88 protein-coding genes (2 of these 88 only partly in view) are annotated in these 115,343 nt (G+C 71.0%); 38 read left to right on the top strand and 50 right to left on the bottom strand.

Features of this window, described 5'->3' with window-relative positions:
• The 3 genes in view from WME90_RS45460 to WME90_RS45450 are tightly spaced (at most 39 nt apart) and all read right to left on the bottom strand, a layout consistent with a single transcriptional unit that may run on beyond the window.
• Positions 1–224: the 5' end (the start) of a lantibiotic dehydratase gene (locus tag WME90_RS45460; RefSeq protein WP_437278355.1), read on the bottom strand. The gene continues 3,046 nt to the left of window position 1, outside the view; only the first 224 of its 3,270 coding nucleotides appear in the window; it begins with the start codon at positions 222–224; its stop codon lies off the left edge, out of view.
• On the bottom strand, positions 221–802 hold the full coding sequence (locus tag WME90_RS45455; protein WP_437278354.1) for a hypothetical protein: 582 nt from the start codon (positions 800–802) through the stop codon (positions 221–223). The genes WME90_RS45460 and WME90_RS45455 overlap by 4 nt, the downstream gene beginning before the upstream one ends.
• Positions 803–841: 39 nt before the next feature.
• Entirely contained in the window at positions 842–1,720 is an 879-nt protein-coding gene (locus tag WME90_RS45450; RefSeq protein WP_437278353.1) for a hypothetical protein, read from the bottom strand.
• 93 nt (positions 1,721–1,813) lie between these two features.
• Between WME90_RS45450 and WME90_RS45445 the strand changes: the two genes are divergently transcribed.
• The 3 genes from WME90_RS45445 to WME90_RS45435 all read left to right on the top strand — a co-directional run bounded on the left by WME90_RS45445 (position 1,814) and on the right by WME90_RS45435 (position 7,252).
• Positions 1,814–3,676 (top strand): bifunctional homocysteine S-methyltransferase/methylenetetrahydrofolate reductase, encoded by a 1,863-nt coding sequence (locus WME90_RS45445; protein ID WP_437278352.1) that lies wholly within the window; start codon positions 1,814–1,816, stop codon positions 3,674–3,676.
• A 75-nt stretch (positions 3,677–3,751) separates the two neighbouring features.
• Complete coding sequence (locus WME90_RS45440; protein ID WP_437278351.1) at positions 3,752–6,418, top strand: M1 family aminopeptidase; 2,667 nt, start codon at positions 3,752–3,754, stop codon at positions 6,416–6,418.
• 45 nt (positions 6,419–6,463) lie between these two features.
• Entirely contained in the window at positions 6,464–7,252 is a 789-nt protein-coding gene (locus tag WME90_RS45435) for an enoyl-CoA hydratase-related protein (RefSeq protein WP_437278350.1), read from the top strand.
• Between the two features lie 24 nt (positions 7,253–7,276).
• Here WME90_RS45435 and WME90_RS45430 read toward each other — a convergent pair whose 3' ends face one another.
• The gene (locus WME90_RS45430; protein ID WP_437278349.1) at positions 7,277–8,425 is read right to left on the bottom strand and encodes an FAD:protein FMN transferase; all 1,149 of its coding nucleotides are present in this window, start codon (positions 8,423–8,425) and stop codon (positions 7,277–7,279) included.
• A gap of 150 nt (positions 8,426–8,575) precedes the next feature.
• Here WME90_RS45430 and WME90_RS45425 point away from each other — a divergent pair, with 150 nt between their 5' ends.
• Positions 8,576–9,763, top strand: coding sequence for a M20 family metallopeptidase (locus WME90_RS45425; RefSeq protein ID WP_437278348.1), 1,188 nt, complete (start codon positions 8,576–8,578; stop codon positions 9,761–9,763).
• 1 nt (position 9,764) lies between these two features.
• Here WME90_RS45425 and WME90_RS45420 read toward each other — a convergent pair whose 3' ends face one another.
• Positions 9,765–10,349 (bottom strand): hypothetical protein, encoded by a 585-nt coding sequence (locus WME90_RS45420; RefSeq protein WP_437278347.1) that lies wholly within the window; start codon positions 10,347–10,349, stop codon positions 9,765–9,767.
• Positions 10,350–10,570: 221 nt separating this feature from the next.
• Here WME90_RS45420 and hemE point away from each other — a divergent pair, with 221 nt between their 5' ends.
• The 7 genes from hemE to WME90_RS45385 all read left to right on the top strand — a co-directional run bounded on the left by hemE (position 10,571) and on the right by WME90_RS45385 (position 20,228).
• On the top strand, positions 10,571–11,623 hold the full coding sequence (gene hemE / locus WME90_RS45415) for a uroporphyrinogen decarboxylase (protein WP_437278346.1): 1,053 nt from the start codon (positions 10,571–10,573) through the stop codon (positions 11,621–11,623).
• A 122-nt stretch (positions 11,624–11,745) separates the two neighbouring features.
• Positions 11,746–12,531, top strand: a complete 786-nt coding sequence (locus WME90_RS45410) for a class II glutamine amidotransferase (protein ID WP_437278345.1) — start codon at positions 11,746–11,748, stop codon at positions 12,529–12,531.
• Between the two features lie 1,252 nt (positions 12,532–13,783).
• The gene (locus WME90_RS45405; RefSeq protein WP_012241235.1) at positions 13,784–14,683 is read left to right on the top strand and encodes a GGDEF domain-containing protein; all 900 of its coding nucleotides are present in this window, start codon (positions 13,784–13,786) and stop codon (positions 14,681–14,683) included.
• A gap of 43 nt (positions 14,684–14,726) precedes the next feature.
• On the top strand, positions 14,727–16,085 hold the full coding sequence (locus tag WME90_RS45400; RefSeq protein ID WP_437278344.1) for an aspartate aminotransferase family protein: 1,359 nt from the start codon (positions 14,727–14,729) through the stop codon (positions 16,083–16,085).
• Between the two features lie 95 nt (positions 16,086–16,180).
• Positions 16,181–17,383 carry an acyl-protein synthetase gene (locus WME90_RS45395; RefSeq protein WP_437278343.1) on the top strand — a complete coding sequence of 401 codons (1,203 nt, stop codon included), beginning with the start codon at positions 16,181–16,183 and terminating at the stop codon, positions 17,381–17,383.
• Positions 17,383–18,504 (top strand): acyl-CoA reductase, encoded by a 1,122-nt coding sequence (locus WME90_RS45390; protein WP_437283746.1) that lies wholly within the window; start codon positions 17,383–17,385, stop codon positions 18,502–18,504. Before WME90_RS45395 ends, WME90_RS45390 begins: the two co-directional genes overlap by 1 nt.
• Before the next feature lie 155 nt (positions 18,505–18,659).
• On the top strand, positions 18,660–20,228 hold the full coding sequence (locus WME90_RS45385; RefSeq protein ID WP_437278342.1) for a GAF domain-containing protein: 1,569 nt from the start codon (positions 18,660–18,662) through the stop codon (positions 20,226–20,228).
• A gap of 27 nt (positions 20,229–20,255) precedes the next feature.
• On the opposite strand, the gene WME90_RS45380 is transcribed toward WME90_RS45385, so the two are convergent.
• Complete coding sequence (locus WME90_RS45380) at positions 20,256–20,378, bottom strand: hypothetical protein (RefSeq protein WP_437278341.1); 123 nt, start codon at positions 20,376–20,378, stop codon at positions 20,256–20,258.
• Between the two features lie 132 nt (positions 20,379–20,510).
• Between WME90_RS45380 and queD the strand changes: the two genes are divergently transcribed.
• On the top strand, positions 20,511–20,873 hold the full coding sequence (gene queD / locus WME90_RS45375; protein ID WP_437278340.1) for a 6-carboxytetrahydropterin synthase QueD: 363 nt from the start codon (positions 20,511–20,513) through the stop codon (positions 20,871–20,873).
• A gap of 4 nt (positions 20,874–20,877) precedes the next feature.
• Positions 20,878–21,162 (top strand): (2Fe-2S)-binding protein, encoded by a 285-nt coding sequence (locus WME90_RS45370; RefSeq protein WP_437278339.1) that lies wholly within the window; start codon positions 20,878–20,880, stop codon positions 21,160–21,162.
• A gap of 51 nt (positions 21,163–21,213) precedes the next feature.
• Here the strand turns inward: WME90_RS45370 and WME90_RS45365 are convergent, their stop codons facing one another.
• On the bottom strand, positions 21,214–22,041 hold the full coding sequence (locus WME90_RS45365; RefSeq protein WP_437278338.1) for a class I SAM-dependent methyltransferase: 828 nt from the start codon (positions 22,039–22,041) through the stop codon (positions 21,214–21,216).
• Complete coding sequence (locus tag WME90_RS45360) at positions 22,041–22,718, bottom strand: HEAT repeat domain-containing protein (protein WP_437278337.1); 678 nt, start codon at positions 22,716–22,718, stop codon at positions 22,041–22,043. Before WME90_RS45360 ends, WME90_RS45365 begins: the two co-directional genes overlap by 1 nt.
• Before the next feature lie 212 nt (positions 22,719–22,930).
• Here WME90_RS45360 and WME90_RS45355 point away from each other — a divergent pair, with 212 nt between their 5' ends.
• On the top strand, positions 22,931–23,881 hold the full coding sequence (locus tag WME90_RS45355; RefSeq protein WP_437278336.1) for a hypothetical protein: 951 nt from the start codon (positions 22,931–22,933) through the stop codon (positions 23,879–23,881).
• Here WME90_RS45355 and WME90_RS45350 read toward each other — a convergent pair.
• A complete protein-coding gene (locus WME90_RS45350) occupies positions 23,863–24,555 on the bottom strand; it encodes a response regulator transcription factor (protein WP_437278335.1) in 693 nt (230 codons plus the stop codon). The genes WME90_RS45355 and WME90_RS45350 overlap by 19 nt on opposite strands.
• Positions 24,556–24,743: 188 nt before the next feature.
• Positions 24,744–27,152, bottom strand: a complete 2,409-nt coding sequence (locus WME90_RS45345; protein ID WP_437278334.1) for a hypothetical protein — start codon at positions 27,150–27,152, stop codon at positions 24,744–24,746.
• A 577-nt stretch (positions 27,153–27,729) separates the two neighbouring features.
• Between WME90_RS45345 and mgtE the strand changes: the two genes are divergently transcribed.
• Positions 27,730–29,115, top strand: a complete 1,386-nt coding sequence (mgtE, locus tag WME90_RS45340; protein WP_437278333.1) for a magnesium transporter — start codon at positions 27,730–27,732, stop codon at positions 29,113–29,115.
• Positions 29,116–29,304: 189 nt separating this feature from the next.
• Positions 29,305–29,931, top strand: coding sequence for a single-stranded DNA-binding protein (locus WME90_RS45335; RefSeq protein ID WP_437278332.1), 627 nt, complete (start codon positions 29,305–29,307; stop codon positions 29,929–29,931).
• Between the two features lie 198 nt (positions 29,932–30,129).
• On the opposite strand, the gene WME90_RS45330 is transcribed toward WME90_RS45335, so the two are convergent.
• The 4 genes from WME90_RS45330 to WME90_RS45315 form a co-directional block, all read right to left on the bottom strand.
• A complete protein-coding gene (locus tag WME90_RS45330) occupies positions 30,130–30,792 on the bottom strand; it encodes a hypothetical protein (protein WP_437278331.1) in 663 nt (220 codons plus the stop codon).
• Positions 30,773–31,138: a MerR family transcriptional regulator gene (locus WME90_RS45325; RefSeq protein WP_437283745.1), complete on the bottom strand. Its 366-nt coding sequence runs from the start codon at positions 31,136–31,138 to the stop codon at positions 30,773–30,775. The genes WME90_RS45330 and WME90_RS45325 overlap by 20 nt, the downstream gene beginning before the upstream one ends.
• Before the next feature lie 11 nt (positions 31,139–31,149).
• A complete protein-coding gene (locus WME90_RS45320; protein WP_012241218.1) occupies positions 31,150–31,455 on the bottom strand; it encodes an integration host factor subunit alpha in 306 nt (101 codons plus the stop codon).
• Between the two features lie 317 nt (positions 31,456–31,772).
• Positions 31,773–33,338 (bottom strand): glycosyltransferase family 2 protein, encoded by a 1,566-nt coding sequence (locus WME90_RS45315; RefSeq protein ID WP_437278330.1) that lies wholly within the window; start codon positions 33,336–33,338, stop codon positions 31,773–31,775.
• 498 nt (positions 33,339–33,836) lie between these two features.
• Between WME90_RS45315 and WME90_RS45310 the strand changes: the two genes are divergently transcribed.
• Positions 33,837–34,877 carry a hypothetical protein gene (locus tag WME90_RS45310; RefSeq protein WP_437278329.1) on the top strand — a complete coding sequence of 347 codons (1,041 nt, stop codon included), beginning with the start codon at positions 33,837–33,839 and terminating at the stop codon, positions 34,875–34,877.
• A 50-nt stretch (positions 34,878–34,927) separates the two neighbouring features.
• Here WME90_RS45310 and WME90_RS45305 read toward each other — a convergent pair whose 3' ends face one another.
• From WME90_RS45305 to WME90_RS45225, 17 genes are all read right to left on the bottom strand, one after another.
• Positions 34,928–35,302 (bottom strand): response regulator, encoded by a 375-nt coding sequence (locus WME90_RS45305; protein ID WP_437278328.1) that lies wholly within the window; start codon positions 35,300–35,302, stop codon positions 34,928–34,930.
• A gap of 270 nt (positions 35,303–35,572) precedes the next feature.
• Complete coding sequence (locus tag WME90_RS45300; protein WP_437278327.1) at positions 35,573–36,331, bottom strand: ABC transporter ATP-binding protein; 759 nt, start codon at positions 36,329–36,331, stop codon at positions 35,573–35,575.
• Positions 36,328–37,128 (bottom strand): ABC transporter ATP-binding protein, encoded by an 801-nt coding sequence (locus WME90_RS45295; protein ID WP_437278326.1) that lies wholly within the window; start codon positions 37,126–37,128, stop codon positions 36,328–36,330. The genes WME90_RS45300 and WME90_RS45295 overlap by 4 nt, the downstream gene beginning before the upstream one ends.
• Positions 37,125–38,381 carry a branched-chain amino acid ABC transporter permease gene (locus WME90_RS45290; RefSeq protein ID WP_437278325.1) on the bottom strand — a complete coding sequence of 419 codons (1,257 nt, stop codon included), beginning with the start codon at positions 38,379–38,381 and terminating at the stop codon, positions 37,125–37,127. Before WME90_RS45290 ends, WME90_RS45295 begins: the two co-directional genes overlap by 4 nt.
• A 47-nt stretch (positions 38,382–38,428) precedes the next feature.
• Entirely contained in the window at positions 38,429–39,142 is a 714-nt protein-coding gene (locus WME90_RS45285) for a ClpXP protease specificity-enhancing factor SspB (protein ID WP_437278324.1), read from the bottom strand.
• A 250-nt stretch (positions 39,143–39,392) separates the two neighbouring features.
• Positions 39,393–40,622, bottom strand: a complete 1,230-nt coding sequence (locus tag WME90_RS45280) for a phenylacetate--CoA ligase family protein (protein ID WP_437278323.1) — start codon at positions 40,620–40,622, stop codon at positions 39,393–39,395.
• A gap of 378 nt (positions 40,623–41,000) precedes the next feature.
• Entirely contained in the window at positions 41,001–41,915 is a 915-nt protein-coding gene (locus tag WME90_RS45275) for a DMT family transporter (protein WP_437278322.1), read from the bottom strand.
• Between the two features lie 172 nt (positions 41,916–42,087).
• The gene (locus WME90_RS45270; protein WP_437278321.1) at positions 42,088–43,806 is read right to left on the bottom strand and encodes an IgGFc-binding protein; all 1,719 of its coding nucleotides are present in this window, start codon (positions 43,804–43,806) and stop codon (positions 42,088–42,090) included.
• A gap of 347 nt (positions 43,807–44,153) precedes the next feature.
• Positions 44,154–47,195, bottom strand: a complete 3,042-nt coding sequence (gene uvrA / locus WME90_RS45265; RefSeq protein WP_437278320.1) for an excinuclease ABC subunit UvrA — start codon at positions 47,193–47,195, stop codon at positions 44,154–44,156.
• Between the two features lie 125 nt (positions 47,196–47,320).
• The gene (locus WME90_RS45260) at positions 47,321–48,139 is read right to left on the bottom strand and encodes a Stp1/IreP family PP2C-type Ser/Thr phosphatase (RefSeq protein ID WP_437278319.1); all 819 of its coding nucleotides are present in this window, start codon (positions 48,137–48,139) and stop codon (positions 47,321–47,323) included.
• A 388-nt stretch (positions 48,140–48,527) separates the two neighbouring features.
• Positions 48,528–48,971 carry a hypothetical protein gene (locus tag WME90_RS45255; RefSeq protein ID WP_437278318.1) on the bottom strand — a complete coding sequence of 148 codons (444 nt, stop codon included), beginning with the start codon at positions 48,969–48,971 and terminating at the stop codon, positions 48,528–48,530.
• 13 nt (positions 48,972–48,984) lie between these two features.
• Positions 48,985–49,875: a DUF2894 domain-containing protein gene (locus WME90_RS45250; protein WP_437278317.1), complete on the bottom strand. Its 891-nt coding sequence runs from the start codon at positions 49,873–49,875 to the stop codon at positions 48,985–48,987.
• Positions 49,872–50,507, bottom strand: coding sequence for an OmpA family protein (locus tag WME90_RS45245; RefSeq protein ID WP_437278316.1), 636 nt, complete (start codon positions 50,505–50,507; stop codon positions 49,872–49,874). Before WME90_RS45245 ends, WME90_RS45250 begins: the two co-directional genes overlap by 4 nt.
• Before the next feature lie 115 nt (positions 50,508–50,622).
• The gene (locus WME90_RS45240; protein ID WP_437278315.1) at positions 50,623–54,045 is read right to left on the bottom strand and encodes a hypothetical protein; all 3,423 of its coding nucleotides are present in this window, start codon (positions 54,043–54,045) and stop codon (positions 50,623–50,625) included.
• Between the two features lie 18 nt (positions 54,046–54,063).
• Positions 54,064–54,864, bottom strand: coding sequence for a hypothetical protein (locus WME90_RS45235; RefSeq protein ID WP_437278314.1), 801 nt, complete (start codon positions 54,862–54,864; stop codon positions 54,064–54,066).
• Between the two features lie 219 nt (positions 54,865–55,083).
• A complete protein-coding gene (locus tag WME90_RS45230) occupies positions 55,084–57,213 on the bottom strand; it encodes a prolyl oligopeptidase family serine peptidase (RefSeq protein WP_437278313.1) in 2,130 nt (709 codons plus the stop codon).
• A gap of 523 nt (positions 57,214–57,736) precedes the next feature.
• The gene (locus WME90_RS45225; protein ID WP_437278312.1) at positions 57,737–59,725 is read right to left on the bottom strand and encodes a right-handed parallel beta-helix repeat-containing protein; all 1,989 of its coding nucleotides are present in this window, start codon (positions 59,723–59,725) and stop codon (positions 57,737–57,739) included.
• Between the two features lie 486 nt (positions 59,726–60,211).
• Here WME90_RS45225 and WME90_RS45220 point away from each other — a divergent pair, with 486 nt between their 5' ends.
• Together WME90_RS45220 and WME90_RS45215 are read left to right on the top strand one after the other, a co-directional pair.
• Positions 60,212–61,366, top strand: a complete 1,155-nt coding sequence (locus tag WME90_RS45220; RefSeq protein WP_437278311.1) for an AraC family transcriptional regulator ligand-binding domain-containing protein — start codon at positions 60,212–60,214, stop codon at positions 61,364–61,366.
• Between the two features lie 261 nt (positions 61,367–61,627).
• Positions 61,628–62,428: an alpha/beta fold hydrolase gene (locus tag WME90_RS45215; RefSeq protein WP_437278310.1), complete on the top strand. Its 801-nt coding sequence runs from the start codon at positions 61,628–61,630 to the stop codon at positions 62,426–62,428.
• A 131-nt stretch (positions 62,429–62,559) separates the two neighbouring features.
• Here WME90_RS45215 and WME90_RS45210 read toward each other — a convergent pair whose 3' ends face one another.
• Entirely contained in the window at positions 62,560–63,675 is a 1,116-nt protein-coding gene (locus WME90_RS45210; protein WP_437278309.1) for a lactonase family protein, read from the bottom strand.
• A 55-nt stretch (positions 63,676–63,730) separates the two neighbouring features.
• Complete coding sequence (locus WME90_RS45205) at positions 63,731–65,044, bottom strand: lactonase family protein (protein ID WP_437278308.1); 1,314 nt, start codon at positions 65,042–65,044, stop codon at positions 63,731–63,733.
• A 442-nt stretch (positions 65,045–65,486) separates the two neighbouring features.
• Between WME90_RS45205 and WME90_RS45200 the strand changes: the two genes are divergently transcribed.
• Positions 65,487–65,810 (top strand): hypothetical protein, encoded by a 324-nt coding sequence (locus tag WME90_RS45200; RefSeq protein ID WP_437278307.1) that lies wholly within the window; start codon positions 65,487–65,489, stop codon positions 65,808–65,810.
• 40 nt (positions 65,811–65,850) lie between these two features.
• Here WME90_RS45200 and WME90_RS45195 read toward each other — a convergent pair whose 3' ends face one another.
• Positions 65,851–66,198 carry a hypothetical protein gene (locus tag WME90_RS45195; protein WP_437278306.1) on the bottom strand — a complete coding sequence of 116 codons (348 nt, stop codon included), beginning with the start codon at positions 66,196–66,198 and terminating at the stop codon, positions 65,851–65,853.
• A 222-nt stretch (positions 66,199–66,420) separates the two neighbouring features.
• On the opposite strand from WME90_RS45195, the gene WME90_RS45190 reads away from it, so the two are divergent.
• Entirely contained in the window at positions 66,421–68,751 is a 2,331-nt protein-coding gene (locus WME90_RS45190) for a nitric-oxide reductase large subunit (protein WP_437278305.1), read from the top strand.
• Positions 68,748–69,059, top strand: coding sequence for a hypothetical protein (locus tag WME90_RS45185; RefSeq protein WP_437278304.1), 312 nt, complete (start codon positions 68,748–68,750; stop codon positions 69,057–69,059). Before WME90_RS45190 ends, WME90_RS45185 begins: the two co-directional genes overlap by 4 nt.
• Before the next feature lie 9 nt (positions 69,060–69,068).
• Here the strand turns inward: WME90_RS45185 and WME90_RS45180 are convergent, their stop codons facing one another.
• On the bottom strand, positions 69,069–69,773 hold the full coding sequence (locus WME90_RS45180; RefSeq protein ID WP_437283744.1) for a DUF998 domain-containing protein: 705 nt from the start codon (positions 69,771–69,773) through the stop codon (positions 69,069–69,071).
• Between the two features lie 178 nt (positions 69,774–69,951).
• On the opposite strand from WME90_RS45180, the gene WME90_RS45175 reads away from it, so the two are divergent.
• On the top strand, positions 69,952–70,851 hold the full coding sequence (locus WME90_RS45175; RefSeq protein ID WP_437278303.1) for a LysR family transcriptional regulator: 900 nt from the start codon (positions 69,952–69,954) through the stop codon (positions 70,849–70,851).
• Between the two features lie 33 nt (positions 70,852–70,884).
• Here WME90_RS45175 and WME90_RS45170 read toward each other — a convergent pair whose 3' ends face one another.
• Entirely contained in the window at positions 70,885–71,169 is a 285-nt protein-coding gene (locus tag WME90_RS45170; protein WP_437278302.1) for a hypothetical protein, read from the bottom strand.
• A 258-nt stretch (positions 71,170–71,427) separates the two neighbouring features.
• Positions 71,428–71,814 (bottom strand): hypothetical protein, encoded by a 387-nt coding sequence (locus tag WME90_RS45165; RefSeq protein ID WP_437278301.1) that lies wholly within the window; start codon positions 71,812–71,814, stop codon positions 71,428–71,430.
• 288 nt (positions 71,815–72,102) lie between these two features.
• On the opposite strand from WME90_RS45165, the gene WME90_RS45160 reads away from it, so the two are divergent.
• From WME90_RS45160 to WME90_RS45135, 6 genes are all read left to right on the top strand, one after another.
• Positions 72,103–72,792, top strand: a complete 690-nt coding sequence (locus WME90_RS45160) for a DNRLRE domain-containing protein (protein ID WP_437278300.1) — start codon at positions 72,103–72,105, stop codon at positions 72,790–72,792.
• Positions 72,789–74,261: an oligopeptide/dipeptide ABC transporter ATP-binding protein gene (locus WME90_RS45155; protein WP_437278299.1), complete on the top strand. Its 1,473-nt coding sequence runs from the start codon at positions 72,789–72,791 to the stop codon at positions 74,259–74,261. Before WME90_RS45160 ends, WME90_RS45155 begins: the two co-directional genes overlap by 4 nt.
• The gene (locus WME90_RS45150; RefSeq protein ID WP_437278298.1) at positions 74,258–75,391 is read left to right on the top strand and encodes an ABC transporter ATP-binding protein; all 1,134 of its coding nucleotides are present in this window, start codon (positions 74,258–74,260) and stop codon (positions 75,389–75,391) included. Before WME90_RS45155 ends, WME90_RS45150 begins: the two co-directional genes overlap by 4 nt.
• 300 nt (positions 75,392–75,691) lie before the next feature.
• Positions 75,692–76,447, top strand: a complete 756-nt coding sequence (locus tag WME90_RS45145) for a hypothetical protein (protein ID WP_437278297.1) — start codon at positions 75,692–75,694, stop codon at positions 76,445–76,447.
• Between the two features lie 328 nt (positions 76,448–76,775).
• Positions 76,776–77,399, top strand: a complete 624-nt coding sequence (locus WME90_RS45140) for a hypothetical protein (protein WP_437278296.1) — start codon at positions 76,776–76,778, stop codon at positions 77,397–77,399.
• Positions 77,400–77,500: 101 nt separating this feature from the next.
• Positions 77,501–78,475 carry an NADPH:quinone oxidoreductase family protein gene (locus WME90_RS45135; RefSeq protein WP_437278295.1) on the top strand — a complete coding sequence of 325 codons (975 nt, stop codon included), beginning with the start codon at positions 77,501–77,503 and terminating at the stop codon, positions 78,473–78,475.
• Between the two features lie 124 nt (positions 78,476–78,599).
• On the opposite strand, the gene WME90_RS45130 is transcribed toward WME90_RS45135, so the two are convergent.
• Entirely contained in the window at positions 78,600–80,804 is a 2,205-nt protein-coding gene (locus WME90_RS45130; protein ID WP_437278294.1) for a glycoside hydrolase family 3 protein, read from the bottom strand.
• Between the two features lie 327 nt (positions 80,805–81,131).
• Between WME90_RS45130 and WME90_RS45125 the strand changes: the two genes are divergently transcribed.
• Both WME90_RS45125 and WME90_RS45120 read left to right on the top strand, forming a co-directional pair.
• Entirely contained in the window at positions 81,132–81,329 is a 198-nt protein-coding gene (locus WME90_RS45125) for a hypothetical protein (protein ID WP_437278293.1), read from the top strand.
• A gap of 660 nt (positions 81,330–81,989) precedes the next feature.
• Complete coding sequence (locus WME90_RS45120; RefSeq protein WP_437278292.1) at positions 81,990–83,102, top strand: hypothetical protein; 1,113 nt, start codon at positions 81,990–81,992, stop codon at positions 83,100–83,102.
• A gap of 33 nt (positions 83,103–83,135) precedes the next feature.
• Here the strand turns inward: WME90_RS45120 and WME90_RS45115 are convergent, their stop codons facing one another.
• Positions 83,136–85,061 (bottom strand): fructose-1,6-bisphosphatase, encoded by a 1,926-nt coding sequence (locus WME90_RS45115; RefSeq protein WP_437278291.1) that lies wholly within the window; start codon positions 85,059–85,061, stop codon positions 83,136–83,138.
• Positions 85,062–85,319: 258 nt separating this feature from the next.
• Here WME90_RS45115 and WME90_RS45110 point away from each other — a divergent pair, with 258 nt between their 5' ends.
• Positions 85,320–85,673: a response regulator gene (locus WME90_RS45110; RefSeq protein WP_437278290.1), complete on the top strand. Its 354-nt coding sequence runs from the start codon at positions 85,320–85,322 to the stop codon at positions 85,671–85,673.
• A gap of 135 nt (positions 85,674–85,808) precedes the next feature.
• Here WME90_RS45110 and WME90_RS45105 read toward each other — a convergent pair whose 3' ends face one another.
• Positions 85,809–88,367, bottom strand: a complete 2,559-nt coding sequence (locus WME90_RS45105; protein WP_437278289.1) for a protein kinase domain-containing protein — start codon at positions 88,365–88,367, stop codon at positions 85,809–85,811.
• Between the two features lie 367 nt (positions 88,368–88,734).
• On the opposite strand from WME90_RS45105, the gene ggt reads away from it, so the two are divergent.
• Together ggt and WME90_RS45095 are read left to right on the top strand one after the other, a co-directional pair.
• Positions 88,735–90,564: a gamma-glutamyltransferase gene (ggt, locus tag WME90_RS45100; protein WP_437278288.1), complete on the top strand. Its 1,830-nt coding sequence runs from the start codon at positions 88,735–88,737 to the stop codon at positions 90,562–90,564.
• Between the two features lie 642 nt (positions 90,565–91,206).
• Complete coding sequence (locus WME90_RS45095; protein WP_437278287.1) at positions 91,207–96,171, top strand: protein kinase domain-containing protein; 4,965 nt, start codon at positions 91,207–91,209, stop codon at positions 96,169–96,171.
• A gap of 93 nt (positions 96,172–96,264) precedes the next feature.
• Here the strand turns inward: WME90_RS45095 and WME90_RS45090 are convergent, their stop codons facing one another.
• Both WME90_RS45090 and WME90_RS45085 read right to left on the bottom strand, forming a co-directional pair.
• Entirely contained in the window at positions 96,265–97,254 is a 990-nt protein-coding gene (locus WME90_RS45090) for a terpene synthase family protein (RefSeq protein ID WP_437278286.1), read from the bottom strand.
• Between the two features lie 252 nt (positions 97,255–97,506).
• Positions 97,507–98,700, bottom strand: a complete 1,194-nt coding sequence (locus WME90_RS45085; protein WP_437278285.1) for a cytochrome P450 — start codon at positions 98,698–98,700, stop codon at positions 97,507–97,509.
• A 424-nt stretch (positions 98,701–99,124) separates the two neighbouring features.
• Between WME90_RS45085 and WME90_RS45080 the strand changes: the two genes are divergently transcribed.
• The 4 genes from WME90_RS45080 (at position 99,125) to WME90_RS45065 (ending at position 103,170) form a co-directional block, all read left to right on the top strand.
• A complete protein-coding gene (locus tag WME90_RS45080) occupies positions 99,125–99,439 on the top strand; it encodes a hypothetical protein (RefSeq protein ID WP_437278284.1) in 315 nt (104 codons plus the stop codon).
• 408 nt (positions 99,440–99,847) lie between these two features.
• Positions 99,848–100,516, top strand: a complete 669-nt coding sequence (locus WME90_RS45075) for a TetR/AcrR family transcriptional regulator (RefSeq protein ID WP_437278283.1) — start codon at positions 99,848–99,850, stop codon at positions 100,514–100,516.
• A 22-nt stretch (positions 100,517–100,538) separates the two neighbouring features.
• Positions 100,539–101,303 carry an SDR family NAD(P)-dependent oxidoreductase gene (locus WME90_RS45070; protein ID WP_437278282.1) on the top strand — a complete coding sequence of 255 codons (765 nt, stop codon included), beginning with the start codon at positions 100,539–100,541 and terminating at the stop codon, positions 101,301–101,303.
• A 340-nt stretch (positions 101,304–101,643) separates the two neighbouring features.
• The gene (locus WME90_RS45065; protein ID WP_437278281.1) at positions 101,644–103,170 is read left to right on the top strand and encodes an ATP-binding cassette domain-containing protein; all 1,527 of its coding nucleotides are present in this window, start codon (positions 101,644–101,646) and stop codon (positions 103,168–103,170) included.
• Between the two features lie 53 nt (positions 103,171–103,223).
• Here the strand turns inward: WME90_RS45065 and WME90_RS45060 are convergent, their stop codons facing one another.
• From WME90_RS45060 to WME90_RS45025, 8 genes are all read right to left on the bottom strand, one after another.
• Positions 103,224–105,485: a S46 family peptidase gene (locus WME90_RS45060; RefSeq protein ID WP_437278280.1), complete on the bottom strand. Its 2,262-nt coding sequence runs from the start codon at positions 105,483–105,485 to the stop codon at positions 103,224–103,226.
• A 492-nt stretch (positions 105,486–105,977) separates the two neighbouring features.
• Positions 105,978–106,238 carry a hypothetical protein gene (locus WME90_RS45055; RefSeq protein WP_437278279.1) on the bottom strand — a complete coding sequence of 87 codons (261 nt, stop codon included), beginning with the start codon at positions 106,236–106,238 and terminating at the stop codon, positions 105,978–105,980.
• 92 nt (positions 106,239–106,330) lie between these two features.
• Positions 106,331–108,307: an ABC-F family ATP-binding cassette domain-containing protein gene (locus tag WME90_RS45050; protein WP_437278278.1), complete on the bottom strand. Its 1,977-nt coding sequence runs from the start codon at positions 108,305–108,307 to the stop codon at positions 106,331–106,333.
• A gap of 183 nt (positions 108,308–108,490) precedes the next feature.
• Positions 108,491–111,280, bottom strand: a complete 2,790-nt coding sequence (locus tag WME90_RS45045) for a beta-propeller fold lactonase family protein (protein WP_437278277.1) — start codon at positions 111,278–111,280, stop codon at positions 108,491–108,493.
• Between the two features lie 298 nt (positions 111,281–111,578).
• Positions 111,579–112,343: a hypothetical protein gene (locus WME90_RS45040; RefSeq protein WP_437278276.1), complete on the bottom strand. Its 765-nt coding sequence runs from the start codon at positions 112,341–112,343 to the stop codon at positions 111,579–111,581.
• A gap of 868 nt (positions 112,344–113,211) precedes the next feature.
• On the bottom strand, positions 113,212–113,739 hold the full coding sequence (locus WME90_RS45035) for a hypothetical protein (protein WP_437278275.1): 528 nt from the start codon (positions 113,737–113,739) through the stop codon (positions 113,212–113,214).
• Complete coding sequence (locus WME90_RS45030) at positions 113,732–115,048, bottom strand: DUF3696 domain-containing protein (protein WP_437278274.1); 1,317 nt, start codon at positions 115,046–115,048, stop codon at positions 113,732–113,734. The genes WME90_RS45035 and WME90_RS45030 overlap by 8 nt, the downstream gene beginning before the upstream one ends.
• 79 nt (positions 115,049–115,127) lie before the next feature.
• A protein-coding gene (locus WME90_RS45025) for a carbohydrate-binding family 9-like protein (protein ID WP_437278273.1) crosses the window boundary here: on the bottom strand, positions 115,128–115,343 show its 3' end. Its footprint extends 747 nt past the window's final position; the window shows 216 of its 963 coding nt (coding positions 748–963); its start codon lies beyond the right edge, outside the window; the stop codon is at positions 115,128–115,130.

Here is a 115,343-nt window from a genome sequence, read left to right as displayed (position 1 = left end):
AGATCGCGCAGGCGTCGCCGGAGCGTCGCGCGATCTCGCTCAATGGCTTCGGCGAGCCCCAGAGGGCTGCCCATCGCGCCCGCGGCCTGGAGGCCGGCGCCGAATTGCAGCCATGCGGTGAACGGCAGGAGCGGCGTGCGGAGCGCGAAGAACCCCGACGGCGCGAGATCCGGCTTCGACGACACCGCGTCGTGACGTCTTTGTGGAGGGTTCACATCCCTCACCGCCCCCGCTCGTAGTCGAGCGCGGCCTTCTCGACGACGTCCCAGTCCCGCGCGGCGCGCTCGGCCTCGGCCACGAGGTCCGCGGTGAACAGCGTGAGCCCCCAGATGCCGTTGTCTCGCTTGCGGAACGGGTACCGCGTGCCGCGCGCCGTCTCGACCGTGGCCCGCTCGCCCGTCACCTCGACCTTCCCGATGCCGGACAGGTCGCGCCGGAGGCGCGCGACGAAGCCCTGCTTCATGGCCATGTCGACCCACACGTCCGCCCCGTCCTCGGCCATCGCGTGGGCGCGGTACTGCTCGAGCAGGCGCGCGCGCTCCGGCTCCGGGTAGCTCGCCTCGATCCGCTCGCTCGCCTTCCGCCGGTAGTCGCGGATTGTGTACGCCGCGTGCTGCGCCCGGTCCTCGAGGTACGGGAAGCACGCGCGCGGGTCGCTGACGCCGATGCTGTACGCGATGCGGAGATAGGCGCCCTCGGGCGTCGTGTCCGGCGGAAAGCGGCTGAGCTTGAGCCAGACGAGCACGAGCGCGAGCACGGCGACGGCGGCGGCGCCCCAGGTGATGGCGCGGCGACGGGTCATGTCCGGCTCATCTCTCGCTCTCTCGAACCGCGCAGCACGCTAGTCGATGTGCCCGCCGAACTGCAGATAAAGGGACGCCACCTGCCCCCTGTCGAACGCGGGCCCGAGCGGCTCGTCCAGCGCGAGGAGCAGGCCGGCCCGCATGAAGAAGGTCTTCTGGCTGTCGTACACGAAATACGGCAGCAGCGAGACCTGCCCCTGGTCGTCGTAGACCGACGACGGCACCCAGACCGTCTGGAGCGCCACGCCGCCGCCAAAGCCGGCGCGGCTCTGGAACTCGGGCTCGACCTTCGCCTGGAACACCGTGTCGAGATCGTCGGAGTCGTCGATGAACCCGCGCCGGAGGCCGTCCCCCACCGGGATGAAGAACGTGAGGTCCCCGCCCGCCCGGAGCACGAAGGACCTCCCGAAGCGGTACTCGATGCCGCCGAGGCCGCCGACCGGGAGCGCGTTCGCCGCCCAGAGGTGCAGATCGTAATAGGCCATCGCCGACGCGCTGAAGCCCCTGGCCACGTGCCAGTCGTAGCCGTCGACCGCGCCGAGCGGCAGGCCGGCGCGGCCGCCCGCGTACCAGGTGAGCTTGCGGCCCGCGTCCGAGTAGTAGAGCGTGAACGTCGGGTTGCCGAGCGCGGCGCGCGACTGGCGGTCCGGGTCCTCGAGATCTCCCGGGCCGTCGAACGAGAGCGCCAGCGGGAACTTCAGGTTGATGAACAGATCCGGCGTCGGCTCGAACTGCACGAACGGGACGGCGGCGAGCGATGTGCCGAAATCACGGGCGCTCCACAGGTAGAGATCCACGCCTGCGTCCGAGCGGTGCACCACCGGATCCCAGGCGTGCGCCGCCGAGGGGGCGGCGAGGAGCGGAGCAGCGGCGGAGACCGCCAGGGCGAATGCTTGAAGCCATCGGGGCGTGCTCATCTCGAGAACTGCCCTACCGAGATCCGCGCCGCGCCGTCAACCGCGTCGCGCCCCCCCTTCCTGAGAAGCCGGAGCGCCCCTACGATGCGCTCCATGTCCCGCAGGCCAGAGGCCCCGTTCCTCGACGCGCTCCGACGTTCGATCCTCGTGTTCGACGGCGCGATGGGCTCGCTGCTCTACGAGCGCGGGGTGTTCGTCACCCAGAACTTCGAGCAGCTCAACGTCGCGCGCCCCGATCTCGTGAAGAAGATCCACGCCGAGTACGTCGCGGCGGGCGCGAACGTCATCGAGACGAACACCTTCGGCGCGAACAGGTTCCGGCTCGATCGGTACGGGCTCGTCAACGAGGTGCGCAACCTCAACCTCGCGGGCGCGCGCCTCGCGCGCGAGGTCGCGGGCGGCGACGCGTACGTCGCCGGCTCGATCGGCCCGACCGGGCTCGTGCCCGGCGTCGCCACGCGCGACGACCTCGCCGCCGCGGCCGCCACGTTCGCCGAGCAGGCGGGCGCGCTCGCCGAGGGCGGCGCAGACCTCCTGATCCTCGAAACATTCCGCCACCTTGACGAGATCAAGCTCGCCATCGACGCGGCGCGGGCGGCCGCGCCGGCCCTCCCGGTCCTCGCGTCGATGACGTTCGACACGAGCGGCGTCGCGGCGGACGGCAGCGAGCCGGAGCGCGTCGCGCGGACGCTGCGGGACTGGGGCGTCGACCTGCTCGGGGTCAACTGCGGCGACGGCCCGCAGCTGTCGCTCGCGATGGCGGAGCGGATGGTGACCGCGGGGCTCCCGCTCTGCGTGCAGCCGAACGCGGGCCTGCCCCGCACGGTCGACGGCCGCCAGCTTTACATGGCGACGCCCGAGTACTTCGACGTCTTCGCCCGCCGCATGATCCAGGCCGGCGCGGCGATGATCGGCGGCTGCTGCGGGACCACGCCGGAGCACGTCAAGTGGATGGCCAAGTCGGCCCGCATGCTCCGCGGCGGCGCCGCGCCCGAGGTGGCCGCGCGGCCGCACGTCACGATGGACGCGCCCACGGGGCTCGAGCCCACGCCGCTCGGCGAGCGGAGCCCCCTCGCGGCGAAGATCGCGGCGGGCAAGTTCGTCGTCTCCGTGGAGGTGAACCCGGCGCCGGGCCTGAACCCCGAGAGCGCGCTGAACGCCGCGAAGATGCTCATCGACAGCGGCGTCGACGTCGTGAACGTCGCCGACGGCCCGCGGGCCACCGCGCGGATGACGAACCTCGCCTTCTGCTCGCTCCTGGTCCAGCGCTACGGCATCGAGCCGATCCTGCACGTCTGCGGCCGCGATCGGAACCTCATCGGCCAGATGGCGCACCTGCTCGGCGCCCACGCGATCGGCATCAAGAACCTCGTCGTCATCACGGGCGATCCGCCGAAGGTCGGCGACTACCCGGAGGCGACCGCCGTCTACGACCTCGACTCGATCGGGCTGCTCAACATGGCGAGCACCATGAACCGCGGCCTCGACCCGGCCGGCAAGCCGATCCCGGGCGGCAAGACGTCGTTCCTGCTCGCGACGGGGCTCGAGCCCGGCGCGCAGGACCTCGACAGGGAGATCGCCCGCCTCGAACGGAAGCGCGCCGCGGGGGCCGACATCATCATGACCCAGCCGATCTTCCACCAGGATCTGCTCGAGAAGGTGCTGCGGCGCATCGAGCACCTGGGGATGCCGGTGCTCGTCGGCGTGCTGCCGCTCGTCAGCCACAAGAACGCCGAGTTCCTCCACAACGAGGTGCCGGGCATGCAGATCCCGGAGGAGATCCGCGAGCGCATGCGCAAGGTGCCGGCCGGCCCCGAGGCGCGCAAGGAAGGGGTGAAGATCGCCCGCGAGATGCTCTTCTCGGTGCGCGATCGGGTGCAGGGCGCCTACCTGATGCCGCCCCTCGGCAAGTACGAGCTCGCGCTCGAGGTGCTCGACGGCCTCAAGACGGGCTGATCTGCCCGGCGGCTCGCCCCAGCACACGAGTTCTTGCTTGCAGCACCGGGCGCCGCGCGGGGAAACTCCGCGGAGATGTCCCTAGAGTACCGGCTCCACTCGCGCTGCGCCTGCGGCTCCGTGCTGTCGTCGTCCGAGTTCGCGGCCGCGTCCCGCCCCTTCACGTTGGCCGGGACGAGGCGCGTCTACGAGCGCTCGCGCCCCTTCACGATCCGGCACATCGCCCTCGATCTCGCCCTCGACGTCGAGGCGCGCTCGATCCGCGGCACGGCGCGGCTCGACGCGGTCCGCGTCGACCCGGGCGCGCGCGAGATCGCGCTCGACGCCATCGGCTTCGACATCGAGGCGGTCGAGATCAGCGCCGGGGCCGCGCGCGCCGCGAAGCCCCGGCGCGGCGCGGGCAAGGCGGCGAGCGGCGCGTTCCACCCGGCCGAGCACACGTACGACGGCGAGACGCTCCGCGTCGCCGTGCCGCTCGACGAGGCCGAGGCGTCGATCCTGGTCCGGTACCGGGCGACGCCGCGGCGGGGGATGTATTTCCTCCAGCCGGACGAGCACGTCCCCGACCGCCCGCGGCAGGTCTGGACGCAGTGTCAGGACGAGGACGCGCGCCACATCTTCCCGTGCATCGACAAGCCCCACATCAAGCAGACGACCGAGCTCCGCGCGCAGGTGCCGCCGGGCTGGTACTGCCTGTCGAACGGCGAGCTCGAGAGCGACGCGAGATCGCAGAAGGAGGGCGCCTACCACTACCGGCTGGACGAGCCTCACCCGAGCTACCTGTTCACGCTGGTCGCGGGCGAGTTCGCCCGCATCGACGACGCGGCGCTCGACGTCCCGCTCGCGTACTTCGTGCCGAAGGGGCGCGAGGAGGACGGCCGCCGCACGTTCGCGCGCACGCCGGACATGATCCGCCACTTCAGCGAGAAGCTCGGCGTCAAATATCCTTTCCGCCGCTACGCGCAGGTGGTGGTGAGCGACTTCATCTTCGGAGGGATGGAGAACACGACCGCCACCACGATGTACGAGCACATCCTGCTCGACGAGCGGGCGGCGCTCGACATCTCGTCGGACGATCTCATCGCCCACGAGCTCGCGCACCAGTGGTTCGGCGATCTGGTGACCTGCCGCGACTGGTCGCACGGCTGGCTCAACGAGGGGTTCGCGACGTTCATGGAGCACGTCTATCGCGAGCACCACCTCGGCGCCGACGAGTACGATCACGGCGTGAAGGCCGATCTCGACTCGTACCTCGGCGAGGCGCGCGGGCGTTACCGGCGGCCCATCGTCTGTCAGGACTACGACGCGCCGCTCGACGTCTTCGATCGGCACCTCTACGAGAAGGGCGGGCTCGTGCTGCACCTCCTCCGCCGGGAGCTCGGGGAAGAGCTCTTCTGGCGCGGGGTAGGCACCTACCTGACGCGCCACGCGCGCGGGGTCGCGGAGACGCGGGATCTGGCCCGCGCGCTCGAGGACGTGAGCGGCAAGTCGCTGGAGCGTTTCTTCGAGCAGTGGGTCTTCCGCGCCGGGCACCCCGAGCTCGACGTGAAGATCGAGATCGAGGGCGATCAGTGCACCGTGACGGTGAAGCAGTCCCAGGCGACGGGGCAGCACCCCAGCCGGGAGCACGCGCTCCAGCCGGACGCCTCGACGCCGCCCGTCTTCGCGTTCGACCTGGTGCTCGATTTCGGCTTCACCGAGGGCAAGGGATCGAGCACGCGCCGCGAGGTGCGGCGCGTCGACCAGCAGGCGCACACCTTCGTCATCCCGCTCCCGCGGCGGCCCCGCTTCGTGGTGGTCGATCCGGACTTCAGGATCCTCGGCGAGGTCAGGGTCGACGCGCCCAGCGATCTGCTGCGGGCGCAGCTCGCCCACGCGCCGACGGCGCGCGGCCGGATGCTCGCCGCGAAGCCGCTCTCGCGGCGCGACGACCCGCCGACCACGCGGGCGCTCGGGCAGTCGCTCTCGGACGCGCGGGAGTTCTGGGGGGTGCGCGCCGCCGCCGCGAGCGCGCTCGGCGCCCTCCAGTCGAGCGCGGCGTTCGCGCTGCTCGAGGGCAACGCCGGCGTGGAGCACCCGAAGGTGCGCCGGGCGGTCGCGAGCGCGCTCGGCAACTTCAGGTCGTCCAAGGCGGCGGAGGCCCTCGGCAAGCTGGCCCTGCGCGACGCGAGCTACCTGGTGCAGGCCGAGGCGGCGCGCGCGCTCGGGGCCACGCGGCAGAGCTCGGGGTTCGACACGCTCGTCGATCTCCTCGATCGCCCCTCGTGGGGCGAGGTCATCCGCTGCGGCGTGATCGACGGGCTGGCCAACCTGAGGGACGAGCGCGCCGTGCCGCACCTGACGGCCCGCACGCGCTACGGCGTCCCGACGCGGGGGCGGCGGGCGGCGATCCTGGCGCTGCCGAAGCTCTCCAGCGATCGGCGGACGCGCGAGCTCCTCGAGGAGCTGCTCGATCAGCCGGATCCGTACCTGCGGGTCGACGTCGCGCGCGCGCTGGGCGATCTCGGCGACGGCCGGTCGCGCGGCGCGCTCCAGCGGCAGCTCGACCGCGATCTCGACGGCCGGGTGCGCCGGCGGATCCGCGAGGTCTTGCGCGATCTCGGCGGGGCCGGCAAGCGAGAGCTGGATCGGCTGCGGGACGAGCTCGAGGCGCTGCGGCGCGACAACGCGGAGATCAGGGCGCGGCTGGGCAAGCTCGAGGCGGCGAGCACAAAGCCCAAGAAGGCGGCCGACGCCAAGTGAGCTAGCCCGTTTGCCGCGCCGCCGGGCGGCGGCTAGGGAAACTCCATGTCGGAAGCCCCTCCCGTGAAGCTCGACCGGCGCGGCGCGGTCGCGGTGCTCACCCTCGATCGGGCGGATCGCCGCAACGCGCTCTCCCGCGACGCGCTGCTCGCCTTCGGGCGCCTCGGGCGCGAGCTCGTGGACGACCCGGAGGTGCGCGCGATCGTGATCACGGGCGCCGGGGACAAGGCGTTCTGCGCCGGCGCCGACCTGAAGGAGCGGCAGGGCATGAGCCCCGACGACGTCCGTCGTCAGGTGGGCCTGTACCGGACGGAGCTCGGGGGGCTGGCGCGGAGCCCGAAGCCTGTGATCGCGGCGATCAACGGCGTCGCCTTCGGCGGGGGGCTGGAGCTCGCGCTCATCTGCGATCTCCGGGTGGCGGCCCCGCACGCCGAGCTCGCGCTGCCGGAGACGTCGCTCGGCATCATCCCGGGCGCGGGCGGCACGCAGCGGCTGCCGCGGATCGTCGGCGAGGCGAGGGCGAAGGAGATGATCCTGCTCGGCAGGAGGCTCACCGCGCCCGAGGCGCTCGCCTGGGGCCTCGTGAACCGGGTGTCACCCGAAGGGACGCCGGTGCTCGACGACGCGATCGCGTGGATCGAGCCGATCGCGAGCGGCGCGCCCATCGCGCAGGCCGCGGCGCTCGGGGCGATCGAGGACGGCTATGACGTGCCGCTCTCGCTCGGGCTCGAGATCGAGCGGGTCCACTACGACGAGACGCTGCGCAGCGAGGATCGGCTGGAGGCGCTGCGCGCGTTCGCCGAGAAGCGGAAGCCTGTCTACAAGGGGCGGTGAGGGCGGCGAGCCGGGCGCCTCCTGCTACAGCCCGTCGGTCGGCTGGCGGAGCAGCTCGACCTTCCCTTCCAGCCGCTTCGACACCCACACCTTGTTGTTCCGGTCGACGATCACCGCGCCGCAGTCCTCGATCGACTCGACGAGCGCGAGCCCCTTCTCGGCCCCCAGGATGAACACCGCGTCATCGACGGCGTCCGCGGTCAGCGCGTCCTTCGCCCAGATGGTCACGCTCCGGCTCTCCGTCGCCGGGAAGCCGGTCCGCGGATCGATGATGTGGTGATAGCGCCTGCCGTCCTTGATGAAGCTCCGCTCGTAGTCGCCCGCCGTCGAGAACGCGTGGTCCTCGACCTCGATCATCGCGAACGAGTCGTTCGCGTCCTTGCCGCGAGGATCCCGCGCCCCTGCCCTCCACCGCGACCCGTCCGGCTTCTTTCCGGCGATGTACAGGTCGCCGCCGGCCTGCACGAAGAACGACGTCAGCCCCTCCCCCCGCAGCACCCGCGCCGCGGCGTCGACGGCGTAGCCCTTCGCGATCCCGCCGAGGCTCATCCGCATCCCCGGCTTCCCGAGCATCACCGTGCGCCGCGCGCGATCGATCTTGATCTGCCTGTGATCGATGAGCGCGCGCGCCCGCTCGACGTCTTCCTTGCGCGGCACGTTGTCGTCGATGTCCTCGTCGAACTTCCAGAGCCCGTGCATCGCCTCGAAGGTGATGTCGAAGACCCCCTCCGAGCGCTCGCTGATCCAGAGGCTCTTCTCGATCACGGCGAGCGACTCCGGGCTCACCTCCACCGGGCTCTTCCCGGCCGCCGCGTTGACCCTCGACAGCTCGCTCTCCGGCCGCCAGGTCGTCATGAGCCCCTCGAGCCTGCGGATCTCCGCGATCGCCTTGTCCAGCCTGGCCCTGATCGCCGCCTCATCCATCGACTCGCTCGTGTAGGCGGCGAGGAGCAGCCTCGTGCCCATCGCCATCGCCTCGACCACGACGCGGGCGGGCCCGGCCTGCGCCGAGGCCGTCGGGGCCGGCGCAGGCGCCGCGCTCGATGCGGCCGGCGCGGTCGCCTCCCGCGCGCGTGAGGGCGCGTCGCACCCGGCGAGCGCGAGCGACGCGAGCGCCGCCGCGAGGCAAGCGCCGAAGCAGAAGAGGGGCGGAGAGCTGCGCGGTCCGTGCATTCGAGGGTCCTGGCTCCGTGAGAAGTCCCGACAGCGTGGCCGTGGGCGGCGTGCGAGCGTGACCACCGTGCGGCGTCGGCGGAGCTCCTCCGCCGGCGCCACCATGGCCCGGGCGAGCCGCGTGGATCCAGAGTAGTATCGCGCGCCCCCATGAGCCTCGACCCGACCCGCCTCCAGCGTGACATCGACGACCTTTCCCCGGATCTTCGCGAGATCGCCGCGCGCATCCACGCGAACCCCGAGCTCCGGTTCGAGGAGCACAGGGCCGCGGCCTGGCTCGCCGAGGCCGTCGAGAAGCGCGGCATCCAGGTCGAGCGCGGGCTCGCCGGCATGCCCACCTCGCTGCGCGCGCGCATCGGGCGGGGCGGGGGTCCCCACCTCGCCATCCTCGCCGAGTACGACGCGCTCCCGGAGATCGGCCACGCCTGCGGGCACAACCTCATCGCGGCGGGAGCGCTCGGCGCCTTCCTCGCGCTGGCGCGGCAGAAGGACGCCGTGGCCGGCACCATCGATCTGGTCGGGACGCCCGCGGAGGAGGGGGGCGGCGGCAAGATCCGGCTGCTCGAGGCGGGCGCCTTCGAGGGCGTCGACGCCGCGATGATGTTCCACCCGTTCGACCGCGACCTGCTCGCGCACGACACGCTGGCCAGCGCCTGGCTCGAGCTCCAGTTCCGCGGCAAGCCGTCGCACGCCGCGCTCGCGCCGTGGGACGGGAACAGCGCGCTCACGGCGTGCCTCGACACATTCCGGCTGATCGACGGCCAGCGCGTCCACTTCCGCGACGGCGTCCGGGTGCACGGGTTCATCAAGAACGGCGGTCAGGTGGTCAACGTCATCCCGGAGCTCGCCGTGGCCGAGTTCTCGGTCCGCGCCCTCGACACCGAGGAGCTCGCCCGCGTGCGGGCGATCGTGGAGCGCTGCGCCCGCGGCGCGGCCATGGCGAGCGGGGTCGAGCTCACGCTCGTCGACCAGGGCGGCTACAAGAACATGGTCAACAACCGGAGGATGGCGCGCCGGTTCGGCGAGCACCTGCGCGCCCTCGGCCGCTCGCCGATGGAGATGGACCCCGCCGTCGGCACCGGCTCGACCGACATGGGCGACGTGTCCCATGCGCTCCCCGCCATCCATCCGTGGATCGCGATCTGCGGCAAGGGAGAGACGACCTGCCACCAGCACGCGTTCGCCGAGCGCGCCGCGAGCCCCGCCGGCCAGGACTCGATGCTGATCGCCGCCAAGGCCATGGCGATGACGTGCGCGGATCTCCTGCTCGATCCCGACCTGCGGCAGGGCGTGCGCGAGGAGTTCGCGCAGCGGAAGGGCGGGTCGAGCGCGCGTTAGCTCAGCCGTCGTCCTGAAGGGGGTTCCCGAGATCGTCCATCAGCCCGGTCCCCCCCTCGATCGGGATCGCTCGCGCCAGGGCGACCCGCTCCAGCATCACGGACAACGCGATCCTGTCTCCGACGTCCGGCAGCCAGGTGCGGGACCCATCCCAGAGATCGAGCCGGATGTTGCTCGACGGCACGCTCCCGCTGACCGCCGCCGCGCCGCCGGCGCGCGCCTGCGCGGAGGGCACCGCCATCCGGTCGATCTGCGACCACGCGAAGCGCCGCACGCGCGGCACCCCGAAGGTGAGCAGCTCGCGCAGCTCGATCCCGTCCGGGTGCACGACGACCCCCCGCATCTGCTCGCGCAGCACCATCGCGATCGCGCTCACGCACAGGATGATCGCGCAGACGCTCGAGGAGACGAGCCGGTGGCGATCGCCCTCGACGACGTACTGGAAGAGCCGGGAGCTCGAGGGAGCGTTCTGGCCGTAGAAGATCACCCCCGAGACGGCGAGGGCGAAGCTCAGGTAGAGCAGCGCCGGGAGGCGCTCCTTGAGCGGCGGCCCGAACGCCATGCGCTTCTCGGGCCTGTACGTCATGTCAAAGCCGGGAGGTCTGGAGGGACGCGCCATAGATTCCTAGTCTACACGGCGGCGGAGCCGACGCTTGGGTCCGCCCCCTCGACCGGGCCGCCCCCGGTCACGCCGCGCTCCGGCGACCCACGGGCGGGCGATGGGTTGAAACCCATTGCCGGGCGATGGCTGAACGGACATGAAGGGGCGTCCCGACGGCGTCCCGTCGACCCCTCCTGGAGCCTTCCATGCACGATCGCTTCCTGCGCGCCTGCCGGCGTGAGCCGACCGATGTCACGCCCGTGTGGTTCATGCGCCAGGCCGGCCGGTACATGGCCGAGTACCGGGAGCTCAGGAAGAAGTACACGCTCCTCGAGATCTGCAAGACGCCCGAGCTCGCGCTCGAGGTGACGCTCCAGCCGCTGCGGCTCGGGATGGACGCGGCGATCCTCTTCGCCGACATCCTGCTGCCGCTCGAGCCGATGGGCGCCCCCTTCGAGTTCGCGAAGGGCGAGGGCCCGGTGATCCACGAGCCGGTGCGCGACCGGGCCGGCATCGAGCGGCTGCGCGTGTTCGAGCCCGAGGAGGGCCTCGGCTATGTGCTCGACGCCGTGCGCCTCATCCGCAAGGAGCTGGACGGCAAGACGCCGCTCATCGGCTTCGCCGGCGCGCCGTTCACCATGGCGAGCTACCTCGTCGAGGGGGGCAAGTCGAGCGACTACCGGCTCACGAAGCAGCTGATGTGGAGCGATCCCGAGGCGTGGTCGGCGCTGATGGGCAAGATCTCGGAGGTCGTCCGCCGCTTGCTGCGCGCGCAGGTCGCCGCGGGCGCGCAGGCCGTGCAGCTGTTCGACTCGTGGGTCGGCTCGCTCTCGATCGACGACTACCGCGAGCACGTGCAGCCGCACGTGCGGCACATCCTCCGCGACCTCGAGGCGACCGGGGTCCCGGTGATCCACTTCGGCACGAACACGGGGGCGCTCCTGGAGGCGCAGCGCGACGCCGGCGGCACGGTGATCGGCGTCGACTGGCGCACGCCGCTCGACAAGGCGTGGCAGCGCATCGGGTACGACCGTGCGGTGCAGGGCAACCTCGATCCGCTGCTGCTCTGCGCGCCGCGCGCCGTCGCCGAGCGCCGCGCGCGCGCGGTGCTCGCGGAGGCCGGCGGGCGCGCGGGGCACATCTTCAACCTCGGCCACGGCATCATCCCGGAGACCCCGGTCGATACGGTCAAGGCGGTCATCGATCTCGTCCACTCCGTCCCGCGCGCGTCGCTGCAGCAGGGCGAGTCGAGCCGCTGACGCCGCGCATCGCGCCGCGCCGCGCCATCGACGGGATCGTGCGGCGGGGTGCCTAGGCCGCGCCGGCGCCTCGCCCTCGAGATCGCAGGGGCCTCCCGTGGTGATATGGTCCAGCCGCGAGCATGTGCGAGCTCCTCGGGATGGAATGCAACGTCCCCACCGACATCGTCTTTTCGTTCAACGGCCTCCGGCACCGAGGTGGCCGCACCGGTCCCCACGCTGACGGGTGGGGCCTCGCGTTCTTCGAGGGGCGCGCCGCGCGTGTGTTCCTCGATCCGAGCCCCGCCGCGGAGAGCCCGCTGGCGCGATTCCTCAGCGAGACGCCCATCAAGACGCTGCTCGCGATCGGCCATATCCGGCGCCGCACCCGCGGCGACGTCCTGCTCGCCAACACGCACCCGTTCGTGCGCGAGCTCTGGGGCCGCCACTGGGTCTTCGCGCACAACGGCACGCTCCCTCGGGTCCGGCGCCGCGCGCTGGGCCGCTTCAATCCCATCGGCACGACCGACAGCGAGCACGCTTTCTGTTACCTGCTGGAGGGGCTCCGCAGCTCGTTCCCCGGCTATCCGCGCCGGCCCAGCGAGCTTTGGGAGGCCGTCGCGGCGCTCGGCGGCGAGCTCGGCCAGGACGGGACGTTCAACTTCCTGCTCGGCGACGGGCGCCACCTCTTCGCCCGCTGCGCAACCCGGCTCTGTCACATCATCCGCAAAGCGCCCTTCGGCGTCGCGACGCTCGTGGACGACGATGTCCGCGTCGACTTCTCGGCCGTCACGACCCCGAAGGATCGCGTCGCGGTGGTCGCGACGTGCCCGCTCACCGCGAACGAGACCTGGACCACGGGGCGACCGGGCGAGCTCTGGGTCTTCGATGGCGGCGAGCTGCGCGCGACGCTGTCATCGATCGCCTGACCGGCGCCAGCGCGCTCTCCACCCCTCGCGCCTGCCCGCCTGGGCTCTTGCCGTCAATCCCCTCTTTGCGATCGGGGTCGGTTTCTCGATGCCTTCTCCGCCGCGGGGCGCATTGACGCCTTCTCGCGGTGGCTGGTTCCAGCATCGACGGAGCGTTGCGGCTGGCGGAGGAACGAGCTGCTCCTGAAACCATCCCGACACAGGAAGCGCGCTGCCGTGCCGGAGGGCTGGAGAAGGGGGACCGGCAGCTGAAATAAAAAACGCCGCGACGGACCTGGGGGGGGAAGGTCTCCGCCGCGACGCAGGTCTATCCTACGCACCTGGTGTGCCAAGTCAACCAACCGGCAACACTGCCAGGAAGCCCGCAGCTGCGCGGCCGCAGCGTGCGCAGCGCACGTGGGTTCACTCGGTCCCGCTCCGTTCCGTGTCCGTGCCGCTTCGCGCCGTTCTGCTCGGCTTCGCTCGGCTCCGCTCCGTTCCGCTGGCTTCGCTCGGCTCCGCTCCGTGCCGCTTCGCTCGGCTCCGCTTCGTTCGGCTCCGCTTCGTTCGGCTCCGCTTCGTTCGGCTCCGCTTCGTTCGGCTCCGCTCCGTTCCGCTTCGCGCGGTTCCGCTTCGCTCAGTTCAGCGTTGTGATGTGCCCTGGTTTTGAGGCAGAACTCACAGAGCATCGCCCCCGCAGAACGCGGACATGCCAGCCGAACAGACACATCGTGTTCCAGCGAACCATTCTCTCCCTTGCCGGCTCAATCGCTCGCCGGACGGGTGGCGGCGCGCTCGGGAAACGCATAGAGAGACCCGCATCCTCGGCAGCTCGGGCTGTACAAGAGGAAAGAGGTGGGGCGTCAACTGCGATAGAAGCGCACAGTGCCCCACAAGGCGCGTCGGCGAGAACCGGCGGTGCGGCGCGGCGTGCGCGACGGCCAACGGCAGCAAACGGCGAGGGGCGGACGGCGTGCGGGGAACAAGCCGAGAACGTGGAAGGGCGCAACGGACGCAACGTACACAACCGAGCGCAGAGGGCGACGTAGGCCGTTGTCGGGTCGGGAAGGCGGAGGAAGCACTGAAGACGGCTCCGCCCGGATGGCCGTCTTGACGGGAGTCGGGGCATGTCAGTACGCTTTGACGTTGGGCGAGCTAGGGCATATCGAACCGTTGCACCGCGACCGAAGAGCCACGCCCGGGTAGGTTCCGTCTCGGGAAGAGCTCGAACGATGTCGAGGCTAGGTCGCACGACGGGTTGGGCTGAGCGCGCGTGAGTGACTTCGACGAAAAGACTCGTGTAACGCAGGTGGTCCAGCCCCCACCGGGCGGCGGCAGCAAGAACACGACCGACTGCCTGGTCGTGATCTACACGAAGGAACCCACGCTGCTCGGCAAACGGTTCGTGCTGGAGAACAACCCGACGCGGGTCGGTCGCGGCGCGGACAACCACATCGTGCTCGACGGCGACTCCGTGTCACGTAGGCACGCCCATTTCGAGCAGCGGCCGAGCGCCTGGATGGTCGTCGACGACGGGAGCACCAACGGGACGTACTGCAACGATGAGCAGATCTCCCGCGAGGTGGTGCTGAAGAACGGAGACAGGGTGAAGATCGGACCCACGATCTTCAAGTTCCTGTCCGGCGCCGACGTGGAGGCGCAATACCACGAAGAGATCTACCGGATGACCATCATCGATGGTCTCACGCAGATCCACAACAAGCGCTACCTCTACGAGGCGCTCGAGCGCGAGATCATCCGCGGCCGCCGCCACGAACGGGACCTCGCGATCCTCCTGTTCGACATCGACCACTTCAAGCGCATCAACGACGTCCATGGCCATCTGGCGGGCGACTTCGTGCTGAAGGAGGTCGCGCGCATCGTGCAGAGCCGCATCCGCCGCGACGAGGTCTTCGCGCGCTACGGCGGCGAGGAGTTCGCCATCATCCTGCCGGAGACGTCCATCGAGGGCGCGGCGGCGCTCGGCGAGACCCTGCGTCAAAAGGTCGCGGAGCACCTGTTCGTGTTCCAGGCCGACAGCATCCGCGTGACGATCAGCGTCGGCGTGGCGCTGCTCCAGGAGGGCGATCGCACCGCGAACGACCTCATCAAGCGCGCCGACGAGCGCCTCTACCACGCGAAGAACAGCGGAAGAAACCGGGTGTGCGCCTGAGCAGCCGCCCGCGGGCGCGCTAGGTTCCGGCGGAGGAAGGACGATGCCGAACAGCGATCTGCCGCTGCCGGCGGCGCCGGACGCGGGCGACGGCGCGGAGCTGCCCGCCATCCTGTCGCCGCCGCCTGGTCCCCTGTCGCGGAGCGCCCTCGAGCGGCTCGAGCGCGTCGAGTGCCCGGCGTTCGGCCGGCGGCGAGAGGCGCGGGCGCAGAAGAGCGGCGCCGACATGCTGCCGATCGTGCTGTCGCACGGGCGCGGCGCGAACGTCTGCGACGTCGACGGGAACCGGTACGTCGACCTGTGCGCCGGCTTCGGCGCGCTGCTGCTCGGCCACGCGGCGGCGCCGGTGCGGCGCGCGGCGGAAGAGCAGATGTCGCGGCTGACCCTCGCGCTCGGCGACGTGTACTCGGCCGACGTGAAGATCACCCTGCTGGAGCGCCTCGCGGCGCTGCACCCCGGGCCCTCGCCCATGGCGCTGCTCGGCCAGAGCGGCAGCGACGCGATCACCGCGGCCGTCAAGACGGCGGCGCTCGCGACCGGACGGCCGGGGCTCGTCGCTTTCGAGGGCGCATACCACGGGCTCGGGTACGCGCCGCTCGCGGCGTGCGGGCTGCGCGAGAGCTACCGGGCGCCCTTCGCGGAGCAGCTCAACCGGCGCGTGACGTTCGCGCCCTACCCGCGCGACGAGGCGGGCGCCGCGCGCTCGGTCGACGCCGTCGAGCTCGCGCTGCGCGGGGGCGAGGTCGGCGCGGTCCTCCTCGAGCCGATCCTCGGGCGGGGCGGCTGCGTCGTCCCGCCCGACGCGTTCCTGCGCGCGGTCTGCGACGCGGCTCACCGGCACGGGGCGCTCGTGATCGCGGACGAGATCTGGACCGGCCTCGGTCGATCGGGGGCGATGACGCGCACGGGAGAGCTGGGAGTGCCCGTCGACATCGTCTGCTTCGGCAAGGGGCTCGGCGGCGGGCTCCCCATCTCCGCGTGCGTGGCGCCCGAGCCGATCATGCGGGCGTGGGCGCGCGAGGCCGAGGTGGTCCACACATCGACGCACTCCGGGTCGCCCCTCGCGTCGAGCGCCGCGCTCGCGACGCTCGACGCCCTCGACGAAGGCAGGCTGGCCGCGCGCTCGCGCGACGTCGGCGCTCGCTTCCAGGGGGCGCTGCGCGCGGCGCTGGCGCGCACGGCGGGCGTCGTCGACGTGCGGGGCGCCGGGCTCATGGTCGGCGTCGAGCTCGAGAGCGCCGAGCTCGGGCTCCGGGCCATGCGCGGGATGCTGGCAGAGGGGTACCTGATCCTCACGGGCGGCGTGCGCGGCGAGACGCTGACGCTGACGCCGGCGCTCACCATCCCGGAAGCGCTGCTGTCGGCCGCGGCCGGCGCGCTCGCGCGCGTGCTCTCGGCCTAGCTCCGCCCGCCGGAAGGCCGGCCATCTCTGGCCGCGCTCCTGCGCCGCTCCGCGGCGGCTTCGCGCGAGCGGAGCAGGACGAGCGTGCTATCTCGGTGCCCGTGGGACCGATAGAGCAGAGCGAGGCGCTGCACCGGCGCGCGCGGGCGTTCATCGAGGCGTCGCTCCTTCCGGACGGGGGCTCGACCGGCGCCGATCGAGCAGCGGCCGCCTCTGCTCCGCAGCGCCAGAGCGAGCGCGGGACGCTCCCGGAGACCTTCGATGCGCTCGCGCTCGCGATCGCCCGGCACCAGGCCGCGCATTGCGCGCCCGTCGCCCGCCTCTTCGCGGCGCGCGGCGCGGACGTCGCGGTGATGGATCACGCGGCGCAGATCCCCGCTGTGCCGTGCGACGTGTTCCGGTTCGCGCGCGTCGCGACCCACCCGCCGGAAGCGGACGAGCGCATCTTCCGCACGAGCGGGACCTCCCTCGGCGCGGCGTCCCGTGGCGAGCACCCGTTCCGTACGACCGCCACCTACGAGCTCGCCGCGCTCGCCTGGGGGGAGCGCCTGCTGTGGCCCGACGGCGCGCGGCTCCGGGCGATCGTCCTCGCGCCGCCGCTCCACGAGGCGCCGGACTCGTCGCTCGGGTTCATGATCGACCGCTTCGCGGCGCGCCTCTCGGGGCCGGCGAGCTGGCACGTGCGCGACGGCGAGCTCGACGCCGCGGGGCTCGCCCGCGCGTGCGCCGAGGCGCGCGCCTCGGGCGAGCCGGCGATCGTGCTCGGCACGTCGTTCGCCTTCGTGCACCTGATCGAGCGCTTGCTCGAGGCGCAGCTGCCCGAGGGCGCGACGCTGCTGCCCGAAGGGAGCCGGGTCATGCAGACCGGCGGCTACAAGGGCCGCTCACGCGAGGTGCCCGCGGACGAGCTGCGGGCGTCGATCGCGCGGTCGCTGGGGGTGCCCCTCTCGCACGTGGTGGGTGAGTACGGCATGACAGAGCTCTCCAGCCAGCTCTACGAGGGCACGCTCGCGGCGGCGCTCGCGGGCGCACCGCGCGCGGCGCCAAGGCTCTACCTCGCGCCGCCCTGGACGCGCGTCACCGCGGTGGACCCCGAGACGCTCGCGCCGCTCCCCGCGGGCGCGATCGGGCTCGCGCGGATCGTCGATCTCGCGAATGTCGACTCGGCGGTCGCGATCCAGACCGCCGATCGCGTGCGCGTCACCGGCGAGGGCGTCGAGCTCCTGGGCCGCGCGTCCGGGGCGCCGCCGCGCGGCTGCTCGATCGCGATGGACCAGATGCTCGGCGGCGGACCGTGATGGACGCCGGCGCCGCGCGGCGCCTCCGGGTCGAGCGCGCGGTCGCCGCGGCGGCGCGGATCGCGGACGCGCGCGATCCGCTGGGCGAGGAGGCGCGCCGGCGGTTGCCTTCGACGAGCGGCCTTTCCCCCGAAGGCGTGGAGCTCGCGCTCGGCCGCCACCTCGAGATCACGCCGAGCGACGGCGAGCTCGGCGCGCTCGTGGCGGCCTCGGGGCGCGCGCGCAGCTGCCACGTGGTCCTGGCGGCCAACGTCTGCACGGCGCCGCTGCGGGCCATCGCCGTCGCGGCGGCGACGGCGCCGGAGGTCTTCGTGCGCCCGTCCCGCCGCGATCCCGTCGTCGCCGAGCTCCTCGTGCGCGCGCTGCAGGCCGACGACGGTTTCCGCCGCGCAGGCGGCGCGATCGCGCTCGTCGCGGACATCGCGCTCGGGGACGCCGGGACGCCGGCGGCGGGCGAGGACGTCCTCGGCGATCTGCCGCACGCCGAGCTGCACATCTACGGCTCGGACCAGACGGTGGCGACGCTGCGGGCCAAGGCCGGCCCGGGCGTGCTCGTGCGCGGGCACGGCGCCGGCCTCGGGCTCGCCGTCGTCGGCCCGGACGCGAGCCTCGCCGAGGCGGCGCAGGACATCGCCGCGGACGTCGTGCCGTTCGATCAACGCGGCTGCCTGTCGCCGCGCTTCGTGCTGGTGGAGGGCTCGACCGAGCGCGCAGCGGCGCTCGCGCGCGCCCTGCACGAGGCGCTCGAGGAGGCGGGCACGCGCGTCCCACGAGGGCCGCTCGACGGCGCCGCCCGCGAGGAGGTGACGATGTACCGGGCCACGCTCGAGGCCGTGGGCTCGTTCTGGCAAGGCCAATGGCACGGGGTCGGCCTCGATCCGGCGCCTCGATCGCTGCTGCTGCCGCCCGCGGCGCGCATCGTCCACGTCGCAGCGAGCGACGCTGAGGCCGCTCCGGCGCTGCTGGCGCCGCTCCGCGGCGCGATCACCGCGATCGGCGCGGGCGGGGGCGGGCGGCTCGCGCGCGCGGCGTCCGCAGCGGCCCCGCGCGCGCGGCTCGCGGCGCTCGGGTGGATGCAGCGCCCGCCCCTCGACGGCCCGGTCGACCTGCGGACGGCCTGATATCCCGAGCCGGCTGCCGGCTCGGGATATCAGCGCATGGGCGGACCGCAGCGAGCGCAGACAATCCGCCGCCGCGCCGTCCAGGCCGCGGCGCGATCGGGACGGTGGTGGGAGCAAGGTGCGCTCGAGCGACGGTGTGTGATAGCGATCATGGCATGTCGTCGCGCACCGATCCGAAGGCGATCCATCCGCCCACGGAGCTCGAACGGATCGCGAGCCCGTCCGCGACATCGTCCGGCGTGGAAGGCTCACGGGACAGGCTCGTCGACCGCGCGCAGGACGAGCTCTCCCCCGATCAGGGTACGTCCGTGTCGAGCGACCTGGCCGGCCGCTCGGCCCGCGTCGCGGACACCGACGACGCGGGCGCGCCGCCGTCGGTCGCCTCCCCCAGGATCCAGGTGCGCCGCGATGAGCGCCTGGATCTCGTGATCGAGTACCTGGCCTTCGTGGCGAAGCCGATGCCGCTGTCGCTCCTCCTCGACGAGGCGCCGCAGCGGATCGCCGCGATCCTCGGCGCCGACGTGGCCTCGCTGTACCTGCTCGAGGGCGACGGCGACGAGCTGGTGCTGCGCGGCAACGTCGGCTTTCCGCGCGAGGCGCGCGGCACGGTGCGGCTCTCGGTCGGGCAGGGCATCACGGGCATGGCGGTCGAGTGCCTGCGCCCGATCTCGGTCGTCCAGGCGACCGAGCACGAGCGCTACCGGGCGTTCCCCGAGCTCGGCGAAGAGCGGTTCCCGGTCTTCCTCGCGGCCCCCATCCTCGGCAGCGGCCGCCCGCTCGGCGCGCTGGTCGTCCAGCGGGCGGGGGATCGCGCCTTCACGGCGCGGGACGTCGAGCTCGTCATGGCCCTGACGGCGCCGATCGCGGCCGGCGCGCGCCACGCGCAGGTGCTCGACGAGCTGCGCGAGCGGCGGCGGCGCACGGGAGGCGGCACGCGCAAGGTCACGCTTCCGGGGTTGCCCGTCGTCGCGGGGCGCGCGCTCGGCGCCATCGCGGCCCTGCGACGACCGGCCACCTCGTCGCTCGGCGCGCGGCAGGGCAGCGGCGATCCGAAGCTCCTGCGGCTCGCGTTCGACATCGCGGAGAAGGCGCTCCTCGACCTCAACGCCCGCGCGGCGACGCGAGGGCTCGCGCAGGAAGCGGCGTTCCTCTCGACCTACCTCCTGATGATCGGCGACGGCCGCCTGCGCGCGCGCGCCTTCGAGCTCGCGGCCAGCGGGCTCAACGTCGCGCAGGCGCTCGGGACGGTCGCCCGCGAGGTGGCGCGCGCCGCCAACGGGATCGTCGGCGACCCGTTCTTGCAGGACCGCGCCCGCGACATCGAGGATCTCTGCGATGCCATCCTGATGCTGGCGACCCCGGACGCGCGGGCGCAGCTCCCGTCGAAGGCGGTCCTCGTGGGAGACCAGCTGACGGTCTTCGACCTCTTGATCTCGGCCCGGGCCCACCCGGTGGGCGTCGCGCTCAGCGACCGATCCGGGCCGCGCTCGCTCGTGCTCCTCCAGCTGCTCGGCGTACCGTCGATCGTGGACGTGGCGGGCGCGTTCCGCTGGGCATCGCCAGGTGACGTCGCGCTCCTCGACGCGGACCACGGCTTTCTGGTGATCAACCCGTCCCGGGCCGAGGTCGCGACAGTTCGCGCGGCGCGGCGCAGGGGGCCGGCGTCGCCGGAGCCGGACGACGGTGGAGAGGACGACGACGGAGAGGACGAGCCAGCGAGCTGAGCACCGGCCGGGGCCGGTGCTCGCGGCTCAGCTGCCGGACCGCGCGGCGGCGGGGTCGGCCGGCTGCGCTCCCTGGGCGCTCTGCAGCTCCTTCTTGGCGCGCCAGTTCGCCAGGCGCTTCGTATCGCGTCGCTTCTTCTTGGCTCTCACTGCGGGCTTCTGCGGCATGGCGGGGGGTATAGTCGCTCGAGCCCCTCGAGGGAACCCCGTACCTCACGCCGCCCCCGGCGAGGCCGCGGGGCGTTGACGCCCCACGCTGACCGCCCCATGACCGCTGCTCCGATGAACGTCCGTCTCGTACACGAGTTCCGCTTCGAGGCCGCCCACCGCCTTCCCAAGGTTCCGCAGGGGCACAAGTGCGCGCGCCTCCATGGTCACAGCTTCAAGGTCGAGGTCGCGATCCGCGGCCCCGTGAACGAGGAGACGGGGTGGTTCATCGATTACAGCCACCTCTACGAGGCCTGGGCTCCCCTCCACGACCTGCTCGATCATCATTATTTGAACGAGGTCCCCGGGCTGGAGAACCCGACGAGCGAGGTGCTCGCCCGGTGGATCTGGAGCCGCCTCGCGCCGTCGCTGCCGTCCTTGAACCGGGTCACCATCTTCGAGACCTGCGACGCCCGCTGCGAGTACGAGGGCGACTAGATCCATGAAGACGCTCGTCTGCCGCTGCGAGGACGTCACGCTGCACGAGCTCGAGGCCGCGATGGAGCGCGGCTACAAGGACATCGAGTCCGTCAAGCGCTACACGGGCTTCGGCACCGGCTGGTGCCAGGGCAAATGGTGCCTCGCGCTCTGCGCGCGGCTCATCGAGGAGCGCGGGGGCGACGTCCGGAAGCCGATCACCCCGCGGCCCCCGTACCACCCGGTCTCGCTCGCGGCGCTCGCCGGGCTCGACGAGCTCGGCCTCCGCGGCGGCGGGCGCGATCGCTAGCGCTGGGCGCGCTCCGCGCGGCCAGCGCCCCGACCCGCTCGTCGACCGCCGTCAGCCGAGGGGGCGCCGAGCGCTCGCGCACCCGACGTTCACGGTCAGCTCGAAGACCCCCTCCGACCAGTACTTCGAGACCGCGTGGTGCAGGTACTTGAGCATCGAGTCGACGATCTGCGGCTCGACCTCGAGCATCGCCGTCGCCTCGGGGATCACCATCAACCTCGAGATCGGATCGTCGAGGAACTCACGCCCGCTGTCGAACGACACGGCGATGAGCTGGACGTCGACCTCGACCTCGTCGAGCCCCGCGGCCTCGATCTCCTCGGCGATGGTCTCGATCGTCGGGCGGCTGACGGCGGCGGCGTCCACCGCGGCGCCGAGCTCCGAGAGGTCCTGCTTGAGCGCGCACTCCCGCGCGATGTCCGCGATCTCCGGGAACGATCCGCGCAGCGGCAGCGCGATGAGCGCCTGGCCGCCGGGGACCAGGAGCCGGCGCAGCTCGGCGAGGAGCAGCGCCCGCTCGCTCGGACGACAGACCGGGTGCAGCGTGAACGCGTGGGAGAAGCTCGCGTCCGGCAGCGGCGTCGGCAGGGCGTCGGCGAGCATGTAGCTCGCGTTCATCCCGGAGAACAGCGCGGCCTTGTCGCGCGCGAGCTCGAGCGCGGCGGCGGAGCCGTCCACGCCCACGAGCGTCGCGCCGGGCAGCTTGTCGGCCACGATCGCGTCGGGGAAGCCGCTCCGGCAGCCGAGATGGAGGATGCGCGCCGCCTCGGAGGGCAGCAGCATCTCGACCGCCAGCGAGGCGAAGAACGAGAGGTAGCGCGGGACGACCGCGTGCTCGAACAACACGGCGTCCGCCGCGCTCAGCGGCGGGCCGATCATCAGGCGACCCCGTCCCCCTCGTCGTCGTAGGGCGCGAGGAGGCTGAGCGCCTCTTCGGCGAGCTCGCCGATCGTGACCTCCGACGTCGCGTCGTCGCCGCCGTCATCCGCGAGCTCGACGGTGCGCTTGTCGCTGAGCAGCGGCTGGATGAGCGACGCGTGCGCCGGGTCGCCGATCTCGACCAGCGTCTCGATCGCCGCCGCGACCGCGTCCGGGTCCTTGTGGCTCAGGAACTGGCTGAGCAGCTTCGGCACGCCCGGCTCCGGCACCTCGGCGATGAGGTACGGCAGCTCCGGGAGCGCCGACGAGCCGACCGGCAGCCGCTTCAGCGCCCGCTCGATCGCCTGCGCGACCTCCTTGAACCGATCGTAGGCGAGCGTCTCGATCTCCTCGCCCGCCGCCTGCCGCGCCTCGGGGTGCTCTGAGGAGAGCACATCGATGAGCGCGTCGAGCGCGCGCGGACCCTCGTGCTCGCCGAGCAGCGACGCGATGCGCACCAGCCGGAGCGCCGCCTCGTCCTCGTCGTTCTCGCGCGTCGCGGCCGCGATCGCGTCCGTGAGGACGTCCAGCAGCCCGTCGCCGGGCGCAGCCGCCAGGTCGTCGTGGAGCCGGCGAGCCGTGCGCTCCGCGTCGAACAGCTTGTTTAGGGTCGTCTCGATGGCTTGACGATTTTGCACGAAGAGGAGCTATCAACAGCGCGTCGCCTCTGCAAGCCGGCAGGCAACGAGGGCGCGTTCCCCGCGAATTCCCGTCCACGGCGGGCGCGGCCGCGCGTGCCCGGCGCCGCCCGCGCCGGGGCCGCCGCGCGCAAGCGGGCCAGGACGAGCGCGCGCCGCCGCATCGCGCTCGCCCGCCGCGCACGATGCGGTAGACCGTTCGTGGCATGCGTGTGTCCGGCTCATCGCAAGCCCGCCCGGCGAGGGCGGCGGTCTCTCCCTCCCCGCTCGTGCGCGGCGCCGCGGCGTCGGCGCTCGTCCTTGCGCTCGGCGGCATCGACGATCCCGAGCCGCCGCCGCCCGCGGTCGTCCCTCCGGCAGCTGCAGCGCGCGGCGCCGCGGGCGCGGCGGCGCTCTGCGGTCCGCGCACCGTGCCCGAGGGCGCCGCCTGCGTCCCGCTGCCTGCTCCGGGCGCGCCGCTCCCCGAAGGCGGCGCGGCGGCGCTCTCTGACCCTGCCGGTGCGCGCCCCGCCGGCGCGCGTCCTGCCAGCGCGAGCGCGCGCAGCCAGGCCCACGAGCACATCCCCCGCCGCCCGGAACGTCCGGCGAGCGCCGCCGCGTACACGTTCCCGATCGGCGCGCCGGACGAGCCGCGGGGGTTCCTCCTTGTCGAGGAGGCTCCACCCGGGGCGGGCGCGCTGCCTCCTGCGGGTCCCGTCGCTGCGATCGGGGCAGCGCGGCCCGAGCCGCCGTCGTGGATCGGCGGCGTCGAGATCGCCGCGACGCGGGGCGAGCGGGTGACAGCGCTCAGGCTCGAGGGTCAGGACGGGAAGGCCGAGGTCGTCTTCGTCGGCGAGCTGTCCGGGATCACGGTGGCCACGGCGCACGACGTGCGCGAGGCGCGCGACGTGGATCGCGTGCGCAGGTACATCGTGCTCCACGGCCACCTCGATCGCCCTGGCCCGGGCGTCGTGGCGGGCGCGCGCCTCGACGCGGGCGACGTGGTCGGGTTCGCCGGCGAGACGGGCAGCCCGGGCCTCGTCCGGCTGCACCTCGAGGCGCGGCAGATCCGCGAGGGTGCGCGCACCTCCGAGCTCGATGCGAAGCGCATCACCGACGCCGCGGCGACGGTGCCGTGCGACCTGCGCAACGTGCTGCCGCTCCGTCAGGGAGCGAGCTTGTAACCGAAGCCGTAGACCGTGAGGATGTGCTCGGGTTTGTCGGGCGAGCGCTCGATCTTCTTGCGCAGCTTGACGATGAAGTTGTCGACCGTGCGGTTCGACGGCCCCGCCTCGATCCCCCAGATCTTCTGGAGGATCTCCTCGCGCGAGACCGGCTGGCCCACGCGCTCGTGCAGCAGGCGCAGGAGCTCGACCTCGTAGAACGACAGCTGATCCGAGCGCGAGCCCCGCGAGACCGTGTGGGCGGTCATGTTGATCTGCACGTTGCCGATGCTGAACACCTCGACGGGCGCCTCGGCCGGCCGCGCGGCGCGGCGGAAGAGGGCGCGCAGGCGAGCGATGAGCTCGCCCACGCTGAACGGCTTTGTCACGTAGTCGTCGGCGCCCGCGTCGAGGCCGCGGATCTTGTCGATCTCCTGGCCGCGGGCCGTCAGCATGATGATCGGCACGAACGCGTCCCAGCGCCGCAGGTCCTCGCAGACCTTGAAGCCGTTTGTGTCGGGGAGCATGAGGTCGAGCAGGATGGCGTCCGGCTTCTCCTGCCGCGCGAGCTGCACGCCGTCCTTCCCCTTCGAGGCCGACGCCACCGAGAAGCCCTCGAACTCGAGGGCGTCCGTCAGCCCCAGCACGATGTGGGGCTCGTCCTCGATGATGAGAATCTTCTTGCGTGCCACCACGACGGAGTCCGGTCTTAGCACAAAACCGGGCAGGTCCTTCCCAGCGCTCCGCCGGCCGGCTCGCCGGAGCCGCTCGGGAGCCATAAAAGCGCCACAAAAGCGCCGCGGGGCGCGATCTCGCGATCGCACCCCGCGCGCCGGGCTCAATCAGAAGTCAGCTGACGTCAGCTGACGCCCGCTGACGCCGCCTACTCGCCGGAGCAGGTGATGAACAGCGTGGCCCCTTGCTGGGCTTCGCCCTTGCCCGTGAACCGGATCTTGCGCTGCTCGGTCGACGGGCAGTCCGCAACGATGGAGGCGTCGCCGAGATGGATCGACGGATCGACGTAGCACCACCCGTGCACCGCCTGGCCACCGGACACAACGTTGTCGTCGGCGTGGGTCCTGCACTCGGAGGCAGGCTCGCCATCGTTCACGCCCTCGAGCTGCTTGATCTCGCACACGCAGTCCCAGCCGGAGGCCTTCGCGATGTCCGTGGAGAGCACCTCCTCCACCGCGGCATAGCGAGCCGCGTCCTTCGGCACCGTGGCGCGCCCCGGCATGTTCGGATCCTCGCAGTTGCACTGGCCCTGCGAGTTGCGGGCCTCGAGGATCAGGCAGGAGACCTGCTTGTTCTCGTGCGGCGTCAAGGTGCGCGGCAGGCACTGTCCGCCGAGCACCGTCTTCAGGCGGTCGATGATGGCGCCGATCGCCGGCCGGTAGCCGTAGTCGGCCGCGTTGCGGTCCTTGAGCTGGCGCGGGCACACCGAGCCGACGATGCCCTGAGGGCCGAGCTCCCGGATGAGCTGCAGCTCGCGGAGGCCCGGGTAGGCCTTCGCCTTGATCTGCGTCGTCGACCTGGGCGCCGGATCCTCCTGGCCGTTCGCGCCTTCGGGCTCGCACAGCGGGTTGTCGGTCGGCACCCCGCCCACCGATCTGCAGTCGCAGCTCTGAACGTTTCCCTCGCAGCTCTTCACCGCATCCTCGGGGAGATCGAAGATGCAAGCGTACTGGAGGTCCCCCGTGCTCCCCGTCGGGATCGTGTACTCGCGGCCGTTGATGCTGTTCCAGCCCGTCTCCTGCGGCCCGACGATCGCATCGTTGGTGATCGGGTTCGTGCCCGAGCGAGGCTTCATCGACTCGACCATGAACGGATCCTTCGGCGGCTGGTACTTCGCGGGATCGCCGAGGATGATGTCCCAGGTGCTGCCGTGCTCGCCCACCGGAGCGCTGAGCTCGTCGGCGTTCTTGAACCCACCGACCGGCTCGCCTTCCAGGTTGCGGCCGTTCAGCAGGTCGGGCTGGCCCTGCTCGTTCTGGCGCGCGATGTCCTGCCACGGCACGCCGATGATGCCCGCGAAGAAGACGAGCCCGGGATCACGGATGTTGGAGTCGCCGTCGTCCGGGTTCGCATCGCTGAAGATCGGGTTCGGAACCAGCTCGCCCTTGCGGTTCGGGATCTTCGCCTCGGTGAAGGCGCGCCGGTAGCGGTCGATCGGATAGAGGAAGTCGAAGCCGAACCGGCGCTTCTGATCCCAGCAGCGGGAGTTTACCGGGTCCTCCTCGGCGGTCAGCCTGGCGGGGTGGCCGTCCGTGCCCGTGCACGCCGGGTCGGTGTCGCAGCCATCCTGCCTCTGGCTGCACGACCTGCAGCACGTGTTGCCCGGGTCGGTGGCGCACTCGGCGCGCGGCCGCCACAGGCGGCGGCCCTGCCCGGTCTCTGCCACGAGGTAGTTCTTGCTCTCCTCGCGGATCGAGCAGTCGTTCTCGTCGGTGAGCATGATGATCGCGAGGAGGGAGCTCGGCCGCATGAACTCGGCGCGCTGCTGGATGACCATGGCATCCATGCCAGTCACGACGATGTCCTCGGTCGTCGGGTCGATGCCGATGGTCTCGTAGGGCTCCGGGTCGACGAGGAAGCGGTACACGCTCTCGAGCTGCGCCTCGAAGCCGCAGCCGGTCTGCCCCGTGCCTTTGACCATCGCGGTGAGCTGCCCGACCAGCGTCGTGTCGTTGAGATCGGCGTTCGAATCGTTGGGGCCGATGTCCGCCTCGCCGTCGCCCTCATCCGACGTCCCCGGCTCGCCGGCGAGCTTCTGATCCGGATCCCAGGCCAGGAAGCCCCTGTTGAGGTAGGTCGGGATGTCGTTTGTGGTGGCGGTCTCGCTGCTGCGCGCGAGGAGGTGCCCCATGTCCACGTTCGAGGGGCTCGTCGTCGCCAGGCACGAGCCCGACCCGTGGCCGCCGAGGCTCGAGCTGATGATGCCGATGTGGATGTCCTTGACCGGCTCGAACTCGCGCTTGAAGTCCTGCGGACAGTTCTGGTTCGGCGAGCCGACCGTGGTCGGGGGCATCTCGTTGCGTATGTGGATGCAGCGCGGGTTGACGAGACCCTGGACGAGATCGGGGATCGCGGTGGCGAGGATGTCCTGCTTGTCGGCCATCGAGCCCGAGTTGTCGATCGCCAGGAGGAGGTCGATCTTGTCGACCGAGCTCTGCGTCAGCCGCTCGACGATCGTCGACGTCGAGCGGGGCCTGTTCTCGGCGATGGGCCGGCTCAGACATCCGAAGGCGCTGCCTGTGCCCGCGACCAGCAGGCCCGCCACGGCGAACCTCACCGCGCCCCTCCACGGGCGCCTCTCACGCTCTATCCGCGTCATATTCGACTTTCCTTTCGACCACCGACTCCAGTTGCGCGGCGGTCAAGCCACCGAAAAGGCCCGCCGTCCACGGGCCCATGACCGACTTCCGCAGGCGATCCACGGCTCGACGGGAGCTCGATGCTAGGGACCCGACCGGAAGGCTGTCAATTCGACCTGCCGGCCCCGCTCGACCCCGCGGGAGGGTTCTCTAGCAAACGAGAGGCCGCCGCTGCGGTGCAGCGCCTCCATGCCCCGCCTGCCGTCGCGCCGTCAACCTGATTGCGCGATTGCCAACGCAGTAGGCGATCCCGCTCCTCCCCCTGGGTCGAGCCGCCTCCTCAACCTGGGTCGGCGAATCGAGAATTATCAATCGTCACCGTAGCGCAAGCCACATCCTCGGCGTGCTGCCGCCACCTCCCCACCGTCGCAACCGGCAACGTGGCCGCAGCACGCCCAACCTCGGTCGACGCAGGGCGCTTGGGTTGGTCGCACCCCCGGCGCCGGTGGGGTTTGCCGCTTCCCAGCAGGGCCGAGTTGTGGTCAGTGCCCGGGCATGTTGCGCGTCGCCCTCGCCATGGTCCCGGAGGTACGGCAGCTCCTTGCCGAGGAGCCGGCGCAGCTCTCCGACCTGCTGGACGAAATCCACGACGAGGACCTCGCCGACCTCATCGGCCTGCTGGACGACGCCGAAGCGGCGAAGGTCCTGATGGCGCTGAAGGCCGAGGAGGCCGCGCCCATCTTCGAGCGCCTCGACGAAGAGACCCAGGAGGCGCTCGTCGAGCAGATGGGCATCGAGAGCATCGCGCCGATCGTCTCCGAGATGGCGGCCGACGATCGCACGGACCTCATCGAGGCCCTCCCGGACCAGGTCAGCGGCACGCTGCTCTCCACGCTGGAGAAGGTCGACCCCGAGGCCGCGGCCGAGGTCGAGGAGCTCGCCAAATGGCCCGAGGACAGCGCCGGCGGCCTCATGACCACCGACTACGTGTCGGTGGGCATCCACCTCACGGTCGCCGACGTGATCGAGCGCATCCGCGCCGTCGGCGAGGACGCCGAGACCATCTACTACGTGTACATCGTCTCCGACCGAGGGCACCTCATCGGCGTCGTGTCGCTGCGCGATCTGCTGCTCGCCTCGCCGTCCGAGAGGCTCGCGGACGTGATGACCGAGAACGTCTTCGCCGTCGGCCCCGAGACCGACCAGGAAGAGGTCGCGCGGACGATGGCCAAGTACGATTTCAACGCGCTGCCCGTGCTCTCCGCGGACCGCAAGCTGCTCGGCGTCATCACCGTCGACGACGTGATGGACGTCCTCACGGAGGAGCAGTCCGAGGACATGCAGCGGCTCGGCGCGGTCGGCCCCATCGAGGACAGCTACTTCAAGACGAGCTTCTGGACGTTCATCCAGAAGCGAGCCCCGTGGCTCGCCGTGCTGTTCGTCGGCGAGTTCATGACCGGCGAGGTGCTCCGGCGTTTCGAGCACGACCTCGAGGCCGTCGCGACGCTCGCCTACTACGTGCCGCTGCTCATCTCCACGGGCGGTAACTCCGGCTCGCAGTCGTCGTCGCTCATCATCCGCGGCCTCGCCGTCGGCGACCTGCGCGTCGGCGACTGGGCGAGCGTGCTCGTCCGCGAGCTCGGCCAGGCGGTCGTGCTCGGCCTTATCCTCTCCGCCATCGGCATGCTCCGCGTCTGGCTCTGGGGCGACGGCACCGGCTTCGTCCTGACGATCGGCGTGACGCTGATGGCGATCGTCCTCATGGGCTGCACCGTCGGCGCCATGCTCCCTCTCCTGCTCCGGCGCATCGGCCTCGATCCGGCGACCAGCTCCACGCCGTTCATCGCGAGCCTCGTGGACGTCCTGGGGATCCTCCTCTACTTCACGATCGCCCGGCTCTTCCTGTCCGACCTCCTCGCGCAAGCCGGAGCGGGCAGGTGAGCGGAATCGGCAGGATCGAGCGGCGCCGCGCCGCCCGGACCGAGGGCGCCGCCGGTCTCGCCGCGCAGGCGCGCTGCGTGCTTTTCGGCGCGCCACGGCCCTTGACGCGTCGGCCCCCATGGGGGAGTGAAGCAGGCGACGTTCGTTCAGCGCAACGTGCGCGGAGCCCCTCCTAGGGAAGGAGTCACGATGGCCGAAGGCTTGAATCGCGTAATGCTGCTCGGCAACCTGGGCGCCGACCCAGAGCTCCGGTTCACCCAGGGAGGCCAGGCCGTCTTGAACCTGCGGCTCGCGACGACCGAGTCGTACCTGGACCGCGACAAGGTCCGGAAAGAACGGACGGACTGGCACAATGTCGTGATCTGGGGCAAGCGCGCCGAAGCCTTGGGCAAGATCCTCAGCAAGGGTTCCTCGATCTTCATCGAGGGCTCGCTCCGCACGTCGAGCTACGACGATCGGGATGGCAACAAGCGTTACAAGACCGAGGTGGTCGCGAACAACGTCCTGCTGACCGGCGGGGGCCGTGGTCGCGGCGCCGCCGGCGATGACGCGGGCGCGTTCGGCGCTGATCCCGGCGGTGGCTACGGCGGTGGTGGCGGTGGCGGCGGCGGCGGCGGCTACGGTGGTGGGGGCGGCAGCTACGGTGGTGGTGGGGGCGGCGGACGCCCCGCGGGAGGCGGCTACAACCGCGGCGGCGGCGGCGGCGGCGGCGGCGGTCGTCCTGCGCCGCCAGCGCAGGATCCCGGCCCCCCGCCGGACGATTTCGGCGGCGGCGGCTACGGCGGCGGCGGCAACGACGACGACATCCCGTTCTGATCGCTCCCCTGCCGGGTCGAGCCAGCGGACAGCTCCCTCTTCAATCCTGCCTTCGCGATACGCCCGCTCCCTGCCGGGCAGCGCGGCAAACCCCTCTCCGCCGCGCTGGTGCCGCGTCGCCGAGCCCCCTCGCCGGCGGCCGGGCAGCTTGGCTAGACCCCGCGCCCGCAACCAGGAACGAACTTCGGCGACGCTGCACTAGGGTCGCGGCCGCGGCCGCCGCGCCAGCAGAACGGTCACCCCCGCTGCCGCGAGCACCCCGAGCGCCGCGGTCGCCGCGCCGGGCTGCTCCGCGGCGAGGAAGATCGTCCGTACGAGCAGCCCCGGCTCAGGCGGCGCCACGAACGCGCCCTCGATCTCGGTCGCGCCGAGCAGCGCGCCGCATCGGTCGCCCGTCCCCTGCGACGGCTCCAGACAAGCCAGGCTGCAGAGCACCGCGTCGCGCTCGCTCCCGGCGAAGCCGAGCACGTGCCGCCCATGGATCACCACCGCGCCCGCTCCCGCCCGCCCCGCCCCCTCGAACGCCTGCTCGAACCGCTGCGACAGCGCGTGGATCGCCCCTGCGTCCCACCGATCGATCACCACCCCGAGGCCCCCCCGCACGAGCCCGGAAGCCCGATCGAGCACCAGCTCCTCGAGGCCGGTCACCCATTGCCGCGAGGGCGCGGTCACGCAGACGGCGCGCAGCGAGAGCCCGTCCGCCTCGACGCCCCGCAGGAGCGTCACCCTCGCCCCCGCGAGCGCCGAGACGTCGATCGCGGGCAGCGCCTCCTTCGGCACGTCGCGCGCCCCGGCCGGCAACGAGAGACGCAACCCGAGGCCCGGCGCCACGCCGTGGAGCTCAGACGCGCTCGAGCTCATCCATCAGCGCGATCACCTCGCTCCGGATCTCGACGAGGGCCGCGCGCATCCGCTGCACCTCCTCGTGGCTCGCGCCCGCGTCGGGCGCCGGCGGCTCGATGCCGCCCTCGCGCAGCTTGCGCCGCGCCCCCGCGATCGTGAAGCGGTGCGAGTAGAGCAGCTCCTTCACCTTGAGGAGCGTCTCGACGTCGCGCCGGCTGTAGACCCGCTGCCCCTTCGCCGACTTCTGCGGGCGGATCGAGCGGAACTCCGTCTCCCAGTACCGGAGCACGTGCGGCTCGACCCCCACGATGCCGGCCACCTCGCCGATCCGGTAGTACAGCTTCGCAGGAAGCTGCGGGCGCACCGCCAAGCGGTCTACTCCTCGGCCGCCGAGGCCGTCTCACGCGGGTTGAGGGCCTGCTTCAGGATCTGGCTCGCCTTGAAGTTCAGGACCCGGCGCTCCGTGATCAGGATGGGGTCGCCGGTCTGGGGGTTGCGACCCTGCCGCTGGCGCTTGTCGCGCAGCACGAAGTTGCCGAATCCGGAGATCTTGATCTTCTCCCCGCGACCCAGGGTTTCCTTCATCGTCTCGAACACGAGGTCCACCAGATCGGCAGATTCTTTCTTCGAGAACCCCCCAAGGCGGGAGTAGACCGCCTGAACGATTTCGGCTTTCGTCATGAGACCCCCATCGCCCTTGCAGAAGAGGGGACGCGCCGCAACCCCTGAAGACCGTTCAGGAAGCCGCGTGCGGTCCCCCGACCGGCCTGAGGGCAGAATGCCAGCCTGCGTCGGGGAGGTCTAGGGGGTTACGCAGGCTTCGCCCGACGTACACCAGGCGCGCTTCGTGGGGCCCCGAGCGACGCCGCGTTCGGAGCGACGCCGCGACGGCAAGACCAGCGCCCCCACGCCTCGTACCCGCGAAGTGCAGCCAGAAATCCGGCAGGCCCTCCGGCGCGACCGCAGGGGCGCTGGAGGGCCTACCGACGGCGATCCGCTCAGACGGCAAGATCGCCGAGACGGCGTTCCTTCGTTGACTGCCGGCTCCAGGCGCCGACGACAGCCGCCTCGCTCGGCTGCGCGTCGCTCCAGCCGACGACCGGCGCGCTCGAGGTCGCCTCGCGGCGGCGCCCGATCTGCTCGTGGACGACCAGGGCCGCCACGTAGAGGTAGCCGACGGCGAAGAGCACCGCGAACGGCGTGGCGAAGTAGTGCCCCGTCTCCACGGACGCGACAACGGCGCCGCACGACAGCACGGCGAGCAACACCTCCGTGATCGGCAGGTCCGTGCGCACCTTGTACCGGCCCTTGTTGTCGCCCTGCTTCGGCGTCCGGACGAACTCGCCGGACATGCTGCGGATCCCCTCGATCACGGCCTTCGACAGGTACGGCGCGAGCCCCGTCCCGAGCGCGATGAGCATCGGCAAGCGCACGACCGCGCCCCAGCGCGAGCGGCCCTGCGCCGTCTCGGCCAGCATGTAGAACGCCGCGAGCGAGCCCGTCGTCGCCGTGCAGAGCGGCAGATCGATGGCGAACATCGTCAGCGTGTCGGCCGCGGGGAACAGGACGAGCGCCGGCAGCAGGAGGACGCTCAGGAGCACGAGCAGCGGGTACGCGAAGTGCGGCGTGAGGTGGAAGAACGCCTCGAGCCGCTGCCCGCGCGAGAGCTTCGCGCTGAGCACGGTCGCCATCAGCTTGCGCGCCGTCTGCACCGTCCCCTTGGCCCAGCGGTACTGCTGCGCGCGCAGCGCCGAGATGTCCTCGGGGAGCTCCGCTGGCGAGACGACGTCCTCGCGGTAGATGAAGCGGTAGCCCGCGAGCTGCGCCCTGTACGACAGGTCGAGGTCCTCGGTCAGCGTGTCGTGCTGCCAGCCGCCGGCCTCACGGATGGCTTCCTTGCGCCACATCCCTCCGGTGCCGGAGAAGTTGAACAGGAGGCCGGAGCCGAAGCGCGCGCGGTTCTCGACGAGGTGGTGGCCGTCGAGCATGAGCGCCTGCACCTGCGTGAGGATCGAGACGTCGCGGTTCAGGTGACCCCACCGCGTCTGCACCATGCCGACCGTCGGGTCCTCGAAGTGGCCGACGATGGACCGGACGAAGCCCGGCTGCGGGATGAAGTCCGCGTCGAAGATCGCGATGAGCTCGCCCTTCGCGACCTTGAGCCCCGCGTCGAGCGCCCCCGCCTTGTAGCCGACGCGGTCCACGCGGTGCAGGTACACCGCGTCGATGCCCTGCGCGCGCAGCCGCTCGACGTGCGCCCGGACGAGGGCCTGCGTCTCGTCCGTCGAGTCGTCGAGCACCTGGATCTCTAGCTTGTCGCGCGGGTAATCCATCCTCGCGACGGCATCGAGCAGCCGCGCCGCGACCGTCGACTCGTTGAAGAGCGGGAGCTGGATCGTCACCGGCGGGAGGTCGCGATCGGTCAGGGCCGGGACCTCCTGCGCGCGAGCGATCTTCGCGCGGTTCAGGCGACAGAGGACCACGAGGTGCAGCCGGTGCAGGCCGTAGCCGCTGAGACCGAGCAACACGCCGAAGTAGAGGACACAGAGCAGCAGGGAGACCATCGGGACCACCTACCGCCAGCGGGTTGCCGAGCAGCCGTGGGATCGGGCGAGAGCGCCGATCTCCACTCCTGCAAACGCCGGCGGGCAACGAACGCGTACCATCGGCCGGATCCGAAGTTGTCAGGCACTTGTAATTCGTTGCAACTCTCTGTCACGAGAGCTGCAAAGTTGACTCGAGCCCGTGTCGCCCCGCGCGGAAAATGACAATCACCGACAATCCCGCTTCGCCTGGCCGAGCGGCGCTGCCCGCAGGTCCGTCGGGCGAACACGCGTGCGCGAGCGGCGCTCCGACGAAGAGGGTCCCCGGATACCGGCGCTCCAAGTAAGGTGTTTTTGGTAAGGCTCCTCCGAAACCACGTTCGATGAGTAAGGTGCTCACCCGCTGGGCAGATTCACAGTACCGCGCGATTTCGAGGCCTGACGAGGAGCGCCGCGCGGGCGGGGGCCCGGGGTCATCTGCGCCTGGCGCCTGCGGGGGCTCAGGGCTATCGGTTCCGGATGAGTCGCGCGCTACTTAATGAACTGAAGGCTCGCCAGATCGCGTTCCTCGAGGCGCGGCTCGTCTCCGAGGCCGCTGCGCGGGACTTCCGGGAGCGCTTGCCCGCCGGCTTCGCGGCGCTGCTGGCGACGCCGCTCGGCGAGCTCGTGGACCCGGGGGCGATCGCGCGCGCGCTCGAGGCGCTGGCGGCGGAGGAGCCGCTCCGGCGGGCGGTCCGGCCCGCGGCCGCGGCGGCGCTCGCGGCGCTCGTCGAGGCGGCGCGCGCCGAGCGGCGGAGCGCGAGGGAGCTCCTGCCGGAGGGCGCCCGCGACAAGCTCGATCGCATCCTCGAGCAGCCGAAGATCGTCCCCGAGCGGCTCGTGCGCGAGGTGCTGGAGAGCGCGGCGCTCGACGCGGTGATGCGCGACGTCCTCTACGACACGCTGATGGAGTTCTCCGAGAAGGTGAACCCGTTCTTCGCCGAGTGGGGGCTGCCGGCGCTGCTCAAGCGGGTCGCCCCCTTCGGCCTCGGCGGGGTCGGCAAGACGATGGGCTCGATGCGGGGCGAGTTCGAGCGGCGGCTCGAGCCGGAGATACGCCGGTTCTTGCAGGGCTTCTCGCGCACGGCGATGCGCCAGGTGCACGACATCCTCGTCGCCAAGGGCGACACCCCCGATTTCGTCGGCCTCCGCAAGCAGGTCGCCACGTGGGTGCTGGAGCAGGAGATCTGCGCGCTCGTCGGTCAGCTCGACGCGAAGAGCTCGGCCCTCGCCGAGGAGCTCGGCGCCGACATCGCAGCGCAGCTCATCCGGGATCGGCCCGTCCGGACGCGGACCCGCGAGGCGATCGCGGCGTTCGTGGCCGCGCACGCGGACGAGCCGCTCGGCGAGGTGCTGGGGCGCCTCGGGATCGCGCCCGTGCTGGACGTCGACGCGCTCGCGGACGCGCTCTGGCCGCTCGTGCGGAGCATGTGCGCGACCGGCCCGGTGCGCGCCTGGCTCGCGTCCGTGGTGGAGGAGTTCTTCGACGGGCAGCCGGACGGGATCGAGCCATCGGCGTGAGGCCCCGGCCCCCGCGGGGCGCGGGAGCCAGGGCCCGCGAGCGGCCGCGCTCAGCCCATGGCCGACGCGTCCGCCACCGCGGACTCGATGTACGCGAGGCCGCGCGACGGGCACGCGGGCACCGTCGGCGCGAACGCCTCCATGTCCAGGATCAGGTCGGGGCCGGCCGCGGGCGTGAGCACCACGACGGGCACGCGCGGCGACATCCGGCGGAGCTGCTCCATCTCGCTGTGGAGCTCCATCTGCTCCCGGGGAACGAGCACCATCACATGAGGACGCCAGCGGGCAAGCACGTCACGCGCATGGCCGAGCCCGCAGCACGTCTCCACCGTGTAGTCCCGGGACGAGAGGAAGTGGACGAGCGGCTGGGAGTTGCTGGCGTCGTCATCGATCACCAGAACGCGGGTCGTGCTCTCGATCTCCATGAGTATCCCCCATCAGCGACCGGATCTGACCGCCGCTGTGAAAGCCAGGTCTTCATGGCCTGGCTCACAGGGACCATACTCCATATTTGGCAAAGAGCGATATCAATCGCGCCTCAACGCATCACGCGATGCGTTGATACGCGCTTGAAACACCAGCGCTCTCCGCCTGTTTCCATCGTGATCCGCTCGTGATCCGCTCGTGTTCCGCGATGGCTCGTCCGGGCGCCGCTCGATGCGCTGCGACGCGCCTGTGCGCGCCGGCGGCCGGGATCAGCCGCCGAGATAGGCCGCGCGGATCTCTTCGTTCGCCGCGAGGTCCTTCGAATCACCGCTCATGGCGATCTGCCCAGTACGGAGTACGTAGGCTCGGGTCGAGTACTTGAGCGCTAGTCGGGTATTTTGCTCGACGAGGAGTACGGTAGTCCCTGATGCCGCGATCTTGGCGATCGACTCGAAGATGTCCGCGACGAGCCGCGGAGCGATGCCGAGCGAGGGCTCGTCGAGGAGCAGCATGGCGGGGCGCGCCATCATGGCACGGCCGATCGCGAGCATCTGCTGCTCGCCGCCGGAGAGCGTACCGCCGTGCTGGTGCATGCGCTCCCCCAGCCGGGGAAAGAGCTTCACCACGTCATCGACGGTCTCCGCCATGGTGGGACCGTGCTTGTGGCACCACGCGCCGAGCTCGAGGTTCTCGCGGACGCTGAGGTTCGAGAAGATCGCGCGGCCCTCCGGGACGAGCGAGACGCCGGCCGCGACGAGCTCCTCCGTCGAGACGGGCGCGAGGTCCTTGCCGTCGTAGCGGATGCGGCCGGCGGCGATCGGGAGCAGGCGGACGATCGTCTTCAGCGTGGTCGTCTTGCCGGCGCCGTTCGCGCCGATCATCGCGACGATCTCGCCGCGCCGCACCTCGAGGCTGACGCCCTTGAGCGCCTTGATGCCGCCGTAGCTGACCGCGAGATCCTCGATGACGAGCAGGGGGTCGCCGGGCGCCACCGAGGGGGGCTGCCGCGTCGGATGCGATGTCTTCATGCGGGCTCCTCGACCTCCGCACCGGCCGCCTCGTCGTCGATCTCCTCGCCGAGGTACGCGGCGAGGACCTTCGGGTCCCTGCGCACGACCTCCGGGGTGCCGTGCGAGATGGTCTCGCCGTGATCGAGGACGTGGATCCCCTCGCACACCCCCATCACGACCTGCATGTTGTGCTCGACCAGCACGACCGTGATGTCGAAGGTGTCGCGCAGCCAGCGGATCTGCTGCTTGAGCCCCTCGGCCTCGCCGTAGTTCATGCCCGCCGCCGGCTCGTCGAGCAGGAGCAGCTTCGGCTTGAGCATCATCGCCCGGGCGATCTCGAGGCGGCGCTGGTTTCCGTACGAGAGCGACGTCGAGATCTCGTCGGCCATGTCCTCGAGCTTGAACACCGAGAGAAGCGAGAGCGCGCGCTCGGTCATCTCCTGCTCGTCCTTGTAGAAGAACGGCGATCGGAGCAGGGCGGAGGTGAGCGTGGATTTCCGCAGGTTCTCGCAGGCCACGAGCACGTTCTCGAGCACCGTGAGCTGGCCGAAGAGCCGGATGTTCTGGAACGTGCGGGCGATGCCGAGGCGCGCGATCTGGCTCGGCCGGAGCGGCGCGAGGTCGGTCCCGCCGAAGTGGATCGAGCCCTCGTCGTGCTTGTAGACGCCGGTGATCAGGTTGAACACCGTCGTCTTGCCCGCGCCGTTCGGGCCGATGAGCCCGAAGATCGAGCGCTCGGGCACGGTGAAGGAGACGTCGCCGACGGCCCGCAGGCCGCCGAACCGCTTGGTCACGTGCTTCAGATCGAGGTTCACTCGAGCTCCCTCCCGGTCTGCTTGCCCTCGCGGCCGACGGTGATGCCGGGCGGCGGCTCGTCGGTCGGCGCGCCTGTGCCGGGCGGGGCGACCGCGTGCGCGGCGCCGGCGCCCGCCTCCACGCCGGTCACGGCGGGGACGGGCTCGGCCGGGCCCACCGGGAAGCGCTTCCTGCGCGACCAGCGCCGGCCGAAGAGCTCGCGCTCGCCGAACAGCCCCTCGGGGCGGAGGATCATCAGCCCGATGAGGATGCCCGCGTAGAGCACCATCCTGAGGGCGTTCAGGTCGAGCGCCGGGTAGGCCGCCTTCAGCGCGAGGACGCTGTCGAGGCCCTGCAGCTGCTCGATGAGCTTCACCGTGAAGGTCACGAAGACGCCGCCCAGGATCGCCCCGGAGACGCTGCCCGAGCCGCCGAGGATCACCATCGTGATGGCGTCGAACGAGTAGTTGAACGTGAACTGGTCCGGCTGGACCGTGGGGTTGCCGTCGCGCATCGAGGAGAGCAGCGCGCCGGCGATGCCGCCGCCGGCCGCGGAGATGACGAACGAGGTGACCTTGTAGCGCGTCGGATCGACGCCCACCGCGGCGGAGGCGATCTCGTCCTCGCGGAGCGCGCGCAGCGCGCGGCCCCAGCCGGAGAACTTCAGCCGCCAGGCGAGGATCGTCGAGAGCACGACGGCGCCGAAGATCCAGAACGGGCCGGCGTACTGCGGGACGCCGGTGTCGTCGGGGCCGGCGTAGCCGATCGGGCCGCCGAGCGCCCCGAGGAGCCTGCCGACCGCCCCCTGGTCGGGGCCGCCGGTCGTCGCCGTCGCGATCGTCAGGCGGAAGATCTCGGCGAACCCCAGGGTCACGATGGCGAGGTAGTCGCCGCGCAGCCGGAGGCTCGGCAGGCCGACCACGAGGCCGAACAGGGCCGCGACGACCCCGGACGCGAGCAGCGCCGCGGGCATCACGACGAACGAGTTGGCGAAGAGCGGCTCACCGCCGCCGAGCTGCTGGTGCAGGTTGCCGGCGACGACCGCCCCGGTGTACGCGCCGATCCCGACGAAGCCGGCGTGGCCGATCGAGAACTGGCCGGCCATTCCGTTGATGACGTTGAGCGACAGCGCCGCGATGACGTTGACCATCGCGAACAGGGCGAGCTGCCGCCAGGCAGCGTCCGGCAACAGGAGCTCGAAGCCGAACTCGAGGGCGACGACGACGCCGAGGAGCAGGAGCGCAGTGAGGACGCGCTGCAACGGTCGAGGCATGGCCGGCCACAGTTGGAATGGCCGAGCCGTACCGTCAAGCAGTAGCGTTACTTGATGACCCGCAAATAGGGGGGCAGTTCGCGCTTCGGCTTGCCCGCTCCTTGCCGAGGCTTGGGCTCGGGCTCACCGGAAGCACCCGATTCGTCGTCTTCGCGCTCGTCGGCGGACCGCACCGGGGCGAGCGCCGGGGCGGGCACCGGCGCGAGCGGCCTCACGGGCGCGCCGGCGTCCCGCGCCGGGGCCTCGCCGGCGCCGAGGCGCTCACCAGCCTCCACCGCCTCGAGATCGGGGCGGCGCGCCTTGTCCGCCGCCTCGTCGCTCCGCTCGTCGTCGCCGCTCGGGGGCGCGACGGCGGCGAGCCGGGGGCGCGGCCTCTTGGCGGGCTTCTGCGGCGGGGTCACGCCGGGGCGCTGCTGCTTCTGCGCGGCGAGATCGGCCGGGATGTCCTCAGGCCACACCATGCCGCGCTGGTCCTCGCTCACGAGCGCCCAGATCGCGTGCCACGGCAGGCGGCACCAGAACGGCGCGCGGTTGAACGATAGGGTGCAGCTGATCCCCTCGTCGTCCACCTTGAGGTCGGGGATGGCGATCGCCATGTTCATGCCGACCTGAAGGATCAGCTGCGGCTGCCCCGTGAACCACTTGGGGACGGAGACACCGGGCCGGCGCGGATCGAGATGGATGAACACGCTTGGCTCTCGCTCGAGGAGGGCCAGCGCGACGTCCTTTTTCGGCGGAAGCGGTCTCTGCACGTCGGACATCGTACTGCTCTGCCCAATACCCCGGACCGCGCGGCTCCGCCAGCGCTTCGGGCGCGACGCAGGCCGAGCCCGCGCCGGGTGAGCAAGCCGCGGCGCGCCAGGCCACCAGGCGACTCCAGCAGGTCTGTAGAAAGCGCGCCGTGAGCGCGGCGCGGCCGGGGCCGAGGCAGATCGAGCCTCCAGGCAGCCCCCGCGCCGCCGCGCGCGCACGGCTACGGGCCCGACGGGGCCGCGTCCGACCCGGCGGCGCTCACGCCGCGCGTCCCCGGCCCAGCTCGACGGGGACCTCGGAGAGGGTGACCCGGTGCTTGCCGCCGCTCGTGAGGGGGATGTGGTCGACGATCTGGACGCAGACGTCCGCGCGCTCGCCGAGGTGCTGCCGGACCATGCGCTCGATGCGCCTCGCCGTCTCGGGCTGGAAGCCCTTGTCCGGCACGAGCTTGACCGTGATCGCGCGCTGCCGGTCCTGGTAGACCTGGTAGCGGGCGATCGCCGGCTGGTCCTTGATGAGGTGCGGGAAGAACTCCCCGGCGAGCAGCTGGCCGTCGGGGCCGACGAGCAGGTCGAGGACGCGGCCCTCGACCGAGGCGAGCATCGGCAGCCCGCGGCCGCACGCGCAGGGCGCCTCGGCGGCGATCGCGACGTCCTGGTTCTTGTAGCGGATGAGCGGCATCGATCGGCAGACGAGGTCGGTCACGACGACCTCGCCAGGCTCGCCGGGGAGGGCGTGCCGCCCGTCGCGGATCAGCTCGACGAACACGTTCTCCATGTTGATGTGCTTGCCGGCGTGCCGCTCGCACTCGGAGGCGATCAGCATGAGCTCCCGGCAGCCGTACCTATCGAACACCGGCGCGCCGAACGCGCGCTCGATGGCCTCGCGCTGGTGCGCGAACAGCCGCTCTGCGCTGCTGACGATGCCGCGCGGCGCGGGGAGCTCGCGGCCCTCCGAGAGCGCGTAGCGCGCCGCGTGGTGCAGCGCGCTCGCGTATCCGACGATGAGCTGCGGCCGGTACCGCGCGATCCCGTCGAGCAAGGCCGCGAGGCCCCGGTCGGACAGGTCGAAGGCGGAGATCATCTTCCTGCGGAGGATGGCCTCGTGAATGGAGCGCTTGGCCTTCTTCACGAGCGTCTCGCTGACCAACGTGGTGCTCCACAGGTGAAGCTCCCTGTCGCCGAGCCGGCCGCCCGCCCACCCGTCGGACCGCATGGCGGCCGCGATGCGGCGCTCGTAGGTGTGGTGGTCGAAGCGGAACTGCACCGGCTCCCCCGTGGACCCGCCCGTGCCGCTCGCGTAGAGCCGGCCGACGAAGCCCTCGGCGAGGAGATCCTGCCCGTGGGCGCGGAGGTCGGCCTTCGTGAGGACGGGGAACCGCAGGAGGTCCTCCGGCGCCTTCACCGAGGCGGCGCGCACCCCGTACTCGGCGAAGCGAGCCCGATAGAAAGGGACGTGCCGCTCGGCGAAATGGAGCGTGGCGAGCATCCGCCGGAAGCTGAGATTACGAATCTCGTCTTCCGAACACCACTGGGAGCGCTCTAATCGCTCCAGATCTTTCAGGGTTTCCCTACCCCTTAAACGAGTCTCGTAGAACGGGAATAGGATGTTTCGAAAAAGCCCACCGTACATGGCGAGAGTGTTCTTTAGAATCATCGACCGTCAAGCGCGCGCGGGCGGCCCTACCACGATATCCCTGGTTTCATGACCGGGAATCCGACCGGAGCGGCGTGCGCCGGCGACATCCGTCCTGGCAGGGCCGGTGTGCGCTCGGCACCACCGCTCTGCACGGACACACGTTGTCACGCCTCCGCGCGGCGCGGGGCGGCGCGCGCCAGGCGGCGAACACCGCGCCTGAGCGGGGCGTCAGCCCGCGCTCGCGGCCGCGGAGGCGCTCGACCCGAGGAGGGCGACGGTGGCGCCGACGAGGATGATCGCGGCGCCTGCGATCTCGAGGGCCGTGGGGGTGGCGTGGAGCCACAGGGCGCCGATGACGATGCCTCCCAGCGTCTCGCCGGGGGACACGAGCGCGACGATGGACGGGGACATGCGGCGCGCCGCGATCTGGACCGCGGTGTGGCCGACGACGGTGGGGACGAGCGCGAGCGCGACGATGGCGAGGGCGGCATGGACCGGCGGCGGGGCGACACCCTCGATGGCGCCCGGCACGAACGGGAGCGCCGCCGCGAGGAAGACCGCGGCGCTCCCGTAGACGAGGGCGGCGTAGCTCCGCGCCGGCAGGGCGTCCCGGAGCGCGCGGGCGAAGGAGACGTAGAGGCCGTAGAGGACGGTGGAGCCGACGACCATGAGGTCACCCGAGAGGCGGTGATCGCCGGTGCCGGCCGCGCGCGCGATGACGACCGCGCCGACGGTGGCGAGGAGGACGCCAGCCTGCTCGGAGCGCGTGGGGCGGACGCCGAAGAACGCCCACGCGCAGAGCACGACGGCGAGCGGCTCGAGCGAGACGAGCGAGAGGGCCGCGGCGAGGGACGTGCGGTCGAGCCCCCAGAGGAAGAGCGCGAAGTGGACGGCGAGCAGGAGGCCGGCGCAGAGGACGGCGGCGCGCTGGCGCGGCGAGAGGCCGACGGCCGAGCGGACGATGGCGCGCAGGTCGAGCAGAGAGAGCGCGACCGCGGCGAGGGCGACCCGGCCGAAGGCGATGGCGAGCGGGTGGACCGGGCGCGCGTAGCGGGCGAGCGGGCCGCTCGCGGCGAAGGCGAGGCTGGCCAGGACGACGAAGAGCGCGGCGCGGCGGGCCGTGACGCGCGGCTCGTCCGTCATGCGAGGGTGCTAGTTCAGGCGAGCGGGAAAGACAACCAGCGCGGCGCCCGGCAGCGGTCGCGCCCCGGAGCTCGGCCGGCAGACGAGCGGCCATCTCGAGGCCGACGGAGCGCCCGGGCAGACCGCCGATCGCCAGGGCGGGCCGCCGGAGCGCTCCGGCGCGCGCACGGGATCAGCGCGGCACGGGCGGCGGGGGCGCGATGGCGACGAGGTTGAGCCCGCCAGGGTAGTGGTAGCTCGTGTAGGCGCCGTAGCCGATCACCTGGATGCCGACAGGGGCCGAGGCGGTCAGCACGTGCGCGCCGCCATTGCCGGGGCCGAGCCGGACGCGCGCGACGCCGAAGCCGGAGCCGATCGGGGTCGGCGCGACGTCGACGGCGGCGTCGTCGAGCCTGATCGTGGCGTCGAGGGGCTGGACGATGTCGACGTAGCTCTCGTCGTAGTCGCTCGGCGCGAGGAAGACGTACTTGTCGCGGTATTGCTCGACCGCGGTGGGGTGGCTCTGCGACGGATCCCCCATCTGGCCAGACTCTGCGTCAGCGTCGACGATGTCGGCGCCCAGCATGAACGTGCTGACCGCGAACTCGTGGTCTCCCACGACCTCGAAATCCTGCCTCACCATGTCGAGGTCGACGACCTGGCCAGCGTTGATGGTGGTCGGCGCGCCGTCCGGCCTGCCGGACGGATACGTCAGCGCCGTACCGTCGACGTTGCCGTAGAGGCGCACGATGTGGCCGATGACCCGACCGTGGGGCGACGTCGGGACCGCGACGAAGTACCGCTTGCCCAGCGTCTCGGCGGGGAACACCGACTCCTCGATGTGATCGCAGGCCTGGCGGCCGATCGGCGCCTGCACGCACGGGATGCCCGTCAGCACCTGGACAGGGCGGGTCGCGGTGACGAGGCTGCCGCTGAGGTCGCTGCTCGGGCGCCCGAGGACCTCGACGACATCGCCCTCGTCGAGCTCGAAGGTGAAGCTGCCGCCGCCGCTCGTCCGGGGGATGCCGTCTCCCGCGACCACCGAGCCGCCCTGGGCGACGTTCACGGTGACGCTGGTGCCGTCCTGGATGCCGCTGATGACGATGTAGCCGCCGAAGTCCGCGTCGGCCCAGCCGCGCTGGCCGGTGATGCGGTAGTTGCCTGTCATCGCGGTGCTCGGCAGGAGCAGCGACGCATCGTTGGTGAAGGAGAAGCAGCCGAAGGGCCTCCCGCCGTTGGCCGAGCACGGATCGTTGCCAGGGCAGGAGGACCAGTTCTTCCCGGACGGGCCGCCCTCCCCCTTGTACTCGAGCGCATTGAATTGATAGACCGTGACCGGCCTGGTCGAGACGAGGTGGTAAGCGCCGCCGTCCACGCGGACGGAGCTCGTGATCGAGTCTCCCCCGGTGCACTCGGTCGCGTCGGGCCCCTTCAGCTCAGGCACCCAGGGGAGGTAGATCTTGGTCAGGCTGTTGGGCTTGACCTCGGCGTGCGCCACCGCGGCGCCGGCGCGCGTCACCTCGACCTCGGCGATCTCGTCGCCGGCGTTCGCGACGACCACCGCGTAGTCGAAGATCGACCAGACGATGTTCGCGGTGACCGTGGGCCAGAAGTCGCAGCCGATATAGGACTTGCTCGCCGCGGCCTGCTCGCACGTCTTCGGGTCGCCGGTCAGCTCGGGCCCGACGTCGTCGCCGCCTCCGACGCCGCTTCCGATATCGTCGCCGAAACCGCCGGAGCTCGTCGGATCGACGCCGCCGCCCGGGTCGTCCCCGCCCAAGCCGCCGCTGCTGGGGGTCGTCCCGGGCCGAGGGGTGCCCGCCGACGAGCCGCTGGCGGAGCACGCGGCCGCCGAGGCGGCGCCCACCCAAAGTCCTACGCCGAGAAATAGAGCATGCTTCGAGATCTGCATGGGCCCTCCCGTCAACGGATCTCGAGCGCAGGGGCCTGTGCAACAGCCCCGCTGGCGCGAGATATCATGATGTTGTTTGCTGAAGGTGCTGCTCGGGTGCTCGCGCACTCGTGGACACGATGGTGTCCATCAATCCCGGCTACGCGCTTTTGCACCGCGGTGCAAGCCCATCAAATAAATCCGTTATGGGCACCACCAATGGATATCGCGCTTATCTGAAATGAACGGGCGACAAGCGATGACAATCACAAATGCGCCTGCCTCAAGCCCGCTGGAATGGGCCGTCGCAGACGTCTGCCCGACTCTGTCCCTGAGGATCCGTCGCAGAGCGGGGCGCGCCCGCTCCGTCAGTGGGCTGTGAGAAGGGGGCGGAGGAACTGGCCGGTGTACGAGGCCTTTACCTTCGCGACGTGCTCCGGCGTCCCCTCGGCGATGACACGGCCGCCGCCGGCGCCGCCCTCGGGGCCGAGATCGATCACCCAGTCCGCGCACTTGATGACGTCGAGGCTGTGCTCGATGACCACCACCGTGTTGCCCGCCTCGACCAGCCGGTGGAGCACGCCAAGGAGCTTGCGGATGTCCTCGAAGTGCAGGCCCGTCGTGGGCTCGTCGAGCACGTAGAGCGTTCGGCCCGTCTGGCTCTTGCCGAGCTCGCGGCTCAGCTTCACGCGCTGCGCCTCGCCGCCGCTCATCGTCGGCGCGCTCTGGCCGATCTTCATGTACCCGAGGCCGACCTCGACCAGCGTGTCGAGGACGCGGCGCAGCGCGACGTGGTGCTCGAAGAGCCGCAGGCAATCCTCGATGCTCGTATCGAGGATATCGGCGATGCTCTTGCCCTTGTACCGCACCGCGAGCGTCTGCGCGCTGTAACGCTTGCCGGCGCACACCTCGCACGGGACGTAGACGTCGGCGAGGAAGTGCATCTCCACCTTCACCATGCCGTCGCCGCTGCACGCCTCGCAGCGCCCGCCCTTCACGTTGAAGCTGAACCGCCCGGGACCATAGCCGCGCGCGCGCGACTCCGGCAGCTCGGCGAAGATCTCGCGGATCTGGTCGAACGCCTTCGTGTACGTCCCCGGGTTCGAGCGCGGCGTGCGGCCGATCGGCTTCTGGTCGATCGCGATGACCTTGTCGAGCGCCTTGAGCCCCTGGATCGCGCGGTGCGCGCCGACCGGCTCGGTGCTGTTGTGGAGCGCCCGGCCCAGCGCCGGCAGCAGGATGCCGTTCACCAGCGAGCTCTTGCCGGCGCCGCTCACCCCGGTCACGGCGAGCAGCACCCCGAGCGGGAACCGGACGTCGATGTTCCTCAGGTTGTGCTCGGCCGCGCCCTGGATCTCCAGCCACCCGCGCGGCGCGCGCCGCGCCGCCGGCACCTCGATGCGCGCGCGCCCCGCGAGGTACGCGCCGGTCACGCTCTCGGGGTCACGCGCGATCTCCTCGGGCGTGCCCGCGGCCATCACCCGGCCGCCGAGGTGCCCCGCCCCGGGGCCGAAATCCACCACGTAATCGGCGGCCCGGATCGTCTCCTCGTCGTGCTCCACCACGAGCACCGTGTTGCCCAGATCCCTGAGGCGCCGCAGCGTCTCGATGAGGCGCTGGTTGTCCCGCTGGTGCAGGCCGATGCTCGGCTCGTCGAGCACGTACATCACCCCGGAGAGCTCGCTCCCGAGCTGGCTCGCCAGCCGGATGCGCTGCGCCTCGCCGCCGCTCAGCGTCGGCCCGGAGCGGTCGAGCGTCAGGTAGTCGAGCCCCACGTTCAGGAGAAAGCTGAGCCGGCTCGTGATCTCGCGCCGCACCCCCTCCGTGATCTTCTGCCGGTTGCCCGGGAGCTCCAGCCGGGCGAAGTGGTCGTAAGCGTCCCTCACCGTCATCGCGGTGACGTCGGCGATCCCCTTGTCCGCGACGCGCACCGCGAGCGACTCGGGGCGCATCCGCCGAGCCCCGCAGGCGTCGCACGGGCGCTCGCTCATGAACTTGCGGTACGCCTCCCGCGCCGACTCGGACGACGACTGCTGGAACCGGCGCATCAGGCTGGGGATCACGCCCTCGAACTTCATGCCCCACGTGCCGTGCGTCTCGGTCCCCTCCTTGCCCCACGTCACCGCGATGCGCTTGCCGGAGAGGCCATGGAGCACCATCTCCTGCTTCTTCGCCCCGAGCTTGCGCCAGGGCACGTCGAGGTCGACGGCGCACGCCTTGGCGACGGCGTCGATGATGCGGAACGTCCAGCCCTCGCCGCGCGCCATGGCCGACGCCCAGGGGGCGATGGCGCCCTCCCGGATCGACAGCGCAGGGTCCGGGATCACGAGGGCCGGATCGATCTCGAGGCGGGTGCCGAGGCCGTTGCAGGCGCCGCACATGCCGAGCGGGCTGTTGAACGAGAAGCTCTGCGGCGAGAGCTCGGGGAAGCTCTGGCCGCAGCAGGAGCGCGCGGCGCTGAACAGCAGCGGGGCGTCGGGGCGACGCCGGCGGCCGGACGCCCCCTCGTCGGCCTGGAGCTCGACCCGGAGCTCGCCGCGCCCCTCCTGGAGCGCGAGCTCGACCCCCTCCGTGATGCGCTGGCGCTCGTCCGCCCGCACGACCAGCCGATCGACGACGAGCGCGATGGTGTGCTTGAGCTTCTTGTCGAGCCGCGGCAGCTCGTCGAGCCGGTGCTGGGCCCCGTCGATCTCGACCCGCACGAAGCCGCGGCCGCGGAGCTCCTCGAACAGGTCCTTGAACTCCCCCTTCCGGTGCGTCACGAGCGGCGCGAGCAGCACGAACTTCGACCCCTCCGGCATCCCGAGGAGCTCGTCGACGATCTGCTCCGAGCTCTGCGCCTTCACCGGCTTGCCGCAGAGGTGGCAATGCTGCTCGCCGGCGCGCGCATAGAGCACACGCAGGTAATCATAGACTTCCGTGATCGTGCCCACCGTGGAGCGCGGGTTGCTCGAGGCGCTCTTCTGCTCGATGGCAATGGTCGGCGACAGGCCGCGCAGGTGCTCGACCTGCGGGCGCTCGAGCTGGCCCAGGAACTGGCGCGCGTAGGAGCTCAGCGTCTCGACGTAACGCCGCTGCCCCTCGGCGTAGAGCGTGTCGAACGCCAGGCTCGACTTGCCCGAGCCGCTCACCCCGGTGAACACGACGAGCTTCCGCTTCGGCACCTCCAGCCGATCGATGCGGAGGTTGTGCTCCCGCGACCCGAGCACCTCGATGAAATCCGGCTCGCGCGCCGCGTCGAGGAGCTTGAGCGCCGGCCGGGGCTCCGCCGCCGGCTCGAGCTCCGTCGCCGCCGGCCCGGCGCGCCGCGCGCCCGACGAGCCGCCCTGCCCCGATCTGCCCAGCGCCGCGTGCCGGGGCGAGGATGCGATGGATTGCGGGTGTGAGGATCCGTTCGTTCGCGCGCCCATTGGATTCGCCACCGCCATTAACACGGTGGCGCGCTCTCCGGCACGCGGTGTTCCATGGAAAAACTGGCGGGCTGAGCGCAATGCGCTCGCCTGTGCGCCGCGGGCGCGGCAGGGCGGCGCGCGGATCAGCGCCTGGCGGGGCCGCCCGGAGAAGCGCGCCAGCGCACAACAACGCAGGTGACGTTATCGGGGCCGCCGTTCTCGTTGGCACGCTTGACGAGCCGCGACGCAATCTCGGTCAGGCCGGCGTTCGTCGCCAGGATACTGGCGATATCTTGCGCGGGCACCACACCGGACAGGCCGTCCGAGCAGAGCAGCAGGACATCCCCGCCCTCAATGGCGTCGATCCGCGTCTCCACCTCGACCGCCTCGTCGGTGCCGAGAGCGCGGGTGATCACGTGCTGGAGCGGGAACGAGCTGGCCTGCTCGGGGAGGAGGTGGCCGAGCCGGATGCACTCGTTGACCAGCGAGTGGTCGCGCGTGAGCTGCTCGAGGTGATGGTCGCGGAGGCGGTATACGCGGCTATCGCCGACGTGCGCGACGGCGATGAAGCCGTCGCGCGCGAGCACGGCCGCGAACGTGGTGCCCATGCCGCGCTTCTCCTTGTCGCGCCGCGCCGCGGAGAAGATGCGGCCGTTCGCGAGCTGGATGCCCGCGACGAGCAGCGGGAGCCCCTGATCGACGTAGCGGGCCTCCGAGCCCCGCGTCGTGGGCGGCCCCACACTGACGGCGACGGGCCAGGTGGAGTCCGGGTCGTCGAAGAAATCACGCACCGTATCGATCGCCAGGCGCGAGGCGACCTCCCCGGCGGCGCGCCCTCCCATGCCGTCGGCCACGAGGAACAGCCCCCGCGACTCGAGGATCGCGAAGCTGTCCTCGTTCGTGTCCCTGACCATGCCAGGATGGGTGATCCCGGCGGCTTCAAAAACGAGGTGACGCTGCACGGCGCTTCCCTCCAGCTTGCTCGCAGGCACGCTCAGCCAGACTCCCGGACGACGGGCGCGCGCCTTCCGTCATGCCGTCATCCACACCCTTCCGGCGCCTTCATCGAACCGATCGCGCGACGCGGAGCGCTCCGTCTGCTCATCTTGCCGCCCGCTCCGATTGCCCGTAGCGAGCCTACGCGCCAAGGATCGGTCGCGTCCACCAGATCAGGGCTCAGGCCGCGCCTGCGCGTGGCTGTCCGCACAGAGCACGGCGCTGTGCGCGGTCGTGCGGCGCGCTGCGCGCGCGTTGCCGTTCCGTTTCCAACGTCTGCCACGGCCTCGAGGCGGCCTCCCGGGCCGGCGGGCAGCCGGACCGACCCGAGGGCGCGGGCGCGCGGCGCGCTCGTCACGGGACCGCGAACCGGTCGGCGCCGCCGCCGGAGCACGCGCTCAACGCGAAGCCGAACCGGTCCTCGGTGCCCTCCTGCATGATGCGCTCGAGGTTGCGGCACTCGTGGCGGAAGACGCCCCGGAGCGCGTAGCGATCCTTGCTGTTCACGACGACCACGACGCCCGTGAGCGTGACCTCGAGGCGGTAGGTGACGGGGTCGCCTTCGATGGTGTACCGCGTCGTCGTGAACTCGGACGGCTCGTGGCTCCTGTACGCCTGCCAGATGCACTCGCGCGCCGCGCCGTTGTAGCCGTCGCCGCGCTTGACGACCTCGGTGCCGCACTGCTTGAGCGGCGGCGTCGTCGGCCCGCTCTGCACCTTGTCGGGCGCGGACGAGCAGGAGGCGGCGAACAGGGAGAGCGCGAGGGCAGCGAGCGATCGGCCTGGCGAGCGAGGCATGGGGACTACTTACCTAACGCGATCCACGGAAAAGGGATTCTTTTTTTCGGACGGCCGGGGCGGGCCGTCGGCGAGGGCCGGCGTCGCCGGTTTTCCGTGGTGCTGCCTTCTTCCGGGCTGGCTTCTCGGGCTGAGGCTCGAGCGCGGCGGCCAGGGCGCCGAGGTCCTGGAGGCTGGCCACGAGCGCGCGCAGGTAGTGCTCCGAGAGCCGCTCGGCGGCGCAGAGCGCCCGGGAGGCGAGCACCTGGGCGTTGTAGGGGCCGGCGTCCTCCGGCACGTTGTCGGCCGCGCGCGCGACGGCGAGCGTGGCGCGGGCGCTCACCAGCGACTCGTGGAACAGGGCGGTGGACAGCGCGCTGCTGAGGGCCTGGGCTTGCCGCTTCACCCGGCGCTCGACGACATCGCCTTCGCACGGGAGCTCCGCGAGATCGCGCGCGAGCGGCTCGGGGAGGCGCACGTCGCGCGCGGCCACCTCGCCGCGCAGGCGCGCGAGCGAGGGGACGGCGGTCGTCTGCCGCTCGGCGGCGAGCGCGCGCAGGCGGCGGCGCGCGGCCCTCACGACGGCGGGGAGCTCGCCGAGCGCGAGCGCCGCGGCCAGGGCGCCGTCGTCGGGGACGCCGGCGTCGGCGAGGGCGCGGAGGTGGGCCTCGGCGTCGGCGCGGGCGCGGTGGAAGGAAGCGTCGAGCGCCGTGAGCCGCGCGGCGGCACGGGCGGCGAGGCGCTCGCGGGCGCCGCCGTCGAGGGCGCGGGCGCGCTCGAGGAGCGCCTCGACGAGGCGGTAGCCCGCCGGATCGAAGCGGTGGGCGCCGGCTGCCCGCAGGGCGGCGAGGCGCGCGTCGGCCGAAGGCGACCCGGGTTGGGGGGGCCTGGCCATCGTCGGCGAAAAATCCGACGTAGACGTCATCGGGAGGCGCCTTGCCGCGGGATCGGCGAGATCTCCACCCGCCGGTTCTTCGCCCGGTTCTCGATCGTGTCGTTGGGCGCCACCGGGTGCCGCTCGCCGAAGCCGGCCGCGAACAGCGCCGCGTCGGGGACCCCCGCCGCGGCGAGGGCCCGGGTCACCGTGAGCGCTCGCTGCGCCGAGAGCTCCCAGTTGTCGGCGTAACCGCGGGACGAGCTCGTGAGCGGGCGGTCATCCGTGAAACCGCTCACCATGATGAGCTCGTCATGATGCTCGAGGTACGCCTTGAGCGGCTCGGCCAGCGCGCGGAGCAACGCGATGCCCGCGGGCTGGAGCTCGGCCGAGTTGAGCTCGAACAGGATGCTGCCGCGGATGCCGATGCGCCCCTCCGTCAGGGTGATCCTTCCCTCGGCGAGCGGTCCGGCCAGGGCGCGCTCGAGCGCCTCCAGACGCGTGCGCTCCGTCGCGCGGGTGGCGCGCTCGGCGGCGAGATCGCGGGCCAGATCGACCTGGAACGAGATCGCCCAGACGAAAAAGAGCACGAACAGGCCAAAGAGGCAGGCCATGAGGTCGCCGAAGACCGGCCAGACCACCGCCTGCTCGGGCGCATCGTCCTCGGCCGGCGTCAGGGACATCGCGGCGCTCTCGCGACAGGCGTCAGGGAACGCGGTGAGCTCGCGGCACGATCCGCGGAGCCCACGACCTCGAGGCGCGAGGAGCCAAGGCCAGACGCACGTGACGCGCGGCGCATCAGCTCGTCTTGCTCCTCAGCGCCCGCAGCTCGGAGAAGAGCTCCCGCTGGAACTGCAGCGAGTGATCGAAGACCTCGCGGGTCTGGTCGAGGTAGGCGCCGAGGAGATCCGTCGCCTCGCCGTGCTCCCGGCGCTCGATCGCATCCTCGATCGCCCCCAGGCTGTTCAGCCAGCGATCGCTCGCGTCGCGATAACGGTCGACCGCAACGACGAACATCTCCGCCACGGCCGTCATCTCGGCGCCTCCGGCCCGCACGAGCTCCGAGGCCTCCTTCACGACGGCCGCGGTTGCCTCGAGGCTCTCGCCGAGGCCGCGGGCGTGGGCGCTGAGCCGCTCGGCGAGCCCGTCGGCCGCCTCCCGCCGCGCACCGTCGAGCCGCTCCTCGAACGCCACGAGCCGCGCCGCCTGCTCCGCGAGCTGCGCGCGCGCCGCTTCGTTCAGCGCCGCCACGCGCGCCTCCGCACGCGCTTCCCGCTCCGCCCCGCTCCGCTCCGCCGCCTCCGCCAGCGCGGCCACGCGCTCCGCCTGCTCCCGCGCGCTGCCGGCCATCCCCGCCGTCGCCTCGGACAGCTTCTCCAGCAGCGCGTCCAGCCTCTCGTCCCGCGCTGCATCGGCCTCCGCCCGCGCCGACAGCCGCTCCGACGCCTCTCCGATCAGCCGCGCCGCCGCCTCCGGCGCCGCCTGCGCCGCTCGCGCCGCCTCCGACAGCGCGCCCGAGAGCGCCTCGCCCAGCGCCGTCAGGTGCTCCGCCCGCGCCGCGTCCAGCTCCGCCTGCCGCTCCGCAGCTTCCACCGATCGCGCCGCGTGTGCGCGCTCCAGCCGCTCGATCGCCTCCCCCACCACCGCCGACAGCCGCTCCGCCTGGCCCTCCAGCCTCGACGCCGACGCGCTCTCGAGCTCGTGACGGCGCGCGGCGGCCTCCTGGTCGAGCCGCTCGAACCGCTTCGCGGCGCCCTCTTCCATCCGCTCCAGCCGCGACGCCACGCCCTCTTCCATCCGCTCCAGCCGCGACGCCACGCCGCCTTCCATCCGCTCCAGCCGCGACGCCACGCCCCCTTCCATCTGCGCCAGGCTCTCGCCGAGGCCGCGGGCGTGGGCGCTGAGCCGCTCGGCGAGCCCGTCGGCCGCCTCCCGCCGCGCACCGTCGAGCCGCTCCTCGAACGCCACGAGCCGCGCCGCCTGCTCCGCGAGCTGCGCGCGCGCCGCTTCGTTCAGCGCCGCCACGCGCGCCTCCGCCCGCGCCTCTCGCTCCGCCCCGCTCCGCTCCGCCGCCTCCGCCAGCGCGGCCACGCGCTCCGCCTGCTCCCGCGCGCTGCCGGCCATCCCCGCCGTCGCCTCGGACAGCTTCTCCAGCAGCGCGTCCAGCCTCTCGTCCCGCGCCGCATCGGCCTCCGCCCGCGCCGACAGCCGCTCCGACGCCTCCCCGATCAGCCGCGCCGCCGCCTCCGGCGCCGCCTGCGCCGCTCGCGCCGCCTCCGACAGCGCGCCCGAGAGCGCCTCGCCCAGCGCCGTCAGGTGCTCCGCGCGCGCCGCGTCCAGCTCTGCCTGCCGCTCCGCAGCTTCCGCCGATCGCGCCGCGTGTGCGCGCTCCAGCCGCTCGATCGCCTCCCCCACCACCGCCGACAGCCGCTCCGCCTGGCCCTCCAGCCTCGACGCCGACGCGCTCTCGAGCTCGTGACGGCGCGCGGCGGCCTCCTGGTCGAGCCGCTCGAACCGCTTCGCGGCGCCCTCTTCCATCCGCTCCAGCCGCGACGCCACGCCCTCTTCCATCCGCTCCAGCCGCGACGCCACGCCGCCTTCCATCCGCTCCAGCCGCGACGCCACGCCCCCTTCCATCTGCGCCAGGCTCTCGCCGAGGCCGCGGGCGTGGGCGCTGAGCCGCTCGGCGAGCCCGTCGGCCGCCTCCCGCCGCGCACCGTCGAGCCGCTCCTCGAACGCCACGAGCCGCGCCGCCTGCTCCGCAAGCTGCGCGCGCGCCGCTTCGTTCAGCGCCGCCACGCGCGCCTCCGCACGCGCCTCCCGCTCCGCCCCGCTCCGCTCCGCCGCCTCCGCCAGCGCGGCCACGCGCTCCGCTTGCTCCCGCGCGCTGCCGGCCATCCCCGCCGTCGCCTCGGACAGCTTCTCCAGCAGCGCGTCCAGCCTCTCGTCCCGCGCCGCATCGGCCTCCGCCCGCGCCGACAGCTGCTCCGACGCCTCCCCGATCAGCCGCGCCGCCGCCTCCGGCGCCGCCTGCGCCGCTCGCGCCGCCTCCGACAGCGCGCCCGAGAGCGCCTCGCCCAGCGCCGTCAGGTGCTCCGCCCGCGCCGCGTCCAGCTCCGCCTGCCGCTCCGCAGCTTCCGCCGCCCGCGCCGTGTGCGCGCGCTCCAGCCGCTCGATCGCCTCCCCCACCACCGCCGACAGCCGCTCCGCCTGGCCCTCCAGCCGCGACGCCGACGCGACGTCCGCCTCCCGCCGCGCGCGCGCCTCCTCGTCGAGGCGCCGCTCGACCGCTTGCAGCGCGCCGCCCGCGGCCGCACCGGCGCGCTCCACCGCCTCCGCCAGGATCGGCCTGACCACGCCCGCCGCGACGTCGGCCGTCTGCCGGAGGCCCGCGGCGATGTCGCCGCGGACCTCGGCCGCGGCCGCGGCGAACGAGGCGGCGGCCTGGCGCGCGCCCTCGGTCTGGACGGCCAGGAGCCGCTCCTCGAGCCGCTCGAGCCGGCACGTGGCCTCATGCAGCGACGACGCCGCGGCGGGCAGCGCCTCGCCCTGCCGCGCGAGCGCCTCCAGCGCCGCGAGCTGCCGCCCCGCGACCGTGAGCGCCGCGAGCGGGCCCGCCGCGTAGACCTGGAGCGCGGCCGCGGCCCGCGCCTCGGCCCGGCGCACGAGCACGGCGCCGAGCCCGAGCATCGCCGACGCCGCGACGCCCGCCGCCGACGTGCCGAACGCGCGCGAGAGGCCCTGCATCGGCGCGGCCAGGCTGTCCCGCAGCGCGTCGACGTCGGCGCTCAGCGTGAGCGCCTCGCGAGCCCCCCGCAGCGTCTCGAACAGGCCGAGGAACGTGCCGAGCAGCCCGATCATCACGAGCAGACCGACGAGGTACGACGCGAACGTCGCGCTCGCCGGGGGCAGCGCCGCGCCGGCGATCCGCGCCTCGAGCATCGATCGGAGCGGCGCGCCGCTCCGCTCTACCGCCTCCCGCGTCGCCGGCCGCGGCAGCCCGGCGAGCTCGCGCTCGATCCGGACAGCGCGCCCCGCGCGCGCGAACAGCTCGAGCGTGCCGAACGCGAGCCCCAGCGCGATGAGCTGCACGAGGCGGTACGCGAGCAGGTCCGCCCCGCGGTAGACGAGCGCCGCCCGCCCCACCAGGGCGAGGCCGACCCCGCCGGTGAGGAGCACCAAGATCCGCGTCGTCCACTGCCGCGCTGTCGCGAGCCGCATCGTGAAGCCCTCCGCGGGCTACGCGGGCGCGCCCGCCGCCGCCGCCCCGTCGACGAGCGAGAGCAGCCGGCCCGCCTCGTGCGCGAGCACCGCCTGGACCACGAGCTCCATGCGCTGGAGCTCCCGCACGAGCCACTGCTCCTGCCCGAACCAACCCGCGACCTGCTCGATCCCGGCCCCCTCCGGCAGCGCGCCCACGGCCGCGCGGAGGGCCCTCGCGAAGGCGCGCGAGAGCCCGGGGACGAGCTCGGCGAGCGCGCGCTCGCGCCGCTTCTGGGTAGCGGCGGCGATCGCGGCGTCGAGCCGCTCGAGCCGCGCCGCCTCCGGGCCGAGCGCCCGCAGCGACGGCGCGAGCTCCTCGCGCAGCGCGCGCGTCTCGAGCCGGATGCGGCCGATGAGGCGACCCATGAGCTCCCCGAACGGCTCCCAGATCTGGCCGGCCGCGGACGCGAGCGCGCGCCCCGCGCGATCGCGGGCGGCGCCCAGCACCCCGGTCTGCTCCAGCGTCGCGAGCACCGCCGCCGCGTCGGGCAGCTTGTTCCGCCGGTGGAACGGGGCGGCGAACACGTGGTCGAGCGCCGCCGCGAGCTCGTCGAGGCGGTCCGAGGCGAGCGCCCGGACCTCGGCGCGCGCGCCCTCGGCCGCCGGCGGCGGCGCGGGGTGGCGGTCGAGGAGCGAGAGCTCGCGCGCGAGCGAGACGCTCCCGTGCAGGTCCATGAGCCCGGCGAGGACCGAGGCGGGATCGGCGAGCTCCGCGAGCGGCGCGCGCGGCCCCTCCGCGAGCGCCGACGCAGCGGCCGCGAGGGGGCGCGAGGTCAAAGGCCCGCGGCGCGAGCCCCCGGCTCCGGGGTGAAGCGTCTGCACAACGGCGCGTTGTTAGCCGTCACGGCGCGGAGCCGCAAGCCTGTCCGTCGCGCCGCTCTCGCCTCACGCGGCTCACGCTCGCCTCACGCGTCCCGCGGCTCGCGCCTCACCCGTCCTTCGGCACACGGGCGTCGCGCGCCTCACGCACGCCGCCCGTCGCGCCTCCTCCACTCCTCACTTGATCGCCGTGGCGTGCGCGCCCGTGGCCCAGAGCGCGAAGGAGAGCTGATCGGCCCCCTTCGCGACCGCCGCTTTGATGAGATCCGCGCCGCCATGCCCGGCGTTCCGCTCGATGCGGAGCAGGACCGGACCGCCCGTGCTCGCGGCCTGGAGCGCGGCGGCGAACTTGCGCGCGTGCATGGGATCGACGCGATCGTCGCTGTCGGCCGACATCAGGAGGACAGGCGGGTACTTCGTCCCTGCCTTGACGTGGTGATACGGGGAGTAGGCGTAGAGCGCCTTGAACTGCTCTGGATCGTCGGCGGATCCATACTCGCTGATCCACGTCTTGCCGGAGCCGAACAGGTGGTATCGCACCATGTCGAGCAGGGGGACGCCGCAGAGGACGGCCCCGAACAGATCCGGCCGCTGCGTGAGCGCGGCGCCGACGAGCAGGCCGCCGTTCGAGCCGCCCAGGATGGCGAGCCGCTCGGGCCGCGTGTACCCCTCGTGGACGAGGTGCTCCGCGGCCGCGATGAAGTCGTCGAAGACGTTTTGCTTCTTGAGCAGCATCCCGTCCCGGTGCCACGCCTCCCCGTACTCGCCGCCGCCGCGCAGGTTCGCCACCGCGTACACGCCGCCCCGCTCGAGCCAGGGGTACATCGAGGCGGTGAACGCGGGGGTCTGCGACATCTGGAACCCGCCGTAGCCGTAGAGCAGCGCGCGGGTGCTGCCGTCCTTCTTCAGGTCCTTGCGATGGACGACGAACATCGAGACCTTCGTGCCGTCCTTGGAGCGGAAGAAGGTCTGCTCCACGGTGAAGGGCGACGGGTCGACCGGCACCTCGATGCGCGCGTAGAGCTCTGTGCGACCCGTCTTGATCGAGGTCGCGTGGATCTCCTGAGGCGAGGTGAAGGACTCGAACGAGAAATACGCCTCGTCCTCGTCGGGCAGCCCGGACGGGCCGCCGACGGTGCCGATGCCCGGCAGCGGGAGCTCGCGGACCAGCTTGCCGTCGAGCGTGCGCACCTCGACCCGGCTCGATGCGTCCTTGAGATAGCTCAGCGCGAGGTGCCCCCCCACGACGGAGACGCTGTCGAGCGTGGCGTCCGGCCGCTCCGGGACGACCTCCTTCCACGCGGCGCGCTCCGGCCTGTCGGGGTCGACCTCGAAGACGCGGTAATGCGGCGCGCCCTCGTCGGTGTGGACGTAGAACCGGTCCTTGTAGACCTCGACGTTGTAGTGGGCGTCGCGCCCGACCGCGAGCGGCTTGTCCGCGGCCTGCCCGCCCGGCCTGCGGAGATCGCGATAGTAGACGTCAGCCGAGGTCCACCCGTGGGAGACGGTGAGCACGAGGAAGCGGCCATCCTTGGAGAGGGAGGCGTTGAGGAAGGTCCGCGGATCGCCCGTCCTGCCGCGCACCACGCGATCCTGCTTCGGATCCTGGCCGAGCCGGTGGAAGCGAACCTCCGCGTAACCCGGCCGCTCGGCGACAGGGATGGACGGGTCGGTGGGGAGCCAGACGTAGTAGAAGCCGTCGCCGGAGGGCGTCCACGAAGCATAGGCGTACTTGCCCCCTTCGATGACGTCGACCTCGGAGCGCTTGCCGGACGCGACATCCATCACATGGACGGTCGCCTCATCGGAGTTGTTCTTCTGGACCTTGTAGGCGACGTTCTTGCCGTCCCACGACACCTCCCATCCGCCCAGCGAGACGCTGCCATCGTCGGACCAGGTGTTCGGGTCGAACAGCACGCGCTCCTCGCCGCCCTTTCCTTCCTTCCAGTAGACAACCGACTTCTCCTTCGTCGCGTGCCTCCGGCTCAGGAAGTACCGGCCCCGGCGGTGGCGCGGGGCGGAGACCGCATCGATGTAGAATAGCTGCTTGAGCCTTGACGCGATCGCGTCCCGCTCGGGGAGCCGGGCGAGCTCGGCGCGCGTGAACGCGTCCTGGGCCTTCATCCACTCCTTCACGTCGGGCGAGCCGCCGTCCTCGAGCCAGCGGTACGGGTCGGTGATCTCGACCCCGTTCACGGCGTTCGTCACCGGGGCCGCGCGGGTGGTCGGGTACGCGGGGCGGCTCGGGCTTTCGGGCGTGGGAGCGGCGCTCGCCGCGGTGGGGAGCAGAGAGGAGCTTGCGGTCATGGTGGGCCCCGATGGGTTTGCCTCGCTACTTCCGCAGGCGCCAGCGAGAAACGCCGAGAGGAGCAGGCAGGGAGAGTACTTCATGGTGCGAGGAGCATACCGTGCCCCACCGACAGGGGCAGGCGGGTTCGCGGGGCTCGCGTCCGGGTTCGCTTCTCCTGCGAGGCGGGTCGCTCGAGAGGACCGAGCTTCCGCGCCGGCCAGCGGGAGGGAGGTCACATGGAGTGCTGGAATCTCCGATGGATGCGGTTCGATCACGATTCTCGCGGTGTCCCGACCTGCTGTTCGTGGCAGGGCTGGCCGGCGGGCTGCGGCACACCCGCGACGCCTTGCGAGGCGCGCCGGGGGCGGCGGCAGCGGCGCGCCTGAACGCGCCGGGTGCTCTCGTGGATCTTCTCCTCGCCCGTGGGCTTGGCGGCCGCGCCGCAGTGGCAGCGTCGCTGCCGGCCTCCACGTACCTGCCGAGCGTCTTGCGATCGAACCCCGCGCGGCTGGCGCCGCTGACGTTGCTGTGGCGCCGCGCTCAGATCCCCGGGTTCGTGGCGATCGCCTCGGCTTCCGCGATGAGCGCCTGCCCCTCGGCCGGGCTCAGCTTGCCGCTCCTCACGAAAGCCGACACCTGGTTGATAAAGGCGTTGAGCTGGTTGACGGCCGGCCGCGCCTCGCCTTCCAGGAGGGAATCGGCGGCGCCGTCCAGCTTCACCTCCAGCGCATTGCCTCGGCCGGGCGTGAGCGTGCCCGTGTCCACGAGGGCCTGGACGTCGTCGATCAGGCCCTGAACGCGCTCGAGCGCGGTGATCTCGTAGGCGCCCATGTCAGGAGCGGGCCCAACCACGCGCGGGTTCCCGGCCAGATCCGTCGGAGGCAGCCCCGGGACGAGGAGCCCGGCGTCTTTGCAGGGCGAGTCGGGGCGAAGGCGCAGATCGCCGCTCGCTGCGTCGATGAAGAGAGGATCGGCGTCGATGTTGCCTGCTCCGGGGAAGCCGCCCTGCACATCGCTATAGGTCACGGACACTTCAGCCGGGCTCGTGACGAGCAGCTCGCCCCCCTGGTCCTGCCAGAAGATGGAGTTGAGCACGCTCAGGTCAGTGAGACCGGTGGCTGCCACCCCGCCCAGGGCATTGCCGAAGAACGTGCAGTGGGTCAACGTCATCGTCGAGGGGAAGAAGGAGAACCTTGAACCTCGGACGAAGAGACCGCCACCGCTGCTCTTGGCTTCGTTTCTATCGAAGAGGCAGTCGGTCACCTCCGCGGCCCTTTCCGAAAGGAGCCGCATCCCGCCCCCGTCACGACCTGCCTCATTGGCACGAAAGATGCTCCGATTCACCACGATGGCCGGGGTGGGGGGTTCAATAACAGTTTCCAGAAAGGCGCCGCCACCGTCTCGACCGGCCACGTTGCCGGTGAAGGAGCAGTCGTTCACCGCCAAGATGACTTCTAAGGTCGCACGCATGCCGCCACCATCGATGCCAGCCCTGTTGCCCTGGAACGAGCAGCCACTCATCGAGACCTCTGCTGTGTTTGGGACAGAGAACCCGCCGCCGAACGGGGCCTCGTTGCCGTGGAACCTACAGTCGGACACGAACCCACCAGCCTCGCTGAACGCCATGCCGCCGCCGTGCGTGGCCGAACGATTGTCGATGAAGTCGCAGTTCTTTACCTCGACATCACTCAGGCGCACCAATAGGCCACCTCCCCCCGCGTTGCTCGTGTTGCGCTCGAAGACGCAATCCTCGATGGTGGCGATATTGATTGGACCGAGCTCCATTCCACCACGACCGCGGTTGTCGAGAAACGTGCTCCCGCGCACGCTGATGTCGCCGTCCCCCGGGGAGGCGAGCCCGCCGCCATCGTTGGATTCGAAGTGGCAGCCCTCCACCGTCGTACGAGAAGTGACGTTCAGCGCCATTCCGCCGCCTCTTGCGGCCCGATTGGCAGAGAAGAAGCTGTCTGTCACCCTCAAGTCTACTGTGCGGATGGCGGCGAGCCCGCCGCCCCCCGCGGCGCTGAAGGGCAGCAATGCCTCGTTCGCGATGAAGGAGCAGCGCTCCACCGTCGCGCTGGATTCAACGATGAGGGCGCCTCCTCCGGGGCCGTCGGTCGCTGTGTTGCCCTGGAAGACGCAGCTCCGCAGCACCGGCGCGCCTCCAACGACGAGCACCCCCCCGCCCTCTTGGGCGACACCGTTCTGGCACGTTATGCCCTCGAGTCGCGCCGTGCCAGGGACGTTGTTCAACGTGATGCAGCGACCGCCAGCGCTCGGATCCACGATCGTCGCGCCTGCGCCCGCGCCGACCAGCGCGATGGCCTTGCCTTCCCACAGGATCGACTCGGGGTAGACCCCGGGGCCAACGTGGACGACGTCGCCGTCGTCGGCCGCGTCGATGGCGCCCTGGATCGTCTCGTACTCGCCTGGCACGAATCGATCAGCCGCTGCGGCGCCTTTGCTCACGCCGACGAGGCTCGTCAACACCGCGAGCACCGCCACCCCTCTGCGCACCATGTTCATCATGGCTCCTCCATGTCACTCGCGTTGAAAGCGGGGGTGGCGAGGAGGTCTGCCAGTCGCGCATTTCGCACCGGCGTAGCCCGGGAGAGCCGAGCAGCGCGCGTGCGCGGTCAACCGTTTCATCTGCGACTATTCCTCTCGCGGCAACCCCACCAGCGGCGATCACTGCTCCATTCGCCCGCCGCCCGGCGCGAACGAGAGCATCGCGACGCCGTTCTGTTCATCCTTCCGCCGAAGCGCCCCAAACTCCCCAAAAGTCAAATTGACCGGTGTTCTAGCTGCCCGCCATTCGACAACCAGTCGCGCAGATCCTGATTCTCGAGTGGCCAAGACCTTCGCCTGAGCAGGACCGTACCGACCTGTGCACACGGTGGCGCGACCCAGGTCGGCGCACGAGGGCGATCGACGTCGTGGTGAGAGGCCGCCCCGGGATGGACGCTCGGCGTCCTTGACGGATGCCGATCATTTCCACATCGTCACGAAGCGTTCTTGATTCTCGAGAAGGCGTTTGCTCTTCTTACCCCCTCACCCAGGACGATGCCTCCGCTCGGCACAAAAGTCTCGGCACCGAGCCACAGCGCAGCTGCCGGCGCCTTCCTGTCGATTCTCGCGTTTGCCGACCAGCTCGCGCCCGGCGCTGCGAGCCGCCTCCGCGCCGAGGTGCTCGCCGGCATCGCGCTGGACGGCGTCGACGCCCGAGGCCCGGCCGAGAAGCTCCCCGAGCTCCTGGGGGCCGCCGTCGAGCTGACCGGCGTCGACGATCTGGGGCTTCGCCTTGCGAAGGCGGCGGATCCGCGCCGCTTCGGGGTCATCACCTATGCGGCCTCGACGAGCCCCACGCTCCGCGCCGCCTACGAGCGGACCGCTCGCTACATGGGGCTCTGGAACGAAGGAGTCCGCCTCGAGCTCGAGCGCGATCGTGCGGCGAGCCTCACGTCGATCGTCCTCCGGCTTCGCGGAAAGACGGCCATGGCTTCCCCGGATGGCCGTCGCCAGCTCGCGGAGCTGGGCAGCGCGACGATGCTGATGCTCGGCCGCTCCTTCACCGGCGCGCCGCTCTCCCTGGTGCGCGTCGAGCTCGCCTCCTCGGCCCCGCCCGACATGCGGCCTCACGAGCGCGTCTTCGCCGCGCCGATCGCGTGGAGCGCGCCGGTGCCGCGGCTGTTCTTCGATGACGCCGCGCTCGACCAGCCGCTGCCGCAGCGCGACGCCGTGCTCCAGGAGATCGTCTCCCGCTCAGCGGAGGCGCTCCTCGCCGCCCTGGCGACGAGAGAGACCTGGTCCGCGCGGACGCGGGAGGCGCTCGTCGCCCTCCTGCGGGACGGCTCGCCCGACATCGCCCGTGTCGCGAAGTCGCTGGGGACGAGCCGGCGCACGCTCCAGCGCAGGCTCACGAGCGAGGGCCAGACCTTCGAGTCGGTGATCGATCAGGTCCGATACGAGATGGCGGCGGGCCTCCTCGCCGACGAGCAGCGATCGATCGCCGACGTCGCGTGGCTCGTCGGGTTCCGTGAGCTCAGCGCGTTTTACCGGGCGTTCCGTCGGTGGAGCGGGCGCACGCCGGCCGAGTACCGCGCTTCGCTTTCGCCAAGCACCACGACACCGCCGCGTCCCGACAGGGCACCGGCGCGCCGGGTTCCTTAGACGGCCGAGCACGGGCGCGAGCTCGCTCCCTGGCAGCGCGCGACCGCTGGCGAGCTCGCATGGCAGCGTGCGCTTGGCGTCGCGTGCCATCGTTCTGGCACGTCCGGACAATGTCCGCCGCCGAGCGAGGCGCTACGGTCAAGTCATCGAAGCCGCCACGCTGCGCCCCGGCGGGACGATCCGCGCACCTGCGGCTTCGAAAAGAGCCTTACCACCAGCGGTTCGGCGAGCGCGCTCGCCGCCCGCCGACAAGGAGCCTCCATGGCAACGCACACCCTCACCATGCCCGGCCACGGCCGCGTCGATGTCACCGTCGACGCGTGCGGCGCCGGACACCCGTTCCTGCTCCTGCACGGCGGCGCCGGTCCCCAGTCCGTCGCCCACTTCGCCAAGACCCTTGCCGAACGCAACCACGCCCGGGTGATCGCCCCCACCCATCCAGGCTTCGACGGTACCCACCGCCCGCAATGGCTGTCCACCATCGCCGGCCTCGCCCAGCTCTACCGCGCCTTGCTGGACGAGCTCGACCTCGTCGACGTCACCGTCGTCGGCAGCTCCATCGGCGGCTGGGTCGCCGCCGAGCTCGCCCTTCTCCAGAGCCGGCGCATCAGCAGCGCCATCCTCGTCGACGCCGTCGGCATCGAGGTCGCCGGCCAGCCCGTCGCCGACATCTTCTCTCTCACGCTGCCCCAGCTGGCGGAGCTCAGCTACCACAACCCCGAGCCGTTCCGCATCGACCCGTCCAGCCTGAGCGACGCCCAACGGGCCGCCATGGCCACCAACCGGGCCACCCTGAGCACCTACGGTGGCACCATGACCGATCCGACCCTGCGCCCACGGCTAGGCGCCATCTCCGTGCCCACCCTCGTCCTCTGGGGCGAAAGCGACGGTATCTGCACCCCCGACTACGGCCGCGCCTACGCCGCCTCCATCCCCGGCGCCCGCTTCGCGCTGCTCCCCAACGCCGGTCACCTCCCTCAAATCGAAAACCCCGAACCCCTCCTCAAGCTCGTCTGGGACTTCGCCGACACCCACGCCACCCAGCGACCCGCTGCTCGCTAACGCGAGATCACACCCGCGTTCATTCAAGAGGTAGGTACAAAGCAGGCAGCCCGGGAACAGCGCGGGCGAGCGCTGGCCGGGCTGTCGAGATCCCTGCGGTTCGCTGGAGGCGCCTGCCGCACCGCCCCGGGCTACACGGCGACGAGCCCGGTAGCGCCCTGGGGCAAGCTGCCTACCGGCGGGCCCAGCGAGGTCAGCGCGCCGCTCGGCTCGATCCGATAGCCGTGGACGACGGCCGGACCGGCGCCGGTGAACGGCGGCACGCTGAACCCGTCAGGGCTCAGCACGTAGAGGAAGTCGTCGCCCATGCTCACGGCGCAATCGAGGGCCAGCCCGCTCGTGAACGCCGCCTGCTCCGTCGCGCTCAGCGGCCCCACCGGCGTCAGGCTGCCGCTCCGGTCGACGCGGAGGGCGGTGACGGAGCGCGAGCCCGCCGACGTGATGAACGCGATCGTCGAAGGGCCGGTGGTCGCGGTCGCCACCCAGCACGCCGCCGTCGTGAAGATCCGTTGCTCCGCGATGAGCCGCATCTCCCCGGTGTGGGCGACGCTGTAGCGCGAGACCGAGCTGTCGCCGGTGAGCGACGAGTTCGAGAGGATCACGTGGCCGCGCCGATCGAACGTGAAGCCGAAGGGCGCTTGACCGGCCTTCACCACGTCCTGCCGGCGAACCGGCCCGGGTATCCCGTGATCGTCGACGGTGACGGTCTCGAGGCTCCCCATCGGCTCGCCGTCACCGCGGCTCGCGATCACCAGCACATCGCCCGTCCTGTTGAACCCGATGGTGGCGATACCGGAGCCGCTCAGCGAGCGCGAGGCGCCGGCGAGCATCATCAGCTCTCCCGTGTGGCTGACCCGGTATCCCTGGATGCTCTTGCTGTCCGCGTTCGCGACGAAGAGCACGCCCTCGTGCAGCGCGAGGGAGACCGGGCGCGCGCCGTTCGAGGAGACCAGGCCGACCCGCTGGAGCTCCCCGCCTCGGCGGACGACGAACGAGGAGATCGTGTTGCTCCCCGCGTTGACGGCAAAGAGCATGCGCCCGTCCCGGCTGACGACCAGGGCGCTCTGGGACTCGAGGATCGGAAAGTTGAGCGGTGGGTTCGGGGCGTGGCCGTTCCCGCCCGTCGGGTAGGACGCCCCGGGGGAGAGCGTGCCGTCGCCCGCCCGACGGAACGTCTGGATGGCATTCGGGGTCGCGTTGGTCATCACGTAGACGGCGCGTCGATCGTCGTTTGCAGCGGTATTCATGGCTCGATTCCTTGATGTGAGCGTTGATGGAGGCGGTGGAACGGGGCCGTGAGGCTCAGAGCACGTCGATGCCGGCAGGGCTCCCGCCGGGGCCGAAGCGCTCTTCGGGCGCCCTGTCGCCGTCGACGGTCCTGGGGAGCCCGCCGTATTCGCCGATCTTGGTGAGGCTGCCGTCGTCCTCGATCCGCCAGGCGCCCACGCTCCCCGAACCCGGCAGCACGTCGTAGAGGAACCGGCCGTCGGGGCTGATGCCGAGATCGAGCGGCGTGGAGCCTTGCTGGCTCGCGCCGGGGGTACCCGCGCGCTCGTCGGTGACGCCGGCCTGCTCGTCGAGCACAGTCAGGCTGCCGTCGTCGCCGATGCGGAAGCTCGAGATGGTGCCCGAGGTGTAGTTCGCGGTGAACGCGAACTTCCCGTTGTTCTCGAGCCAGCACGGATCGAGCTGGCTCACCTTCGCGGTCCGCGTGATCGGCGTGAGCGTCCCGTCCGCGTTGATCTGGAACGATCCGGCCGCGCCGGCGAGGTCGTCACCGCCCACGAACATGGCCGTGAGCAGGTGCCCGGCCGCGTCGAACGAGAACCCGAACGGGCCGTCGTTATCGAGGTCGGTCTGCGTGAAGGCCTTCGCGAGCTGGCCGTCGTCGAGCACGTCGAACACGAGCACCCGGCTCGGTCCGGTCGGCGTCACGCCGTCGATCAGGCCTGCGGCGGGCCCGTCCTTGATCGTGACGACGAGCTGCCCCCCGTCCGGGGTGAATGACACCTGCGCCGGGTTGAACAGCGTGTCCGGCGGGTTGACCTGGTTCGCGGAGAGCAGCCGGGTCGAGCCGGGGATCGGCGTGAGCTTCCCCTGGTCGCTGAGGCGGAAGCCGGTGACGCTCCCCGCGCCGGCGCCGTTCAGCGCATAGACGAGATCGCCGTGCTGGGTCACGCTGTTCGGGAAGCCCGGCCCGGCGCCATCGCTGGTTGGCTGGACGTCAGTGACCTCGAGGGTGTCCTTTCCGACCCGGAGCACGGAGAGCGAGTCGCTCCCGGCGTTCGTGACGAGGAGGAATGCCTGGTCCTGGCTGAGCACCATCGAATGGGACGAGCCGAGGCCGTCGCCGGCGAATCGCGCCGAGGGCCCGGAGCCCTGTCCGCCGGTGTCGACGTGCTCGGCGAGCTCGAGCGATCCATCGGCGAGCCTGCGGTACACGGTGACCTGGTTGGCAGGTTCGCCGGCGTCGCGCGTGTTGTTATGGTTCGTCCCCACGAACACGAATCCGACGGCGCTCTGGCCGCCCGCGGGGCTCTCGGGTTCGCCCCCGCAGGCGCTCAGACAGGCCGACGCGAGGGAGACGATCAACAGGGCGCCAAATGACTTCTTCATAGCTGCCTCTCCGTTCTCTTAATTCGTTCACTGTTCACGCTGCGCCCCACGCGCAGTGCGGCCGCCATGCGGGCGTGCACGGGCGAGCCCGTGTCCCGATACGGCTGCACGCTTCGGCGTTCGGCGCGTGCCGCGCTCGTGTCGAGCGGTGCCCAGTCCTACGGCGAAGGCGCCGAGCGGTTTCTGGTCGAGCTCAATCTTTCAGATCGAGGCGGGAGCGGGATGTGTGCGACAGCGGGAGCGGCGCATCGGCTCTGCCGCCTCGGACGGCGCCGACTCGAGCCGGGGCAGGGGCGCGCCGGGGAAGCGGTGAGCCGCTGCCTTGCTGCGGCGAGGGAGGCCGTGAAGCCGCCCAACTCCTCGTGCTCGGCGTGGCCATGACCGCGTCGAGGAGAGGAGCCGCGCTGGCGACCCGCTGCAGCCGCGGATATACACCAGGTCGATGCCTCCCGCGCCGTCGCCGGTCGATGCCATCCACAGCCTGATCTCCGCGTTCGGCTTGGGCGACCTCTGCGCCATCGCCTCGTGGAAGGCCGCCAAGGTGTTCCGCCAGGTCGCCGACGGCGCGCACCCCTTCGCGGAGCGGCGCCTGAAGAACGAGCCCGGTCCGCCGGCCGTCACCGCGTCGGAGGCGGCGGAGATCAGCCGCGGCCTCGCCGCACACGCGCTGGAGCTCTTCCAGCGCCGCGCCGCCCAGCCGCCCACGGTCGAGTATCCCCCCCGCTACGACGTCTACATCGCGTGGGCCAGGCAGCTCGCCGACTAGAACACCGAGCACACACATCGGCTTCCTGGCGCCGAGGAGGTCAGTCCTCGATGGTGTAGCAGTCGAACCGATAGGCGCCCGGCGCGGCCGCCTCGACCTCGCGCGCGACCTTCATTCCGAGCTCTTTCCAGGTCTCGTCCTGGTCCGCCATGACCTCTTCGGGCATGCCGTAGTAGTTGTAGGACGAATAAAGGAGTACGCAGAGAGCGCCGGCCTCGGTCTCCCCGTAGTCGTGGCGGCGAGGCTCGATCGCCTCGTCGTGCTCGTCCGTCACGCCGAGCTTTCGCGTGGCCCGATGCACCATCTCGACGATGGCCTGTTGCTCCCTCTCGTCGAGATCCCTGCCGTCGGTGCGTCGAACGAACAAGGCGGGACCAAAAGCGGACATGCCCGAACGGTAGGCGGGCCGCCTGACGCTCGTCAAGCATCGCGCCCCGACCTGGCGTCGTCCACCACGCGGTGGGTGGGAGCACGACGCGAGGAATCCGCGGAAAGACCCTCGTTTCTCGTCCAAATCATCGTACCCGGCACGCATGCCGCGCAACGCAGCCTCCTCGGTCGTCATCTCGGAGAACGGGTAGGCCCTTTTCGGCTTGCTCCCGGCATTCCCATGGCGTTCTCATCCAAGCGGCGAAACCTCCTCATCTCGCGCGGCTGGATCCAGGCGACGGCCCTCGTTTTCCTGTTCGGGTTCTTCGTGCTCGGCCTGCTCGCCTACCGCACCTACGCGGCACAGCCACCCATCCCCGCCCGGGTCGTCGACCCTGCGGGGCGCGTTCTGTTCACGGGCGACGACGTGCTCGCGGGTCAGGAGCTGTTCCTGCGCAACGGGCTCATGGAATACGGATCCGTCTTCGGTCACGGCGCCTACCTCGGCCCGGATTTCACCGCCGATTACCTCCGCCGGGCCGCCTCCCACGCCGCCTCTCGCTACGGCGGCGTGGGCTCGGCGGAGGCGATCGCGCGCACCGTCGGCGATTTTCGTCAAAACCGCCATGATCCCGCGACAGGGACGCTGGCCTTCACCGGTGCTCAGGCAGAGGCCTTCGAGTCGCTGAAGGATCACTATCGCGGATTCTTTGCCCAGCCCAGCGGCGAGCACGGCCTGCGCCCCGGCCTCTTCTCGGACGCGCGCGAGCTCTCGCAGCTCACCTCGTTCTTCGCCTGGACGGCCTGGACCGCCGCGGCGGAGCGACCAGGAGAGGCCTACTCGTACACGAACAACTGGCCTCCAGAGCCGCTCGTTCGGAACCAGCCCACGGGCGAAGTGGTGGTATGGAGCGTGCTCTCGCTCATCGCGCTCCTCGGCGGGATCGGCTTGCTCTTCGCGGTCTTCGGGCGATGGCGCTTCCTCGGCTGGCACGGGCGGGAAGGGCACCGGCTCAGCTTCCGCCAGCCGGGCGAGGTCGCCTTGACCCCGGCCCAGCGCGCGACGGCGTGGTTCTTCCTGGTCATGGCGCTGCTGTTCGCCCTCCAGTCCGTCCTCGGAGGCGCCACGCAGCATTACCGTGCCGAGCTGTCCAGCTTCTTCGGCATCAACCTGGCCGGGGCCTTCCCCTTCAACCTGGTGCGCACGTGGCACCTGCAGCTCGCCATCTTCTGGGTCGCGGTCTCCTATCTCGGCGCGGGCATTTTCATCGCGCCGATGATCAGCGGGCGCGAGCCGAGAGGCCAGAGCTGGCTCGCCTATGGTCTGCTCGGGGCGCTCGCCATCGTCGTCGCGGGCAGCCTGCTCGGCGAGCTCCTCGCCATCCACGGCGCCTCGGACAGCATCTGGTTCGCGCTTCAGGGGTTCGAGTACCTCGATCTGGGCCGCTTCTGGCAGGTGCTCCTGACGCTCGGCCTGTTCGCCTGGGTGGCGCTGCTCTTCCGAGGGCTCCGGGGTCGGCTCGCCGTCGAGCACCGGGGCAACATGCCCTGGCTCTTCTTCTTCGCCGCGCTGGCCATCCCGACCTTCTACGCCGTAGGCCTCCTCGCGCACCCGCGCGCAAACTTCACGAGCACCGATTTCTGGCGCTTCTGGGTGGTGCACCTCTGGGTGGAGGACTTCCTCGAGCTGTTCACCACGGTCATGGTAGCCTATCTCTTCGTCCTGCTCGGGGTGGTGGCCGAGGCGATCGCGCTGCGGCTCATCTACCTGGAGGTCATCCTCTATTCGGCGGGCGGGGTGATCGGCACCATGCACCACCTGTACTTCTCCGGCACGCCCGTGGAGCACATGGCGCTCGGCGCCTTCTTCTCGGCCGCGGAGGTGATCCCGTTGACCTTCCTCACGGTGGAGGCGTGGACGTTCCTCCGCCTGGGGATCGTGCAAGGAGGACAGTCGACGAAGCCCTTCCCGCACCGCTGGGCGATCATGTTCCTGGTGGCCGTGGGGTTCTGGAACTTCCTGGGGGCCGGGATCTTCGGGTTCCTGATCAACTTGCCGATCGTGTCCTATTACGAGATCGGCACGGCGCTGACGGCCAACCACGGGCACGCCTCGATGATGGGCGTCTATGGTATGCTGGCCGCCGGGCTCGCGCTCTTCGCGCTGCGCTACCTGACGCCCGCCGCGCAGTGGTCCGACAGGGCGGCCAAGATCAGCTTCTGGTCGCTGAATATCGGGCTCGCGTGGATGGTCTTTGCCACGCTGTTCCCGCTCGGGCTCATGCAGCTCCACCACGCGGTGAGCTACGGATATTTCGAGGCTCGAGAGCTCCAGTACCTGACGAACCCCACGAACCGTCTCATGGAGTGGATGCGCCTGCCGGGCGATGTGCTCTTCATCGTCGGCGGCACGGTGCCGCTCCTGTTCCTCGCCTACCGCGGCGTCCGCCATCGCGTCCCGCAGCTCGCGGCACAGGGGGCCCAGGACAACCTCTTCACCGAGATCGAGGCTCCGCCGGACGGCGCCGGGAGCGCAGCGCCGTCGGGCGCGGGGCAGGGCGAGCTCCCGTGAGCGTCGCGCCGGAGGCGCTGCTCGGCGCCGGATATGCGGTGTTTCTCCTGGCGATCGCCGCCGGGATCCGGGCGTTCGGAGGATCCAGGGCCGAGCCCGCGCCCGGGTGGCCGCACGACGACGCCGGCCGCTTTCACCTCGGCCTTTCGCTCGTGGTACTGCTCGCAGGCGATTGCATCGTCGGGGCGGTCGCGCTGCGAAACCACGGGGTCGCTGATCTCGGGATCCTGGGCCTCGCCGCGGCGCTCGTGACGAGGGCGCTCGCCAGGGGGCTGGCCGCGTTCACCCGAGGCGGTCGTCGCGCCTAGAGCGCGACGTTACGAACAATTCGCCGTCTTCAGCATCGGTGGTCGGGAAGTCTCGTCCTCGCCGCTCGAGCGTGCACAGGTCCGGCGATTCCAGATCGATGCCCCCGCACAGATGAAGCCGACCAGGATGGGATAGACGGCGCAGCGTTCGACGAGGCCCACGAGGACGTTGGCCCCCGAGCTGGCGACCGCGAGGAAGGCCACCATCGAGGCGAGCCCGAGCACGCCGAGGACGACCATGGCCCTCCCGGCTTTCGGGGTGACTCCGATTTGTCGGTGCTGGCGTCCAAGAAGGATCACGAGCACGTTGCCCCCGACGATAGACGCGAAGGCGCCCAAGCCGTGATAGTCGACTGCGCCGTCGGGCGGCTCTCCGGAACCAGGGTTGAACGCCAGCAAGACGCCGCCAAGCGCTACGAGAGCTCCCAGAATGAGCGCTGCCCAGCGGCGCCAGCTGCGCAGGCCATTCAGCGCGGCGACGCCGATGAAGAACATGATCCCGAAGAGGAAGAACCCGGTGTTCATGACCCACGCGAGCGGCGAGTTCATGAACTGGCCAAGAGCCTCGAGGGGGCCGCGGACCCCCAGGTTGCTGATGTAGTGATGCGTGTAGCTGTATGGAGGATCCGTCCATGCCGCGGCGGCGATGAACTCGGCGAGGAAGAAGATCACCGCCCCGGCGACGAGCACCGCGCCGGCGGGGCGACGTTGCATCACCTGGTTCGCCTCGGGGGCGAGCCTCGCGCGCTCCTTTCGTTCGGAGCTGGAAGTGAGGTAGGGGTGAGCCGTCGGGCCGCTCTCGTGTCGCCTCATGTCGAACAGCCTGCACCGTCGCGTTCAAGACAACCAAGACATTGATCGCAACGGTTTCAGACCCTATGGATCTGAGATCATGGAGCTACGTCACCTGCGGTACTTCATCGCCGTCGCGGAAGCGGAGCACTTCGGAAGGGCGGCCGAGCAGCTTCACGTCTCGCAGTCGCCCTTGAGCCGGCAAATCGCTCAGCTCGAAGAGGAGATCGGCGTCGAGCTCTTCGTGCCCTCGGGACGCGGGGTGAAGCTGTCCGCCGCCGGCCGGAGTTTCCTCGAAGGTGCGCGCGCGACCCTGGCTCGCGCCACGCTCGCGGTCGAGGACGCCCGCGCGACGGCGCAAGGCCGTATCGGGACGGTCGTGGTCGGATTCGACGGCGCCCTGGCCGACACCCTCCAGCTGCCGGAGATCGTGCAGACGTTCCGCGCGCGTCACCCGCGCGTCGAGGTACGCCTTCGCCCGCTGCCGAGCGAGGAGCAGGTGGCCGCGCTGCGCGATGGCAAGATTTCGGTCGGGTACGGCTATCATTCGCCGGAAGACAACCCGCTCTTCCGCTTCCGCGTGCTGTATCGCGAGCGCGTCGGCGTCGTGATGTCGAAGAGCCATCGCCTCGCTGCACGGCGCACGTTGAGGGTCGCGGACCTGAAGCAGGAGCGCTTTCTCTGGCCTCCGCGCAAGGAGGGCCCGCGCCTCCACGACGACATCATCGCCGCCTTCCGAGCGCATGATCATACGCTCGAGCTCGCCCACGAGGAGGCCGGCAGCGATGTGATCCTCATGCTCGTGGCGAGCGGCGAAGGTCTCAGCTTGTTTCCCGAGAGCGCCGCGTCGACGCTCCTTGCCGGAGCGGTGTTCAAGCGGGTTCGGGACCTCAACGTCGTCATCCTTGGCCGCTCGGTGTGGCGCGCCATGGACGACAAGGACCCTCTCGTGCGGTCGCTCCTCGAGATAACGAATTCGGTGCATGGATCCTCACGGTAGGCGTGCGGTGGACACGGATCGGTGGAATGTTCATCAATCAGAGAGGGGGCACTGCTCGTAGCAGCGCCAGGCCTCCGTGTTGCGGTCCGTGCCGCCGGCGAAAGACGCCTTGATCTCGTCGCAGGGCGCGTCGAGCACGCACGACGCGCGACACTCCTCGTGTTCGGAGCAGCCGGCGAGGTCGTCCTCGAGCTCGAGGTCGTCGACGCCGCAGGCCTCGGCGTGCTCGACGGCATCCGCGCATGTCCCCGTTTTGCAGCCGGCCGCGAGGAGCGCGGTCGCAACGAAAATTGACGCCGTGAGATAACTCTTGCGCATGGTCCAGCTCTGCAGCTCGCAACGTGTGGATGGAGGGGAGCCGTCTGGCCCATACAGCGCGGCGCCCCGGAAGCGGCCCGCCGTTGTCGCCGGCCCCTTCGCCCTAGGAAGAACGTGGGGGAGCCATTTTGGGCACGGGCCGATGTCGATTTTGGGGCTCGCCCTCGGGCTCGGCGGGGTAGGCGCATGGCTGGCTCGCACGCGCCAGGCTCTTCGGGTCTGAAGCAACGCCGGCACCGCCGTCGTCTGTCGCGAGCCCTATCGCGCGCCGCCCTTGATGCGCGCCTCCGTCACGACCTCGTCCCACTGCGCTTCGTACCCGTCGAAGTGGACCCGGTAGGACCCGGCGGCGACGACGCCGGTGATGACCGCGGGCTTGTACGACCCCTTCCACTCGACCTCGACGCGGTCGCCGACCTTCCGCGCGCCGCCCTCGCCCGAGGCGCGCTTCTCCTCGTCGCGCAGGCGCCGCGCGCTCCCCTCGTGCAGGCATTGCTCGCGGTGGCAGGCGAGGCCGGAGGCACAGTCGTCGTCGGCGCGGCACGGAGAGCCGAGCGGCGCCTTCTTTCCGCAGGCAGCGACCGCCACAGGCACGGCGGCCACGATCAACAGCGCTCTCAGGAAGGTAATGGCTCGAACGGGCACGACACGGCATCCCAGCAGAGCGGCGGCGGCCCTACAACAGGGATCGCAACGCTCTTGCCCGGCAACGCCTCTCGACACGCGCGCGTTCCCGGCGCCCTCGCAGCCACACCGCACGGGCAGCGGTCCCCGCGTGCCCGCCACCACCGCCGGCACGCCGCGCCCCTCCGCCCTCGCCACGCCGCGCCCGCCACCACCCTCGGCGCGCGGCGCCCCCCCGCCCGCGCCGCGCCCGCCCCTGCCACCCGGGCCGCCCTCCCCGCGCCGCCCTCTGCTATGGTCCCCCGCGCTGTGCGTCTGCTCGCCGCCCTCGCGCCCGTGGCCTTGCTCGTCGCGGCGCCGCCGCTCCTGGGCTGCGGCGGCGCCCCCGCGACGCCCGCCGGCGTGTGCGCGGGCGCGGGGGTCTGCGGCGCCGGCTACTGCGTCGCCGGGCGCTGCCGGCCGGCGAGCGCCCTCCCCGCGCCCCTCGACGCGCGCCGCGTGCTGCTCCCGCCCGAGGACCTCGCCGTCCTCGTCGAGGACGACGACGCCGCAGCCGCGCCCGGCGTCCCCGACGCCATCGCGCTCGGGCGCGCCGGGGCCGGCGATGTCGTCGTGCTGCTCCGGTTCGCGCCGACCTTCGACGTCGGCGCCAACATCGCGAGCGCCTTCGTCGTGCTGGAGCCGGCCCCGATGGCGCCTCCCGCCGAGCGCGCGCTCACGCTGGAGGTCGCGCGCATCCTCGAGCCGTGGCGCTCCGAGACGGCGACGTGGGGCCGGCAGCCGCGCCTGTCGATCCCGGAAGCCGCCGCCGTCGTGCGGCCCCGTCCCGCGACGCCGCTGCGCATCGACGTCACCTCGCTCGTGCGCGACTGGGCCAGGCGGCGCAAGGACGACCACGGCATCGCCATCCTCGCGCCGGGCAACGACGCCGTCGGGGCCGCCTACTCGATGGGCATCTCCCAGGGCGTCGGCCCCCTCCTCGAGGTGTACGTACGGTGAGCACCGGCCAGGACGACGAGGACGACGACCTCTTCGCGCGGAACTCGCTCCCCCTTCCCCTCATCCGCCACGACGGCGGCGTGCGAAGGCCGTCCACGCCCAGCACGCCTCCCCTGCCCGGCGCGCCGAGCGCGCCAGGCGCTCCGACCGCGAGCCCGCCGAGCGCGCCAGGCGCTCCGACCGCGAGCCCGCCGAGCACGCCGGGCGCTCCGACCGGGAGCGCTCCGTCCGCTCCCACGCCGACCGCAAGCGCTCCGTTCGCTCTCACCACACCGGCCGCGAGCCCGCCGATCACGCCCGGCACCCCGGCCCTCGCGCCTTTCGCCCGCGGCACACTCGACGACGACGAGCCCGCCGTCACCCAGCGCTCGGCGGCGAGCGGGCGCCCCTCCGTGCTCCCCCGCACCGCGCCGCCCGTCGCGCCCGAGGAAGCCCCGCCGCCCGCGCTGCTCCGGGTGAGCGACCTCAGCGTGTCGTTCTCCGCCGACGGCCGCGTCACGCGCGCCCTCGACCGCGTCTCGTTCACCGTCCCGCGCGGGCGCACCGTGGCGCTCGTCGGCGAGTCGGGCTGCGGCAAGACCGTCACCGCGCTCAGCATCCTGCAGCTCCTGCCCGCGCCGTACGCGTCCATCGACGGCGGCTCGATCGAGCTCGACGGCCAGGACCTCCTCTCGCTGCGCGAGCGGGAGATGCGCGCCGTCCGCGGCGGGAAGATCGGCATGATCTTCCAGGAGCCGATGACCTCGCTGAACCCCGTGTACACGGTCAGCGCCCAGATCGCCGAGGCCATCCGGCTGCACCGGCCCATGTCCCGCGGCGACGCCCGGCTCTACGCCGTGAACCTCCTGCGCAAGGTCGGCTTCCCCGAGCCCGAGGTCCGCGCGAACAGCTACCCGCACGAGCTGTCCGGCGGGATGCGCCAGCGCGTCATGATCGCCATGGCCCTCGCGCCGGAGCCGTCGCTGCTCATCGCCGACGAGCCCACCACCGCGCTCGACACGACCACGCAGGCGCAGATCCTCGACCTCCTCGAGCGGCTCAAGGCAGAGTCGTCGATGAGCCTCCTGCTCATCGCGCACGACCTCGCCGTCGTCGGCGAGCTCGCGGACGAGATCGTCGTCCTCTACGCCGGCGTCGTCGTCGAGCAAGGGCCGGCGCGCGACGTGCTCGCGGCGCCGTCGCACCCGTACACGCGCGCGCTCCTCAGGAGCATCCCGGCGCGCGGGCTCCGCCCGCACCGCGTGCGCGGCGAGCGCGCGCGCCGCCTGCCGACCATCCCGGGCGGGCTGCCCGATCTCCGCGATCCGCCGCGCGGCTGCCGCTTCCACGACCGGTGCGACGCCGTGTTCGACCGCTGCCGCGCCGAGGCGCCGGACCTCTACGCCGTCCCGCCCGGCGCAGGGCACCACGCGGCGCGCTGCTTCCTGCTCACGGTCCCGGGGCGCGCGGGGAACGAGGGCGCCGCGTGACGCGCGACAGCGGCCCCCCGCCGCCCACCCAGCGCGACGAGCCCGGCGCGGCCGCGGCGCCGCCGCAGGCCGCGGCGCTCTCGCAGACCGCCGCCGCGCCCCCGCAACCTGCAGCCGCGGCGCACCCGGAGGGCTCGGAGAGCGCGCCGGGCGAGCGACCGCTCGTCCAGGCGGAGGGGCTCTCGAAGCTGTACCCGGTGCAGCGCGGCCCCTTCGCGAAGCCGTCGTTCGTGCAGGCCGTCGTCGAGGCGACCTTCCACGTCCACCGCGGCGAGACGCTCGGCCTCGTCGGCGAGTCGGGCTCCGGCAAGAGCACCCTCGGGCGCCTCGCGATCCGCCTCGTCGAGCCCACGGTCGGCCGGGTCCTCTTCGACGGCCAGGACCTGAGCGCCCTGTCGAGCCGCGCGCTCCGGGCCATGCGCCGGCGGATGCAGATCGTCTTCCAGGACCCGTACGGCTCGCTCAACCCGCGCATGACGCTGCGCGAGATCGTCGGCGAGGGCATCGTCATCCACCGCCTCGCGCGGAGCCGCGACGAGGAGACCTCGATGGTGGAGGGCGCTCTCCAGAAGGTCGGCCTGCGGCCGGACATGATGGAGCGCTTCCCCCACGAGCTCTCCGGCGGCCAGCGGCAGCGGGTCGCGATCGCCCGCGCCCTCGCCGTGCGCCCGGACTTCATCGTGTGCGACGAGCCCGTGAGCGCGCTCGACCTCTCGGTGCAGGCGCAGATCGTCAACCTGCTGGAGGAGATCCAGGACGAGCTGTCGCTCAGCCTGCTGTTCATCTCGCACGACCTCCGGGTGGTCGAGCACGTGAGCCACCGCGTCGCGGTGATGTACCTCGGCCGCATCGTGGAGATCGGCCCCACGCAGGGCGTGGTCGAGCGACGGCACCACCCGTACACGCGCGCGCTCTTCGAGGCGACGCCGTCGATCGAGCGGGGGAGCAAGGCACGGCGCCTGCTCCCGGGCGCGCCCGGGAGCGCGATCAACCCGCCCGACGGCTGCGTCTTCCACCCTCGCTGCCGGAAGGCGGAAGAGGGCAAGTGTGATGTCGAGATCCCGCCGCTCGAGGAGCTCGTGCCCGGCAGCGGCCACCGCGTGGCGTGCTGGTACCCCGAGGTCGAATGACGGCGGCGGACCGGCGCGCCACGGATGCGCCGAGGCCAGCCGCTCGCTCGTGCACCGGGATGTCGCCGGGATGGCCCAGAAAAGCCGGCCTTCCAGAAATGGCGCCCTGCGAGCGCAGCGGCTCACATCATCCCTGCGGCGGCTCAAACTGGCACAATCGAAGATTCGACGAGTCACGATCCAGGCGCGCTCCTGCGGGACCTGAGCGTGCCTCGCGAGGCATCCCTTTTGCTGCGCGCCCCTCGCCGCCGCGCGCGATGTTCGGTGGCGGAGTGGCGAGGTGATGCGATGGCAAGCGACATGTTTCGAGTGTTGACGGCAGCGCTGCTGTCCGGTGCGTGCCTGATGGGGTGCAAGAGCCGCGTGGATGACGGCGTTGGCGAGAGCGGCAGCGGCGCCAGCAGCAGCAGCGGCACCAGCGGCACCAGCAGCACCAGCAGCAGCAGCGGCGGCGGCAACGACGGCAGCGGCGGCAACCTGGGCAGCGGCGGCGACGACGACATCGACGGCAGCGGCGGCTGCGCCGACGGCAGCGGCGGCGGCTGCGCCGACCTGCCCGACGAGCCGTGCGCGGTGCGCGACGTCGAGGGCACGATCCCCGGCGTGAAGATCTCGATCGAGTCGAGCCGGTGCGCCTACCACGAAGGAGAGCCGGCGGAGTTCATCTACACGGTCACGACCGACGCGAAGGTCCCCCCGATCGACGTCGCGGCCTCCACCGGCTGCGGGCGCTGCGTCGAGCCGAGCGCGGATCCGCTGTCGTTCGTCTCCTACAAGATCAGCGGCCTCACGTGGGCCGCTGATCCGCAGCCGCAGCTCTACTGCCTGTGCGACGTGGGCTGCTGCGCTCCCGACGAGGCGGTGACCGTGCAGGTCGACGCGACCACGGCGACGCAGACGATCCGCTGGTCCGGGCGGCAGTGGACCGGGCCGTCCGACACGAGCAATCCGGAGGGCGCCTTCTTCGCGCCGGGGAGCTACGATGTCGAGGTGACGTTCGATGGCAAGGAGCAGGGCGTCGTCACGGCAAAGCTGGGGATCGAGATCTACCCCTGAAGCACCGCCTCGAATTCTCCGGGAAATTCACAGAGCGGCGGGGAGACGGGGAGCAAAATCCCATAAATCTCCCCGCCTCCCCGCCTCCCTGTTCAATTTCTCTCGAATAAAATAAGGGGAATTGTCAGGATCTATCCTAAACCACCGCTGAGGACGCTCGCTGGCACCGGCCCAGGGTGGCACAATCGACGGCCCGGGGTGCCGCAAGCCATCGCCTGTGCCGCGGAAGCCCGTGCGCTCTTCGCGGAGCATCTCCCTTGCTGCCGATCGCGCGCGGCCGCAGACAGGGCGTGGCGCGAAGGGGAGAGGTGAGGGAATGGCGAACGACATGCTTCGAGCTCTGGCGATAACCTTGCTGTTCGCCGCGTCCGTGATGGGATGCGACAGCAGCAAAGAGGGTGGCGGAAGCGGTGGTGACGACAACGGCAGCAGCGGAGGCGACCGCGGGCTGCCGCCGGGGGCCGAGCCGTGCGCGGTCCGTGACGTCCAGGGCGCGATGCCGGGCGTGACGGTGTCGATCGAGTCGAGCCGGTGCGTCTACTGGAGGGGCGAGCCGGCGGAGTTCGTCTACACGATCGCGACCGACTCGAGCGTCCCTCCGATCGAGATCTCGGCCTCCGACGGGTGCGGGCGCTGCGTCCGGCCGAGCGCGGATCCGCGCTCGTTCGTCACGTACCAGATCAGCGGGCTGTCGGCGGCGGGAGATCCACAGCAGTACTGCCTCTGCGACACGGGCTGTTGCGCTCCCGACGACAAAGCCACCGTGCAGGTCGACGCGACAACGGCGACGGAGACGATCCGCTGGTCGGGGCGGCAGTGGACCGGGCCGTCGGACACGGACAACCCGGAAGACGAGTTCTTCGCGCCGGGGACCTACGATGTCGAGGTGACGTTCGACGGGCAGGAGCAGGGCTCCGTGACGGCGAAGCTGGCGATCGAGATCGTCCGCTGATCTCTCGGGCCAGCGATCCCGCGGGGGATCGCCTGTGCGCGAGGCGGCGCCGCCGCGGCTTCTGCCGGGATCGCCCGGCCTTTCTGCTAAGGTCCGCGGCCATGCACGCCTGGCGCGGACACTCCTTCGGTCCCCCCGAGATCCTTGTCTGGGAAGAGGTGGACGACCCTCCGCTCGCCGAGGGAGAGGTCCGGATCGAGGTGGCCGCCGCCGCGATCAACTTCCCCGACGTGCTCTTCACGGCAGGCGCGCACCAGGTCAAGCCGACTCCGCCGTTCATCCCCGGCTTCGAGGTCGCCGGCGTCGTCGTCGAGAGCCGCGAGCCGTCGCTCCCGCCGGGCACCCGCGTGGCCGCGACGCTCCCCGGCTCGGGGGGGTACGCGACGCGCGCGATCGCCGGGCCGCGCACCACCTACGCGCTCCCCGACGCGATGCCGTTCGAGGACGCGGCGGCGCTGACCATCACGTACCAGACGGGCTATTTCGCGCTGCACCGGCGCGCGGGCGTCCAGCCGGGCGACACGGTCCTCGTGCACGCCGGCGCGGGCGGCGTCGGCAGCGCGGCGATCCAGCTCGCCAAGGCGGCCGGCGCGACCGTCATCGCGACCGCCGGCGGCGAGGAGAAGACGGCGGTCTGCCGCGCCCTCGGGGCGGACGTCGCGATCGACTACGGGCGAGAGGACTTCGTCGCCGTCGTGAAGGAGCGGACCGCGGGCCGAGGGGCCGATATCGTCTTCGACCCCGTCGGCGGCGACGTCTTCGACAAGTCGACGAAATGCGTCGCCTTCGAGGGCCGCATCGTGGTGATCGGCTTCGCCTCCGGCCAATTCCCCGCGGCGCGCGCGAACCACCTGCTCGTGAAGAACTATTCTGTCATCGGCCTCTACTGGGGCACCTACAGCCGCGCCCGGCCCGACCTCACGCGGAGGGCGCAAGACGAGCTCTACGCGCTCTATGGCCAGGGCGCGGTCAAGCCGCTCATCTCCGCTGCGCGGCCGATGCCGGAGGCGAAGGCGGCCATGACGGCGGTCGCCTCCCGCGCGACCACGGGCAAGGTGGTGCTCACGACCGCGTGAGGCGGCGGCGCGCTGACGCGCTGACAGCGAAGACCCGGCCCGCCGCGCGGCGAGGTGGGCCTATCGGCCTATCGCGCGGACGCCGCCGCCGCTCGGGAGAGCGGCGTCCGCGCGGAGGAGGGAGTCAGTTGCAGCCGGCGGCCGTGGACGCTTCCGGGAGCGCCGCGAGCGTGTCCTTGTCGTCCGTTGTCAGGCCGAAGCCGTAGGGGAACAGCGCGCCGTCTTGCCCGCGGTTGATCCGCTGGCAATCGGTCGCAGGCCAGGAGAACGTGAGCTTGCCCTGGAACTTCTGCTTGCCGAACAGCACGTCAGCGACGCCGCCGCCCTCCGAGCCCGGGAGCCACGCCGCCACGAAGGCGTCCGAGCGGTTCAGCTCCTTGTTGACGTAGAGCGGACGGCCCGACAGAAACACCGTCACGATCGGCAGATCCGGCGCGGCCGTGCGGATGCTCTGGAGGACCTGCAGATCCTCGGGGTGGAAGATTGCGTGCTCCAGCGTCTTCGCGTGCGGGGTGTCGTCCGTCGCGAGCTGGATGTCGCCGTACATCTCGGCATAAGGCGTCTCGCCGATCACCACGATCGCCGCATCGAAGCTCCCCGAATTGGCGCCGGCGCCGTTGGCGCTCAGCATCGCCTGACCGCCGCCGGCCTTCACCGCCTCCTGGATCCCCGCGAAGATCGACGTCGCGCCCGGGAAGTCGGCGTTCGTGACCTCGTCGCCCTGCCACCTCCGCGACCAGCCGCCGCACTGGTTCGGGATGCTGTCCGCGGACTTGCCCGCGACGAGCACCTTGGCGGACGGGGCGAGGGGCAGCACCCCACCGGCGTTCTTCAGCAGAACGAGCGACTTGCTGACCGCCTCGCGCGCGAGGGCCCGGTGCGCCGCCAGCCCGAGCACCGACTGATCGCCCGCGAACATCCGCTTCGACGGCGCTTGCTTGGTCTTCTTCGGGCCGAGGAGCCCCGCCCGCATCTTGACCCGCAAGATCCTCGTCACGGCGTCGTTGACCCGCGCCATCGAGATCTGGCCCCCCTTCGCCTGGCTGAGGGTGTTCTCGTAGAACGCCTTCCAGTCGTCCGGGACCATGATCATGTCCACACCGGCGTTGATCGAGGCGGCGCACGAGGAGTTCGTGCAGCCCTGCACCTGCCCATGACCGTTCCAGTCGCCGATGACGAACCCGTCGAAGTGGAACTTTTCCTTCAGCACCCCGGTCAACAGATCGCGCTTTCCGTGCATCTTCTCGCCACGGACGCTGTTGTACGACGCCATGACCGTCTGCGCGCCCGCCGGAATGGCAGACAGGTAGCCCTGGGCGTGGATCTCGCACAGCTCGGTGTCGCTGGCGAGGTTGTTCCCTTGATCATCGCCCTTGTCCGTTCCGCCGTCGCCCAGGAAGTGCTTGGCGGTCGCGATGACGTGCATCGCGCCGAGCAGATCAGGGCTGTTCGCGGCGCCCTGGATGCCTTGCACGATCCGGCCCGCATAGGCGTTCACGATCTCGGGATCCTCGGAGTAGCCCTCATACGTGCGGCCCCAGCGGTCGTCGCGCACGGTCGCGAGCGTCGGGGCGAAGGTCCAGTCGAGCCCGGTCGCCAGGACCTCCTTCGCGGTCGCGGCGCCGATGCGCTCGAGCAGATCGGGGTCGTGGGCCGCGCCGAGGCCGATGTTGTGCGGGAAGAGCGTGGCGCCGCGGACATTGTTGTTCCCGTGCACCGCGTCGATTCCCCAGATGATCGGGATGCCCGCGCGGCCACCGCTGGTGTCCACCGAGGCGTTGTAGAACTCGTCGGCGAGCTTCACCCAGTCCGCCGCTGTCGCGTTCTTGTTCTTCCCGGGCCAGGAGCCGCCGCCGTTCAGCACGGAGCCGATGTTGTACTGCTTCACCTCGGCCGGCGTGATCTTCTGGATCTCGGCCTGCACCATCTGGCCGACCTTCTCCTCCAGGGTCATCTTGCCGAGCAGCTCGGCGATGGCCGCCTCGATCGCCGGATCCTGCGCGATCGCGCTCCGCACCTCGGGCCAGCCGTTGTCGCAGGGCAAGAGGCCGCTGCTGTCCCCGGCGCCGCTGCCGCTGCCGCCGCCGCCGGTGCTGTCGCTGCCGCCGGTGCTGTCGCTGCCGCCGGTGCCGCCGCCCCCCGTCCCCGAGCTGCTGCCGGAGCTGGCACCAGCGCCGGAGCCGGAGCCCGCGCCAGCGCCGGACGCAGCGCCGGCGCCGGAGCTGGCTCCGGAGCTGGTCGCGGTCTCAGACGAATCGTCGCCGCAGGCGGCGGGCGCGAGAACGACAGCGGCCGCCATGATCCATGTTGCATACCGTGTGAGGCGCATGGGTGCTCCCCTCTTTTGTCAATGAGATAAAGGATGGGCTCTAAGGTGAACCGTGAGCGTCAAGCAAGGCGTCGAGCGGGACGGCCGATAGCAGGCCTCGTGCTCGGGGGTAAGACAACATAAGACAGAGAGGGAACGTTCTAATCCATGACTCCACCCGCACGCAAGCCCCCCTCACGCCGCGAACGCGGGTTCGATGGCCGCTCGTCGCCTCCGCGTCATCGCCCTGAGCACGAGCAGTCCTCCATCGCGGCCACGTGGCACGCCGGATGACACGGCGCGTCCTGAGCCTCCACCGGCTAACCATAGTCCGAGTCGGGGCGCAATATGCAAACCCGATGGCGCGGCGCGGTAATTCACCCGTGGCATAACGCCACAACCCGCGTGCGGGGACGCGGCGCGCCCCGCCATGGATGCGGGATCACCGGGGTCGAGCACAACAGCAACGTCGATCCGATGATCGAAAAAGCACAAGGGGAAGACACGGAGGAGAGCTTCTGCCCGAACAACGACGAGATGCGCTGATGCCAGAGCATCAGAACGGGTTAAAAGTCGTCTGAATTCAATAGGTTGCGAGACATGACCGATCTGACAGGGAGCAAACTCCAAGGGCAAGGAATGCGGGAAGAAGAGAAACCGCAAGGGCGCAAGGGGCGCAAGGGACCAGAGACGAGATATTTTCTTGCCTTCCCTTGCGCCCCTCGCGCCCTTGCGGTTTCTCTTCCCTTCTGTTGATTGCCTCGGGACTTCAACGTGATCGGCACTCCAGCTGACGCGGACCGGCGTCCCGTCGGTGGCTCCGGCAATCGGCGCTCAACGATCGATCGAGAACAGGGCGGTGAACACAAATCATGCATCGTGGCGTCTCGGGGATACGGTGAAACCGGGGTACCACGCCGCGCGCGTTCTCCCGGTCGGCAAATCGGTCGTCACGCGATCGCGCAATCGCAATGCGATCGCGACCGGGCGGGGCAACCAGCACGGCCCATCAGGCCTGCGGGCAGAGCCGTAGCGCGAGCCGCCGGACGACCCCGAGCGCCTGCCGCCGTGATTCAGCGGAAGCAGAATCCGTCGAGGGAGCAATGATAAATCATTGCCTTCGGTACAGCAGCATTTACCCGCGATACTGTACGCGACTATTCTCCGCACATGGTCTCTATTCCGCGTACTTCGCTCCGTCTTTTCATGACCGCCGGCACGCTGCTCCTCGCGCTCGCCGCCTGCGGCGACGACGACTCGGGCACGGGCACAGGCGGCACGGGTGGTGAGGCCGGCGGCAGCACCACCAGCGCCAGCTCCGGCACAGGAGCTGGCAGCAGCTCCACGGCCGGCACCGGTGGCGAGGGCGGCGCTGCCGCTACCGGCGGAGGTGGCGAGGGCGGCGGGGGCGCCGAGCCTTCCACCGGCGTGGGCGGCTCGGGCGGCGAGCCCTCTACCGGCGTGGGCGGCTCGGGCGGCGAGCCCTCCACCGCCGCGGTCGGCGCCGGCGGCGCGGGCGGCGAGTCCTCCACCGCCGCCACCACCAGCGCCACTGCTGGCTCCGGCGGCTCGGGCGGCGAGTCCTCCACCGCCGCCACCACCAGCGTCACAGCTGGCTCGGGCGGCGAGTCCTCCACCGCCGCGGTCGGCGCCGGCGGCTCGGGCGGCGAGTCCTCCACCATTGCCGTCAGCGCTGTCGGCTCGGGCGGCGCGGGCGGCGAGTCCTCCGCCGTCGCGGTCGGCGCCGGCGGCTCGGGCGGCGAGTCCTCCACCATTGCCGTCAGCGCTGTCGGCTCGGGCGGCGCGGGCGGCGAGTCCTCCGCCGTCGCGGTCGGCGCCGGCGGCGCGGGCGGCGAGTCCTCCACCATTGCCGTCAGCGCTGTCGGCTCGGGCGGCGCGGGCGGCGAGTCCTCCGCCGTCGCGGTCGGCGCCGGCGGCTCGGGCGGCGCCGGGGGTGAAGGCGGCGCGGGCGACGCCGTCACGCGATGGGCTGACGTGGAGCCCATCCTGCAAGCGAAGTGCTCGCCCTGCCACACCCGCACGGATCCCCCGCCGGCCAGCGGCTTCGCGATCACCTACGAGTCCTCGCAACTCCCCTCGAACTCGGCCACGTGCGACGTGGCGGGCGAGGGGGAACCCAGGATATCGCAGGGGGCGTGCATCATCCTCCGCATCCACGATGCCACCGACGCCAACCGCATGCCGCGCGGCAAAGGGTGCTCCGGCGACCCGGTGGCGGACGCCGAAAAACCGAGCTGCCTGACGGCCGAAGAGCAGCAGACGATCATCAACTGGATCGCGGACGGCCAGGAGGAGTGACGAGGCCGGGCGCGGCCGCCGCCGCGCCTCACCTCACCTCGGCTGCTCCAGGAGCGCGCCGTCTCGATACGCCTCGATGAGCCGCTCCAGGATCTCGATCTCCCGCTCGACCTCCTCGCCCTTCTCGGTGTCTCCCACCCGGCGCTCGGCCTCGTAGACCTCCACGTCCGAGATCACGGGGATGATGTCCTCCCCCGCCTCGACGGCCTGCTCGACCGACGTGAAATGGTGGTGCTGCGCGAGCCGCGCGCCGCTCGCCTCGAGCACGAGCGTGTACCCCTTGTCGCCATACGCCTCCGAGAACGCCCCGTCGATCGTCACCGCGCGGCGCGACGCCTTGATCGGCGACTCGCCCCGCTCGACCCTGACCGGCACGTGCCCGTTCACGATGAGCCCGCGCTCCTCGTCCACGCCGAACTCGCGGCACACGCGGCCGCAGAAGGCAGCGTCGTGGATCAGGTGGAAATACGGGTTCTTCGTCTCCCGGTGCGCCGCCTCGTCGGCCACGAAATACGACTCGAACGTCGTCATCCGGTCCTTGCCGAACATGGGCGAGAGCGGCCCCGTCCAGAGGTACCAGAGCATGTCGACGTCCTCCTGCGCGCTTGCCCGGAAAGCCCGGCGCACCTTCCGCTCCAGCGCGTCGAACAGCGCCCTGCCGCGGCGAGGCTCGCCGTCGACCACGAAGGGCAAAAACTCGCCCTCGCCGTCCACCGGGACACAGCCGTGGAAGACGAGCGCCCGATCGCGCCGGAGCCACGTCGTCCCCTGCTGCACCATCCAGCGCATCTGGCGGGACAGCGCCGGGCTCCTCAGGAAAGACTCCTTCAAAAGGGCGATGCACGCCGCCTCGTCCGGCGTCAGCGCGTACGGGTCGCCGGGGTCGAGCGTCGGGAAGCGCGCGTCGAGGAGCGGAAGCACCTTGCCGTCGATCGCGACCGTGCCCGCGCGCGGGTCGATGTGATGGAGGAGGCAGCGGTGATCGAGCGCGTACTCCGGGCGGCGCCGGCAGAGCTGCCCCTCCAGCTTGAACTGGAGGACGGCCACGGCCTTCTGCATCCGCGCCATCAGCAGGGCGTCGCGCAGCCCCTCGCCCCGGACCGCGAAGCGCTCCGCCGGATCGTCCGCGTAGGCCGTGCGCGCGAGCCGATCGAGCGGCGCCACCGAGATGCCAAAGCCCTCTTCCAGCTGCGACAGGCGCCCGTACCGGAGCGAGAGGCGGACCACGGTGGCGATGAGCGCCTCCTGGCCGAGGCTCGCGCCCATCCAGCTCACGTCGTGGTTGCCCCAGACGACCCGCACGCGCGGCTGGCGCATCAGGTACTCGATCACCTTGTCCAGCCGGGGACCGCGATCCCCGAGATCGCCCGCGACCACGAGCTCGAAGACCGTCAGGTTCCGGATGGCGCGCGCCGTGGCGCGCAGGATCTCGATCTCGCGGCCGTGCTGCACGAACGGGTCGATGAGCGCGTCGAGGTAGCCGCCCTCGCCGAGGGCGGCGCGCGCCGACACGAGCTCGCGGAGCAGGCCCCGCATGTCGTCCGGGAACGCCGCCTCCACCTGGCGGAGCGTGTAGCGCAGCGACAGCTCGCGGATGACCTCGACCTCGCGCGCGAGCGTCCAGAGCAGGAAGGCCCGCCGCTCCGCCTCGCCGCCGGACGCGACGCGGGCATAGCTCTCGCGAGGGTAGTAGACGATCGAGAGCAGCGCGCGCTTCTCGGCCGCCGTGAGCCGGTCGCCGAAGACCCGCTCGATGAGCGGCCGCAGGCTCCCCGAGGCGTTGTTGATGATGTGCTTCAGCTTCCTGTGCTCGCCGTGGACGTCGCTGACCACGTGCACCGTCCCCTTCGGGAGCGACAGGATCGCCCGCAGATGGCCGATCTCCGAGAGCGCGGCCTCGGTCGTCGGATACCGGCCCGCGAGGGCGCGTAGGAGCGGCAGCTCCCGTGTGTCGAGCATGGCGCCACAGCATAGAGCAACGCCGCGGTCGACGTACCCGACGAGCGCACGCCGCCGCCGCGCCGCGCTGGAGCAGCCGGGCAGGCGCGCTGGGGGACGAGCGCACCTGGCTCTGCCGCGTTTCCCCTTGCGGCCGCGCGCCTTCCTACTAGCAAATGCCATGGGAGCCCATGCAATTGTCGGGGGGCGAGGCCGTATCTCCGCGCCAAGCGGCCTCGACGCCGGCACTACATTCACCCGCAAACGCCATCTTCCTACATGAGCAAGTCTGTTCTGATCATCGATGACGACGTGGATCTGGCGACGACCCTGGCCGAGACGCTTCGCGACCTCGGCTATGAGGCGACGCCTTTCTTCAGCGGGCGAGAGGCGCTCGAGCGCCTCCTCGACGGCGAGCGGCCCGGGGTCATCTTGCTCGACCTGATGATGCCCAAGATGAACGGCTGGAAGGTGTGCGACGAGCTCTGCGCGGTCCCCGCGCTGGAGGAGATCCCCGTCGTCATCATGACCGCGGCGTCGAACATCAAGCAGCCGATGCCAACACACGCGCGCGAGGTGCTCAGCAAGCCGTTCGAGCTCGACACGCTGCTCAGGACGATCGACGCGGCCTGACCGGCGCGCCCGCCTGAACGGCGCGCCGTCCTGCCCCAGACCCCGCGGTCCCGATTCCACCCCTTGCCCCCGCCGGGTCAGGCGTCTCCGCGCGACGGCCGAGGCATCGCCGCGCAGGGCGCTGGCCGCCGGGGCCTATCGCTTCTTCTTCGCCTTCGCCTTTGGCGGGGCGGTCGGCTTGATATCGATGCTCGTGGCCCCCTGGCAGGGCACCTGCGCCGTCACACCCGCGCTGAGCCACTCGGGGAACTTCGTCGTCCCGGGCCGGCCGACGCGCACGAAGAAGCGGCCGCAGCGCACGGCAAGCGCCTCGTTCACATCCCCCGCGTACTTGCCTGTCATATAGACGCCCCCCGGCTGTGGAAACCCTACCGTGAGCAGGCCCTTATCCTTGGGCAGCGACGCGGGATTGCCGCCCTGCCGCGCCTGGCTCGCCGCCTCCTTCGCCGCCGCGGCCTCCTTCGCAGCGGCCTCCTTCGCCGCCGCGGCTTCCTTCGCAGCGGCCTCCTTCGCCGCAGCGGCTTCCTTCGCAGCGGCCTCCTTCGCCGCCGCGGCTTCCTTCGCCGCGGCCTCCTTCGCCGCCGCGGCCTCCTTCGCAGCGGCCTCCTTCGCCGCAGCGGCCTCCTTCGCAGCGGCCTCCTTCGCCGCCGCGGCCTCCTTCGCGGAGAGCGTCTTCGCCGCCTGCGCCTTCCCGGCCGGCGCTCGCTTCACGGAGGACGACGCGGCGCTCGCCGCAGACGCCGCGGCGATGGGCTCGACGATCGGGGGCGAAAGCTCCACCGCCGCAGCGGCGTCCGGCTCGGGCCGCTCCCGCCGCGCCACGTAGATCCAGAGCGCCGCCACCACCGTCGCCGTGATCGCCGACACAGCGATCGTCCCGACCGGCGATAGCGAACGCGGCACTTGCCATGGCAGGCCAGGCGACCGCGGGCGCCGCGACGACGCGCCCGCCGGCGGCGACGAGTCCACCGGTGAGCCGCCGCGGCCCGCCGCGTTCGGCCCCGGATACGGCGAGCCCCTGGGCGGCATCAGGCCCGCCCCCGGCCCCGGCCCCGGAGACCCATCCAGTGGCACCGTCATCCCGGGCGGCGTCAGGCCCGACGCGCCCATCGGCACGGTCACGCCAGACGGGGTCACCGGCGAGCCGGAAGGCGGCTTCGGCGGCGAACCGAGGAACGGCGGTGTGAGATCCGCCGGAAGGGCCGGCGGCGGACCGAACCGGATCGCCTCCGGGATCATCGACGTGGTCGGGGCGAAGCGGGCGGAATCGGCGCCTGTGCCAGGGCTCGTCGCGCTGTCCTCCTCGAACACCGGATCGACGTCGGTCAACGTCGTCCGCCCGCCCTCCAGAGGCCCGTCGTCCGCCGTCGCCGCGTCGCGCTCCGCCGCGCGCTTCGACGCCTCGAACAGACGGCCGAACGTCTCGCGATCCGGCAGCGCGGGCCTCCGTCCCTCGACGCCCTTCGCGCCCTCGCCCCTCCCCACGGGCAACGCCTGGTTCGCCGGCACCGGGATCGTGATCGGCTCGGGGGCCGGCGCGCCGATCGTCGCCTTCCCTTCCTGCCGAGCAGACCCCGCCAGCGCCTCGGACGCCGCGGCCGAGGGAGGCGCGGTCTTCGCCTGCGCGCCGGGGGGCCGCGGCCTCGCGGCGCCGCCGTCCTTCGCCGCCTGATCCCTGGCAAAGAGATCCTTCGCGAGCCGCTTCGCGACCTCCGCCGCGGGCCTCGCGGTCTGACCTCCCTTGCCCTTGACCGGAATCGTCGGCCGCCGATCCTCCTCGGGATCCGCGTCCTCGATCTCGATCGTCGCGTGCGCGGACTGCACGCGCGTCACGAGCTCGGCCTTGCCCTTCTCCGGACGAGCGACCTTCGCGAGCGCCTGCTCGATCTCGTGCGTGGTCGTCTTCCGATCGTCCGGCGCCGGCGCGAGGGCCACGTCGAGCAGCGCCATGATCGGGCGCGGGATCTCCGGGCGGATCGTGGCGATCGCCTGCGGTCGCGTGCCGTCCGTCGGCGGCCGCCGCCCCGTGAGCAACGACCAGAGCAGCAGCCCCACGCCGTAGATATCGGCCTTCACCGTGACGCGCTCGGCGCGCGCTTGCTCGGGCGCCATGTAGCCCGGCGCGCCCTTGACCACGCCCGCGATCGTATCCGGCGTGCGCCCGAGGATCTTGCCGATCCCGAAGCCCGTGAGGCGCACCTGCCCGTCCCACCCGATCACGATGTTCTCCGGGTGGAGGTTGCGATGGATGATCGGCGTGGGGCCGCCGTGCTCGTCGACGGCCCCGTGCGCGTGCGCGAGCGCGCCGGCGATGCAGTGGACCAGGTAGTAGACCGCCGCGTCGGCGAGCTTCTGCTGCCGCGTCGCGAGGTGCTGGAGCAGCCGATTGAGGTTCACGCCCTCGACGTGCTCGAGCACGAGCACGAGCCGGCCCGCGTGCTCGAAGAAGTCGAACATCCGCACGATGGCCGTGTGGTTCATCGTCGCGCAGATCGACGCCTCGCGCGCGAGCTCGTCGGCGAAGCGAGGATCGCCCTCGGCGGTATTCGGGACGAGCTTCAGCACGCAGACGCGGCGAAACCCGAGCGGGCCATCCAGTCGCCCGAGATAGACGCTGGTGGGCCCAGAACCGGACAGGCGCCGGAGGATCTTGTAGGCCCCAATCGTCTCGGGAGCGGGCTCCGTCGGAAACATCCGGGGCCGATCATACCCAAGCGCGGCGAAGCCCCCAAGCCAACGACCAACACCGCTCACTTCGCGGCGCCAGGAGGCGTCCCCGGGCGCCTCGGTAAGAGGCCATGCTCCACGCGCCCTGTACGGCGCGTCGCTCTCCCGCTCGCCAGACAGCGGTACAGCTGATCAGCAGAAGCCCGAACAGCTGTGACGGATCGCCGCGCAGGCGCGCGGCGAGATCCGGCCAGGTTCCCCGAGGGATCGCGCTCCGCGGCGCCGAGCTCCCTTCCCCAGACGCTCTCCGTTTGACGAGGGGTCGCCGGCCGCGCTCGCGCGGCTGCGCCTCCGGCCTTCGAGCGGCGCGGGGGCTGGGCTATAAGCCGCCGCGATGAAGCTCCGCGCCTGGCATCGATTGCTCGCCGTCGTCCTCCTCGCGGGCTGCGAGGCCGCCGTCCCGCCTCCGCCGCCCGCGCCGCCCCCGCCCCCGTCGCCGAACGCCGCCACCGCCCCGGCGCCTGCGCCCGCGCCGGCCGCGCCGGCCACGCCGGCGTCGCGGTTCCCCGCCGGGTGGCCCTTCCCCGAGGGCGCGCCGCCGGTGCGGGGCCCCTCGATGGTCACGAGCGACGCCGCCCTCGCCACGAAGGTGGGCGCGGAGGTCCTCGCCTCGGGCGGCAACGCCGTCGACGCGGCGGTCGCGACGGCGTTCGCGCTCGCGGTGGTGCACCCGACGGCCGGCAACCTCGGCGGCGGCGGGTTCCTGGTCGCGCGCGTCGGCGACAAGGAGCACGCGCTCGACTTCCGCGAGACCGCGCCGGGCAAGGCGACCCACGACATGTACCGGGGCAAGGACGGCAAGCCCACGGAGAGCGCGCGCGTCGGCCACCTCGCGGTCGGCGTGCCCGGCAGCGTGGCAGGGCTCTGGGAGGCGTACGACAAGCTCGGCTCCAAGAAGAAGACCTGGGCCGAGCTCGTCGCGCCCGCGATCCGGCTCGCCAGGGAGGGCTTCTCGGTCGACGAGAACTTCGCGACGACGGTCAAGGCCGCGTCGGGCAAGCTCAAGCGCTTCCCGGCCTCGACCGCGCTGTTCCTTCCGGGCGGCGCGCCCATCGAGATCGGCGCGACGTGGAAATCGCCCGAGCTCGCGGCGACGCTCGAGCGCATCGCGGAGAAGGGCCCCGCGGGCTTTTACGAGGGCAAGACCGCGGAGCTCTTCGTGGCCGAGATGCGGCGGGGCAAGGGCCTCATCACGGCCGCGGACCTCAAGGGCTACAAGGCGAAGTGGCGCGAGCCCATCGTGTTCGAGTACCGCGGGCGCCGCGTCGCCTCCATGCCGCTCCCGTCGTCGGGGGGCCTCGCCCTCGCGATGATCGCGCACCAGCTGGAGGGGCTCGACGTCGCCAAGCTCGGCTGGCACTCGCCGTCGCACGTGCACGTGGTCGCCGAGGCGATGCGGCGGACCTTCCTCGCGCGCAACGAGGTCCTCGGCGATCCCGATTTCGTGAAGAACCCGGTCGAGGAGCTGCTCTCGGTCGCGTGGGCCGACAAGCAGCGCGCCACCATTGCGGCGGACCGCGCGACGCCGACCGACGAGCTCGCCCGCGGCGCGGCCGTCAAGGACTCGGGCGGGCGCGGCCCGCACACGACGCACTTCTCGGTGGTCGACGCGCAGGGCAACGCCGTCGCGCTGACCACGACGCTGAACGGCTGGTACGGCTCGGGGGTGACGGTGACCGGCGCCGGCTTCGTGCTCAACAACGAAATGGACGACTTCGCGGCCGTGCCCGGCACCCCGAACCAGTTCGGTCTCGTGCAGGGGGAGGCCAACTCCATCGCGCCCGGCAAGCGCATGCTCTCGTCGATGTCGCCCACGATCGTGACGGCGAAGGACGGGCGCGTGGAGCTCGTGCTCGGCGCCGCGGGCGGCCCGACGATCCTGACGGCGGTGTTCCAGATCTTCTCGAACGTCGTCGACTTCGGCTTTGACGTGACCACGGGTGTCAACGCGCCGCGCTTCCACCAGCAGGACTACCCCGACAAGCTGATCGTCGAGCAGGGCGGCTTCCCCGATGAGCTCCGGAGCGCGCTCGGCGCGATGGGCCACACCCTCGACGAGCGCGAGCACATCGCCGACGCGCCGTCGATCGGCCGCGAGGGCGCCGGATTCGCTGGCGCGCGGGAGCCTCGGCGGCCCGGCTCCGAGGCGGCGGCGGGAAAGTAGCGTCGACGGGGCCGCCGCTCCCCACGTCGTCGGGACGTCCCTGCGACGGTCGATTGATCAGGTGTCCCCTTACCTCTCTGGCGCCTCATTCCAATAGGCTTATCGACAGGCAAATTCGCCGCGTGCATCAGGTGTTGCCCTAAGGGAATCCCTTTCTAGTTGGCGCACCTTGGCCATTCCCGGCACGGGCGTGTGCCCAATGCACGAGGCGCCTCTCCTCGCGATGGTGTCATCGCGTGACGCGCGTCGCCGTCGACGGCCCGCTGCGCCATGGAGCGCCGTGACACCACACGGCGAGGCGACGGCGTCCTCGCATTCGCGAGCGGCGCTCGAACCGAGTCGCGCGTCGCTCTCCTGACGCGCGGCGTCTCGGCGGCGGAGCCAGGCGGGAGCGCGCGATCCACGCACGGAGCCGTGGCGGTTCGACCTTGACACAACCCATCCGTTTCGATTGCTTATGGCGACGCGCCCAGCCGAGCACGCTCGCTCCCTCGGCCGGCCCCGCGTGCGCCTGTCGATGCAGCCGATTTCAGCACCCCGAGGAGCTGCCGTGGAACGGGGACCTGCTTCTTGACACGGACCGAGATACCGACTGAACGCCGCGCTGGGTCGATAGCCCGGTCGCTCCAGGGGGTCGCCGTCATGGTGGAGCTGCTGAATCACGAGTTGATCGAGACGCTGCACGACGGGGCTCGCAGCAGCGTCTATCTCGGCCGGAAAAAGAGCACTGGCAAGATGTGCGTCATCAAGGTGGCGCGCAAGGGCGTCAATGGCACCCGCAACGTCGCGATCCTCAAGCGCCAGTACGAGATCACGCGGCACCTCGACCTCGACGGCGTCGTCCGGGTCCACGAGCTCGAGGTCCGGCTCGATTACGCCGCGCTCGTCATGGAGTACTTCGCGGGCCGCTCGCTGCGGGCGGTCATCGACGGCAATGGGCAGGGCGTCGGGCTCGCGCAGGCGGTCAGGATAGCCCTCCAGCTCGCGGAGACGCTCGGGGCGATCCATGAGCGGAACATCGTCCACAAGGACATCAAGCCGAGCAACATCATCGTCGACAGCGACGTGCGCACGTCGAAGCTCACGGACTTCTCCATCGCCTCCCTCCTGCCGGGGGAGCGCGCGACGGTCGTCGATCCCTGGTCGGTCGGCGAGGGCACGCTGCAATACATCTCGCCCGAGCAGACGGGCCGGATGAACCGGTCGATCGACTTCCGCTCGGACTATTACTCGCTCGGGGTCACGCTCTATGAGCTCACGACGAGGCGCCTCCCCTTCGAGACGACGGATCCGATGGAGCTCGTGCACCATCACATCGCGAAGACGCCCGTCCCTCCGCACCTGATCCGGCCGGCGATCCCGGAGGCGCTCTCCCGGGTCATCATGAAGCTGCTCTCGAAGACGGCGGAGGACCGGTATCAGAGCACCTTCGGCCTGAAGGCCGATCTGAAGGCCTGCCTCGACATGCTGGAGCGCGGAGCGCCGGCCGTGGACTTCGTGCCAGGGAGGAAGGACAAGCCCACGAGGCTGCAGGTGTCGCAGAAGCTCTACGGCCGGCAGCGCGAGGTCGGCGCCTTGATGGCGACCTTCAGGAACATCAGCGGCCCCGGAGCGGGCGCGGCGGAGGGCGGCCGGTCGGAGCTCGTCCTCGTGGCCGGCTACTCCGGCGTGGGCAAGTCGGCGATCGTGAACGAGATCCACAAGCCGATCGCGAAGGAGGCCGGCTACTTCGCCGCTGGCAAGTTCGACCAGTTCACGCGCGACGTCCCGTACGCGGCCGTGATCGCGGCGCTGCGGGAGATCGTCCGGCAGATCCTTACCGAGAGCAGGACCGAGCTTGCCGACTGGAAGACCCGGATCCTCATGGTGGTCGCTCCGAACGGCCAGGTGATCGCCGAGGTGATCCCGGAGATCGAGCTCATCATCGGCAAGCAGCCGCCCGTCCCGCTCCTCGGCTCGATCGAGACACGGAACCGCTTCAACCTCACGTTCCGGAACTTCATCGGCGTGATCGCGCAGAAGACGCGGGCGCTCGTGCTGTTCCTCGACGATCTCCAGTGGGCCGACACGGGGTCGCTGAACCTCCTCAGCGTCCTCCTGGAGGACCCGGAGATCCGCCACCTCTTGCTCATCGGGTCGTACCGGGACAACGAGGTGGACGACGCGCACCCGCTCATGATGACGCTGAGGACGCTCCGCAAGAGCGAGGCGCGCGTCAGCACGCTCACGCTGGAGCCGCTGGCGCGCGATCACGTGAACGAGCTCATCTCCGATTCGCTCGGCCTGTCTCGAGACGAATCCCGCCCGCTCGCCGACGTCATCTTCGCCAAGACGCACGGGAACCCGTTCTTCGCTATCCAGTACCTGGAGAGCCTCTGTCGCGAGGGTCACCTGCGCTTCAGCTCGGAGGCGGGCGCCTGGCGGTGGAGCCTCGCCGACCTCGAGGGCATGAACGTCGCGGACAACGTCGTCGATCTGATGATCCACCGGATACGGGGTCTCGGCGAGTCGACGCAGCAGGTCCTGAAGTTCGCCGCGTGCATCGGCAATCAGTTCGACCTGCGGCTCCTGTCGCTCATCCATCGGAAGGACCTGCGCGCCACCGACAAGGACCTCTGGGACGCCCTCGACGCGGGGCTCGTCGTGCCGGCGGACGAGGACTACAAGATCGCGCGATTCCTCGACGACGCGGACCGGAGCACCGTCACGTTCAAGTTCCTCCACGACCGCGTGCAGCAGGGCGCTTACAAGCTGCTCACGGAGGGCGAGCAGAAGAGGATTCACCTCGAGATCGGGCGCCACCTCCGCGCGGCCACCTCGCCCGCGACGATCGAGGGGCGGATCTACGACATCGTGATGCACCTCAACATGGGCGCCGAGATGATCGTCGACAGGCAAGAGCGCTACGAGGCGGCGGAGCTCAACCTGAGGGCCGGCCAGAAGGCCAGGCGCTCGACCGCCTACGGCCCCGGGGCGCAGTGCCTCCGCGCCGCAGCGGCGTTCCTGCCGGGCGACTGCTGGGAGACGAGCCACGAGCTCGCGCTCGCGATCTACACCGACCTCGTCGACCTCGAGTACCTGACGATCAACTTCGATCGCGCGGAGACGTGCGCGCAGATCGTCATCGACCACGCGAAAGACGTCCTGGAGAAGATCCGGGTCTACGAGGCGCGCATCCAGTTCTACATTTCACAGAACCGGATGCACGAGGCCATCGAGCTGGCGATGAGCGTGCTCGCCATGCTCGACGTTCCGTTGCGCGAGGTGCCGCCTCCGAGCCTGGACGTAGCTCAGCTGGCGCAGCTTCCATCGATGACGGACGAGCGGATGCAAGCCGCGATTCGCATCATGTCATCAAACATCGCGGCCGTGTACATCGCCAAGCCGGCGTTGATGCCGGTGATAGCGTTCACGATGGTGGACATCTGCGCGCGGCACGGCAACTCGCCGCTCGCCACGTTCGCCTATCTGATCTACGGCGTCGTTCAGTGCTTGATGAACCAAACCGACGAGGCCTTCGCGCTCGGCGGGCTGGCGATCGATCTCACGCGCCAGTTCCACGCGGTCGAGCTGGAGTCCAAGATCCACGCCACCGTGCACACCCTCATCTACCACTGGAAGCGGCCGCTGCGGGAGACGCTCGGGCCGCTGCTCCACGCCGTGCAGGTCGGCCTGGATACCGGTGATACCGAGTATGCGTTGCACGCCTCGATTCATCATTCGCTCCACTCCTTGCTCGTGGGGGAGGATCTCGAGACGACCGAGCTGCGGATGCAGCACTCCGTCCTCCTCTCGCTGAAGCTGAACAACCAGTACCCGCTGTACCTGTGCAGCATCTGGAAGCAGCTCGTGAGGAGCCTGCGCGAGCCCTCCGAGGAGAAGCTGATGCTCGTCGGGAGCAGCTTCGACGAGACCACGATGATCCCGTACCTGGGACAGAACAGGACATCGATGTTCTCGCTCTACCTGGCGAAGGGCATGCAGCTCTACACCTTCGGCCACGCGAAGCAAGCCTGTTACTACCTGCGCGCCGCCGAGGAGTTCCAGGACGCGGTCGGGGGCATGGCCATCGTCGTCGAGCACAACTTCTTCTGCTCGCTCGCGCTCATCGCCGATCTCGATCGCATGGCGGAGAGCGAGCGAGACGCCGCGCTCGCCACGATCGGCGCGAACCAGCGGGCGCTCGAGGCCTGGGCGCGCGCTGCCCCGGAGAACAACCAGCACAGGCACGATCTCGTGAGCGCGGAGCTGGCGCGCGTGAAGCGCGAGGCGGTCGAGGCGATGGACCTCTACGACCGAGCGATCGAAGGAGCGCGGAAGAACGGCTACATGCAGCACGAGGCGCTGGCCTACGAGCTGGCGTCGTCGTTCTACCGGAAGATGGGCCGGAGCGAGATCGCGCAGCACTACATGACCACGGCCTACAGGGGCTACGCGCTCTGGGGCGCCGACGCGAAGTGCAAGAGCCTCGTCGCCGCGTTTCCCCATCTCATCCTCGAGGGGACGCCCGAGCAGTCGGCGCCCGTGACGGTGACGTCCGGTCACGACGGCGCCGTCCTCGACCTGCTCACCGTGGTCAAGGCGTCGCAGGCGCTGGCGAGCGAGATCGTCCTGGAGAGGCTCTTGGAGCACCTCATGACGATCGTCCTCGAAAACGTCGGCGCGCAGTCCGGCGTGCTGGCCCTCATGCGCGGCGATACGCTCTTCGTCGAGGCGGAGGGGACGGTCGCGCCGAAGCAATGTTACGTGCTGAAGGGCGATCCCGTGGATTCGTCGAGCAGGGCCCCGCTGTCGATCCTGAGCTACGTACAGCGCACGCTGAAGAGCGTCCTGCTGGACAACGCGGCCGGTGAAGCCAGGTTCTCCGCCGATCCCTACATCCGAGAGAAGCAGCCGAAGTCCGTGATGTGCGCGCCCGTCCTGCGCCAGGGTCGGCTGGTCGGCGTGCTCTATCTCGAGAACAACCTGTCGACCGGCGTCTTCACGAAAGATCGGTTCGAGCTCCTGGCGCTCCTCTCGTCGCAGATCGCGATCTCCATCGAGAACGCGAAGCTGTACGAGGAGCTCGAGAAAAAGGTCACCGCGCGCACCGAGGAGCTCCGGATCTCCAATGAGCAGCTGAGCACCGTCAACGACCTGCTGCAGGTGGAGCTGGCCGAGCGCGAGCGCCTGCAGGAGGAGCGCGTCCGGATGCAGGAGGAGATCATCCAGACCCAGCGGGATCGCCTGTTCGAGCTGTCGACGCCGTTCATCCCGATCACCGATGAGATCATGGTGATGCCGATCATCGGGAGCATCGACGACAATCGGGCCGCTCAGATGATCGAGGCGGCGATGCAGGGCGTCGCCAAGAGCTCCGCGAAGGTGGTGATCGTCGACGTCACGGGCGTCAAGAGCGTGGACACGTGCGTGGCGAGCCGGCTGATGAGCCTGGCCCAGGCGGTGGGGCTGCTCGGGAGCAAGGCGATCCTCACGGGTCTCCGGCCCGCGGTAGCGCAGAGCCTGGTTGACCTCGGCGTGGATCTCGGCTCGCTGGAGACGCGGGCCAACCTCAAGGCGGGCATCGCCTATGCCATGAAGCGCACCGCCGCCAGGTTGTATGCTTGAAGGGGGTTCTGCTGGGCGAGAGGTCCTAGCCGAGCTGCCCGGCCCACGGGGAGGGTCCCGGAAGCAGGGACGAAGCGCTGCGAGCTCCCAGCGTCACCCGGCGTACGCGATGTCCTCCCCGAGCTCGGCGTAGCGGAGCGCCGCGAGCGCCCATCGCTGATGGCCGGCGATCATGGCGTCGATCGCGTCGAGGTACTCGCGGATCCCGCTGGTCGGCCACGACGAGAGCACCTTCTCCTTGACCTGCTGGTAATCGGCGATCCGATCGTCGTGCATGCGCCTGAGCCGCGCGGCGGCCTCTGCCAGCGTGAGCCCCTCGCTCTCCCGGAGGACGACGAGCAGGTTGTGCACCTCGCCCGACCTCAGCTCCTTCTCGAGCGAGAAGTAATCGTTGGTCCAGCAGAGGATGTCGTTGCATATCTCGCGTACGGTCTGGAGCAGCGGATGCTGGACGAGCTCCAGGGGCAGCGGGTGCTCGAGCAGCAGCTCGAGCAGGTCACAGTAGGGATAGACCGCTCCGCTGTAGCGCCTCATCATGATGTACTCTTCGAGCTCGGGGACCCGCTGGCGCATCCGGTTGTTCGCCTCCCAGAGGTTGGCCTCGAAGTAATACTGGAAGTGCGACAGCCAGCGGTTCAGGAAGAAATGAGGATTTCCGTCCCTGATCCGGTCGCGGATATCGAGCAACCCACGGGTCAACGGATCGCCCGTGTCCGCCTCGACATACCCGAAGAGCTCGCCCAGGTACCTCTCGTTCAGCTTCGCTACACCCCGAGGATCCGCGCTGAGCTTGCCCTCGTCGTAAGCGTCGTCCAGCAGGAACAGCACGGCCGTGAAATCGGACGCCAGCTGCAGGGTCTGTACGCTCGCCGATGGGAAGACCCACGCCGCCAGGTGCGCGACGTTGGCCGCCTTGATGCGCGAGAGCGCACGCTCATCGGGCGCCAGCCGCATCCGGCGAACCCACTGCAACGTGCGGCGCGCGGCGGCATCGACCTTGGGGTGACATGACGCAGAGAACGGATACTCGAAATATTCAGCTTCGTTCTTGCTTACGACGATGCTCTTTCTCTCTGACGACATCGTGGAATCCATCGCAGACCGTGATCCTTCTTCTCTTGAGACCGAGCGCGCGCCGCGGCGCTCCGGGAACCGTGCGAAAGGGTGTTGGCGTGTGAATCTCACCGTGCTGGGGCACCGCGCGTCCTTCGCCTGGAACGCGATCGCGGAGCGTGGACGCAGCCAAGGCCACGCTCGGGCGCAGGCGCTCGCTGGGACGAGACGCGGAGCTCGCGAGCGTCCTGGAGGATGGGCGGTGCACGCGCGGTGAGTGGATCATGTGGGGGTCACCTCGATCGGGAGCGCCAGCGGGCAGCGGGTGTTGAGAGAGACGTTCCAGGCGAGCCGCTCGGCGCGGAGCTCCAGGCGGCGGCAGCGGGGCAAGAGCTCCTCCAGCACCACCCGGGCGTGCGCTCGGGCGAGCAAGGCGCCGAGGCAGAAGTGGGCGCCGTGGCCGAAGGCCAGGCTGGCTTGCGCGCGGCGCTCCGGATGGAAGCGCTCGGGGTCGTGGAACTTCGCCTCGTCGCGCAGCCCCGCCCCCACGAGCAACGCCACCACCGCGTGGGCAGGCAGCCTCACGCCGGCCAGCTCCGTCTCGGCGAGGGTGAGGCGCATCGTGGCGTGCACCGGAGGCTCGAAGCGCAGCGATTCCTCGATGAAATGCGGCACGAGCGCGGGCTCCGCCCGCAGTCGATCCATCCAGGCCGGTAGCCGCGCGAGGATCAACGCCATGTGGGTCATCAGCGTCACCGCCGTCTCGAGGCCCGCGACGAAGAGCAGGAATAGGAATCCCAGCAGCTCTTCATCCGTGAGCACGCTGTCGTTCACACGAGATCGGAGCAGATCGCTCACCAGATCGTTCCCAGGCTTCCGGCGGCGGCTCGCCAGCAGGTCTCTCATGTATCGCTCCATCTCGTCGATGGTGCTCCGCACCTCGCCGAGCCGCCTGTGGTCCTCCGGTGAGATGGCGGCGATGCTGAGGATGTCCGTCGTCCAGCGCTGGAAATCGTCCTGGAGAGAGGGGTCGAACCCGAGCAGCTGCACGAGGACATTGACCTGCGCTCGATACGCAAAATCGGGTATGAAGTCGACGGTGCGGCGCTGAAGCATCTCAGCGACGAGCCGCGCCGCCTTGGAGCGCATCTGCGGCTCCAGCGCGCCGACCGTGCTCGCGGTGAAGGCGCGGCCGATCAGGTTGCGCAATTGACTGTGTCGTGGCGGATCGGCCAGGATCAGAGAGTCGGACAAGGGATTATGACGCTGGAGGTGGGGGGGCTCGGACGCGACGCGCAGCCCAGCGGACGAGAACACCTGTGTGTTCTTGAGGGCTGCCACGATGTCATCGTACCGCGTGACCACCCACATCCCGCCCGGGTCCACCTGGCAGACGGGCGACTCGCGGCGCAGCGCCGCATAGAAGGGGTACGGGTTCTCTCGGACCTCGGGGGAAAACAAGTTAAGTCGACTCATCGCGCTCTTCCTGTGGCGAAGGGTAGACGCGGCCGCAGCGCCTTGGCGGCGCGCGTCGGCCAGCGTGGAGTGTGGTGCTGCCTCAGATGGAGTGCTGGGCGACGCGATGGCGTCGATTCGGTGCTGCCCTGAGGCAGCTGGCCCCTAGCGCTGAAAGAGCACGAAAAGGAAGCCGCAGGCCGCGTTTCCGCGGAGCTCCAGCGCGCGGTCACCTGGGTGCATCTCCCGCGAGCAGAGGGCGCTGAACAGCCGCCTCGCGGTCCGAGCCAACGCTCGGCGTCCGCGCGACACGGCTGCACTCCTCGATCGTCGCTGCGCTCGCCAGGAGGCGAGCATGCGACTCACGAGCGCCTGGACTGCTGCCGGGGCATCTCCCGGTGCATCATGGGACCAGAGCAAGCGAGAGAGCCGCTAGGCTCTCCTCATGGCTGCAGGCGCCCGATGGTTCGTGGGTGCTCCTCCATCTGATGACAGCATCCTATACCATGCGGACGAATGCGCAACTGTATTCTTATTTGCGAACTTCACACGACAAGCCCGTGCATTGAAAACGCTGCCGCCACCGAATCTTCCAATCATCCAATACGACGACCAACCCTCCACGACAGACCGCGTGAATAAAAATACATTTGAGCATCCGCGGCGCGCGCTTTTCCGGCAGGCGTCGAAGACATCTACTGCTCTCGAGCGACGCGACTGTGGTCTTCCGGTGGAAGGCGTTGCGATCGACGGGCAATGATCTCTGGAGGATCTGCGACGTCTCTCGCGAGGGACTGTGCAGCGATGCAATCTGCAGTCGACTCGGGTTTCATCCGTGAATGCGGGGCGCGTGACCTGGACGGCCTCCGCTACGCTCTGGATGGAGCGAGCCGTAGAGACGAGACTGCCTAAGGCGTACGTCGGCGCGAACGCCCGCGGCGCCTGCCTGAGATGTTGACGGCGAAGTAATGCGCCATCGATGTGACGTGCATTTCAACAATGCACGGCCACACCGGGGTGCGCCGGCTCGTCATGCAAGATGGACGCCCCCGGCTGCGCGTGGCTCGTGTTCTCCGGTCCGGCGCTGAACCGCTGAACAGCCGCTGTGGGCGGGAGACGGCCAGACCCTTGACGATGCGACCGATCGGTCATATGACTGACCGGTCGCATGCCGAAGAGCACGTTCTTTGGGCTGCCCGAGGAACGGCGGGACCGCCTCGTCCGCGAGGCGATCGCCGAGTTCGCGGATCGCCCCTACGCCGAGGCCTCGCTGTCGCAGATCGCGCGGCGCGCCCGCATCCCGAAGGGCAGCTTCTATCAGTACTTCGACGACAAGCTCGATCTCTACCGGTGGCTCCTCACCGAGGAGGTGCCGCGGCAGAAGCGCGCCTTCATCGGCGCCGCGTGCCTGGAGGGCGACTTCTGGGCTCGCCTGGAGGCCATGATCGAGCGCGGCATGGCGTTCCTCGTGGAGCACCCGCGCCTCGCCCGCCTGTCCGCGGCGGCCGCCGACCCGACCGCGGTCGTCGAGGTCCGCGGCCTGCACAAGGCCATCTGCGAGGCGGGCGACGCGGAGCTCCGGGCCTTGCTCGAGGAGGGGATCGCGAGCGGCGCCGTCCGCTCCACCGACACGAGCCTCGAGGTGGCGACCCGGCTGGTCGCCGCCGTCATCGGCCCCGGGTTGACCGAGGTCGTGCTCCAGGAGCTCGGTGCCGAGCTCCACGACGTGCTGGCCTCGGACTCGCTGCGAAAGCAGCTCGGCCCGAAGCGCCGCCGTCGCCTCGCCCAGCAGGCGGTCCGGTTCATCCAGCGCGGCCTCGGCGCCGACACCGCGTGACGTCACAAAGAAAGGAAGCCTCATGATCACTTACGACTTCACTGGACGGGTCGCGCTCGTCACGGGGGGGACCTCCGGCATCGGCCTCGCGACGGCGCGCGCGTTCGCTCGCGCGGGGGCGCGCGTCGTCGTCGCCGCGCGCGACGAAGACGCCGGGCAGCGGGCCTGCGCGGCGCTGGAGCGAGAGGGCGCGCCGGCGCTGTTCGTCCAGATCGACGTGCGGGACGAGGCCTCGGTGAAGCGCGCCGTGGAAGAGGCGATGAAGCGCTTCGACCGGCTCGATTTCGCGGCCAACTGCGCGGGCGTCGGCGGCGACATGGCCCGCATCGAGGACGCCGATCAGGCGGTGTGGGACGACGTCATGGCGACAAACGCACGGGGGGTCTGGCTGGCCATGCGGCACGAGGTCCCGGCCATGCTGGCCTCGCGCGGGGGCGCCATCGTCAACATGAGCTCCATCTACGGCGTCGCCGGGAAGCCGGCGCACCACGCCTACGTCGCGTCCAAGCACGCTGTCGTCGGGATGACACGGTCGGTGGCGCTGGAGGTCGCGTCCCGTGGGATCCGCGTGAACGCCCTCTGCGCCGGCGTCACCCGCACGCCCGCCATGCAGCAGGCGGAGGCGCTCGCGCCCGAGCTGGTCCACGCGCTGGTCGCGCAGCACCCCCTCGGGCGGATGGCGACGGAGGACGAGATCGCCGGTGCCGCCCTGTGGCTGTGCTCGGACGGCGCCGGCTACGTGACCGGCGCCGCGATCCCGGTCGACGGCGGCTTCCTGGCCGCCTGACCGCGCCGACAAGCCGCCTGGCCAGAGCGCCCGAGCGCGCCGCAAGGCCGCTTCCCTGAGGTCCTGTCGGCGCGGCGCACGACCCCTACGCGACGACACGACGACGCCACCACGCGATGACGCCCACAACGATCGCGGAGCCGCGGTTGCGTGGGCCTCTGCCGTCTGTTACAGAGGACGGCTGACGCAAGAGGAGAGTGCTCCGGTGAAGATCAGCTCCTGAATCGGTCTCCGTCGCAGGTCGCGAGCGCGACAGGTGGCATCCCTGCTCCCTGGCCGCGCGAGGCAGCCTGCCCGTCCCGTGACCGGGCCATGTGGCCCTCAGGATTCAGGAGCTCTCATGTTGTCGTTGCGCGCGCACCGCCTCTCCTTCGCTTATTCTGACGCGTCTCCCGTCCTCCTGGACGTCGAGCTGTGCCTGGCGCCCGGCTGGTATGGGATCGTCGGGCCGAACGGCGCCGGCAAGACGACGCTCCTCCGGCTCTTCGCCGGCGATCTCGCGCCCGACACGGGGAGCCTGCGGCTCGATCCGCGGGGCGCGACGATCGCGGTCTGCCCGCAGGCCGTGGAGCACGCGGACGAGGCGATCCGCGCGCTGGCCGGCGCCGACAGCGGCGCCGCGCGCAGGCTGCGCGGCGAGCTCTTCCTCGACCCGGCCGAGCTCGGGCGCTGGGCCACGCTGTCGCCCGGCGAGCGCAAGCGCTGGCAGATCGGCGCGGCGCTCGCCGCGGAGCCGGACCTGCTCCTGCTCGACGAGCCGACGAACCACATCGACGCGGACGCGCGGGCGCTGCTCGCCGGCGCGCTCGCCGGATTCCGGGGCATCGGGGCGTGCGTCTCGCACGATCGCGAGCTGCTCGACGCGCTCACCGCCGGCACGATCCGGGTCGAGCGGGGCGCGGCGACGCTCTATCCCGGCGGGTACAGCGCGGCGAAGGCGCTCTGGGAGGCCGAGGCGCGCGGGCGCGAGGAGGCGCACCAGCGGCTGCGCGCCGAGGAGCGGCAGCTCCGCCGCCGCCTCGGCGAGGAGCGGCGGGCGCAGGCCTCGGCCGACGCGGACCGGAGCACGAAGCGGCGGATGAAGGGCCCGCGCGACAGCGACGCCCGGGGCCTGCTCGCAGACTTCCGCGTGTCCAGCGCCGAAGCGCGGCTGTCGCGCAACGTCGGTGTGACCCGGCGCAAGCTCGAGAAGGCCTCGGCCGAGGCGGGAGAGCTCGAGCTCGAGAAGGCGGTGGGCCGCAGCGTGTTCGTCGATTACGAGCGATCGCCCGCGCCGTGGCTGTTCGTGCTCGACACCCCCGAGATCCGCGCCGGCGGCGAAGGCGGCGGGCGGCCTCTGCTGCGGGACGTGCGGCTAGGCGTCGGCCGCGAGGACCGCATCCGGATCGCGGGCCCGAACGGGGGCGGCAAGACCACGCTGGTGAAGGCGCTGCTCGCGAGCGCGCGGGTGCCGGCGGAGAAGGTGCTCTACGTGCCGCAGGAGCTCGGTGAAGCAGAGGAGCGGGCCCTCCTCGCGACGGCGCGGCGCCTCCCTCCGGACGAGCGCGGCCGGGTGATGTCGCTCGTGGCCGCGCTCGGGGTGGAGCCAGGGCCGCTGCTCGCGTCGGCGCGGCCGTCGCCCGGCGAGGCGCGAAAGCTGATGATCGCGCTCGGCCTCGGCCAGCACGCGTGGGCCCTGGTGCTGGACGAGCCCACAAATCACCTGGATCTGCCCTCGATCGAGCGGCTGGAGCGCGCCCTCGCCGACTACCCGGGCGCGCTGGTGCTCGTCACCCATGATCGGGAGTTCGGGAGGAGCTGCACGTCGACCCTCTGGACGGTGGCCGACGGAGAGGTGCTGGTGTCGTCCGACGACGCCGGCGCGTGACCCGCGCCGGCGCCCTTGCGGTCGCGCTTTTACCGTCGCGCGTCGCGCCGCGCTCAGTCGATGACCGGCTTGCCGCCCATCTCCTTCAGCACGGCGTCCGCGCCCGACACCGCGTCCATCACCCACTCCATGTAGCGGTAATCGACGTGGATGGTCCGGGTGATCGACGGCATGAACAGCCAGTCGGACGCCATCGCCTCGTAGTTGCCGTCGAAGGCGAGGCCCACGAGCTCGCCGCGCGCGTTCAGCGTGGCAGAGCCGGAGTTGCCGTTCGTGATGTCGAGGTCGCTCAGGAAGCAGACCGGCACCTCGCCGAGGTCCTTGTCCACGTACGGGCCGAACCGCTTCTCGCGCGCCGCCTCCAGCAGGGTCGCCGGCGTGTTGAACGGCGCCTCGCCGGTGCTCTTCTTCACGACCTCGCTGAGCACGGTGAACGGGCGATACACCGGCTTGTCGCGCTCCGGGCGGTAACCCCGCACGGTGCCGTAGGTGACGCGGAGCGTGCCGTTGGCGTCGGGCGCGAGGACGCCGCCCCGGTGCTCGCGGAGCGCCTCGACGAAGCGCGGCTTCACGAGGGCCATCGCGCCGGCGTAGGCCTTGTCCCGCGCCTCGATGGCCTTGTCGACCGGCGCGAGCTCGAGCGCCAGCCGGATCATCGGGTCCCGGCTCGCCTGGAGCTCCGCGAGCGTCGCCGTCTTGAGCAGCTGGATCCGGGTCGCCGCGTCCTCGAGCGCCGTCTTCTCGTAGATCGCGTCGATCGCCGCGGCGATGCCGGCCTCCGTCTGCGCCTGCCCGCCCGCGAGGCTCCCGAGCAGCGCGGGCCTGTCCTTCGGCTCGAGCCGCAGCGCGCGCCGCGTGGCCAGCTTGAAGGTGCTCCTATCGATCGCGCGGTCGTACGACTTCTGCAGCGACGCCTGCGCCTGCTCGAGGCGCTCCCAGTTGCGCTGCTGGTACTCGGCCTCGCGCTCTGCGTCGGCCTTCGGCCGCTCCTCCGCCATGCGCACGATCGTGACCGCGGCGTCGAGCAGCCTCGCCGACGAGAAGATCTCCGACACGGCCGCGTCGTGGTCGCGCGTCGCCTTCTGCTCTGCGTGCAGCGCGGCGATGCGCTCGATCGCGCCGCCGTAGGCCGCCTTGCGCTGCGGGTCGGCGTCGATCCAGGCCTTGAGCTCGCCCTCCTGCTTGACCTTCTCCTTGGCGAGGCCGCCCTGGACCAGCCCGTCGAGCAGGCCGCGCGTCTTGAGCAGGTAGTTGGCGTAGCCCTGGATGGTCGGCTCCGCCTTGATCCGCAGCGCCGGGTCGTTCTTGCCGAGCTCCTCCAGGAGGGCGATCGACTCCTCGTAGAACGACACCCGCTTCGGGTACTGCCATGACACCGCGGACTCCACCTCTGCGGCGGTCCGGAGGCGGTTCGTCGTGCCGGGGTAGCCGGCGACCATCACCAGGTCGCCCTGGTGGAGCGGCGACGACGCGAGCTTCAGGTGGTGCGCCGGCCGGTAAGGCACGTTGTCCTCGGCGTGGGCCGCCGGCCGGTTGTCCTTGCCGACATAGGCCCTGAAGAACGCGAAATCGCCGGTGTGGCGCGGCCAGCGCCAGTTGTCGATGTCCCCGCCGAAGTTGCCGATCGCCTCTTGCGGGACATAGACGATGCGGACGTCCTTGATCTCGAGCTGCTCGATCAAGGAAACCTGGCCACCTCCGAAATACTCGGCGATGGAGCAACGGATCTCAGGGCGCCCTTCTTCGCACGCGGTCACGAGCTGCTTCTTGCGCTTCTCGATCTCCTCGTAGCGCTCGAGGTCGCCCGGGATCGCCTCGACGCCGCGCCGCACCTCGCCGGTGACGTCGCGGAACGCGCGGGTCACGTAGACGCGCGCGGTGGGGCCGGCCCATCGCTCCTCGGCGCGGGTCTTCGCCAGGTAGCCGTTCGTCAGGAGGTCCTGCTCCGGGGTGGAGTTGTACTGGAGCGCCCTGGTCGAGCAGTGGTGGTTCGTGGCGATGAGCCCATCCGGCGAGACGAACGAGGCCGAGCAGCCGCCCAGGCTCACCACCGCGCCGAGCGGGGACGCCGTGGGATCGGCGAGCGACTCGGGATCGATCTCGAGCCCGAGCGCCTTGAGCTGGTCCTTGTGCTGCGGCATCTGCTCCGGCATCCACATCCCGCCGGGGTTCTCGAAGGGCGCCCCCTGGCCGGGCCCCGACTCCGGCGGCTTCGTATCGCCCGCTTGCGGCCGCTCCGACCCGCAGCCCGGCGCGAGCGCGGAGGCGGCGAACAACGCGAGCAGCGTATGACTACGTAGAGAGGAGTGAGACATGCGGGGTTGTTACCATCGTCGGTGGACGACGCAACCACACCACAACTTTCTAGTAATACGATACACCTGAAGCACCCTCGCGGATTTACCGGGAAGATTGAACAGGGGGACGGGGAGGCGGGGAGAAAGAGAGTAAAATCCCACCGATCTCCCTGTCTCTCCGCCTCCCTGCTCGAATTCCTGCTCAACGTGCCAACAAGAGGAGGGTGGTTGTCAGACGAGACACACTAGAACGGGCCTCGGGCGGTCAGGAGACGCGCGGAGGCGGCGCGCGGGAGGCGTTCCGCGCGTGGTGATCGACACCGGATCTCATCGATGTTCGTGGAGGCGGGCTTCGCCTGCTTCAGCGGGCTTGGCTCGGCTTCTCATGTTCTCTGCGCCGGTCGGCCGGACTGGCGTCCACGGCATTCCGGATGAGGCGCGCGCGGGGTGACGCCGCGTGCGGGCAAGCGCGCGGCGCGGGGGTCGGTCGAGCCGCTCGTGCTGTGTGGCTCAGTCGACCTGGTGAGCCCGGAACGCGGCGACGGCCCCGTGGGTCTCCAGGCAGCGGTGGATCCACGCGGCGTCGCGCGCGCGCACGGCGATGAGCCGGACGTCGCCGGAGCCGTCGAGCGCCTGGAGGCCCTGGAAGCCGACGAGCGCTGCTTCCTGGAGCGTCATCACCTGCGCTCCCGTCTCGCGCAGGACCTCGTCGCTGAGCAGGCCGGCGCCGTCGGAACCCTCGGCGAGGTGCACCTCGAACACGGTCATCATGAGGCCATGGTCGCCGGGCGGCGCCGCGCCGACAAGGGCCGTCGTGCGCGGCGCGTCGCCCCTTCACCGATCGGCGGCGGCCTGGCGCCCTGTCACCCCTTGCCGGCGGCCTCGCGCTTCGTCTCGAGCTCCTCCCACCGGCTGACCAGGCGCGCCGCCTCCTCCTTGGCGCGCTCCAGCTCCGAGAGCAGCCCCGCCACGTCCGCGCCGCGGCTCGCGTAGAGCGTCGGGTCGGCGAGCTTCGCGTCGAGCTCGGCGACCTTCTGCTCGGCCGCGTCGATCCGCCCCATGATGCCGTCGAGCTCGGTCCGCTCGGCGAACGTGAGCTTCGGCTTGTCGCCTGCCTTCGCGGCGGCCTTCGCCGGCGCCGCCGCCGGCCGGGCCTCCGCCACCTGGGCCTTCGCGGCCCGCGCCTCGGCCTCGATCTCGAGCGCGGCGTGGGCGCGCTGCTCGCGGTACGCGTCGTAGTTGCCCGCGTACCGCACGACCCGTCCGTCGCCCTCGAACGCGAGGATGGAGGTCGCCACCCGGTTCAGGAACCAGCGATCGTGGGTCACGACGAGCGCCGAGCCTTCGAGCTCGATGAGCATCTCCTCGAGCGCGGCGAGGGTCATCACGTCGAGATCGTTCGTGGGCTCGTCGAGGATGATCACGTTGACGCTCTGGGTGAGCATCTTCGCGAGGGCGACCCGGGCGCGCTCGCCGCCGGAGAGCGAGCCCACCGGCTGCCGCGCCTTGTTCGGATCGAACAGGAACCGCTCCAGGTAGCTGCGCACGTCCATGGATCGGCCGCCGACCTCGACGCGCGTGTGCGAGCCCGCGATGTTCTCGAAGATCGATTTGTCGAGGTCGAGCCCGCTCCGGTGCTGGTCGAAGTAGGCGACGCTCGTGTTCTTCCCCAGCACGACCTCGCCTTCCATGCGGGGCCCCTCGGCGGCCGCGCCGTCGCCCTCGGCGCCGAGCTGGCCGAGGATCGCGCGGAGCATCGTTGTCTTGCCCGTGCCGTTGCGGCCGACGATGCCGACGCGCTCGCCCTTGGTCAGGGTGAAGTCGAGGCCGCGCACGAGCCATTTGCCGTCGAGCGAGAGGCCGAGCTTCTTCAGCTCGAGGATGGTCTTGCCGGTGCGCACCGCCTCCACGGAGAGCTGCGCGGTCCGCTCCGCCTTGGGCGGCGGCGCGCTCTTGGTCGTCTCCGCGCGCTGGATGCGGGCCTTCTGCTTGCCGGTGCGCGCCTTCGGCTGCCGCCTGAGCCACTCGAGCTCGGTGCGCAGGAAGTTCTGCCGGTTCGACTCGGTGCGCGCCTCGAGCGCGAGGCGATCGGCCTTCTGCTCGAGGTACTCCTCGTAGCCGCCGTCGTAGCTGTAGACCTTGCCCTTGTCGATCTCGAGCGTGCGCTCCGCGACGCGGTCGAGCAGGTAGCGGTCGTGGGTGATGAGGAGCAGCGCGCCGGGGTGCTCCTCGACGAGGTAGCGCTCGAGCCACTCGACGGTCTCGACGTCGAGGTGGTTGCTGGGCTCGTCGAGCACGGCGAGGGCGGGCCGCGACACGAGGAGGCGGGCGAGCGCGACGCGCCTGCGATCGCCGCCGCTGAGCACGCTCATGGGCGCGTCGGGCCGCGTCACGCCGACGTGGCCGATGATGGCGTCGACCCGGTGCATCATGTCCCAGCCGCCGAGCCGCTCGACGTCGGCCGCGGCCTCGGCCTGCTCGGCGAGCAGCGCCTCGGCGTCCCCCGAGCCGGCCGCGAGCGCCCGGCTCACCTCGTCGTGGCGGGCCTTGGCGGCGTGCCACGCGGAGAGCCCGGCGAGCACCACGTCGCGCGCGGTGTCGGTCGGCTCGAAGACCGGGTCCTGCGAGAGGACGCCGATCTCGGCGCCGCGGCGGCGCGCGATGGTGCCGCTGTCGGGCTGCTCCTGGCCGGCGAGGATGCGGGCGAGCGTGCTCTTGCCGGAGCCGTTGACGCCGACCAGGCCCACGCGCTCGCCCGTGCGGATGTTGACCGAGACGCCGTCGAGGATCGTCTGGGGACCGAAGGATTTGTGGAGATCGTGAGCGGTGAGGACGGGCACAGGGCGCGGAGCTTAGCGCAGCCTGGGAGGGGTGGGCCGGGTTTGCTCGGCATGCGGAGAGCTCGGCCGAGGCGCTCCAGCGGGAGAGCCGCCGCCTCTGCGACGTAGAGTGGCCCCTGGGCGCGCCGGCCGCCGCGGGCCGCACCGCCCCCGAGGTGGATCGAGGAGGATTGCGCGTCGCGATCAGGGCGTGCTGTTCGGATCGGCGGGATCGCTGCCAGCCGCGCGCTCGTCGCCGTCGAGGAACCCATCGAGATCGCGATCGACGCCGATGCGCTCCCCGGAGCCCGGCGGCGCGCAGGTGTAGGTGAGCGAGCTGCCGCTCCCGAGCACAACCGCGCGCAGGAAGGCGTCGGCGATCGAGGGCACGAGCTGGGAGTCGGCCGCGAAGTGGTCGTCTCCGACGTACAGGAAGCCGAGCTCGAGCGGGCCTATCTGGCCCTTGGCGACGAGATCGCACTCGCCCACGTCGGCGCGCGCCTTCAGGAGATCGATGCGCGCGCCGGCCACGGCCTGGCTCGCGGTGCCGAGAGTCACCTGCTGCCCGACGATCGGCGCCAGGTTGCTGTCGAAGGCGAGCATGAACTGCTCCATGTTCCGCTTGACCTGCTCGCCCTCCGGCGTGATGGGGATGCCGACCGGGTTGATGGGGCTCGCGTCGAAGCCGCTCGTGAACTGGAAGAGGCTCGGGGTGGTCCCATCGTGGTTGAACCCGAAGCCACGGATCTGATCGCCGAGGAATGGATCGGGCGGGCTCGAGCCGATGGGGACGGCGGAGCCGAACATGCCGATCTTCTGGTACATGTTGCGCAGGTGCGGGACCTTGAAGAGCTGCGGCTCCGGCGCGAAGCCGGAGCGGCCGTCGGTCCCGAAGAAGCCGGCGAACCGGCCCGCGCCGGGGTTGGCCTCCGGGTCGAGGACGTGGCAGTCGTTGCACGTGCCGTTCGGCGCAAGGATTGTGTTGAAATAGGCGTCGCGCCCGGCCTGTTGAGACGGCGTGAGCGAGTTGTCGAGGTTCCGGATCGGGTTCGGCGGATACACGATCTGGAGGATGAAGTCCGTGAGCTTCTGCATCTCCTCGTCGGCGAGCGGCGCGCTGCGGCCGAGCAGCGCCACGAACGCCCCGTTGAACTTCTTGAACCCCGCCTCCTCGTCGAACACCCCGTCGTCGGGCTGCGAGGTCGGCTCGTCGTTGCCGCCGGTGCGATCGGCGCGCCAGTGCATGGGGCCGTGGTTCGCCATGCCGCGCAGGCTCTGCGTAACCATTGGCCCCTTCATCGGGTGAAGATCCTTGGGCACGCCCGCGGTGGGATCGGGGGGAAAGCCGGGCACCACGAACGGCACGATCGGGCTCGGGTTGTCGAGCACGGTGCCGTCCGGATTGCCGAGGTTCCACGCGAGGCTGTCGAGGTCGCCGAACACGTGGCAGCTCCCGCAGGACGAGTCGCCGTGGCTCGAGCTGCGCCGCGCGTCGTAGAGGAACTGGCGCCCCTCGACCACGCTCGGCGGCTCGGGGTTGAACATCGCGTGGTGCGCGATCTCGCGCTTCACCTTGGTGTCGACGACGGCGATCGCGTTGTCGAAGCGGGTGAGCACGTACATGCGCCGGCGCGCCTCGTCGAGGACCATGCCCGTCGGACCGCCGCCGCGCAGCGGGATCTGGTTCGCCGCGCTCGGGACGAAGGTGTCGTTCTCGAGCGCCGCGGTCGAGTAGACGCCGATCTTGGAGGAGCCGAAAGCGGCCACGTACAGCCTGGATCCATCGCCGGTCACCGCCATGCCGAGCGGCTGTGCGAGGCTCGTCTCGCTCTCGGCGTTGGGGATGGGGGCGCCGGCGGTGCTGTAGTCGATGTGCTTGTTGAGGTGCCTCGAGGCGACCGCGCCCGCGGCGCCGAGCACCGCGATCCGGCTCTCGTGCAGGTGCCCCCGGAGGCTCTCGCCCGCGAAGTCGCCCGGCCCCTCGAAGTTCAGCTCGTTCCGGGCGTCGGTGTTCGAGACGTAGACCTTCCCGTTCTTCGGGTTGACGGCCATGTTGAAGAGCACCGTGCCCACGCCCGCGTAGGCGCCCGCCGCTCCCGCGAGCTGCGCCGGAGGGTTTGCGGCCGCGTCGATGACGAACACATCCTTGTCGGGCAGGGAGAACCTCACCTCGTCGTCCCAGGGGCGGCCTAGCGAGTCGACCCAGCTCTCGCCGTCGTGCTTGACGATGATCCCCACCTCGGGCGCCGGGATCCCCTCGAAGTTTGTGTTGGGCCCTGGCACGCCGCCCATCTCCTCGCCCCCGTCCGGCACCGCCTGCTCCGGGATGGTCGTGGTGCGGTTGCCCGAGTGGAACGCGGCCGCGTACACGCGCGATCCGTCGGGCGTCACCGCGAGCGCGCGCGGCGTGTCGCCGAAGAGGGTGACGATGGTCAGCGGATCGCCGCCGAGCGACGCCCCCAGGTTCCTCGAATCGAAGACCCAGACGTCGGCCCGGCCGACCCCCGGCGTGGTGAGCTGCGGGTCGAAGGGCACGTTCTGACCGCGGTGCGCGGCCGTGATGAACGCCCTCTTCTTGCCGGGGCCGGCGAAGACGATGTCCCGCGGCTCGTCGCCGACGAGCAGCGTGCGCACCACGACACCTCCCCTCCCGCTCGCGTTCACCTTCACCACGCTCACGCTGTCGGAGAGGTGATTGACGACCCACACCTCGTCGTCGCTCCGGGCCGCGACCGCGACCGGCTCGAGCCCGACCGGCACGGCCCCCCGGTGGACGAGCCCATCGTTCGTGACGCGGAAGATCTCGAGTCGGTTGTCCGGCGTGTTCACGGCGAAGAGCAGCTTGCCGTTCGGCGAGAGGGCGAGCGGCCGGACCTGCCCGCTCTCGAACACCGTGAACGACGCCGCTGAGGCCTCTGCGCCGGCCGACATGCCCACGGCGAGCGCAGCCGCGAAGATGGTCTTGGAAATGGCACGAGGATACAGGAAGCGCATGAGACCTCCTTGAAAGGACGGCGGCGCACCGTCGCACAGAGGAGCACCGCGCGCTACGGGCGAGCTTGCACGCAGACACGAAGCAGGTGTGGACGGCGGACGCCCCCCGGAGTGCTTGGAACGGAACTCGACATCTCGATGCCGTACACGGGGCAATCGAGCGTCGCCGTCGCCGTCGCCGTCGCCGTCACCGCATCAGAGCAAACCTCGCACCAGCCGAAAGGCCTCCTTTGACAACAGGCCGTCCGCGACGACTGCACGCGTGCTTGCGCGACTTGAGGAGGCCGTCGAGCAAGCGTCAGGGCGCGACGATCCGTCCCGGCGCGGCCTCGGCGCCGTTCTGGGAGTGGCAGCTGTTGCAATCGCCGCTCATCTGCGCGGTGAGCATCTTGCGCTCCTTGTCGCCCTTCACCACCCGTGCGGTGATCGGGAACTTGACGGGAGTGCGATCTTGGAACGTGTCGAAGAGGAAGTTGCCCGACGAGTTGACCGGCAGCTTGATCACCCGCGCGTCCGCGGTCGTGATCTCGACGAACACCTTCTCGGCGTCCCCGTCGACGCCGAGGCAGTTATCGGGCTCGTGCCCGGTCGGGTAGACGGTGCCGACGATCGGCAGGCGCGTCGCGACCCGCGGCTCCTTCATCGAGTGGCAGGTCCGGCACGCCATGCCTGGATGCATGTGCGGCGATTCCTCATCGCCCTTCGTCCAGTGCTGGTCGCTGGTGCACACCGGAGGCTGCGCGAACGGATCGTCGCCGCCCGCGCCGCTCGTGACGCCCGAACCGCCCGCGCCGCTCGTGACGCCCGAACCGCCCGAGCCGCCAGAGCCGCCAGAGCCGGTCGCGTCGCCTGAACCGGTCGCGTCGCCTGAGCCGCTCGTCGGGTCCTCGTTTCCCGTGCCCGTCGTGTTCGTCGTGGTGGCCGACGTGGTCGGTCCCTCGCCGCTCGAGCTCGTCTCGTCGCCGCCCGCCGAGCCCGTCCCGTTCTCCGCGCCGGCGCCCTCCCCCGCATCGCCGCAGGCCACCAAAAGGATCGCTCCAACAAGAGTGAAGAACCGTGTCATCGCATGAACCTCCATCCAGCCTGCCTACGGACGATCGATCCCGGCCTGTCGGGGTGGGTCACGATCCGAGGCATGCAATTGCATCTCGCGACTCTCGATGATCTTTCGCGTCGACGCAATAGCTCGATCGCGCTCTCGCATGGAGGCTACCGCCAGCGGGCGTCGTGTCATTGCACGGCGACGCCACACCGCCGCGCGAAATGTGCAGCATCACGCGCGGACGGTGGTGCGCACTGCATTTCCGGGCATGCTGACGAGAGGCGTGCGGAGATGGATGGAAGGCAGCCAGCTCGATGCACCGATGAATTCTGGACACGGCCTCGATTTCTCATGAGAGCGGAGCGGACGAGGCCTTCTGGATCAACAACCGCTTGTAGCGTGCTTCGTTGAGGAGGACCGCCCCGCAGCTGTGGAGAAGGCGGCCCCTTCATTGCGCGGGCACGTTGTTGATATAGCGTTTCGCTTTCAGGAAGCCGCGGACCTCTCAAGTGCTGTTGATGTCGCGTTTCGCTTTCAGGAAGCCGCGGACCTCTCAAGTGCTGTTGATGTCGCGTTTCGCTTTCAGGAAGCCGCGGACCTCACAAATGCTGTTGATGTAGCGTTTCGCTTTCAGGAAGCACGCCCACCTTGAGCTTGCCTCGTACGAGCCCACGTCGCACCGCGACCCCATGGGCCGCTCTCCCGGCGACCGTCGCTTCGCCAGCAGCGACAGTCGTCCCGGTGATCAGGGGCTACAAGCGCTCGGACGCGCGCATCCAGGAGGACATCTGCGAGGTGCTCTCGGACCGTGACGACATCGACGTGAGCGACGTCACGGTCCGGGTGGAGAACGCCGAGGTCACGGTGCCCCGGCGCCACCACGAGCGCATCATCGAGCGCCGGGAGGCATCTTCTCGGGGTTCTTGCGCCAGAACTCCCTCTGGCACCACGTTGGGAGGAGCTGCTCCACGATGACCCCTTCTGCCGAGAGCGCCTCTTCGTGCTCGTGCCAGTCGGTGTCGCACGCGTTCACGATGGTGCTCTGACCGCCGTCCGCTCGGTGCGCGAGGTGCGCCGCCACGAGCTTCTTGTCGGAGTTGTCGAAGCGAGCGAGCGCCTCGGGCACGACGGCGTACTCGCCGTCGTACTTCACGGAGACGAACGCCGCCGTCCGGAGCTTCTCCATCGCCACGACGATGCCGTAGTCCTGGGCCGTCAGCTTCCTCCTGTACTCGCGCAGGATGCCGCGGGCCCTGTCCATGATCAGGCGGCGCCCGCCGTCGGCTCGAAACTCCTTGAGCCACGCGAAGACGACCCTCCGCTCGCTCGTGGGGACGTGCGTGTCCTTGAACGGCGAGGCGGGGTCGGCGGCGCTCGCGACGATGAGCACGTTGGTGTCGACGACATGATCAGCCACGTTGCTCGTCCTTCTCCATGCGGTCGAGCATCCGCTCCATCTGCCGCTCGACCTCGCCCACCGTGTCACCGAAGAACTTGTCGGGCCAGTTCGCGACCCGACCGTACTCGTTCACCTCGAGCGGCTCCAGCACCGACTCCCCCTCATTGCACCGCGCAAAGTACATGGCGCACTCGTCCGGCGTGATGCGCTCCTCGGCCATCAGCGTCTGGATCCGCCGGAAGAGGTGCTCCGAGTGCGTCTCCACGAGGAGCTGCACCCTGCGCTCCCGCACGGCCTCGACGAGCAGATCGCCGAGCGCCGATTGCGCCAGCGGGTGCAGGTGGAGCTCGGGCTCCGACATGATGACCGTCGAGCCCTCGGGCGCGAAGTACGCCGCGGTGACCACGGGCAGGACCTGGGAGACCCCGAACCCGACGTCGAGCAGGTTGGTCCGGTGGCCCTGGAAGGTGATCATGACCTGGAAGAACGTCGTCGCCTGGCGCTCGATCTCCATCCTGTCCGCGACCCCGAGCCGCGCGAGCCCTGCGGAGACCTGCTCGACGAGGCGGCCCCGCTCGGACCCGTCGGCGTGGCGGCCGACGAGGCTCGCGATCAGCGCCGGGATCGCGTGCTCGCCGCTCGATCCGAGCTGTCCGATCGAGCGCCCCGTCCAGGCGTAGTGGCGCGTGGGCACGCTCCGGTGGGGCCCGAGGTAGGCGAGCCGCTGGAGCTCCCGCGTCAGCGCGAGCGCGAGATCCTGCGCGTCGGGCCCCGCGGCGCCGAGCGCGGCGACCGCGTCGGCCGAAAAGCCGACGGAGCGCTCGGGCTCGTAGGTGCGCCGGGCCCGCCGGTCGTCGGGCAACGGGCCACCCGGGGCGGAGAGCGCGTAGGCGCCGTCTCGCTGGCGCGCGACGGCGTAGGCGCCCTCGCCGGTGGCGTACGAGAGCCGCTCCACGTAGGGATTCTCATCCTCGGCGGCGCCGTACTCCACCTCGTAGTCCACGGAGTCGAGCACGCGCGGCGCGGCCCCCTTTCCGATGCTCACGGGGCCGAACGTCAGGCGGAAGCCGAGCCCGGCGCGCACATCGCCCCCCGAGACGACGTCGGAGAGCCTGCCGAGGTCCAGCATCTCACCGGGATGTCCACCCAGGTTGAGCGCCAGGAGCCGGTCGGGCGACTCGATGGTTTGCTTCAGGAGCAAGAGCGGCTGGAGCAGGCTCGTCTTGCCGGCCGAGTTGACGCCGAGCACCAGCGTGAGCGGCCTGAGGTCGAACGCATGTGCGCCACGCCAGGACTTGAAATCCCGGAGTCCGAGCTTCGTGAACATCCTCTGTCTCCCTTTCCACGGAGGGCTCGCGCCGCAATGGGGTTCCCTGGTCTGTTGCTCGAAACGCCGGACGCGCAGCTCAGCGGTCCGGCGGATCGGCCCGGTAGCCCGGCTTCGGACCGGCCGACACGGAGGGCGCCGCGGCGCCTGGCTTGGCGCCCGCGGCGCTCGGCGCGCCGGGCGGCGCCGTCGCGGGCGCGCCCGCGCCGCCCGTCTCGCCCCCGGCCCCGACGAAGCGCACCCGCCCGAACCGCCGCGCCCTGTGGAAGTTCCCCTCCCCCAGGATGGGCGACCA

The organism is Sorangium sp. So ce375, assembly GCF_051473855.1.
GTDB lineage: Bacteria > Myxococcota_A > Polyangia > Polyangiales > Polyangiaceae > Sorangium.
Note: the sequence above shows the minus strand (reverse complement) of the source record. Positions and strands in the feature narration are given on the sequence as shown.

What these genes read in the sequence shown, in the direction of transcription:
- WME90_RS45410 (WP_437278345.1), top strand. Translation starts at nt 11,746, where the DNA reads ATGTGCGAGCTCCTCGGGATGGAATGCAACGTCCCCACCGACATCGTC.
- WME90_RS45335 (WP_437278332.1), top strand. Translation starts at nt 29,305, where the DNA reads ATGGCCGAAGGCTTGAATCGCGTAATGCTGCTCGGCAACCTGGGCGCC.
- WME90_RS45430 (WP_437278349.1), bottom strand. Translation starts at nt 8,425, where the DNA reads ATGCACGGACCGCGCAGCTCTCCGCCCCTCTTCTGCTTCGGCGCTTGC.
- WME90_RS45365 (WP_437278338.1), bottom strand. Translation starts at nt 22,041, where the DNA reads ATGATCGGCCCGCCGCTGAGCGCGGCGGACGCCGTGTTGTTCGAGCAC.
- WME90_RS45280 (WP_437278323.1), bottom strand. Translation starts at nt 40,622, where the DNA reads ATGCTCGCCACGCTCCATTTCGCCGAGCGGCACGTCCCTTTCTATCGG.
- WME90_RS45085 (WP_437278285.1), bottom strand. Translation starts at nt 98,700, where the DNA reads ATGAGTCGACTTAACTTGTTTTCCCCCGAGGTCCGAGAGAACCCGTAC.
- WME90_RS45190 (WP_437278305.1), top strand. Translation starts at nt 66,421, where the DNA reads ATGGCGTTCTCATCCAAGCGGCGAAACCTCCTCATCTCGCGCGGCTGG.
- WME90_RS45135 (WP_437278295.1), top strand. Translation starts at nt 77,501, where the DNA reads ATGCACGCCTGGCGCGGACACTCCTTCGGTCCCCCCGAGATCCTTGTC.
- WME90_RS45330 (WP_437278331.1), bottom strand. Translation starts at nt 30,792, where the DNA reads ATGAGCTCGAGCGCGTCTGAGCTCCACGGCGTGGCGCCGGGCCTCGGG.
- WME90_RS45390 (WP_437283746.1), top strand. Translation starts at nt 17,383, where the DNA reads ATGGACGCCGGCGCCGCGCGGCGCCTCCGGGTCGAGCGCGCGGTCGCC.
- WME90_RS45095 (WP_437278287.1), top strand. Translation starts at nt 91,207, where the DNA reads ATGGTGGAGCTGCTGAATCACGAGTTGATCGAGACGCTGCACGACGGG.
- WME90_RS45030 (WP_437278274.1), bottom strand. Translation starts at nt 115,048, where the DNA reads ATGTTCACGAAGCTCGGACTCCGGGATTTCAAGTCCTGGCGTGGCGCA.
- WME90_RS45205 (WP_437278308.1), bottom strand. Translation starts at nt 65,044, where the DNA reads ATGAAGAAGTCATTTGGCGCCCTGTTGATCGTCTCCCTCGCGTCGGCC.
- WME90_RS45090 (WP_437278286.1), bottom strand. Translation starts at nt 97,254, where the DNA reads ATGTCGTCAGAGAGAAAGAGCATCGTCGTAAGCAAGAACGAAGCTGAA.
- WME90_RS45125 (WP_437278293.1), top strand. Translation starts at nt 81,132, where the DNA reads ATGCAAACCCGATGGCGCGGCGCGGTAATTCACCCGTGGCATAACGCC.
- mgtE (WP_437278333.1), top strand. Translation starts at nt 27,730, where the DNA reads ATGTTGCGCGTCGCCCTCGCCATGGTCCCGGAGGTACGGCAGCTCCTT.
- WME90_RS45045 (WP_437278277.1), bottom strand. Translation starts at nt 111,280, where the DNA reads ATGCGCTTCCTGTATCCTCGTGCCATTTCCAAGACCATCTTCGCGGCT.
- WME90_RS45215 (WP_437278310.1), top strand. Translation starts at nt 61,628, where the DNA reads ATGGCAACGCACACCCTCACCATGCCCGGCCACGGCCGCGTCGATGTC.
- WME90_RS45115 (WP_437278291.1), bottom strand. Translation starts at nt 85,061, where the DNA reads ATGCTCGACACACGGGAGCTGCCGCTCCTACGCGCCCTCGCGGGCCGG.
- WME90_RS45105 (WP_437278289.1), bottom strand. Translation starts at nt 88,367, where the DNA reads ATGTTTCCGACGGAGCCCGCTCCCGAGACGATTGGGGCCTACAAGATC.
- WME90_RS45385 (WP_437278342.1), top strand. Translation starts at nt 18,660, where the DNA reads ATGTCGTCGCGCACCGATCCGAAGGCGATCCATCCGCCCACGGAGCTC.
- WME90_RS45110 (WP_437278290.1), top strand. Translation starts at nt 85,320, where the DNA reads ATGAGCAAGTCTGTTCTGATCATCGATGACGACGTGGATCTGGCGACG.
- WME90_RS45240 (WP_437278315.1), bottom strand. Translation starts at nt 54,045, where the DNA reads ATGCGGCTCGCGACAGCGCGGCAGTGGACGACGCGGATCTTGGTGCTC.
- WME90_RS45455 (WP_437278354.1), bottom strand. Translation starts at nt 802, where the DNA reads ATGACCCGTCGCCGCGCCATCACCTGGGGCGCCGCCGCCGTCGCCGTG.
- WME90_RS45200 (WP_437278307.1), top strand. Translation starts at nt 65,487, where the DNA reads ATGCCTCCCGCGCCGTCGCCGGTCGATGCCATCCACAGCCTGATCTCC.
- WME90_RS45170 (WP_437278302.1), bottom strand. Translation starts at nt 71,169, where the DNA reads ATGCGCAAGAGTTATCTCACGGCGTCAATTTTCGTTGCGACCGCGCTC.
- WME90_RS45060 (WP_437278280.1), bottom strand. Translation starts at nt 105,485, where the DNA reads ATGTCTCACTCCTCTCTACGTAGTCATACGCTGCTCGCGTTGTTCGCC.
- WME90_RS45425 (WP_437278348.1), top strand. Translation starts at nt 8,576, where the DNA reads ATGAGCCTCGACCCGACCCGCCTCCAGCGTGACATCGACGACCTTTCC.
- WME90_RS45040 (WP_437278276.1), bottom strand. Translation starts at nt 112,343, where the DNA reads ATGACACGGTTCTTCACTCTTGTTGGAGCGATCCTTTTGGTGGCCTGC.
- WME90_RS45180 (WP_437283744.1), bottom strand. Translation starts at nt 69,773, where the DNA reads ATGCAACGTCGCCCCGCCGGCGCGGTGCTCGTCGCCGGGGCGGTGATC.
- uvrA (WP_437278320.1), bottom strand. Translation starts at nt 47,195, where the DNA reads ATGGGCGCGCGAACGAACGGATCCTCACACCCGCAATCCATCGCATCC.
- WME90_RS45370 (WP_437278339.1), top strand. Translation starts at nt 20,878, where the DNA reads ATGAAGACGCTCGTCTGCCGCTGCGAGGACGTCACGCTGCACGAGCTC.
- WME90_RS45250 (WP_437278317.1), bottom strand. Translation starts at nt 49,875, where the DNA reads ATGACGTCTACGTCGGATTTTTCGCCGACGATGGCCAGGCCCCCCCAA.
- WME90_RS45225 (WP_437278312.1), bottom strand. Translation starts at nt 59,725, where the DNA reads ATGATGAACATGGTGCGCAGAGGGGTGGCGGTGCTCGCGGTGTTGACG.
- WME90_RS45400 (WP_437278344.1), top strand. Translation starts at nt 14,727, where the DNA reads ATGCCGAACAGCGATCTGCCGCTGCCGGCGGCGCCGGACGCGGGCGAC.
- WME90_RS45070 (WP_437278282.1), top strand. Translation starts at nt 100,539, where the DNA reads ATGATCACTTACGACTTCACTGGACGGGTCGCGCTCGTCACGGGGGGG.
- WME90_RS45320 (WP_012241218.1), bottom strand. Translation starts at nt 31,455, where the DNA reads ATGACGAAAGCCGAAATCGTTCAGGCGGTCTACTCCCGCCTTGGGGGG.
- WME90_RS45140 (WP_437278296.1), top strand. Translation starts at nt 76,776, where the DNA reads ATGCTTCGAGCTCTGGCGATAACCTTGCTGTTCGCCGCGTCCGTGATG.
- WME90_RS45130 (WP_437278294.1), bottom strand. Translation starts at nt 80,804, where the DNA reads ATGCGCCTCACACGGTATGCAACATGGATCATGGCGGCCGCTGTCGTT.
- WME90_RS45285 (WP_437278324.1), bottom strand. Translation starts at nt 39,142, where the DNA reads ATGTCCGACGTGCAGAGACCGCTTCCGCCGAAAAAGGACGTCGCGCTG.
- queD (WP_437278340.1), top strand. Translation starts at nt 20,511, where the DNA reads ATGAACGTCCGTCTCGTACACGAGTTCCGCTTCGAGGCCGCCCACCGC.
- WME90_RS45145 (WP_437278297.1), top strand. Translation starts at nt 75,692, where the DNA reads ATGTTTCGAGTGTTGACGGCAGCGCTGCTGTCCGGTGCGTGCCTGATG.
- WME90_RS45230 (WP_437278313.1), bottom strand. Translation starts at nt 57,213, where the DNA reads ATGACCGCAAGCTCCTCTCTGCTCCCCACCGCGGCGAGCGCCGCTCCC.
- WME90_RS45310 (WP_437278329.1), top strand. Translation starts at nt 33,837, where the DNA reads ATGAGTCGCGCGCTACTTAATGAACTGAAGGCTCGCCAGATCGCGTTC.
- WME90_RS45255 (WP_437278318.1), bottom strand. Translation starts at nt 48,971, where the DNA reads ATGCCTCGCTCGCCAGGCCGATCGCTCGCTGCCCTCGCGCTCTCCCTG.
- WME90_RS45275 (WP_437278322.1), bottom strand. Translation starts at nt 41,915, where the DNA reads ATGACGGACGAGCCGCGCGTCACGGCCCGCCGCGCCGCGCTCTTCGTC.
- WME90_RS45445 (WP_437278352.1), top strand. Translation starts at nt 1,814, where the DNA reads ATGTCCCGCAGGCCAGAGGCCCCGTTCCTCGACGCGCTCCGACGTTCG.
- WME90_RS45120 (WP_437278292.1), top strand. Translation starts at nt 81,990, where the DNA reads ATGACCGCCGGCACGCTGCTCCTCGCGCTCGCCGCCTGCGGCGACGAC.
- WME90_RS45055 (WP_437278279.1), bottom strand. Translation starts at nt 106,238, where the DNA reads ATGATGACCGTGTTCGAGGTGCACCTCGCCGAGGGTTCCGACGGCGCC.
- WME90_RS45065 (WP_437278281.1), top strand. Translation starts at nt 101,644, where the DNA reads ATGTTGTCGTTGCGCGCGCACCGCCTCTCCTTCGCTTATTCTGACGCG.
- WME90_RS45195 (WP_437278306.1), bottom strand. Translation starts at nt 66,198, where the DNA reads ATGTCCGCTTTTGGTCCCGCCTTGTTCGTTCGACGCACCGACGGCAGG.
- WME90_RS45290 (WP_437278325.1), bottom strand. Translation starts at nt 38,381, where the DNA reads ATGCCTCGACCGTTGCAGCGCGTCCTCACTGCGCTCCTGCTCCTCGGC.
- WME90_RS45420 (WP_437278347.1), bottom strand. Translation starts at nt 10,349, where the DNA reads ATGACGTACAGGCCCGAGAAGCGCATGGCGTTCGGGCCGCCGCTCAAG.
- WME90_RS45175 (WP_437278303.1), top strand. Translation starts at nt 69,952, where the DNA reads ATGGAGCTACGTCACCTGCGGTACTTCATCGCCGTCGCGGAAGCGGAG.
- WME90_RS45450 (WP_437278353.1), bottom strand. Translation starts at nt 1,720, where the DNA reads ATGAGCACGCCCCGATGGCTTCAAGCATTCGCCCTGGCGGTCTCCGCC.
- WME90_RS45435 (WP_437278350.1), top strand. Translation starts at nt 6,464, where the DNA reads ATGTCGGAAGCCCCTCCCGTGAAGCTCGACCGGCGCGGCGCGGTCGCG.
- hemE (WP_437278346.1), top strand. Translation starts at nt 10,571, where the DNA reads ATGCACGATCGCTTCCTGCGCGCCTGCCGGCGTGAGCCGACCGATGTC.
- ggt (WP_437278288.1), top strand. Translation starts at nt 88,735, where the DNA reads ATGAAGCTCCGCGCCTGGCATCGATTGCTCGCCGTCGTCCTCCTCGCG.
- WME90_RS45315 (WP_437278330.1), bottom strand. Translation starts at nt 33,338, where the DNA reads ATGGTCTCCCTGCTGCTCTGTGTCCTCTACTTCGGCGTGTTGCTCGGT.
- WME90_RS45300 (WP_437278327.1), bottom strand. Translation starts at nt 36,331, where the DNA reads ATGAAGACATCGCATCCGACGCGGCAGCCCCCCTCGGTGGCGCCCGGC.
- WME90_RS45305 (WP_437278328.1), bottom strand. Translation starts at nt 35,302, where the DNA reads ATGGAGATCGAGAGCACGACCCGCGTTCTGGTGATCGATGACGACGCC.
- WME90_RS45075 (WP_437278283.1), top strand. Translation starts at nt 99,848, where the DNA reads ATGCCGAAGAGCACGTTCTTTGGGCTGCCCGAGGAACGGCGGGACCGC.
- WME90_RS45210 (WP_437278309.1), bottom strand. Translation starts at nt 63,675, where the DNA reads ATGAATACCGCTGCAAACGACGATCGACGCGCCGTCTACGTGATGACC.
- WME90_RS45080 (WP_437278284.1), top strand. Translation starts at nt 99,125, where the DNA reads ATGGCTGCAGGCGCCCGATGGTTCGTGGGTGCTCCTCCATCTGATGAC.
- WME90_RS45245 (WP_437278316.1), bottom strand. Translation starts at nt 50,507, where the DNA reads ATGTCCCTGACGCCGGCCGAGGACGATGCGCCCGAGCAGGCGGTGGTC.
- WME90_RS45440 (WP_437278351.1), top strand. Translation starts at nt 3,752, where the DNA reads ATGTCCCTAGAGTACCGGCTCCACTCGCGCTGCGCCTGCGGCTCCGTG.
- WME90_RS45270 (WP_437278321.1), bottom strand. Translation starts at nt 43,806, where the DNA reads ATGCAGATCTCGAAGCATGCTCTATTTCTCGGCGTAGGACTTTGGGTG.